We start from the raw sequence: 112,598 nt of genomic DNA on the forward strand, positions 1-112,598 counted from the left end.
CCCTGCTCATCGGCATGGTGGTCCTCGAGGACACGCGTGAGTCGCTGATCCTCTCACTCGGCCTGGCCGCTGTCGTCGTGGGCATCGGGTTGTTCCGCTACCGCAGACGCAATCAACCCCTGTGGGATGGCACGGGGCACGACGACGGTGCTTCCGAGGACGCCGAGGAGTCGGGCGCCTCGGTGCTCAGCGCAGAATCAGCGGAGCGCTGAAGCCGGCTGCAGAACGCAGGGTGGCGACCGCCTCGCGGCGGTTGACCTTGGCCAGGGTCATGCCGGCCGCCAACAGGGCGAACAGCAACCTCGCTCGCCCGGCCACCGCGCCATCGCGCACTTCAACGGCGTCTGCGGGGAGGTCGCGGCGCAGAGCCGCGGCAAACGACCTGGTGACCTCCACCCGGTAGGCCTCCACGGCGGCGCGGACTTGTTCGTCTTGCCCGCCGCGCCCCGAGGAGGCCGTCAGCAGCAGGCAGCCACGCTGCAGCGACTCCGCTTCCGCGGCAACGGCATCGGCAACTGAGTCGAAGTAGCCGCGCAAGCCCGCGGCCCCGTCGGGTGCCGCGGCCAGTGCGGCCAGCCGGGGGCGGACGACCTCGTCCAGGTAGCTCTGCACGGCGGCGTCGAAGAGGCCCTGCTTGGAGCCGAAGGCGTTGTAGAGGCTCGAGCGCCCCAATCCGGTGGCGCGCTCCAGCTCCGGCATCGCTGCGCCGTCGAAGCCCAGGGTCCAGAAGACGTCCCGCGCCTCCCGGACGACCTCGTGGGTGTCGAACGCCCTGGTCCGTGCCATCTGACGTGCCGCCTGTTCCGTTCACCCCCACCGGTTGCGCCGCGGGTGAACTTCGCCTCAAAAGTTTATTGTGTACTGGTCGTTCTATTATTGTAGGGTCATCGCAGACCGCGACACCACCCCGGACGAGGGAGCAGAACCATGACCTCCAGCACGCACATCCAGCTCGCCAGCCGCCCCACCGGGTGGCCTGATCAGCAGAACTTCCGCACCGCCGTCGTCGATCTGCCGGCCCTGGCCGACGGCGAGGTCCGGGTGGCCAACGACTTCATGTCCGTCGACCCCTACATGCGTGGGCGCATGAACGACGTGAAGTCCTACGTGCCGCCGTTCCGGATCGACGAGGTCATGAACGGCGGGGCCGTGGGCCGCGTCGTCGAGAGCCGCGACGCCTCGCTGGCAGTGGGCACCGCCGTCCTGCACACCCAGGGCTGGCGTGACATCGCCCAGGGACCGGCCGCCGAGTTCCGTGCCGTCCCCGAACTGCCAGGCCTGCCGCTGTCGGTGTACCTGGGCACGCTGGGGATGACCGGGCTGACCGCCTGGGTCGGGTTGCTGGAAATCGCCTCCCTGAAGGCGGGCGACACCGTCTTCGTCTCCGGGGCCGCCGGCGCCGTGGGCTCCATGGTGGGGCAGATCGCGCGGCTCAAGGGCGCGGCCCGGGTCGTCGGCTCGGCCGGCAGCGCCGAGAAGATCGACCTGCTGACCTCCAGGTACGGCTTCGACGCCGCGTTCAACTACAAGGACGGCGACATCGCCGGCCAGCTGGCCACCGCCGCCCCAGACGGCATCGACGTCTACTTCGACAACGTCGGCGGGGAGCACCTCGAGGCGGCCATCGGGGCGATGAACGACGGCGGCCGCGTGGCACTGTGCGGGGCGATCTCGCAGTACAACGCCACCGAGCCGGCCCCCGGACCGCGGAACATGGCCAACCTGGTCACCCGCGGCCTGCGCCTGGAGGGGTTCACCGTCGGCCACTACCAGCAGCACTTCGGCGCGTTCGCCGAGCAGGTCGGCGCCTGGGTGGCCAACGGCGACGTCGTCTTCGACGAAACCGTCATCGGGGGGCTGGAGAACGCGGTGGACGCGTTCCTGGACCTGCTCCACGGCGCGAACACCGGCAAGATGGTCGTCAAGCTCTGACACCGCCGAACCGGTGGGTCAGCGGGTGCGGGCGAAGGTCTTCTGCACGCCGCTGCCCACCAGCACCGCGCAGCTGAACCAGATGGCCCCGGCCGGACCGAGCGGTGCGGCGATCACGCCCGCGGCCAGCGGCATGACGACCTGGCCCAGCCGGTTGCCCATCAGGCGCACGGCCAGGGCCGAACCGCGCCAGTGGTGCGGGACGGCTTCGGAAATCAACGACATCGTCAAGGGTTGGCCCAACCCCAGGAAGATCCCGCCGGCGAAAAGCAGCACCAGGGTGGCCCACGGGATGTCGATGACCACCGCCGGGACGGCCAGGCAGACCCCGGCCCCGTAGAGGCTGCCCATCAGCAGGCTCCGGCGTTGGATCCTGCGGCTCAGGTACGGCAGGAACCCACGGGAGATGATCGTCCCGGCACCACGGGCGGCCAGCAGGATCCCGATCCACGCCGGAGAGACCCCGTGGGCCTCGCCGACCAGTGGCAGGAACGCGGTGAGGATGTCCAGCATCGCCAGCAGCGCCAGCGAGGCGAGCATGTTGGACGGGATCCCGGGCCGGCGCAGGATGGCGGACATCGTCGGATTGCCGGCGGCCGCGTCGTTGCCGGTGGTAGACACGGCCGCGGCACGACGGCGGCGCTCACCCGGCGCGGAGGACCTCCCCCGGGTGCCGCCACGGCTGGCGATGATGCCCGGCAACAGGACGGGCAGGACCATCAACGCCAACGCCGCACCGAGCCACATCGAGAAGGTGATGCCGTCGGCGCGCGAGCCCGGGCCCACCCCCGCGGAACCGCCGAGCAGGAACCCGGCCACCAAGGGGCCGGCGATCTGCCCTCCGGCATAGGCCGCGGTGAACCAGCCGAACCCCTTGTCCAGCTGGTCGTTCGGGGAGAAGCGGGCGATGGCCGACTGGCCCGCGATCGTGAACACCAGATGCCCCATGCCCAGCACCGCGCTGGCCGCGGCCACCCAGATGACACTGCCGGCGAGCGCCAGGCCGGCGGCGCCGACGCCGAGGACCACCGCCCCGACCGCGACCATGGCGCGCAGGCCGGGGATCCGATCGGTCAGCCGGCCCAGCCACATGGCGGTGGCCACCGGTAGGATCGCGTAGGCGGCGGTCACCAGGCCGATCACCGTGGCGTCCGAGCCGAGGTCGATCAGCTTGTAGGTCGTCACCGGACGGACCAGGTTCAGCGCCGTCTGCGAGAAGAACGCCGCTGCCACCAGCGTCCACAACCAGGCCTGGGATCTTCCGCCGGCGGGCGCTGACGACATGGGACCTCCGGTTCGGGAACTGCTGGCAAAACGTCACCAGATTACCGCCGATTGCCGTACGGGGGCGCAGCCGTGACGCAGCAGGTACGCGACGCCGAGGAGCGGCGCGTCCGGGCCCTGGCCCGCCCCACCACGGCCCGCCGTCGCCGTCAGGCCGAAACGACGGGCAGGTCCGCCCATTCGGTGGTGTAGCGCGGGGAGGCGAACTCCCGCTTCATGGTCCACCCCGCCGGCTCGGCCAGCCCCGCATGGCCCAACCCGATGGCCGCCTCGCCGAACCGGGACCGCACGTCCCCGAGCAGCGAACCCATGTCTCGTTCCGCCCCCTCACCGGCAAACGCATCGAACGTGGACTGCCCGGTCGCCGGTTCCAGGCCGGAGAACATCACCCCGGCACGCACGTACCTGGTCCCTGGCACCATGCGCCCGCGCATTGCAGCCACCGCGGCGCGCGTGAGCACGATCGGATCCTGGGTCGGCGCCGGCAGCCGGACGGACACCACCGGGTTCGACGCGGCGGCCCCCTCCCCCGATCCGGTCTCCGGAGCCGCCGCAGCGAACCGGCTGACCCCGGCGCTGACCGTGAGCATCGAGGCCCGCAACCCCTCGGCTGCCATCCGGGCGGCACCACGCTGGGCATACAGCGCCATGACCTGGTCCATGTCCGTGCCCGTGCTCACCGGGGCGGAGAAGCTGCGCGAGAACATGATCTGCGCCTTGTCCGCGCGCTCCTCGACCTCGGGTATGCAGGGTGTGCCGTTGAGTTCGAGCACCGTGCGCTGGAGCACCACGGAGAACTTCTTGCGGATCATCAGCGGATCGGCGGCCCGCAGGTCGGCGATCGTGTCGATGCCCAGTGCGTTGAGCCGCGTCCCGGTCCGCCCGCCCACGCCCCACAGCCCGGTGACGGGGACCCGTGACTGGATGCGGTGGATCTCATCCTCCGGGACGCTGCCCAACGAGCAGACACCCTCCAGGCCCGGATTGCGCTTGGCCACGTGGTTGGCGAACTTCGCCAGCGTCTTGGTCGGCGCCACCCCCACGCAGACCGGGACCCCGACGTGGCGCCAGACCGCCTGCCGGATCCGTCCGGCGGTCTGGCGCAACATCTCCTCGTTAGCGGGCAACCCGATGAACGACTCGTCGATGGAGTAGACCTCCTGCCAGGCCCCGAACCGGCCGACCACCTCCATGACCCGCGCCGACATGTCCCCGTAGAGCTCGTAGTTGCTCGACCGGGCCACCAGGCCCAACGCGGCGGCACGCCCCTGCACCTGGAACCACGGTGTACCGGTTTTGATCCCCGCCCGCTTGGCCTCCTCCGAGCGCGCGACGACGCAGCCGTCGTTGTTCGAGAGCACGACGACGGGCCGACCTTCCAGCCGCGGGTCGAAGGCGCGTTCGCAGGAGACATAGAAGTTGTTCACGTCCACCAGCGCCAGGCGGAGCTGGGCCGAGACCGGTTCAGACATGGTGGAGGCAGCGCGTGACGACGCCCCAGATCGTCAGGTCCTCCAGCTGCGCGACGGCGACAGGCTTGGAGCGCGGTTCGTCGGTGCCCAGGCTGATCCCGGAGGCGTCCGCGGCGAGCCGACGGATGACCAGTTCACCCTCGAGCACGGCGATGACCACCTTCCCGTCCCGGGGCTCCAGCGAGCGGTCGACGATCACCTCGTCGCCGTCGCAGATGCCGGAGGCGGCCATCGAGTTGCCGGACACACGCATGATGAACGTCGAGGTGCGGTCACGGATGAGGTGGCGGTTCAGGTCGATCCCGCCGTGGAAGTAGTCGCGGGCCGGGGACGGGAAGCCGCTGGCTTGTCGTTCCACCGTGGCTCCTCCCCTGACGCCGCCGTCGGGGCCCGCCCCGGGCGGGGGCACGCGCACCGGATCCTGGCCGAACACGAGACCCCCTGGAGTAGAACATACTTTCGATGCCAACTCTAGCATCGTGGGGAACGCGCCGCGCCTACCCGGATTCGGCGTCGCGGAGGACCGCGATCTCGCCGCGGGCCCGGTCGTCGAGCCAGTGGATGTGATGGTGCAGCAACTGCGCGGCAGCCTCCTGCCGCCCCTCCCGAACCGCTTCGAAAATGGCATGATGCTGCTTCCTGAGCTGGTCGAGTGTCTCCGGGGCATCGTCCATCGCGGCCATGGCATCGCCGATGTAGCCGCTGATCGAGCCGCCGAGGGCCTCCATCAGTGTTTCGATCACGGCGTTGCCGCCCAGTCGGCTCAGCGCCACATGGAAGCGGGCATCGAGCTCGTGGAAGTCCCCCGGGGCCAGACCCGGCGCATCCATGGCCTGCAGCAGGTCGCGCGCTTCCAGCAGGTCCTCGGTGTTCGGGCGTTCCGGCGCGGCGCGGGCCGCCCAGGTCTCCAATAGGATCCGGGTTTCGACGATGTCGGCCATGGAGAGCTTCTTGGCGGCCACATGCAGCCGCAGTGCCGAACCCAACCCCTTGGACGGATTTGAGATGATGACGGGCCCGGAGCGCGGACCGGAATTGGTCGGGACGTCCAGGATGCCCATGACATCGAGGATGCGGACCGCTTCGCGGACCGATGCCCGGGAGATGCCGTATTTCCCGGCCAGGACGCGCTCGCCCGGCAGCTGGTCCCCCACCGAGAGCTCCCCAGACCCCAGACCGGTCTCGATGTCGGCCAGCAGCGCATCGTAGCTCCTGCGCAGCCCCACCATCAGATCGCCTTGCCCGGGTTGAGGATGCCGCGGGGGTTGAACACGTCGCGGATGGCGTGCTGGATCTCCAGCGAGGTCTCCCCCAGTTCCTCCGCGAGCCAGTCGCGCTTGAGCAGCCCGACCCCGTGTTCGCCGGTCAGCGTGCCGCCGAGCCGCTGGGCCAGGTGGAACATGTCCGCCAACGCGACCTTGGCCGGGCCCTCGGTGATCGATTCATCGGGGCCGACGGCGATGATGGGGTGCAGGTTCCCGTCGGCGGCATGCGCCACGGTGAAGATCCGCACCCCGGTCCTCCGGGCGATCTCCTCCAGCCCCGCGAAGGCCTCGGCCAGGCGGTTCCGGGGCACCCCGACGTCGCAGATCGAGACCCTACCCAGCCGTTCGACCGCAGGGATGGCTGCCCGGCGGGCCGCCATCAGCGCCTCGGCCTGCTCGGGATCGCCGGCCTGCTCGATCGACGAGGCGAACGGCCGGATGGCCTCGATGAGGACCTCCTGCTCCAGATGCGCACCGTAGCCGTCGGTTTGCGCGAGCAGGAACGCGGAGCCCTTGGTGGCATGGTCGGTCCCCTGCGCGGCGTCGACCGCCTCGAGCGTCTGGCCGTCCATGAGTTCGAGGACCGAGGGCTGCACCCGGGCGGCGATGATGGCCGACGCGGCCTGCGCCGCAGCCGAGACGTCCGGGAAGTAGGCGACCAGCGTGGCGGTGTGCACGGGTTTGGGACGCAGGCGCAAGGTGGCTTCCACGACGATCCCGAGGGTGCCCTCGGAGCCGATCATCAGCGCGTTGAGGTCGTATCCGGTGACGCCCTTGATGGTCCGCCGCCCGGTGTCGAGGATGCGTCCGTCCGGTAGCACCACCCGCAGCGCGAGGATGGATTCGCGGGTCACCCCGTACTTGGCGCACCACATCCCGCCGGCATTGGTGGCGACGTTCCCGCCGATCGAGCAGATCGCGGTGCTGGCCGGGTCGGGGGCGTAGAAGAGACCGTGGGCGGCGACGGCCTGGTTGACCGCGGCGTTGAGGACGCCGGGTTCGACGACGGCGATCTGTTCGACGGGGTCGATGTGCAGGATTTGGGACATCCGCGACACGTCCAGGACCACCTCGCCGGCGTGGGCCGCCGCTCCCCCGGCCAGGCCGCTGCCGGCACCGCGTGGCACGACGGGGACCCCGAGTTCCGTGGCCCGTTTCATCGTCTCGACGACGTCCTCAACGCTTTCGGCGAAGATGACTCCGTCGGGGACCGACGGCGAGACATAGCCGGACCGGTCCGTGCTGGCCCGGACCCGGTCCTCCGGATCCGTCGATGCGCAGGCCATGGAATCGAGCAGCGCGGTCGTTGCCGACGTCATGGCGGCGGAGGCGGTCGGCGAGGTGTTCACGGTGGTCCCCTTCATCCCGGGTCGGAACATCACGCCGGCGTCCCGCCGGCCGTCCGGTCCAGATCCCCGTTGATCCGTTTCGTTCGGTTGGGCCCACCCTACGAAGCGGTCTGACCGCTGTCAATGGTCCCCGCCGCCCCGATGTGCGCACCCGGGAGGCACCGCCGTCGTACGGCAAAAAACCGGCCCCGATCGCTGTGATCGGGGCCGGTTCGGTGCTGCGGGGTGGCTAGGCGTCGACGGTGATGACCGTGACGACCGGCTTGCGGCGCATGGCGCGGTCGGACCAGCGCACCAGGGCCTGGGAGATGGCCCGCTCGGCGTCGGGGCCGGTCTTGACGCCCTTGAGGCCGGTCAGGGTCTTCTCCACGATGCCCACGGCCTTGCCGAGGTCCTTGTCGGAGAAGGTGAAGCCGACCGGGAAGAACTCGGGGTCCTCCTCCAGGGCACCGGTCTGCGGGTCGACGATGGCCAGCACGGTCAGCGCGCCGTCCTCGGCCAGGCGGATGCGGTCCTGCAGGGACTCCTCCGTCGCCGCGCCGGCAACCATGTTCTCGACGTAGACGTAGTCGGCAGCGATGTTGCCCACGACGCGGGCGACCCCGTCCTTGAGGTCGACGACGCCGCCGTCCTGGGTGATGATGACCTTCTTGGGGTCCACGCCGGTGCGGATGGCCAGTTCGGAGTTGGCCTTCAGATGGCGGTATTCGCCGTGCACGGGCATGACGTTCTTGGGGCGGACCAGGTTGTAGCAGTACACCAGCTCGCCGGCGGAGGCGTGCCCGGAGACGTGGACCTTGGCGTTGCCCTTGTGCACGACGTTGGCGCCGAGGCGGGTCAGGTCGTTGATCAGGCGGTAGATCGAGGTCTCGTTGCCCGGAACCAGCGAGGAGGCCAGCAGGACCGTGTCACCCTCAACCAGGTCGATGACGTGGTCCTGGTTGGCCATGCGGGCCAGTGCGGCCATGGGCTCGCCCTGGGATCCGGTGCAGATGATGGCGACCTTCTCCGGCGCCATCTTCTCCACCTCCTTGAAGTCCACCAGGACGCCGCGCGGGATCTTCAGGTAGCCGAGTTCCTTGGCGGTGCCCATGTTGCGGACCATCGAGCGGCCGACGAAGGCGACCTTGCGTCCGTGTTGGTGGGCGGAATCGATGACCTGCTGGATGCGGTGCACGTGCGAGGCGAAGGAGGAGACGATCACCCGGCGCGGGGAGGTGCGCATGACGTTCTCGATCGCCGGTGCCAGGTCCGCCTCGGCGGCCATGAACCCCGGCACCTCGGCGTTGGTCGAATCGACCAGGAACAGGTCCACGCCTTCCTCGCCCAACCGCGCGAACCCGGCCAGGTCGGTGATGCGGTGGTCCAGCGGGAACTGGTCCATCTTGAAGTCACCAGTGTGCAGGACGCGCCCGGCAGGCGTGGAGATCGCGACGGCCAGGCCGTCGGGGATGGAGTGGTTCACGGCCAGGAACTCGAGGTCGAAGGGCCCGAACTTCTTCTTTTCGCCCTCCTTGACCTGGACGACCTTGGGCTTGATGCGGTGTTCCTGCAGCTTGGTCTTCACGAAGGCCAACGTCAGGCGTGCGGAAATCACCGGGATATCGGCACGCTCGCGCAGCAGGTACGGGATGCCTCCGATGTGGTCCTCGTGGCCGTGGGTGAGCACGATACCGACCACGTCATCCATGCGGTCGCGGATCGCCGAGAAGTCGGGGAGGATCACGTCGACGCCGGGGTGCTGTTCCTCCGGGAACAGGACGCCGCAGTCGACGATGAGCAGTTTGCCTGCGTACTCGAAGACGGTCATGTTGCGGCCGATCTCGCCCAGGCCGCCGAGCGGAACGATCCGCATGGCTCCCTTCGCGAGGGCGGGCGGGGTCTGGTGCTGCATTTTTCTCAAGAGGATCCGTTCTCTGTGCCGTGTTGTTTTTCCGTATCCGGCTGGCAGCGTCTGTTTTCGGTCGACGCCGGAGCAAACCGGGAAATCCATGGGCCTCCGCGACGCACGCGTGGCGGAAGCGTATCTACCATGACTTTACCACCGCTTCACAGCCGCTGCCCCGTCGAGGGCGCTAGCCTGATCCCATGCCCCTCGCGGTGATCGGAACCGTCCTGCTGTTGCTCGGTGCCCTCGCCGTGGGTTGCGGCGTCCTGCCCCTCGGCGACGTGGTGGTCCTCGCCGACCGCGTGGTTCCGGTGCTGGGCTTCGCCGCCGCCATTACCGTGGTCTCCGAGCTGCTCACCGCGGCGGGGCTGTTCGACTGGATTGCCGCACGCATCCAGCGCTGGGGTCGTGGGCGGGCGTGGCTGCTCTGGCTGCTGGTGTGCGCCCTGGCCGTGGCCGTCACCGCCTTCCTGTCGCTGGATACGACGGCGGTGCTGCTGACCCCGGTCGTCGTGGTGCTGGCCCGTTCCACCGGCTTGCCGCCCCTGCCCTTTGCCTTGTCGACCGTCTGGCTGGCGAACACCGCAAGCTTGTTCCTGCCGATCTCGAACCTGACCAACCTGTTGGCGGCGCACCGGCTGGACGTCTCCTCCCCGGCGGCCTTCGCCGCGCACATGGCGATCCCGGCGGCGATGGCGGTCCTGGTCCCCGTGCTCGTGCTCGCCGTCGTCTTCCGCCGGGACCTGGGACGGCGCACCACGGGTGAGGTCGGCCCCGGCGTCCCCGCGCCCGGGGCCGACCGGACGTTGTTGGCCGCCTCCGGGCTGGTCCTTGCCGTCATGCTGCCGGCGTTGGTCTCCGGGATCGCGGTATGGGTCCCGGCGACCGCGGCGGCAGTGCTGCTGGTGGCGCTGTTCGCCGTGCGACGGCCGCGGGAACTGACGCCGCGGCTGGTCCCCTGGCCGCTGTTGCTCTTTGCCTCCGGGCTGTTCCTGGCCATGGCCGCCGCCCAGCGGCTGGGGTTGCAGGTACTGGCCGATGCCCTGCTCGGCTCCGGCGACGGGTCCGCGGACCTGCTCCGCGTCGCCGGTGTCGGGGCGCTCGGGGCGAACGTGCTGAACAACCTGCCGGCCTACCTGCTGCTGGAACCGGCCGCCGGATCGGGGACGCGCCTGCTGGCGCTGCTCATCGGCGTGAACGCCGGCGCACTCATCACCCCGTGGGCATCGCTGGCGACCCTGCTCTGGCACGACCGGTTGGCGCGCATGGGCGTCCGGGTCGCGTGGGGAGGATATGTGCTGCTGGGTCTGCTCGTGGTCCCGCTGGCCGTGGGCGCCGCGGTGCTGGCCTTGACCCGGTAGCCGTTGCGGCCGCACCCAGTAAAGTTGTCCCTTGTGTCAGCCGTTCCCGCCCCCGCCACCCTGCGCAGCGTCCTGCGCTCCCCGCGCGCCCTGAGCACCGAGGTCCTCGCCGGGATCGTCACGACGCTCGCGCTCATCCCCGAGGTCATCTCCTTCTCCGTCATCGCCGGCGTCGACCCGCAGGTGTCCCTGCTGGCCTCGGTGGTGCTGGCGGTCTCCATGTCTTTCCTGGGCGGACGCCCCGCGATGATCACCGCCGCGGCCGGGTCGGTGGCCCTGGTGGTGGGCCCGCTGGTGAAGACGCACGGTGTCGAGTACCTGATGCCCACGATCGTCCTCGCCGGCCTGGTCCAGGTCGCGTTCGGGGTGTTCGGCCTGGCGCGGTTGATGCGTTTCGTCCCGCGTTCGGTCATGCTCGGCTTCGTCAATGGCCTGGGCATCCTGATCTTCATGGCGCAGGTCCCGCATGTACTGGACCTGCCGCCGCTCGGTTACGCGGTCTTCGCCGTCGTCCTGCTCATCGTGGTTCTGCTCCCCCGCTTCACGACGGTGGTCCCCGCCCCGTTGGTGGCGATCGCGCTGGCGACCGCCGCCGTCGTCGTCTTCAACTGGACCATTCCCGACGTCGCCGGCGAAGGCACCATCGGCGGTCCGCTGCCCGGGCTGACCGCCCTGGGCGTTCCGGTAAACATGGAAACGCTGCAGCTGATCTGGCCCACCGCGCTCTCGGTGGCGTTCGTCGGTCTGCTCGAGACCCTGCTGACGGCCAAGGTCACCGACGACCTGACCGAGACCCATTCGAACAAGGGCCGCGAGTCGTGGGGCCTGGGCGTGGCCAACATGCTCGCCGCCGGGTGGGGTGGCATCGGCGGCTGCGCGATGATCGGGCAGACCGTGGTCAACGTGAAGCTCGGCCGGGCCCGCACCCGCATCTCCACGCTGGTCGCCGGGTTGTTCCTGCTGCTGCTGATGACCTCACTGAGCGATGTGATGGCCCGCATCCCCATGGTCGCGCTGGCGGCGGTGATGATGGTCGTGGCCGTGCAAACCGTGAACTGGCACAGCGTCGCCCCGGGTACGCTGCGCCGCATGCCGGTCCCCGAGACCCTGGTCATGGCGGTCACCATCATCGCCGTCGTGGCCACCGGGAACCTCGCCGTGGGGGTCGGCATCGGTGTGCTGCTGGCGATGGTCCTGTTCGCCCGCCGGGTGGCCCGGGTGCTGGTCGTGAGCCGGAGCCTGCACGACGACGGCGCCTCCGTGGGCTACGCGGTGGCCGGTCCGCTGTTCTTCGGCAGCAGCAACGACCTGGTCGAGCAGTTCGACTACGCGGAGGACCCGCAGCACGTGGTCATCGACCTGTCAGCCGCCCAGTTGTGGGACGCCTCGACCATTGCCGCCCTGGATTCGGTCCGTGACAAGTACGCCAAACACGGCGCAGAGGTCACGGTGACCGGGCTGGATGAGCGCAGTTCGGCGCTGGACCGCCGGCTCTCGGGGTTCCTGAAGGACTGAGCGCCGCCCCCGGACGCGCTCGCGGTGCGGTGCGGTGGGGTGCGGTGCGGTGGGGTGCGGGCACGAGAACGCGTCGAAAGTCCGAGGCCGGGCCGAAAAGCCCGGCGTGTCCCGACTTTCGACCCGTTCTCGCCGAAGCCAACGGCGAAAGACGGACGACGTCCAGTCCCCGCGGGATGCCAGGCGCCCGTCTGCGACCGGGTCGTTCGAGGCTCGGCAGGTCAGTCAGATCGCCGGGATGTCGCCGCACCGTCCGGCTCCGCATTGGGGGACCGGGCCTGGAGCCGCAGAGTGGTCAGCAGCCCCAGCAGCAGGACTCCTGCGGCGATCCATGCCGCGAGAGAGACGCCACTGGTCAGTGCCGATCGGGCGGCATCGGCAATGGCTGCCGTTTGCGGGTGAGCGGCCAACGCGGCAATGGTCCCACCTGAACTGCTGGTCACCGCGTCGACTAGACCCTGCAGCCGTGGGTCCCCGGCCACGAGTGCCTCCACGTGGCTTTGCGTGCCACGGGTCAAGGTCGTGAATAGCGCGGTGCCCAGGATCGCGATGCCCAGTGCCGAACCGACTTGGCGGGCGGTGGATTGGGTGGAAGCCGCCTGTCCCGAGCGTTCGACCGGGACGTCGGCCAGCACCACCTGCGTCAACTGCGCCGTTGCGAAGCCGACCCCCATTCCGTAGACGAACAACAGAATCGAGGTGAGCCAAGTTGAGCTGTCCGGCCGGATGAGCAGCGCCAGCAGGCCCACGCCAAGGATCTCCAGGACCAACCCGAGTTGGACCAGTCGGACCGCCGACAGCCGACGGGAAAGTGCCTGGAGGCTTCCCGACGCGACGAACGATCCCGCAGCCAGCGGCACCAGGGCCAACCCGGCGTGCAGGGCATCGAGCCCCAACACGTTCTGGAACCAGATGGGCAGGGAGAGGATCAACCCGAATTCGCCCAGGCTCACGGTGAGCGCGGTGACGTTGCCCCGGGCAAATGAGGGGATGGTGAACAAGCTGATATCCAGCAGAACGCTCCGTCCTCTCCGGGTGCGCTCTCGTTGGGTCCAGATGAAGACGACCATGGCCACGACCGCGACCACGAAGGACGGCGGAACCGGTGAGAAGCCGAAAAGGGCCAAGGGGGCATCATCGGTCGCCATCCACCAGCCGTAGTGCCGCCCCTCGATCAGGGCAAAGACGAGCGCACCGAACGCCAGGACGGAGAGCACCGCGCCGAGATAGTCGTCGAGCCGGGAGGTGTCGGATTCACGGGACTCCGCGACGAATGCCACCGTCCCGGCGGCGGCCAGCAGCCCCAGCGGCACGTTGATCAGGAAGGCCCAGTGCCAGCTGAAGCTCGAGGTGAGCCACCCGCCGACGATGGGTCCGACCGCGGCCATGCCTCCAATCGTCGAACCCCAAACGGCGAACGCTATGGTGCGGTCCTTGCCACGGAAGTTCGCGTTGAGCAGGGACAACGTCGTCGGCAGCATCATCGACCCGCCGACGCCCTGGAGGGCGCGGGCTGCGATGAGCCATCCGCCCGCATCCGACAGGGCGCAGAGGACGGAACTGAGAAGGAAGACCAGTGTGCCGACGACGAGGATCCGGCGCCGCCCCACCCGGTCCGCAACCCGCCCCCACACCAGGAGCAGGGCGGCGAAGACCAGCGTGTAAATCTCCTGGATCCATTGGACCTGGGTGGTGCTCAACGTCAGGTCGTCGATGATGGAGGGAACGGCCACCGAGACGATGGTGCCATCCATGATGATCAGCGCCACGGAGAGGCTGATCGCGCCGAGACCGAACCAGCGCAAGCTCGTATATCTGCTGTTATTTACTTCCACGGTGGAAAGACTAATTTATCGTAGTATCTAAGTCCATGGTTTCGGAAGGCCCTCGAAGAGGGCGGCCTTTCCCGTGGCCCGCCCTAATTCCCGGCCTGCGTGTCGAGCACTTCCAGCGCCGCCGCGTTGATGATGGCCCGGAACGCCGGGCTGCGCTTCGCTTCGGCGAGCAGCGCCCAGTACATCGTGGGGAGGGCGGCCGGGTTGACGCACAACAGCATCGTTCCGCCGGCCTTGAAGAACGTTTTGGCCCGCGTGGCATAGCTCCAGGGGGAAAGCTGCTTGGCGTTGCACAGGTCATCGGAGATGACGATGCCCTTGAACGCCAGGTCGTGGCGCAGCATCGTCTTCATGATGACCGGGGAGAACGTGCCGATATGGTGCGGATCGATCCGGGTGTAGTAGGCGTTGGAGACCATGATCCAGCGGGTCCCGTTGTTCGCCGCGCGGGCGAACGGCCGCCGGTACGCGGTGTAGCGGGTGGTGATGGTGTCCGCGACGTTCACGGAGGTGTCGGTGTTCCTGGTGACCCGTCCCAGCCCGGGGAAGTGCTTGACCACCGGGGCCACGCCTCCGGCCTTCATCCCCCGGGTGAACGCATCCACGTCCGCGGCCACGTGCTCGGAGGTGTACCCGTATTCGCGGTGCCAATAACCGATCGGCGCGTTGTGCGGGGCGAACGCCGCGCTGGGCACGGTGTCCCCCACCGGGGCCAGGTTCACGTTCACCCCTGCGGAGCGCAGCTGGCGTGCCCATTTCGTCGCCTGGGACTGCAGATAGGCCGTCGACCAGGTGCCCTGGTGCAGGGCGGTGGGCATGTCGGTGAAACCGGGGCCGTTGAGTACCTGGACGTATCCGCCCTCCTGATCCGTGGCGACGAACCGGGGCAGCCCGCCGGTGGAAAGCGGGGAGACGGTGGCGTTGATCCTGGCGACCACCGCGTGGGCGGCCGCCGTTCCGCCGTAGCTGCGTCCGGAGAGGAAGACGTTGCCCACGTGGAAGCGCGTCAGGGTGTTCATCGTGGTGGCGTTGGCTCCGGTGGCCGGAACGCCCATCATCAGGACCTTGCCGATCCGCTGGTACAGGGTCAGCCCGGCCAGTTGTTGGGCGGGCGTCAGGTGTGACGCCGCGATGGCCGCCGGCAGGACAGGGCGCGCCGGGCCGGCCGGACCCGCCGGGGAGAATCCGGCCACCAGTGCAAGAGCCAAGACGCCGGATGCCGCCGCGCGGCCGATCCGCAGGGGAACGATATGGACCATGGCACGCCGCATCGCGGCCTCATTTCCGGGAGGAACTGCCGCAATTCTAGTCCCGTTCGGCCCGGATGCACCCGGTCGTGGGGTGGTGGATCTGCGGGGCTCAGGCCGAGTCGTCCTCGAGGAGGTTGTGCTGCAGGGCCCGACGTTCGTCGTCGTTCAGCGCCCGGGCCCCGGAGCGGTCCTCGCCCAGCGGGACGATCACCGTGGTGCCGACGAAGACCGTGGTGCCGCGTTGGATGCCGGTGTGGCGCAGGGTGAACGACTTGGTCCCGATGCGTTCCACGCCCAGGCTGATCGTCATCTCCGGGATGTATTCGGCCTGCGCCAGGTAGTCCACCTTCAGGGAGGCGACGACGACGCCGGACAACAGGGACCCGAACCCCGCCCCGGCCCGGGTCCACCGCACGCGGGCCTCCTCCATGAGCGTGACGATGCGGGCATGGTTCAGGTGGCCGTTGGCGTCCTGGTCGGACCAGCGCAGGGCAATGGTGAAGTCGAGGGAACTCATGATCGGATCCTATCGGCGTCGCCGGCCGACACACCGGCCCGATGCCGGGGCCGGGCCGTTGTTACGATGAACACGCCGCCACCCCGCGGGGCGGGTGGTGCCCGGGGCACAGTGTCCGGGACCGGTGTCGAAACCCTAGGAGTCGAACATGTCAGCTGCGGACCTTCTCACCGACAACCACCGCCAGTACCTCCACGGGATCTACCAGCAGTTCCACGAGCATCCGGAGCTCTCCATGCAGGAACACCGCACCGCCGAGGCCATCGAGGGGGAACTGCAGGCGTTCGGCATTGATCCCGTCCGCTGCGGCGGCACGGGAGTCGTCGGGGTGCTGCGCAACGGCGACGGCCCCACGGTTGCCTTCCGTGCCGACATCGACGCCCTGCCGATCCGCGAGGACACCGGCCTGCCCTACGCCAGCACCGCCAGCGGCACCCTCGCCGACGGCACCGACGTCCCGGTCATGCACGGGTGCGGGCACGATTCACACGCCGCGTCCTTGTTGACGGCGGCCCGCATCCTCGCCGCATCCACGGATTCATGGTCCGGCACCATCGTGTTCATCTTCCAGCCCGGCGAGGAAACCGCCGCCGGCGCGCAGGCGATGGTCGAGGACGGGCTGTGGGACAAGGCCCCGAAACCCGACGTCGTGTTCGGCCAGCACGTGATGCCCGGCCTGGCCGGAACCGTGTCCTATGTGCACGGGCACCCCATGACGCAGGCCGATTCGTGGAAGGTCACCCTGCATGGGCGCCAGTCCCACGGCTCGCAGCCGCAGGACTCGATCGACCCGATCGTGCTCGGTGCCGCGACGATCACCCGGATCCAGACCATCGTCTCCCGGGAGGTCGACCCGCGCCGCCCCGCCGTCGTCACCATCGGCACCTTCCGCGGCGGGCTGAAGGAGAACATCATCCCGGACACCGCCGAGTTCACGCTCAACGTGCGCACCTTCGACGAGGACGTCCGGGACCAGATCCTCTCCGCCCTGCGCCGGATCATTTCCGCCGAGGCGGCCGCCTCCAACGCCCCGGAGCCGGACATCGAGGTCCTGACCGTCTACCCGCCGAACCACAACGACCCCGCCGCGACGGACGCCCTGGCCGACGCGCTGCTCGCCGAGCTCGGCGACGACGCGGTCATCGAGGGTGAACCGGCCATGGCGTCCGAGGACTTCGGCGCCCTGTCGGCGGCGATCGACGTCCCGTCCGTCTTCTGGTTCTTCGGCGCCTACACCGCCGAGACCATGGCGGCCGGGAATTTCCCGGTCAACCACTCCCCCCGGTTCGCCCCCATCATGGAACCGACCCTGGAGACGGGAACCCGGGCCGCGTTGGCCGCGATCCTCTCCCGTGTCGGCACGGCGGCCTGAGCCAATGCACGCCGGAAAGGGGCACCGCCGCCCGTGAACTTCATGCTCCTGCTGGACCTGCTCGGGGTCTTCTTCTTCGCCGTTTCCGGTTCTCTGCTGGCGGCCCGCCGCGATTTCGACGTCGTCGGTTCGGCCATGCTGGCCTCGCTCGTCGGCCTCGGCGGAGGCGTCATCCGCGATCTGGTGATCGACCAGGGCGTGCCGAACGCCTTCCAGATGCCCATCTACCTGGTCCCGCCGGCATTGGCGGTCCTGGCGGTGTACTTCCACTTGTTCGGGATCCGGAGGCTGCGGCGCACGTTGATGATCTTCGACGCCGGCGGGCTGGCACTCTTCTGTGTCACCGGAACGCTGACGGCGCTGGAATCCGGAATGGGCGCGGTGACCGCGGCGCTGCTGGGCCTGACGACGGCGGTCGGCGGCGGGATCATGCGTGATGTGGTTTCCAACGAGATCCCGCAGGTCTTCAACCCGCGCGGCGTCTATGCGATACCGGCCATGGTCGGAGCGGCCCTGACTTCGGCGCTGTGGAGCATCGGCTGGCTGAACCCGGTCACCGGAACGGCGGTGGCCGGGCTGGTGCTCGGAGCCCGGCTGTTGTCGCTGCGCTTCGGTTGGCGGGTGCCGTTGGCCTCCGGGATCGGCAAGTCCCTCCCCTAGTTCCCCCTACTCGAGCGCCCGGTCGATCCTGCGGTGGTAACGCATCCCGGCCAGGCCGCCCAGGATGGCCCCCACCAACGGGATGAGCAGGGCGATCACCAGGGCGATGATCCCGCCCGTGGTGAGCACCCCTTCATTCAGGGGCACCCGGGGCAGGACGTTCAGGCTGCCCAGGACGTTGAACTGGCTTCCGGCGATGGCACCGATCACGGCCAGGATCAAGGCGATGACGATCGCCCACAACCAGACGGCCACACCCTGGCGGATCCCGTTGAATCGCGCCATGCGGCCGGCTACGTAGCCGCCACAGTAGTAGGCCACCAGCAGGATGATGCCCAGGACGATGGCGCTGACCACGCCGATGCCGGCCACGTCCTTCGAAGCCTGGTTCACCAGGTCCTCGGCCGAGGATCCGTTCGCGAGGCCGATGCCCGCCCCGGCAGCGGCCAGCAGAGCCGTGAGCAGCACGCTCATCCCCATGGCGGTCAGCCAGCCGAAGAAGGCCGAGCCGATCTTCACCCCACCGAAGCGGCGGCGTTCCTCGGCGTGGACTTCTGTCGCCGCACGGCCGCCGTCCGGTTCGACGCGGGCGCGGTGTTCCGGCCCGGTCCCCTCGACGTAGGTGCCGGGGTTCTGGTGCCCAGGCTCCCGGCGATCCGCGGCGGCCGGACGTTCAGTGGCGCTGATGCGTTCCGTGGGCTGGCCCTGCGTGGGCTGGCGTTCATGGGCTTGCGTACGCGGCGTCGGTTCGTCGGTGCTCATCGTTTCACTCCCCTTGTCTAGTTCTCCCATTGTCGGGCCACCAGCCCGCCGGGACAATGATTCGGGTCCGGCGACGGCTGCGAGCCGATAGGGTCGCGGTCGCTGCGGCCTGGTGGACGTCCCCGCAGCGTGCGCTCGGGCCCGCTTCACGTATGGCATGCCCGCGCTCGTCGTTCCGACCGTCGCCGCGTCGAAGGACGACAGTGGCAGCCCGCCAATGAAGCTGCGTTGCCTGTCTGCTCAAGCTGCTTTCAACCGGGGAATCGCTTCTCCAGCCGACAACGAATTGCGTCGGGAGGTCCTGGTCTCGCTAGGATCCTCGCCGCAGATGGGCGGTATGGGCTGCGCATGAACAGCAAGACTTGTACCGGCATCCGCGGCGCGCAAGACTGGTGGGTGGGGTGCCAGCGCACCCAATCTCTGAGAACCAATGCAGACCCAAGGAGTTGTTGCATGCTCTTCAAGCACAATCGTCGGGACAACAGCCCCGCCCACCAACACCTCTACGCGGCGTTCGAGATTGCCTATACTGTCGTTGACTTCACCGCCGCCGCGCTCTTCATCGTTGGCAGTATTTTCTTCTTCTCCGAGTCCCTGATGATCCCCGGGACATGGTGCTTTCTGGTGGGCTCCCTGTGCTTCGCGCTGAAGCCAACGCTGCGGTTGATCCGGGAAGTGCGGTTGGCTCGGCTCGACGACCTCCAGCAGCTGGCCGACCGGGCCCACGGCGGCTGACACGGGGTGTGCATGAGACACTCCCCGGTCCGCCGGATGGGGCGGATCGGGGCCGGGCTCGTCGATCGGACGGCTTCTGCCGGTCAGCTGGTGCCGGCGCCGACGGGGGTGGCGGCGTGGACTGATCCAGGCTGCGGCCCGAGGATGATGTCGGCGGCGCGCTCGCCGATCATCACCGACGGGGCGTTGGTGTTGCCGGTGGGAACCTGCGGCATGATCGACGCGTCGGCGATCCGCACGCCCTCGAGCCCGCGGACCTTGAGCGTCCGCGGATCCACGACGGCGCCGTCGTCCGAGCCCATCCGGCAGGTGCCGACTTGGTGGTGGTACGTCACCACCGAATCGCGCACGTACCGCTCCAGCTCGTCCCCGGTGACGCCCGCTCCCGGGTAGACCTCGGTGGCACCCCAGGCGGCCAGTGCCGGCGAGCGGCCGATGGCCCGGCAGTGCTCGACCGAGGCGACGAGGGCGTCGACGTCGGCCTGCTCGGAGAGGGCGCGCAGATCGATGCTGATCGGGTCCGTGGCGTCCGGGCCGGTCAGGCGGATCTCGCCGCGGCTTTGCGGCCGGACCAGTCCCCCGAGCATCGAGAACCCTCCGTCGGCGCCGGTCATGCCACCGCCCGCATAGTCCTGCGAGTACATCGGTACCGAGAAGAAGATCGGTTGGGTGTCCGGTACGGCCAGATCTGGTCGGGACTTGGCGAACAGGTGGACCTCCGCCGGTGCCACGGTCGGTGCCTCGAGCGGCTCGTCGGTGGAGAAGATGACCGGCGACAGCAGGTGGTCCTGCAGGTTCTTGCCCACCCCGGGCAGGTCATGGACCACGGCCACACCGACCTCGGCGAGCTCGGCGGCGGGGCCGATGCCCGATCGCAGCAGCAGTTCCGGCGAGTTGATGGCCCCGGCAGCCAGGATGGTCTCCGTGGCGCGGATGACCCGGGTGCCGCCGTCGTGCTCCATCTCCACCCCCGCCACCCGGCCGTCCTCGACGAGAAGCCTGCGTACGTGGGCGCCGATGAGCAGGGTGAGGTCCGGGTGGTCGGCAACCGGCTTGAGGTAGGCGTGCCAGGTGTTGAAGCGGCCGCCGTCGCGCACGTTCAGCTGCATCCGCGAGACGCCTTCGGGGTCCCCCGAGTTGTAGTCCTCGTTGAGTTCGAACCCGGTTTCGACGGCGCCGGCGAGCATGGCGTCCTGGATCGGGTGGTGCTCGTAGCCGGTGGTGACATCGAGCAGACCACCGGCGCCGCGCGTGTCCGAGGCACCGCCGTCGTAGTCCTCGATCCTCTTGAAGACCGGCAGCACGTCCTCCCAGGACCAGCCGGGGCAGCCGAGGTAGGCCCACGTGTCGTAGTCCTGGCGGGCGCCGCGGACCCAGATGGTGGCGTTCAGGGCGTGGGATCCGCCCATGACCTTGCCCCGTGGCAGGTGCAGGCTGCGCCCCGAGGCGCCTTCCTGCGGGACCGTGTAGTAGTCCCAGTCCTGCTCGCTGTGCCAGAGGGCGCCGAGCGTACAGACGTTGGCGATGTCGGGGTTGGTGTCCTGGCCGCCGGCCTCGAGCACGGCGACGCGGTGTCCGGCGTCGAGCAGGCGGCGGGCGATGACGTTGCCGGCCGATCCGGCACCGACCACGAGGTAGTCGAATTCGGTGTCCATGGTGCTCCTAACCCGCGATGACCTGTGGGGCGCCCAGCGCCTTGAGTCCGGCGATGCCGAACTCCAGGCCGTAGCCGGACTGCTTGGCCCCGCCGAACGGGATGCGCGGGTCCACGGCGCCGTGCTTGTTGATCCACACGGTGCCCGCCTCGATGCGGGCGGCGACCTCGCGGGCACGGGCCGGGTCGGAGGACCAGACGGAGGCGCCGAGGCCGACGTCGAGCCCGTTGGCCATGGCGATCGCGTCCGCCAGGTCGGTGTAGCGGATGATCGGCAAAGCCGGGCCGAACTGCTCCTGGGCGACCAGGGGGTTGTCGTTGTCGATGTCTGCGATGAGGGTCGTCGGGTAGAAGTATCCGGGGGCGTCGGCGTCCGGATTGCCACCGGTGAGCACGCGGGCACCGGAGGCCTTGGCCGCGTCGACGAGCCGCGCGACGATGTCGTACTGGGCCTGGTTCTGCAGTGGGCCGAGCACGTTGTTCTCGTCGAGCCCGTTGCCCATCGGCATCTTGGCGGCCAGGTCCACGAGGGCGTCGCAGACCTGGTCGTAGATCGCATCCGGGACGTAGAGACGCTTGAGCGCGGCGCAGGTCTGCCCGGTGTTGATGAAGGCACCCCAGAACAGGTCCTCCGCGATGGCCTGCGGGTCGACGTCGTCCAGGACGATGCCGGCGTCGTTGCCGCCGAGTTCCAGGGTCAGCCGCTTCACCGTGTCGGCGGATGAGCGGATGATCGCCTTGCCGGTGGCGGTGGACCCGGTGAACATGATCTTGTCGATTCCCGGGTGGGCGGACAGGGCCTCTCCGACGTCGCGGCCACCGGAGACGACGTGCAGCAGGTCGGCCGGCAGGACGTCGTTGAGCACCGCACCCAGGGCCAGGACGGACAGCGGGGTGTATTCGCTGGGCTTGAGGACGATGGTGTTGCCCATGCGCAGCGAGGGGGCGATCTGCCAGATGGAGATCATCATCGGCCAGTTCCACGGGCCGATGGCCCCGACCACGCCCAACGGGCGGTAGTGGATGGCGGCGTGGGATTCGCCGTCGTCGACCACGACGTCGGGTTCCAGCTCGAAGGCGGCGGTGGCGCGCAGCCAGGCCGAGCAGGCGCCGACCTCGAAGCGGGCGTTGGGTCCGTTCAGCGGCTTGCCCTGCTCGCGGGAGAGCAGTTCGGCCAGCGGTTCGGCGTTGGCCTCCACTGCGTCGGCCGCCCGGTTGAGGTGGTCGCTGCGTTCGGCGTGGGACAGGGCACCCCACCCCGGCTGGGCGGCGCGGGCGGCGGAGACGGCGGCGTCGAGGTCGGCGGTGGTGTGCACGGGGGCACGGCCGACCTCCTCCCCGGTGGCCGGGTCGTTGATCGGTCGTGATTCGCCCTGCGGGGCGATCCGGGCCAGGAGGTCCTGGTAGGTGGCTGCTGCGGTGGCCGGTTGCGTGGACATGCCTGCTCCTTGGGCTGGGGTGCCGCCGCGGTCGCGGCGCGTGGTGGCTTGGAACCCATTGTGCCGTGGGTCACCACGGCGTGGCTTGACGATCCCCGCACGTGACTTGTTCTGCAGTGCCGGGGTTCATGCACGTCTCATGCCGCGACCCGCCGCCATGCCGCCACGCCCGGCCGATCAGGCGCCTCGACGGCTACCGCCGCGTTTCGGCATCCTCGGACGTCGATTGTCGGCGCTCGGCGATGAGCTCCTTGTTGCGCAGCAATCGCAGGGCGGTGACCAGAAGGAGGCCTCCGAGCATGTTGAAGGCCAGCGTGTAGCCGAACCACCCGAGCCAGTCGAGGTAACTCACCGGCGCCCCGGCGTGGATGGCACCGAAGATGATCAGCGAATCCAGGATGGAGTGGAAGAGCTGCAGTCCGGCGAGCAGGAAGCCGCCGGCCATGGCCGCAATGATCTTGGCGACCGTCGACTCAGTGCCTTGCTGCATCCGCGTCATCAGGGTGATGGTGCTCCCGCCCAGGATCGCCAGGCAGACCGACTGCCAGGTGAATCCTGCGTCCACGAAATGCAGGGCGGCTGTCTCCAGGTCGGGCGCGAACTGGGGGAACGCCACGGCCACTAGCCACATGAACGCCCATCCGCCGACCAGGTTCATCACGAGCGTGCCGCCCCACAGCTTGGCCAGATGCGCGAAGTTGGCCTCCTTCGCGGCCACGGCGGTGATCGGCACCAGGAACCCCTCCGTGAACAACTCGCTCTTGGCCAGCAACAGGGCCACGAACCCGATGCCGAAGGCCAAGCCGGCCAGCAGGTGGCTGCCCGTCTCGTGCAGTACCGCCAAATAGGCCATGACCCCGGCGCCGACCTCAAGGCCGCCGAACGTTCCCGTGACCAGGACTGTCGTCCAGGACCGAGCCAGGCGTGCCGCCCCGTCGGCGACGATGCGGTCGAACGATTCGGCGATCTCGTCCTCCACCGGGGCGTCCTTGTCCCCCAACCGACGGCGCCGTTCATCACTCATTGATCTCTCCGAGGGTGGATGCGGCGGAGCACGGCTGCCGCCATGATCCGGTTCGGCCACGGTGAAGACCCTGGCCAAACCCATGATAGGGGCACCCAGACGGCCCGCGCGAGGCCGCCGCCGACCAAACTGTTCGCCGCTACCGGATTGCTCCTAGAATGGAAGCGTGCAGGACCAGAGGATTCCGGCAGGCCCCGCCTTAGGACGCCAAGGCCCCCGACACGACGCACTTCCAGGAGGACCAGCCATGGCACCAGAAGCCTCCCCTTCCCCCACCCTGCTGTTGGGCCCGCTGCTCCGACATGTGACGGAGACCAGCGCGTCCATCTGGGTCGAGACCAGCCACGCGGGAACCGTCGGCGTCGAGACGACGGCCGGCACCTGGACGGCCCGGACCTTCGGCGTCCATGGACACCACTACGCCCTGGTCACGCTCGATGGCCTCACCGCCGGTGCCGAGCTGCCGTACCGCGTCACCGTCGACGAGCACCCGCTGTGGCCCGAATCCACCGACTATCCGCCCTCGGTCATCCGCACTCCCGGCGCGGGCATTCCGCTGCGCCTGGCCTTCGGGTCGTGCCGGACGAGTGTCCCGCACGACGCCGCCGGCAACCGCAAGCACGGCGTGGACGCCCTACGCGCCTACGCGGTGCACATGTCCGAGACCCAGGCTCCGCAATGGCCTGGCCTGGCGGTGCTGCTCGGGGACCAGGTGTATGCCGACGTCACCAGCCAGGCCATGCAGGAGTTCATCCGCAGCCGCCGCGACATCGACGAACCGCCAGGGGCCGAGCTGCGGGACTTCGAGGAATACGCCCACCTCTATGCCCTGGCCTGGTCGGATCCGGCGATCCGGTGGCTGTTCTCCACGCTGCCGACGGCCATGATCTTCGATGACCATGACATCCGCGACGATTGGAACGCCTCCCTCGCCTGGCGCCGGGAGATGGAGGAAACCTCCTGGTGGCATGGTCGGATCGTCGCCGGGCTCGGCAGCTACTGGGTCTACCAGCACCTGGGCAACCTCTCGCCGTCGGAGCGGGCGCGCGATCCACTCTGGATGCGCATCGCGGAACACGCCGGACCCGGTGAAATCGACGTCAGCGACGACATCGACGACTTCGCCGCCCTCGCCGACCGGCGCCCGGACACCTACCGCTGGAGCTACTGCCGGGATTTCGACGACGTGCGCCTGCTGGTGGTGGATTCACGTGCGGCTCGCCAGCTCGAACCCGGAGCGCGGTCCCTGCTCGACGACGACGAAATGGACTGGCTCGAGCAGCGGCTCCACGGCGGATTCCGGCATCTGCTGATTGGCACGTCGCTGCCGTTCCTGCTTCCCAACGGGCTGCACCACGTGGAGTCGTGGGACGAGGCGATCTCCGATGGCGCGTGGGGGCGCACCTGGGCCCGGATCGGCGAAACGGTCCGCCAGGCAGTCGATCTGGAGCACTGGGCCGCGTTCCAGCGCAGCTTCCGGCACGTCGCCCGTTTGGTGGCGGAAACCGCCGACGGGAAACGTGGCGCCGCACCGGAGACCGTCACCTTCCTCTCCGGGGACGTGCACTTCTCCTACGTCTCCGAGGTCAAGCGCGACGCCGGCAGCCGGATCATCCAGGCCGTCTGCTCACCCATGCGCAATCCAATGCCACCTGTGCTGCGTGTCTTCGTCTCATCCATGGCCTACGGCCCCGCGCGGCTCTTTGGATCCCTGCTGGCGCGAGCCGCCGGTGTCCGGCCTCCACCCTTCGACTGGTCCGGGATCCGGGGCCCGTGGTTCGACAACAACCTCGCGAACCTCGAGGTTGCCGACCAGGGGCTGCGCATCAGCTGGTCCCGGGGCGTCGTGGAGCACGACGACGGCGGGAAACCGCGTCTGGAGATGGTTGCGGAGGTGACCGTGGGTCCCCGGAGCACGGACGGACCACGCGCTGGCCAAACCGCCATGAGCCGTCTCGGTCGCCGGTTTGACTCGCTGCGGCGGATCCTGCCGAGGCGGCGCTGAGGCTGGCCCGCTCCTAGCGGCGGCGCGCGTGGGTCGGGCGCAGGACCAGGTAGGCAACGGCCCCGCCGATGAAACCCCAGAACGGGGCGACGATCCCCCATGGCGCCACCCCGGATGCGGTGATGGCCAACGTGATCAGGGCGGCCTCGACGGCTGCGGGGTTCTCCCGCGCCCCGGCCATCGCGTCGGAGAAGGAGACCTGCAGGGCGCCGATCAGGGCCACACCGGCCATGGCGGTGATCAATTCATCCGGTACGGCGGCCAGCAGGGCGACCACCGTTCCGCTGATCATGCCGAACGCCAGGTAGAAGATGCCGCAGGAGATCCCGGCAACGTAGCGGCGGGTGGGGTCCTCGTGGGCCTCACGGCCGGTGCAGATGCCAGCGGTGATGGCGGCGAGGTTGATGGAGTGGGCGCCGAACGGTGCGAAGGCGATGGAGGCGGCGGCCGACCCACCCAGCAACAGCCGATCGTTGGCGGCGTACCCGTTGGCGTGCATCATCGCCAGACCCGGGCCGTTCTGCCCGGCCATGGTGACGATGAGCAGCGGAATGGAAATGCCCATGATGGCCGACAGGCTGAACGTCGGGGTCGTCCACAACGGCCCCGAGAGCTCCAGTCCCATCCGGGGGGCCGTGCCCTGCCCGGAGGCCAGGACCAGCAGCACCCCGGCACAGAGGGCCAGCAAGACAGCGTACTTGGGGATGAACCGGCGGCCCAGCAGGTAGGCGATGACCACGCCGCCGGCCACGAGCGGTGCAGCGACGACCGCACCGGCCACCTTGAGCACGAACGGCAGCAGGACCCCGGCCAGCACGGCCGCGAGGATCGGGGCGGGCACGCTGGCCAACAACTTGCCGAACCACCCGGTCACGCCCAGAACGAGGGCCAGCAGCCCGGCGACCATGAACGCGCCCACGGCGTCGGAATAGGTGTAGTTGCCCAACGCGGCCAGTAGCAGGGCGGCGCCCGGCACGGACCAGGCGACGACGACGGGCTGGCGGGTGAACAGGCTCAGTAGCACGCAGACCACCCCGCTTCCCACGGAGATCGCCCAAACCCAGGAGGATGTCTGCTCGGCGGTCAGTCCGGCATTCCGTGCGGCATTGAGGACGACCAGCAGGGGTCCCGCGTAGGAGACGGCCACGGCGATCAGGCCGGCCACGATGGCCGAGACGGATACATCGGCCCAGCGGGGCCGGTTCGGATATTTGCGGCGGGTGGCAGTACTGGACGACGTCATCAGCATCCGGCCTTCCAAATTAGTGGGGCGAGGGGTGCGGGAGATCCGCGATCGGTCGCTGCGAGGGTTAAAAGGGGCGGCCCGGGGGCATGCGCCACGGCAGCCTACGCTACGGTCCGCCGGGCGTCATGGACAAGTATCCATTTTGCGCTGATTCACACTTGTCGGCTCTCAATACCCCCCTAGGCCAACCCTAGGCAGACACCTAGTGTGACGGGCCACACACGCTGGCAGCATGTATGGATGACGTGAACCGACCGAATGGTCGGCCCGGGGCTGCCAAGCCCATCCGGAGCATAGGAGAACACGATGACAGAAACCCTCGAGCAGGTCAGCCGGCGCCTCCAGGACGCCGTTGTCGAAGTCCCGGAGGAGGGCATCCACCGGACCAAGCGCGAGATCTTCACCGACGAGGAGATCTTCGAACTCGAGATGAAGCACATCTTCGAGGGGAACTGGGTCTACCTGGCCCACGAATCGCAGATCCCCGAGGTCGGCGACTACTTCACGACCTACATCGGCCGCTCGCCCGTGGTCATCTCTCGCGGCAAGGACGGCGAGCTCAACTGCCTCATCAACGCGTGCAGCCACCGCGGTGCCATGCTGTGCCGCAAGAAGACGGACAACCGCAAGAACTTCACCTGCCCGTTCCACGGCTGGACCTTCCGCAATGACGGCAAGCTGCTCAAGGTCAAGGACTCGCGCACCGGCGGCTACCCGGAGCAGTTCAACAAGGAAGGCTCCCACGACCTGACCAAGGTCGCCCGTTTCGAGAGCTACCGCGGCTTCCTCTTCGGCTCGCTCAATGCCGACGTCAAGCCACTCGAGGAGCACCTCGGCGACGCCACCAAGATCATCGACATGACCGTCGACCAGTCCCCCGAGGGCCTCGAGGTGCTGCGTGGTTCGTCCACCTACACCTATGACGGCAACTGGAAGGTGCAGGCCGAAAACGGCGCCGATGGCTACCACGTCTCGGCCACCCACTGGAATTACGCGGCCACCACGGCCCGGCGTACCAGCGGCGAGTCCGCCAACGAGACCAAGGCCATGGACGCCGGAACTTGGGGCAAACAGGGCGGCGGCTACTACTCCTTCGACCACGGCCACCTGCTGCTGTGGATGTGGTGGGGCAACCCGCAGGACCGCCCGAACTACGGTCAGCTCGATCAGTGGAAGGAAGAGTTCGGCGAGAAGAAGGCCGAGTTCATGGTCGGCGCCTCGCGCAACCTGTGCCTGTACCCGAACGTGTATCTGATGGACCAGTTCTCCTCGCAGATCCGCCACTTCCGGCCGATCGCCGTGGACAAGACCGAGGTCACCATCTACTGCATCGCCCCCAAGGGCGAGTCCGATGCTTCCCGTGCCAACCGCATCCGCCAGTACGAGGACTTCTTCAACGCCTCGGGCATGGCCACCCCGGATGACCTGGAGGAATTCCGGTCCTGCCAGAAGACCTACATGGCCAAGAAGGCCCCCTGGAACGACATGAGCCGCGGCGTGGAACACCAGATTGCTGGCCCGGACGAGACGGCCCAGGGCATCGGCATCAACCCGATCTCCAGTGGCGCGATGACCGAAGACGAGGGGCTCTACCCCATCCAGCACAACTACTGGGCGCAGGAAATGCGCGCAGCGGTTGCCGCCGAGGAGCGCGAAGCAGCGCAGCGGCCCGCCGGCCAGGCCGCCGCGGAGCCCTCCACCGGCTGCGGACACTAGAGCGAGACGACGAAAGGACCACGAGCATGACCACCACAGATACATCCGCAGCTGCCCTCAGCGACGAGCAACACATCACCGAACTCCACCGCATCAGCCAGTTCCTCTACCGCGAGGCCCGCTTCCTGGACGACCGCGAATTCGAACAGTGGGTGGATTGCTACCACCCGGACGCCGAATTCTGGATGCCGGCCTGGGACGACAACGGGACGCTCACCGAGAACCCGCAGCGCGAGATCTCGCTGATCTACTACGCCAACCGTGGCGGCCTCGAGGACCGGGTGTTCCGCATCCGGACGGACCGTTCCTCGGCGACCAGCCTCCCCGAGCCGCGCACCGGCCACAACATCTCCAACGTGGAGATCGTTGAGCACCGTGGGGACCAGGTGGACGTCCGCTTCAACTGGTTCACCCTCTACTTCCGCTACGACAACGTGGACACCTACTTCGGCACATCGTTCTACACGATCGACCTGTCCGGCCCGCAGCCGCAGATCCTGAAGAAGAAGGTCGTCCTGAAAAACGACTACATCCACCACGTCGTGGACATCTACCACATCTGATCCACCTGAAAAGAGCGATTTCATGACTTACCAGGTTGCCCTGAGCTTCGAAGACGGGATCACCCGCTTCATCAAGTGCGGGCCGAACGAAACCGTCGCCGACGCCTCCTACAAGGCACGCATCAACATTCCGCTGGATTGCCGAGATGGCGCGTGTGGCACATGCAAGTCCTTCTGTGAATCCGGGAAGTACGACGGCGGTGACTACATCGAGGATGCCCTCACCGATGAGGAAGCAGAGGCCGGATACGCGCTGCCGTGCCAGATGGTCCCGCAGTCGGACCTCGTCCTGCAGATCCCCACGACCTCGGACGTCGCCAAGACCGCCGCCGGCGTCTTCGACGCGACGCTCCAGCGGATCCGCCGCCTCTCCGACACCACCTACGGGTTCGACGTCGCCATCGAGAACCGCGATGCCCTGGCCTTCCTGCCCGGACAGTACGTCAACGTCTCGGTCCCGGGAACCGACCAGGAACGTTCCTACTCCTTCAGTTCCGGCCCCACCGCCGACACGCTGTCGTTCCTGATCCGCATCACCGACAAGGGCGTCATGTCCTCCTACCTGCGCGACACCGCGAAGGAAGGCGACCAGCTCAAGCTGACCGGCCCGATGGGCAGCTTCTTCATGCGCGAGATCAAGCGTCCCGCACTGCTGTTGGCTGGCGGCACCGGGCTGGCCCCCCTGCTCTCGATGCTGGAGAAGATGTCCGCCGAGACGACGGCCCACCCCGTGCACCTCATCTACGGCGTCACCTCCGACCTGGACCTCGTCGAGGTCGATGTCCTGGAGGACTACGCCTCAAAGATCGACGGATTCACCTTCGATGTGGTCGTCGGCGATCCGGAGAGTGCGGCCGAGAAGAAGGGCTACGTCACCAACCACTTCCAGCCGGCACACCTGAACGACGGCGATGTGGACATCTACCTCTGCGGCCCACCTCCCATGGTGGAGGGTGTCCGCAAGCACCTCACGGCGGAGGGCATCAACCCGGTGAACTTCTATTACGAGAAGTTCGCGCTGGCGGTCCCCGCCGCTGCCGCCGCCGAGAAGGAAGCCGTGCCGGAGACTCCGGCTACTGAAACCGAGGCACCGGCTGCCGAGGCTGCTGCCGAGACGGCCGCACCGCAGGCCGCCGAATACGAGATCGGCGAGGAACACGCAACCGTCGAGGCCGAATTCGACGCCCGCATGGCGTTGGAGCTCGGCGCGATGGAATTGATGATGAACCGGCTCACCGACGGCCAGCTCGCCGAGTACCGGATCCTGGCCGAATTGGCCGGCACGTCGTTGGGCGACGAGCGCTTCGTCGACGCACAGGGATTCACCGCGTCGAATGCAGCCTTCCACGACTTCCTGTTCGCCAGTACCGGCAACCAGTTCCTGCGCGAGGCGTACTCCCGCTTGGGCGTCAAGGGAATGATGGACCAGGTGCTGAAAAACGGCAATTGGGTCGATGGTGCCGTTGCCGACGACCACCTGGAACTAGTGGACGCATTCGAGCGTGGCGACCAGGCGGCTGCCCGCAAGTGCATCATCGCGCACAACGAGCATGCCAAGGCCACCATGCGTGCTGCCATGGCAAACTCCTCCAGCCACGGCGTGAGCGCATGAGCTCGTTCCACCCGGGCCGCTTCGAGGGCAAAGTCGTCGTGGTCACCGGCGCCGCCCAGGGAATCGGCAGCGCCGTCGCCGGCAGGATCTCCGCCGAAGGTGGTTCGGTCGTCCTCGTCGACCGCGCCGAGCTGGTCCACGAAACCGCGGAAGAGCTGCGCTCCGCCGGGGGGCGGGCCACCAGCGTGACGGCGGATCTGGAGTCGTTCTCCGGGGCCGAGGCGGCCATTGCCGCTGCAGTGGAGGAGTTCGGGCGCGTCGACGTGCTGGTGAACAACGTCGGTGGTGCGATCAACTTCAAGCCATTCACCGAGTTCACGGACACCCAGATCCGCGCGGAGATCAATCGTTCGCTGATGACGACCCTGTATGCCTGCCGGGCCGTGCTGCCCCAGCTGGTCCAGCAGGGTTCGGGTGTCATCGTGAACGTCTCCAGCGCCGCCACCCGTGGCATCCACCGCATCCCCTATAGCGCGGCGAAGGGTGCAGTCAATGCACTCACCGCCTCGCTCGCGATGGAGTATGCCGGCCACGGGATCCGAGTGGTCGCCACCGCCCCCGGCGGCACCGAGGCGCCGCCCCGCAAGATCTCGCGCGGAACCCCGGTACCCCAGGACAAGGAAGAGCGGGCCTGGCACCAGGCCCACATCGACCAGACCATCGACTCGTCGCTGCTCAAGCGCTACGGCACCTTGGACGAGCAGGCCGCCCCGATTGCCTTCCTTGCCTCCGACGAGGCATCGAACATCACGGGCAGCGTCCTGCCCGTCGCCGGCGGTGACCTGGGCTAGAACGTTTCACCAGTAGTACCCTCGCGGCCTACCCCCGCGCGGCTTTTGCCACCCCCAGAAACACGTGTTTCCGGGGGTGGCTGGGCATCCAACGCCCCTTGATGACAATGGAGTCACCACATGAGCACCTCGGAATTAGCTGTTTCCTCGCGCCAGAAGAAGACCGTCCGATGGGTCGTCGCCATCGCGGCAACCGCCCTCATCTTCGACGGGTACGACCTCGTCGTCTACGGCACGGTCCTCTCCACCTTGTTGGAGGACCCCAGCCAGATCGGCGCACTGGACCCCGCACAGGCAGGAGCCTTGGGCAGCTACGCCCTCATGGGGGTGATGGCCGGGGCACTGGGCACCGGAGCGGTCGGTGACTATCTGGGCCGTCGTCGGATCATGATCTGCGGCATCATCTGGTTCTCCGTCGGCATGGCCCTGACGTCCATGGCGACCAGCGTTCTGGCCTTCGGCATCCTGCGCTTTCTCACCGGGATCGGCGTCGGCGCACTCGTTGCAACCGCCGGCGCGATCGTTGCCGAATTCGCCCCGGCAGGCAAGCGGAACTTCTACAACGCCATCGTCTACTCGGGAGTCCCCGCGGGCGGCGTGGCCGCATCCCTGTTGGCCATCGTGCTCGGTGACGCCATCGGCTGGCGCGGCTTGTTCCTCATCGGCGCGCTGCCGCTGCTCTTCCTGCTGCCCATGGCCCTTCTGCGCCTGCCCGAGTCGCCGCAATGGCTGCTCGCCCGCGGGCGACGTGCCGAGGCCCAGTCCCTGGCTGCAAAAATCGGGATCGTCCTTCCGATCCCCACCGAGACGGGCTCCGTGGAGCAGGTGCGCGAGAAGGTCGGCTTCGGCGCCTTGGCCACGCGCCGCTATGCACTCCCCACCGCCCTGCTCGGCCTGATGAGCTTCTCGGGCTTGTTGCTGACCTATGGCCTCAACACGTGGTTGCCGCAGATCATGCGCACCTTCGGATACGGGCCCGCCTATTCGCTCAGCTTCCTGCTGGTGCTCAACGCGGGTGCCATCGCCGGCGGCGTGATCGCCTCCATCTCAGCAGACCGGGTGGGCGCCAAGCGCGTGGTGTCCACGACGTTCTTCCTGGCCGCCGCCGCCATGATCCTGCTGACCCTGCACATGCCCTTGGGCATCCTGATGGCACTCATGGCACTCGCCGGGGTCGGCACCATCGGTACGCAGGTGCTCATCTATGGGATGGTCTCGAACTACTACGCCAGCAACGCGCGCGGAGCGGGAGTCGCATGGTGCGCCGGGTTCGGTCGACTCGGCGGCATCTTTGGCCCGCTGGTCGGCGGGTTCCTCATGGCTGCCGGCGTCCAGGACGGCATGGCGTTCTATGTCTTCGCTGGTGTCGCCGCGTGCGGGGCCCTCGTGACGTTCTTCGTCCCCCGACGCCCCTCCCAGCACGAACCGGTATCGGCACAGGCCACCACACCAGACGCCGCCGGAATGGGGCGGCCCACCACACGTACCAGATAGGCGCCAGCGACCCGTTGCGGGTCGCGCCCGTGGGGAGACGCGCAGCACACAGTATGCTGGCACGCTATGGACCACCACGATCTCGACGGGGCTGCCGCTCCGGGCCACGGGCTCATCGCCCTCGGCCCGGAGTTGGCGGCCCTGTCCGGCCTGCTGGCCGAGGCCGCAGACGGCTCGCCACAGCTGGCGGTCGTTTCCGGGCCCGAGGGGTGCGGCGCTACGGCCCTGGTCGAGACCTTCCTTGCCGGACAACCTCGACACCATTTCCTGAGCGCCCACGGCACCGCGTGGCAGGTGGAGGAGCCGGGCGGATTGCTGGCCCAGCTCGACGCCGAAGCCGGCCGACTGGCAGCGGAAGGCCACGCCCTCGAGGCAGTTCGGCGCATCCTGGGCAAGCTCCGTGAACGGGGAAACCGCACCGCCTCCGTTCTTTGGGTCGACTCCCTCCATTGGGCTGATCGGGCCAGCCTCGATGCCCTCACGAGCCTGGCCCACAACCTCCACGGCGAAAAACTGCTCATCATCCTCGCCTTGCATCCCGCAGAGCAGCATCGACTGCCCTCCGCCACACGAGACGTGCTCGAAAGCCTCGATTCCACCCGCTTGATGCTGGGGCCCCTGGATGGTTCGGCGGTGCGCGAGCTGGCCCTGCACCGGGCCGGCGTGCCGTTGACGGCCCCCATGGCCCACCAGCTCGCCGAACACACAGCCGGCAATGCGCGCCATATCCTGGATCTCCTGCGGGAGGTACCCGCCAGGGCGTGGAGCCAATGGCGGGGCCCGCTGCCCGCCCCACAGACGCTGGTGGACGCCACGGTGGCGCAGCTGGACTCCGTGGGGCATCCGGCACGGTCCCTGGTGGAGGCGGCAGCCGTTCTGGGGCACTCCAGCGCCCTGGTGCATGCCACCCGGCTGGCCGGCATCGATGACCCCCTGCCCGCCCTCGATGCGGCGCAGGTCCATGGACTGCTGGACGTGATCGGGAATGGCGGGGACGTGGCCGTCGCGTTCCCCAGCACCGTGGCCCAATCGGCCGTCTACTACTCCATGGCCTTGTCCCGCAGGATCGGGCTCCACCGTGCGGCCGCCGACCTCCTTCCGGACCCGGGCATGGCCCTGGCACACCGGGCAGCGGCGGCCCTGCTGCCTGAAGCCGGATTGGCCGGGGAACTCGAGGCGTACGCGACGAGCCAGGCGGAAACCGGCGCGTGGTCGAAGGCAGCCGACGCGCTGCTCTCGGCCGCCCATCTGCACCCCGTCGATTCCGCCAGCCACGCCCTGCAACTCGAGGCCATCGATGCCCTGGTGGCCGCCGGCGAACTGCCCCGCGCGCTCACCTATGCCGACGAGATCGGCAACGACGACACCGGCCCGACCCGGGACGCCGTCTCGGGATACGTGTCCATCCTGCAAGGCCGCCAGGCCGACGCCGGAACGCAGTTGGAGCGTGCCTGGCGGCGGGTCAACGCCCGCCACGAACCCGCCCTGGCCGGGACCATCGCCCTGCGCCGGGTGCTGGATGCGCTGGTACGGTTCGACGGGGTCGACCTGGTCAATTGGGCCGAACAAGCCACCTCGCTGGCCGAGGAGGGCAGCCCCGCTTACATCGAGGCCGAAGCCATCCGCGGGCTCGGGCTGGGAGCAACCGGCAGGATGTCCGAGGCCACCGAATGCTACGCATCGCTTCTCAAGCGCGAGGACCTGGGAGCCCAGCGTCAGCGAGTGTCCATGTCCATGGGGTGGCTGGATGCGGCCACGGACCGCCTCAGTGCCGCACGGGTCGAACTGGCCGCGGCCGTATGCACCGATTTCAGTTCCGGCTCCTACCGCATTTCCCTCTGGGCCCGCGCATGGTTGGCACAGACCCACTTCCATTCAGGCGACTGGGATGCCGCCCTGCGCACCGTGGACGAGGCCGTCGTACTGCAGGAGCGCACCGGAATGGAAACCATCCGCCCTCTGCTCCATGGGATTGCCACCCGCATCCACGCCTTGCGTGGCAACTGGGAGCTCGTCGCAGGCCATCTGAACGACGGCCGGGCGAACACGGAGAACTACCCGATCATGGTCCTGCCCTACCGCACGGCATTGGCCTACGCTGCGGAAGCCAAGACCGATTACGACGGTGTACTTCGTGCCTTGGAACCGCTGTTGGGCATGCCACATGGTCGCGGGATCGACGAGCCCGGGTTCTGGCCCTGGCAGGACGTCTACGCCAATGCACTCGTCATGAAGGACCGTGTGGAGGAGGCCGACGTGTTCCTGCGCCCGTTCGAGGCCGCGGCGGCCAACCGCGACAGGAAATCGGAGATCGCCCGGCTCTCCTACGTCCGCGGTCGGATCCTCGGCGCCCAGGGACGGATCGACGCCGCCACCGAGGCATTCGAGACGGGGCTGGACAGCCTGTCGTCGCTGAACATGCCCTACGAACGCGCCCGGGTGTATTTCGCCTACGGACAGACCCTGCGCCGGGCGGGCAAACGACGCGAAGCGGCCTCGATGCTCTCTGCGGCGCGGGAGGAATTCGATGCCCTGGGATCGGACACCTACGTGAAGCGTTGCGAACGTGAATTGCAGGCGTGCGGTTCGGCTATGTCCCGCACGGACCACGAGGGCCTCCCCTCGCTGACGGCCCAGGAACAGGCGGTCGCGCAGCTGGTGGCGGCCGGCAACACCAACAAGCAGGCCTCGGAGGAGCTCTTCGTCAGCATCAAGACCGTGCAGTACCACCTGACCCGGATCTACGCGAAGCTCGGTGTCGGTTCACGCACCGAACTTGCTGCCCGCTACCGCGAAGACGGCGACGAGGCCTCCACCGCCGTCAAGCCCCGGCCATAGCGCACAGCGACCCGCACCGTACCACCCCGGGCCACTGGCCAACGGGAGCCCGCGTCCGCCGTCGTGCATTCCGGCGAGCACCTGGTCCAACCCGTCGAATCCGTCGGCCAACACCCTTTCCATACCGCCGGAGGCCATGGCGTTGCGTGCGTCCTGGGTGCGGTAGGCGTTGTGTCCGGACAAGCGGCTGCGCCCCTGTCCCAGGTCGGTGAAGACCACCGATTCGAGGCCGACCATCTCCAGAACGCCGTCGAATTCCCTGGTCTTGATCATCAGTTCGTACTCGACGACCGCGTGGAAGATGCCGTTGGTGTCGTGCCCGCGGCCCTGTTCGTCCACCTGCTGGTCGGCGTATCCCCCACCGGGTTGGACATCGAAGCGCGTCATCCGGATGCCGGCCACCTCTGGTCCAGCCCACCCTGCCAGGAGCTCCGGGTCGGCATGGGGGCGGAAGAGGGAACCGACGGGCGCGGCGACGTCGCGTTGGTAGGCGATGGTCGGCTGCGCCTCGGGGACCGACGACTGGAAAGCGGTGTTCATGGCGACTCCAGGCGGCAGCGTGGCAATCCCGCGGCTTCGCAAGGCCGCGACCCGCCCCACGATTCCGCCGATGGCGCCCCTGTCGAGCGATGCGTGGAAATCGATTCAAAAAAATGCTTGACACTTCAATCATGTAGTGTCATAGTTATATGCATAAGCATACAAACCTCCCGGTTCAGCCGGAGAAAAGCAAAGGAGTCCAACATGTCAGTTACGCTCACCCCCGGCACCTGGAAGCTCGATCAGTCCCACACCGAGGTCGGATTCAGCGTCCGCCACGCAGGCATCAGCAAGGTCCGCGGCGCGTTCACCGAGTCGGATGCCACCCTGGTGGTCGGCGAATCCATCGAGGGCTCGAAGGTCGAGGCCGTCGTGAAGACCGCCTCCTTCGATTCCAATGACGAGAACCGCGACGGCCACGTCAAGGGCGAGGACTTCTTCAACGTGGAGCAGTTCCCCGAAATGACCTTCGTCTCCACCGGCGCCGCAGGCGACCAGGAAGACTTCGTCCTCAAGGGCAACTTGACCATCAAGGAGACCACCCTCCCGGTCGAGTTCAAGGTCGAGTTCGGCGGCGTCGCCGTCGACCCGTTCGGCGCCACCCGCGCCGGGTTCTCCGCCACCACCCAGATCTCGCGCAAGCAGTTCGGCATCACCTGGAACGCCGCGCTCGAGGCCGGCGGCGTGCTGGTCGGCGACAAGGTGACCATCAACGTCGACTCGGCGTTCGTCCTGCCCTCGGCCAACTAGGTCAAGCAGCAACACATCGACGCCGGTCGTCTCCCCTGTCCGGGGAGCCGGCCGGCGTCGTTTTCATGGGCGGGTCGCGTTCAGTTCAGCACCACCGCCTTGAGCGACTCCGGTTCGCGGCGGGCCAGCGTCAGGGCCGCCTCGGTCTCCTCCAACCGGAACCGGTGGGTGATGAGCGGCTCCGTTTCGACTGCACCCGCGGCGATCAGAGCCAGGGCCGTCGGATAGGTGTTGGCGTAGCGGAAAACGCCGGTGATCGACAGCTCCCGTCCCTGGATCAGGGGGACGCTGACCGAGACCTCATCGGCCCCTATGCCCACCAGCACGGCCCGCCCGGCGGGGCCCAGCGCCCGCAGTCCCGATCCAATCGCCGCCTGCGCACCGGAGCATTCCAGCAGCACCGTGAAGCCTGCGGGCAGCTCGCCATCGGCCCCGACCGCCCGGAATCCGAGGCCCCTGGCAACGGCCAGCCGGTACTCGCTGAGGTCCGTGACCGTGACGTCCACTGCTCCTTGGGCACGCGCGACCTGGGCCGCGAAGAGCCCGATCGGCCCGGCTCCGGTCACCAGCACACGGTCCCCCGCCGTGACCCCTGCCTTGTGGGCGGCCCACACGCCGACGGACACCGGTTCGGCCATGGCCGCTTGCTCGAACGTCAGTCCGTCCGGGGCCCGGTGGGCGAAGTCGGCGTCGATGGCGACGAATCCGGCGATCGATCCATCCACGGGCGGTGTGGCGAAGAAGACGACGTCGGGGCACAGGTTGTAGCGCCCGGACCGGCACTGTTCGCAGCGACGGCAGGGAACGCCGGGTTCCAGCGCGACCGTTTCGCCCATGCGGCCCGGATCGACGTCCGCACCCACCGCGGTGATGACCCCTGCCGATTCGTGGCCGATGACCATCGGGGCCTCGAGCATGAAGTCCCCGATCCTGCCGTGCTCGTAGTAGTGCACGTCCGAGCCGCAGATGCCCGTGGCCTTCACGGCGACGACCACTTCGTGGGGCGCGGGCGTCGGAACGGGACGGTCCTCGATGCCCACGTCGCGGATGCCGCGCAAGACGGCGCTCGGGTTCTTCATGCCTGCTCCTCCTCGTCCGGGCGGCGGATGTACGTCATGATCGCGTTGCCGCCGTCGAAGCGCGAGATGTCCTCGAGGTCGAAGACCGTGGGCGAAAACGCCCCGGAGAATGCCGACCTACCGGCACCGGCGACCACTGGGTATTGCTTGACGATGAGCCGATCGATCTCTGGCAGCAGAACGGAGGCGAGTTCGCCGCCACCGGCCAGGTAGATGTCCAGCGCAGAGTCCTCGGACTTCAGCGATCGGACCACATCCACGGGGTCCTCCGACATCATGGCCACCGCCGGGTTCCGCTGCGCCGGGCTACAGGAGAAGACGATCTGCTTCAGGTGTGAGTAAGGGCTGGTGATGCCTTCGGCGAGCGCGGGCTCATAGGTGCGCCGGCCCATCACGACCGTGTCGAAGGTCTTCAGCGGCGTATCCGCCAGCCCTACCTGGGAGCGGATGTGGGAGGGGATCGTATCCGGGTACTCGGCAAGCATGTGCGCCATGTACTCGTCGGAACTGGGGTAGAAGTCGATCTCGTCGCCGGGCCCCGCGATGTAGCCGTCGATGGAGACGGCGATGTAGTAGACCAGTTCGCGCATGGAAAGCCTTCCGCTCGGGTTTCCCCGAGACTACCGGTCGGGAGCCCCTGCCTGCGTGGGGCACCCGCGCGGCGGCCGGCGTTCACGTGGCCGCGGGTCAGCCCGGCTGGCCTGCCAAACCTGCCATCTCATCGGCGTCGGATTGGGGGACGCGCATCTCGAAGGTGTCCGTGACGACCGCGTAGTCGTAATAGCCCATGCGGGCAATGGGCTTGACCTTGGCGATGTCGATCCGGCCGTCGGCCGTCAGTGCGGACTCATCGAGATGGATCCGCTCGACGGTCGCGTAGACGACGTCGATGCTCCCGACCTTGGAGTTGCCGGACAACCGGTGGGTCGACAGGTACTTGCATTCGTAGTGGAAGGGGCTTTCGGCTACCATCGGCGCCGCCGACAACTCGGCGCTGCGGCGGGTGACGTGCAACCGGTCGAATTCGCTCTCCCCGCGCGGCAGGGCCATGGCACTGGTGTTGACTGCCTCCCGGAGGTCCCATGTGGCCATGTTCCAGACGAACCAGCCGGTTTCCTCCGCGTTGATGACGGTATCCTTGCGGCGTCCATCGGGATATTGATTGGCCGCGAACATCACCATGGGCGGGTCGAACGTCAGGTTCTGCCACTGGCTATAGGGGGCGATATTGTCCAGCCCCTCGGTGCTGGTGCTCGAGAGCCAGCCGATGGGACGGGGCACGGTGAGCGCCTTGAACGGAGCGAAGGGCAGCGGGCTTTTTTCGGTACGTGGATCGTATTTCATGGGTTTCCTTATCGTGTTCGTTCGAGGGGTTAGCGGGAGGGGTTCATGTCACCGGCGTCTTGTGCTACCGGGTGCTGTCGAAGCGTCCTACGGGCTGGGGAGAAGACGTAGTAGCCTGCCCCGGAAACGACCAACCCGATCAACCAGGCAATTTCGGCTCCACCCAACCAGTCGGCGATCGGTCCGACGTAGATCGGACTGTTCATGAAGGGGATCTGGACCAGGACACCGGCGGCATAGGCAGCGATGGCCACGAAATTGGTCCGTCCGTATTCGCCGTCCGGCTGGAAGAGGGCCTCCACGTTGTAGCGCTCCTTGCGGACCCAATAGAAGTCGACGAGGTTGATGGCCGACCAGGGGGTCATGAAGTAGAGGAGGAACAGCAGGAAGTTCGTGAAGGTGGCGACGAAGTTGTTGGTCGCCGCCAGGGCCAGGCCGAGGGCTGCGGCCGAAATGAGCAGGATGTAGATGGTCCGGCCCACCCGTCCGACCAGTTCTGTGCGGGTGATCGCCGTGACGATTGTCGCCAGCGACATGAACCCTCCATAGGTGCTCAGCGTATTGCCGGTGAGCTTGCCACAGATCACGGCCAGCAGCACTAGCCAGGCGAATTTTCCGCCCAGGTCCGCGAGATATCCGACTTGGTTGGCACTGAAACTGTCCCCGCCCAAGGTGGCTCCCAGAGCGCCCAGCGTCATGGCCAGGGAACCACCGATGACGCTTCCGGCGAAGGTCCAGCCCATGGTGGCCGCCTTGGAGGTGTTACGGGGCAGGTAGCGCGAATAGTCAGCAATGTAGGGACCGAACGTCAATTGCCACGATGCGGCGAGGGAGATCCCCAGCACGAAGGGAGCGACGGCGAAGCCGGCATCCTGCGTGAGCATCCCGGCCCCTGGCCCGGCCAGGATGCGGATGAACAGCACCACGAAGACCACTGCGCTCAACGCCGTGGCCACCTTGGAGAACTTGTGGATGTACCGGTAGCCGACGATGGCGAGCAGCGTGGAGAGCGCTGCGAAGATGATGGCGCCTGCCTGGGTGGGGATGTGGAGAAGATCCCCGATGGCCTGGCCTCCGAGCACCAGGCCGGTGGCGTAGAAGCCGAGGTAGATGATCAGGGACAGGACCAGCGGCAGGATCGCTCCGTAGTAGCCGAATTGCGCCCGGCTTTGGATCATCTGGGGAACGCCGAGGATCGGGCCCTGGGCGGAGTGCAGCGACGTGACGAACCCGCCGAGGATATTGCCGATCACCGCGGCGGGGATGGCCCACAGGGCGGAGTTCCCCAGGACGACGAACAGTGAACCGGTCACCACCGCCGTGATGGAGGTGTTGGCTGCGAACCAGACGAAAAACAGGCTCCGGGGCGAACCGTGCCGCTCGGCGTCCGGAATGAAATCAATGGTCCGTTTTTCTATCCGGGGTGGGGTATTCAAGGGAAGCCTCCGTATCAAGGGGTCAGGCTGCCCGTCTCCGAAACGATGTGCAACCGATATATCGGTAACATATGGGTAAGATCACAAGAAGTCAATGCTTTGTCGCATACGTTGGTTCGAGGGGTTACAGACCCCGCCACATTGCGGAACAGTCACGGGGAGGTCGGGAGATGCCAGCCATGGGAAAGGCCGAAAGCGCGTACGCGGAGCTGGAACGGATGATCGTCTTCCAGGAGATTGCCCCGGCGTCACTGGTCTCCGAATCCCGCCTGACCGAGATGACCGGTTATGGCCGCACCCCGATCCGCGAGGCCCTGCAACGCCTGGCTCGTGAACGGATGGTGCAGATCCATCCGAACAAGGGCGTGCTCATTCCCGCGACGTCCGTGGAGTCTCAGCTGCGGTTGCTGGAAATGCGCCGCGCCCTGGAGGTCCTCGCGGTCACGTTGGCCTGCCAGCGGGCCGGGACTGGCGATCAAGAGCAAATGACCGCCATGGTGCGGCGGCTAAAGGAGGAAACCTTCACACTGGTGACCTACCTCGAGACCGTGAGCACCACGCACCACCTGATCACCGCCGCGGCCGACAACGACTACGTCTCCGAGGCGCTGGCTCCGGCACAGGCGTTGTCCCGCAGATTCTGGATCGCGCACATGCGGGACCAGGAACACCACATCCACGTGGGGGCACGGCTCCACCAAAGGATCCTCAAGGCGATCCTCACTGCCGACGAGCCAGGAGCTGCCGCCGCCTCCACCGCCTTGAATGACTACCTCGTCGAATTTGCCTACGACAGCCTCGGACCCTCCCCACGTTCCGGAGGTGCGGCCACCCCGGCATCATGAGGGGAACAGTCCAGGGCTATCCGGACTCCAGCAGCCCCATGAACATGGTGCGATGCAGGACATCGACATGGCGCCGGGAAATCTCCACGGCCCGAACGACATCCCGGTCCCGGAGTGCGGCCACCAGCTCGACATGGTCGGCGTTCGCAGTGTGCAGCTCATTGATCGGGTACGGAATGAAGTAGGCGTAGAGCTCTGCCAAGGTGCGATGGTATTGCTCCGTCGCACCGTTCATCCCGGCCGCCGCTCCCACCAGGCGATGGAAGTGTTCGTCGGCCTGGTGGTATTCGGCCCACGTCGCGGATGCCGCCATCGTCGCGGTCAGTTCATCGAGCTCCGCCAACTCGCCCTCCGTGGCGGTCAAGGCGGCGAAGTGCGTGACCGAACATTCGAAGAGCAACCGCCGGTCCACGAGCCGGTGCACTGCGGCGAAATCGGTGGGGCCGACGGCGAGGGCCCGTAGCGCCTCCACGGGCGGATCCTCGGCCACGAAGGTTCCACCATGGCGGCCGCGACGGCGCACGACGATCCCCTCGCCGGCGAGGCTGGTCAGCGCCCGGCGGGCGGTGATCGTGCCGACCGAGAGGCCGGCGGCGACCTCATGCTGGTCCGGCAGCCGCTCCCCCGGACGCAGCAGACCCAGCGATATGGCCATCGCGATACGTGTGCGCACGGCGTCGATGGCGGTGATCCGCTCGATGCCGGCCAGCGCCACGCCGCCGATGGGCGACTCGTCGCCGGGTTCTTCGTCAGGCACGCTCATGCTCCTACTCTAGGTCCGTCGTCGTACTAGTTTTCTATTCGTTCATTGTGATCTATTATGTGCTGAGTCACAACAACGTCCGGAGCCCAACATGACCTCGACACTGCCGCTCGTCGCCGCCCAGGCTGCCCCACGCCTCATCGGCGAACCGCTCTCCGCCTTCGCCGCCGAGGTGTCCGATGCGCTGGCCGCCCGACCCGACGCCCGGTTGGTGGTGTTCCCCGAACTGCATCTGTTTGGGGACGGGTCGCCCGACCTCCAGCGCACCGAGGCCCTGCAGGGCGCCGCCGAGCCGCTCGATGGCCCGCGGGTGGACGGCCTGCGGGCCATCGCCCGCGACCTGGGCATCTGGCTGGTCCCGGGCAGCGTCTGCGAGCGCGGTCCCGACGGCGAACTCTTCAACACCGAGCTGGTCCTCTCCCCAGTCGGTGAGATCGCAGCGAGCTACCGCAAGATCTTCCCGTGGCGCCCGCACGAGCCCTACGACCCGGGCTCGACGTTTGCCACCGCGGACCTCGAGCAGACCCGGGTGGGGCTGAACATCTGCTACGACGCCTGGTACCCGGAAACCACCCGCCAGCTGGCCTGGATGGGCGCCGAGGTCATCCTCAACGTCGTCAAGACCACCACCGCCGATCGCGCCCAGGAGCTCGTCCTGGCCCGGGCGAACGCCATCGTGAACCAGGTGTTCATGGTCTCGGTGAACTGCGCCGGACCCGTGGGCAAAGGTCGCAGCATCATTGTCGGCCCCGAGGGCGAGGTCATCGCCGAGGCCGCCGACGCCGAACCCAAGCTGCTCACCGCCGAACTCGACCTCTCCGCCGTCGCACGGGTCCGTGAAAACGGCACCGCCGGGGTGAACCGCATGTGGTCGCAGTTCCGGCCCGGCGAGGCACCCATCCACCTCCCGGTCTACGACGGGCGCATCGATCCCGTCACCTGGACCCCACAGCACCGATCCCCCAGGAGCACCCCATGAGCACGCAACCCACCCTGACCCGGACCCTGAAGCTCCCCTCGCTGGTCCTGTTCGGCCTGGCCTACCTGACGCCGCTGATCGTGCTCGGGATCTTCGGCGTCATCGCCGAGGAGACCGGCGGGGCCTCGTCGTCCGCCTACCTGGTGGCGATGATCGCCATGCTGTTCACCGCGCACAGCTACGGCCGCATGGCCATCACCTACCCCGTGGCCGGTTCCGCCTACACCTATGTGCGCCGGTCCATCGACCCCCGGGCCGGCTTCCTCGTCGGGTGGGCGATCCTTCTGGACTACCTCTTCCTGCCCATGGTGATCTGGCTGATCGGCGGCTCCTACCTCAACGCGCAGTTCCCGGGCATCCCGATGGCCGTGTGGATCATCGGTTTCATCGCCATCACCACGGCGCTGAACATCCTGGGCATCCAGGTCGCCGACAAGGCCAACTACGTCCTCATGACCTTCCAGATACTGGTCATCGTCTTCTTCGTCGTGCTGTCGATCGGCCACGTCTTCTCCGCCGACGGCGCCGGCGGGCTCCTCAGCGCCGGCCCGTTCACCAACCCGACCTCCAGCTTCGGCACCATCACCGCCGGGGCGGCCATCGCCGCGTACTCGTTCCTGGGTTTCGACGCCGTCACCACGCTGACCGAGGAAACGATCGAACCGCGCAAGAACATGCCGCGCGCCATCATGCTCATCGCGTTGATCGGCGGCGGGATCTTCGTCCTGGTCTCCTACACCACCCAGCTGGTCCACCCGGGAGGGATGTTCGAGGACTCCGCCTCCGCGGCCAGCTCGATCGCCCTGCAGATCGGCGGGACCGTGTTCGGGGCGGTCTTCCTTGCCGGGCTGGTCGTCGCGCAGTTCTCCTCGGGGCTCGCCGCCCAGGCCAGTGCATCGCGCCTGCTCTACGCGATGGGCCGCGACTCGGTCCTGCCGAAGGCAGTGTTCGGCCGCCTCAATGAGCGCTTCCACACCCCCGTGCTGAACCTGCTCATCGCCGGTGCCGTCGGCCTGATCGCCATCTTCATGGACGTGGCCACCTCGACCTCGTTCATCAACTTCGGGGCCTTCACCGCGTTCACGCTGGTCAACGTGTCGGTGGTGTTCCACTACGTCCGCGAGGCCCGGGCCGGTCGGCACCTGAACGTCGTCAGCTGGGTCGTCATCCCCGGGATCGGGGCCATCATCTGCGGCTTCCTGCTCTCGCAGCTGGACGTGCATGCCCTGACGCTGGGCCTGATCTGGCTGGCCGTCGGCGTGGTGGTGCTGGCCATCATCACCCGGGGATTCCGCGTGGCCCCACCGGAGATGAAATCCACCGACGAAGTGGCAGTCTAGGAATCGGGCCACGGCCCGGGACAACCGGCCCTGCCGGGCGAAGACGGAGGAAACGCATGCGCATCGCCGTGGGACAGATGGCCTCGGGGCACGACGTCGATGCCAACCTGCGCGCAATCGAAGCTGCTGCCCGGCGAGCCTCGGGCAACGGTGCCCAGCTGCTGGTGCTGCCGGAGTACGCGACGTACGAGAAGAACGCTGTGGACGCCACGTTCCCGGAGGTCGCCGAACCCCTGGACGGGCCGATCTGCACCGAGCTATCGCGGATCGCCGCCCGGCACTCAGTGGCCCTGGTTGCCGGGGTGGTGGAGACCGGTACGCGGCCAGGCAAGGCGTTCAATACGCTGGTGGCCTTCGACGACTCCGGCCGGCGGCTGGCCGCCTACCGGAAGATCCACCTCTTCGACGCCCAGGGGTACGCCGAATCCGACTACATCGAGCCGGCACCGGACGCCGCCCCGGTGACGTTCGAACTCGACGGCGTGCGCTTCGGCCTGCAGGCCTGCTACGACCTGCGCTTCCCCGAGCAGTCCCGGTCCCTCGTCGACGCCGGAGCGGACGTGCTGCTGGTCTGCGCCTCCTGGGTACCCGGAGCGGGCAAGACCCGACAGTGGCAGGTCCTCACAGCAGCCCGCGCCATCGAGACCTGCAGTTTTGCCGTCGGGGCGTGCCAGGCTGCACCGGTTTCGGTCGGGCACAGCTCGGTCATCGACCCCTTCGGCACCGTGCTGGGCGGACTCGGCACCGGACCCGGGCTGCTCATCGTGGACATCGACCCGGACCAGGTGGAGCTTTCCCGCCGCCGTTTCCCCGTGGGCACCCAGCGGCGGCTCTGACCCGGTGCCGTCCCCGGTTAGTGGTCTACTGGGACCATTACCTGACGGAAGGCCGAACATGCCATTGCCCCACCCCTCGAACACCGGAGCCGCGCTGGTCACTGGCGCCTCATCCGGGATCGGCGCGGAACTGGCACGCCAACTCGCCGCCCGTGGCCACCACGTCATCCTGGTCGCCCGACGCGAGGCACCATTGCAGGCCGTCGCGGCGGACATCATCGCGCGCGGCGGTAGCGCCTCGGTCATCGCTGTCGATCTCGCCGATCCGGCCGGCCGCGCGGCGCTTCCCGAACGGGTCGCGGCCCAGGGCCGCCGGATCGAGATTCTGGTCAACGATGCGGGCGTCGCCACCACTGGTGCCATCAGCGCTTCGGACACCGCCGCCGAGTTGCGGGTCCTGGAGGTCGATGTGGCGGCGGTGCTCGACCTCACCACGCGTTTTCTGCCGGACATGGTCGCCCGTGGCAGCGGCGCCGTCCTCAATGTCGCCTCCACCGGCGCTTTCCAGCCCCTGCCCGGGCAGGCCAGCTACGGGGCGGCCAAGGCGTTCGTGCTCTCGTACACACGCAGCCTCGCTGCGGAACTTGCGGGCTCAGGGGTCGTGGCGACGGTCCTGTGCCCGGGGCCTGTCGCCACGGGGTTCGGCGAGCGCGCCGGGTTCCCGGCCGACGCGGCGGCGGCCACCCTGCCGAAGGCGATGTGGCTCTCCCCTTCCCGGGTGGCGGGGTTCGGGATCGAGGCCCTGGACCGCGGCCGGACCGTCGCCATCCCGGGCTGGCTGAATCGCACGCTGGCCGTCGTCAGCCACCTCGTACCCTCCGGGCCCTTGGCAGCGGCGGTCGCGAAGTCGCACCCGGGCCTGAAGCCGGCCGACACCGCAGGACCCAGGCACTGAACGCCCGGGTCCCGGAGGTGGCAACTGGGACGGTTAGTCCGTCTGGTACTCCGCCACCAGTTCGCGCTTGAGGATCTTCCCGCTGGGACCGACCGGGAATTCGCTGACGATCCGCACCACCCGGGGGTACTTGTAGGCGGCCAACCCGTCGGAGGCATAGTCGCGAATGGCGTCCGGCGTGAGCTGGCTGTCGGGGACGAGGGTCACCGCGGCGACGATCTCCTGGCCATGCATCACATCCTCGATGCCGAAGACGGCGACATTGGAGATCTCCGCATGCTTCATCAGGTACTCCTCGACCTCGCGGGGGTACACGTTGTATCCGTTGCGCAGGATCATGTCCTTTTTGCGGTCCATGATGCGCAGGTACCCGTCCTCGTCCTTGGTGCCGAGGTCGCCGGTGCGGAACCAGCCGTCGACCATCGCTTCGGCCGTTGCCTCGGGGCGGTTCAGATAACCGGCGAAGAGGTTGTGGCCGCGGACCACGAGTTCGCCGAGTTCCCCGCGCTGCAGCAGCTCTATGGCGTCGAGGATTTCGGGGCGCGCGATCTCGACGTCGACACCCCAGATGGGCGTGCCGATCGTGCCGGGCACCGGCGGGCGGCCGACGTGGTTGAAGGTGGCGACAGGGGACGTCTCCGTGAGTCCATATCCCTCGTACACCTTCGACCCAAAGTTCTCCTCGAAGGCCTCCAGGGCAGCCATCGGCAGCGAGGCACCGCCGGAGACCGCGTAGCGCAGCGCGGTGGGCTTTTCCGGCCGGTCGCGGAAGGCCTGCAGCAGCGCGAGGTACATGGTCGGCACCCCGCAGAAGATCTCGATCTTCTCGTCGATCACCATGTCCAGGGCCGCGGCCGGCGTGAACTTGGGCAGCAGCATGATCTCCGCGCCGGCGCGCAGTCCGGCGTTGAGCACGACGGTCTGCCCGAACGTGTGGAACAGCGGCAGGCCGCCGAAGATGCGGTCGCCCTCGCGGAAGTCGAAGGTGCTGGTGAGCAGGACGTTGACCTGTTCGAGCAGCGCGAAGTGGCAGCCCAGCGCCCCCTTGGGTTTGCCGGTGGTCCCCGACGTGTAGAGGATCGTGGCGATGTCGTCCGGGCGCATGGGCAGGTACGTGCCGATCGGCTCCGCGGCGGCGGCGCGGTCCTCGAGACGATCGTGGTCCCCTGCCTCGGGAGCCAGCACTGTCAGGACATCGACGCCGGCAGCCTCGGCCGCCTGGGCCCCTTGCTCCAGCAGCGGTGCGGCACACACCAGCAGGCCCGCCTCCGCATCGCGCAGGATGTATTCGATCTCGTGGCGTTTGAGCAGCGCGTGGATGGGCACGACGGTCCCGCCCAGGGCCAGCACCGCGTAGTAGGTGCGCGCGAAGTCGGTCACGTTGGGGATGAGCACGGCGACCCGCGAACCCGGCTCCACGCCGGCGTCGCGGAGCGCCCCCGCATAGGCACGCGTCTGGCCCCAGAGATCGGCGTAGCTGACCGATTCGCCTCCCAGGGTCACTGCCGGACGATCGGCGAAGCGGTGGGCGGATTCTGCCAGGATGGCAGCGACGGACAAGGTGGCGTACATCGCCGCTCCTCTGATCAGGGTGGTCTGTGTCACATCAGTGTGTAATGAAACTGGGGTTCAAGTCAAGAGACTCAGTTTCACATGGGTGCGCGTCTCGGCTACCGGAGCTAGCCATACCCGGCATGCGGGCGCGACCGAAAGAACTTAGAAGCAACAGTTGCTAAATGTCCGGGGTCCATCTACATGTGTGGCCATCGCGGGAAACCGTCATTCGTCGGGTATCCGGACTGGAGCAGTTGGCGAACCTCGGCGTCGGTTTTCAGCAGCACGGTCGAATCCGCAGGCGATCATGCCGGGCCATTGATTGGCGTCTGCAGCCCCGCGGAACTGGAGGGCACCAAGTCGCTCGCCGAGGTCCGGCACCCGCAATGACCGCGGGCCACCTGCACGTGGTCAAACGCGAATACGCCACATGGTCCGTCTGGAGAACCCGCCACCTGGCCGCCCGAAAACGGAATGGCAATGGGAAGCGGCCGCGGTGATCCGGTCTCGGCGTGGAACCTAGCGCCGTGAACCCGAGCGTGGATGGCGGCCGGCCCGCTGTCGGCCAAGCCATGCGGTGCCAGCAACAATCATCGCGAAGGTGGAAGCAAGCCAGGCGAGTACCGCCACCCAGATGACGACCGCGCCGAGAACGACCATGAAGTGCAGACCTTCAACCCTGCCGAAAAGCATGCTGGCCGTGGCATACATCCCGAGGGGAAAGACTATGCTCCACAGGCTGATTTCGTAGCGGAGCGGCCGGTGTCGCAGGAAGTGCCTCCAGATCCCGAAGACCACCAACAATGGAATCCACCACAGGCCGAGAGCCCACAGGATGTAGCTGATGCCGGCGACGACGGGCGCCGTGGTTTCGAGAACGGGCGTCTCCGGGGGCAACCGAAGTATTTGCGACCCGGCAAGCACCGAGATGGCTGTTGCCCCCATGTAGATCCAATACGTCGGGCTCAGGGCGGCGGGATCCACGGCATGGGTGAGTAGCCTGATCGTGACCAGTGTCGCGACGATGAGATAGAGCATCACTCCGACGCCCCAGAGCCCGACAGCAACCGCGGCCACGAGTGCGGATCCGCCCACCCGAGCCATCATTGATGCGGCCACGGCCAGGGACTGGGTTCCCACGACCCAGAGGAACCAGCTGCCGTTGATTTCCGCCATAATCGGGCTTCTTCGCTCCGCGACGAGCAGTTCCGTCGGCAACATGTAGTTGAGCAGCGTCCAAATGACCGCGCTCAGCGCCGCGAGAGCTATGGCAGTACCGGTCCATCCGTACATTTCGAAGTGCGTGCCAACCACATTGGCAGCAGCCACGAGCGTGAAAAAGCCGAATGCCCGACCTGGACTGCGAATATCCTGCATCACAAGACCGAACTTCCCCGTCAACCGGAGCACGGTTGCCACGGAGAGCACCAGCCCACCGAGAATCGCAATGATGAACAAGATCAGGGCCGGCAACGGCGCACCGTAGACGTCGAGTCCGGTAGACACGATTCCCGTTGCCATCACAAAGGAGAAGGATGCGGGCGGCAGGTTGGCTATCAGCCCGCCGGATGTCTTGTCCACCCCTGGAATGGGCGCGTTGGCCGGATTGATTTGTCCATCAACGAATTCGTCGGGGAACCCCATGGTTAGCGTGCCGGCGAATGCAACGGCCGGTGTGGGACGACAGGCTTGGGACGGCTCAGCACCACCGCCGGTTGTGTGCGTGCTGAACTGGCGACGACGCCTGAACACCGGGGCCTTGCTGTCATGCCCTCACCATATGCATCGAAAGGTCTTGATGCCAATGGGAAGAAACAACTCGGCCGGGTTCCCGGGAGCGGCGCCCTGGGCGCCGACCGACGATGCCGGTAACGGGCCGATGCCCCGCCTGGTCATGTTGCCCCGTAGGCGAGGTGCGGAGAGGGCAGGCACTTGCCACTATGGTTCCCGGCACACCCGATGGGACCGGGCACGCAGGTACGAATCTTGAAAACCGGGGGGTTGTTCCCACATTGCGATGGTGGCGGGCCCCTTGAGCCACAGGTGGGGAGCCGGACACGAACCCGCGATGGCGCCGGCCTCCTGCAGGTTGAGCACGAGGCGGCCGTCGAAGTCGGTGGCCATGTTGATGAGCAATCTATGGTTCACTCCACGGATTCCGGGAGCCCCGGTGCCGGTTCGCTCAAGGCAAAGGGTCGCGGGTGGTCGCCGCGACGATCGATGGCAACAAGCTGCATCCATATGACGAGGCGGTCTCCCTGGCGAAGGAGACGCGTTCGGCCGCGGCCGACTTGGCCGTCGGGGCGACCTTCGGCCCCGGCGCCTGGGGCCTCACTCCAGGTTGGCAAATACGCCTCCGGCATTCGGAATGCCCTTGAAGCGTGACGCGGGGGGAGGCCGGCCGATTCCAATCCTCGGTCGATCACGAAGCAGATGAGCGGCGTCCAATGTGCCGAAGCCGCACCCGTACCGTTTCAAAAGCCGGTCTTTCTGGCTAGGGTCAATCCCAGGGCATAGGTTTCAGAGCACGGCCGTCCCGCTCTCATCCTGCCGATGGGACCGGCGAATCGAAGAAGGTGCGTTCAGTGGAAGCATCAGTCGCGACAACGGCCGCAGAGATCATGACTTCGCCGGTGGTAACGGCATCCCCCGGAATGCCGTTGGCGGAAATCGCCACGCTTCTGGGCGGCCACCACATCAGCGCGGCCCCCGTCGTGGATGGGAGCGGGCATGTGGTCGGCCTCGTCAGCGAATACGACCTGCTGGCCAAATCCGGGCCGACAGCCTCCGCCGTGATGACCACTTCCGTCATTTCGGCCACGACCGATACGCCCATTGCCGACATCCGCCAACTGCTGATTGAACAACGGATCCGACGACTGCCCATCCTTCAGGACGGACGCCTGGTGGGCATCGTCAGCCGCGGCGACGTCATGGCACTGCTGGCCACCGAGTGGGTGTGCGGCGTCTGCGGCGAATCGTTCCGGGGAGAGCATCCTCCCGGTAGCTGCCCGAAGTGTCACGCCGGCAGTGACCGGTTCCATTTTCAGGAACAGCTGCCCGGGCCCTGACCGCAACGGTGGACAGCGAAGCCGGCGGCAAGCAGAGAGAGGTTCGTTATGGCCGACATGACAGGCACGGTGGAGGAAAACGAGAGCGACCGCGGACCCCGGGCTCCCGAGTCCGTCGACGCCCTACTGGGCTACTACCGGCAGATGGTGCTCATCAGATCGTTTGAGTTGACCGCCTCAGAAATGTACAAGCGCGCCAAGATCGGCGGCTACTGCCACCTGAACCTCGGCGAGGAGGCGACCGTCGTCGGCCTGATGGCTGCGCTGCAAAGCCGCGACTACCTCTTCACCAACTACCGCGACCATGGCTACGCACTCTGCCGCGGCATGGATCCGGGTGCGGTGATGGCCGAATTGTTCGGCAAGGCCACCGGAGTGTCCAAGGGCCGCGGCGGCTCCATGCACATGTTTGACACCGCAACCCGGATGCTGGGCGGCTACGGCATCGTCGGCGGACAGATACCCCTGGCAACCGGGGCGGCGCTTGCCCTGACTTACCGCGCTGGGCCGGGGCCGGAGACGGAGGCCGTCATGTGCCACCTCGGCGACGGCACCACGAACATCGGCGCTTTCCACGAGTCGCTGAACATCGCAGCCATCTGGAACCTGCCCATCGTGTACGTGATCGTGAACAACCGGCTGGGCATGGGCACCACCGTCGAGACGGCTTCGGGCGAACCGGAGCTGTACAAGCGCGGCGCCTCCTACCGGATCCCGGGGGAACGCATCGACGGCAATGACGTGATCGCCGTCCGCGACGCCGCCGCAGGGGCGTTGGAAAGGGCACGCAGCGAGCGCCGGCCGGGGCTGCTGGAGGTGATGAGCTACCGCCTGAAGGGCCACTCGGTGGTCGATCCCGCGCGCTACCGTTCCGCCGAAGACACCCAGGAAGCCAGCCGGGCGGACCCGGTGCCGGCCCTGCGGGCACGGATGCTGAAGGCCGGGACACTCGACGAGGACGACGCGGCGGAGGTCGAGGCCGAAGTGGATAAGCAGGTGGCGGCCGCCGTCGCCTTCGCCGATTCCAGCCCGGACCCGGCGCCGGAGGAGCTCTTCGATTTCGCTTACGCCACGCCCGTGGCCAACGCCCCGCATGCCCTGCCCGGCGATCCTGTAGTCGACATGCCATGACCAGTACAGGAGAGACGATGCCCATCATCACCTACCGCCAGGCATTGAACGAGACCCTGCGCGCGGAGCTTGCCCGCGACGAGAGCGTGTTCCTCATCGGCGAGGAGATCGGCATTTTCGAAGGCTCCTACAAGATCACCGCCGGACTGCTCCAGGAGTTCGGTCCTGCCCGGGTGCGTGACACCCCGATCGCCGAGGAGGGCTTCGTCGGTGCGGCCATCGGTGCAGCGATGCTGGGAATGCGCCCCGTCGTCGAAATCATGACAATCAACTTCAGCCTGATCGCCGTCGACCAGATCGTGAACCATGCGGCCAAAATTTACGGCATGTTCGGCGGGCAGACGCCGGTGCCCATCGTGATCCGCACCCCCGGCGGCGGCGGACAGCAACTGGCGGCCACCCACTCACAGAACCTCGAGGTCTGGTATGCACATGTGCCGGGCCTGAAGGTGGTGGCTCCTTCCACCCCGGCGGATGCCAAGGCACTGCTGACCGCCGCGATCCGCGATGACGACCCGGTGATCTTCCTGGAAAACCTCTCGCTGTACAGCACCAAGGGCGAGGTGCCCGACGGCGAACAGGTCGCAGAGATCGGCAAGGCGGCAGTCGTCAAGGAAGGCTCGGACGTGACCGTGATCGCCTACTCCCGGGCGAGCACGATCGCGCTCGAGGCCGCACGCCAGCTGGAGGAGGAGGGCATTTCGGTGGAAGTGGTAGATCTGCGCAGCCTGCGTCCCCTGGACCGGGAGACGGTCTGTGCATCGGTGCGCAGGACCAGCCGTGCCGTGGTGTTCGAGGATGATTGGCTCAGCTATGGCATCGGGGCGGAAATTTCAGCGACCCTGATGGAGGGTGCCTTCGACTACCTCGACGCACCTGTCCGCCGGGTGGCGGCCGCCGAGGTGCCGCTCCCCTACGCCAAACCGCTGGAGTTGGCCGCGTTGCCCGATGCCAACGATCTGATCAGGGTCATTCGCGAGCTGCTTGAAGCCACGAGCTTCATCCGTTAGGAGACACCGTGCCTGAAGTAGTGATGCCCCGTCTGTCCGACACCATGACCGAGGGCGTGCTCAGCCGCTGGCTCATGAACGAAGGCGATGTAGTCAAGAAGGGCGATGTCCTGGCCGAGGTCGAAACGGACAAGACCACCATGGATTTGGAGGCGTTCGAGGCGGGGGTATTGGAGCGTCGGCTGGTTCCCGAGGGGGCTGTCGTTCCCATCGGGGAGCTGGTGGCCGTCATTGGCGATGGCAGCAGCGGGAACCCGGCAGCGGCTGGAGACGTGGCGACGGCGACCGGCGGTGTCGGGGCGCAGCCTGCGGAGATGGCCGGCGATCCGAACCAGCAGACGGCAGCGCCAAGCCCTCCCACGACTGGCCAGGAAAGCCAGGCGGCCCACGATGCCCCGGCAGTTCAGAGCGCTGGCCCAGCGGCCTCGGCCGGGGCGGGCGAGTCCGCCAGGGGAGGCGAGCCCAACCGGGCCGTTGGACGCGTGCTCAGCTCCCCGCTGGCCCGCCGCATCGCCGCCGAACACCACCTTGACCTGGCGCAGGTCGCCGGCACCGGTCCGGGAGGGCGCATCGTCCGAGCCGACATCGAGGCCGCAATCAAGGCACAGGGCGGGGCAGCGGCCGCAGGATCGGCAGTTGGTGCATCGACCGCGGCCGCCGGGGTGGTCGGCAAGAAGACGTCGGGCGGGGGCACGGAAGATACGGGCACCGAAGAGATCCCGCTGTCCAGCATGCGCAGGGTAACGGCACGGCGACTGTCAGAAAGCGCGGCGGCGCCGCACTTCTTCCTGACCAACATTGTGCGGGTCGACCGGCTGCTGGCCTTTCGCACCGAGGTCAACGAGAGCTTCGCCGAAGCCGGCACGAAGATCAGCGTTACGGACCTTCTGGCCCGGGCCTGCGCCGTCACGCTGCGGGCGCACCCGGAGGTGAATTCGTCGTGGGGCGGGGACAAGATCCTCCGCCACCGCCAAGTCAATATCGGCATCGCCGTTGCGGTGGACGATGGGCTGATGGTGCCCGTAGTGACCTCCGCGGATGACAAGGGGCTGGCCACTATAAACGCGGAGATTCGGGACCTGGCCGAGCGGGCCCGCGTCGGGCGCCTCAATCCGGCGGAATACAGCGGGGGAACGTTCACCATCAGCAACCTGGGCATGTACGGGATCGACAACTTCACCGCAGTGATCAATCCCCCCGAAGCCGCCATCCTGGCGGTAGGAGCGGCCACTGAGGAGGCGTTTGTCGAGGACGGCCAACTGCGTACCCGCCGCATCATGAAGATCACGCTCACCTCGGACCACCGTGTCCTCGATGGCGCGGTGGCCGCGGCGTTCCTCCGCGACCTCAAGCGGACACTGGAAGAACCCCTGCGCATGCTCCTGTAGCGGGTGCGGCGGAGAGCGGGAAGCACCCAGCGGAGTGGGCCAAGGGAAGCGACACGGCGGAGTTGACCGATGGAGGCGCCCTCGGAGTCGACCAAAACTAGCGGGGCCGCGGGCGCCAGATGGCGGCCAGCGCCGCGGGATCGGTGATGGGCAGAACCACTTTGCTCGCGCTCCAGCAGGTAGGACGCGAGCCGCTGCTCCACGTCGTTGCCCGTCAATGATTTCATCAGCCGTTCCGCCCGTTCCAGCCGGATGCTCATGGCTTCCGGCATCTTGAAGGCTCAGCGGGAGAGGCCAGCAGCAGTGCCCGGACATCATCGTGGTGCAGGCTGCAGATGTCTATTTCATCGAGCGTGGGCGGAGCCGTCCGCCGGTGCCGCGCTGATGACCGAGTTCTCGCCGCTGAGGTCCCCCGCCCCATGACGCTAACGGGCTGTTCCTGCGGTTTCCGCTACTCGACTAAGGTGGGCACCCCCGGATAGAGGAGCACCGTGCCATCGCGCACCTCGACCTTGTGGGTGCGGGCATTTTTGGTGGCCGGCAAACACAGCACTTTGCCGGTCTTGAGGCAGAAGCGGGAAGAGTGGAGCGGGCATTCGACCTCGCCTGCCTCGATCCACCCCTCAGCCAGTGAAGCCGCCCCGTGCGTACATTCGTCATCGAGCGCGTAAAACTGCCCATCATCGCTGTGGAATACAGAGATGTCCGTGCCGATGCCGGTTTCCTCGGCATCGACGACCTTTGCCTCACCGATTCCGATTCCCTCCACGGGGCAAACGCTGATGGACCTGCTCACGACTCTCCTCCTGACCGTTGTATCCGGCCACCCGCGGGTGGCCCGTTTCCAGTATTCACGGAGAAACTTCTTTACAGCCTAATCGGCCGAGGATTCACTCATTGGCGATTGGTGAATGGTGATGATGCCGTCGGCCGAGTTGCGCTGGGCAACCACCCCAGCGTAGGAATGGCCCATGGAACAATCCCCGTATTTCGTGACCCGCCAGCGCCTGGTCGAGGCCCCACCGTCGGCGGTGTTCGACCTGTTGGCCGATCCGGCACAGCACGTGCTCATCGACGGCTCCGGCACCGTGAAGTCCTCCCGTGATGAGGTTCCCCAGCGGCTGGCTCTCGGTTCCGAATTCGGGATGGACATGCGGCTGGGCGTTCCTTACCGGATCCAGAACACCGTGGTCGAGTTCGAGGAGGACCGGCAGATCGCCTGGCGTCACTTCAACGGCCACCGGTGGCGGTATGAATTGGAGGAGGCACCCGGTGGAACGCTGGTGAGTGAAACCTGGGATGCCTCCCGCATCAAACACCAATGGATCCTGCGGCTGATGGGCTTCACCCGGAGCACGCCGGGGAACATCGAACGCACGCTGGACCGGTTGGCCGCGCGCTTCCAGGGCACCCACTAGCCAGCACTCCCCTCGGGGCGCTACTTCGATGCGGCGGAGGCCCCGATCGCCCACACCCGGGGCAACGCCGTGCCGTTCACCGACAGGTCTCCGACCAGCCGGGCCTTGAAGACGTACGGGTTGTGGTTCCCGACGGTGCGCGCGTTGCGCCAGTGCCGGTCCAGGTTCTTCGCCGTGGACGTTGCCGAGGCGGCCAACGCGTCAAAGGCGTGGGAGATCGCGTTGACGGACAACGGGGTCAGTGCCACCTGGGCCTCTGCGGAGGCGAGTTCGGCGGCGTCGTTCACCTGCTCTTCCTGTTGGAGGGTGAGTTCTCCTGCCCGCAGCTGGAGCGCCGCGTCGTGGGCGTCCTGCAGGGCCGCGGCCACCTTGTCGACGATCGCCTCCCCCGCGAATCCCGCAGCGGCCAGTTCGCCGATGACCTGCAGGATCTGCGGATCCTCGCGCCACACCGGCGCCGCTGCGTGGCTGAACGTCCGGGTCCGGGCGCGGACCTCGTCGGAGAACTCACGCTGGGCCGCCCGGATGCTGCCGGCCTGCACCACCAGCAGCACCGCCTGGTAGAACGCCGTCTGGTATTTGAACCGGGTGTCGAAGTCGATGAGGTTTTCCTCCGTCACCACGGCGTCGGTGAACGTGGAGGATCCGGAGCCGGTGGTCTGCTGGCCGAAGCCATCCCAGTCGTCGCCGTGCAGCACCCCGGGCTGGTGGGCGTCGACCGCGGCGATGATGCGGGTGGAGGTGTCGGTGCGTTCGGCGTAGACGTCGATCCAGTCGGCGAAGATGCTGCCGGTCGAGTAGAACTTGGTCCCGTTCACCCGGAACTTCCCCGGCCCCAGATCCGGGGCGGGGACGACCTTGGTCTGCACCTGTCCGACCTCCACGGCGCCGATTTCGGTCCACGAGTTGCCGACGAGCTCCCCCCGCACGAACCGATCCAGCCAGACATCCCTCCCCGGACCGGGCTCGGCGAGGATGCGGTCCTCGACGAAGGCGAAGTGGGCGCGCAGGGCCTGGGCGATGTTCGAGTCGGCGGCGGCCAGCTCGGTCAGCAGTGCGAAGAGTTGTGGCAGGGAGGCGCCGAGGCCGCCGTGTTCGGCGGGAACACGCAACGCGCCGAATCCGGCGTCGGCCAGCTCGCGGATCTGGGCGGCGGGCAACTCGTGGTCCTTTTCCCGTTGGGAGGCACCCGCGGCGATGCGCCCGAAGATCCGGCGGAAGCGGGCGGCCAGCTCCGGGTAGGACGCGGTGGTGGGTTCGGCGGTCTGCTGGGTCATGGTTGCTCCTGGCGTTGGTTCGTGGCTCCTGCTGCCGAAACTAGCCTCCGTCAGGGCGCGTCGAGGCACCGTGACGGCGGATGACGGCCGGTGACCGGAGATGACGTGGGGACAGCCCGGAAACTGCTGGTGCCGCCGTCGTACTGTGACTTTTCGACGTCACCCAGGGACACAATCGGTCGCGGGACGTCCATCCCGGTCATCTGCTGTTGCGCAGCCGCCCCGGTTCCTAGCGTGGGGTGCACCGATGACGAACCGGGCGCACGACGCCCTCGACGAAGGGACCACCCATGACCACTACGCTTACCGAGGCTCTGGCCACCTCGCCCTGGACCGGTCAGCCGACCCCGGCCACGCCGGCCGCCTGGATCGCCCGCGCCGAGGAGGTCGCCGCGATCCTGGCCGTCGATGCGTTGGAGCGCGACCGTGCCGGGGCCAAGCCCGATGCCGAGGTCCAACTGCTCAAGGACTCCAGCCTCACCCTGCTGGTGGCGCCCGCCGGACACGGTGGCGGCGGGCAGGAATGGACGACGGCGCTGCGCACCATCCGCGCGGTCTCCGCCGGCGATGCCTCGATCGGGCAGCTGCTGGGCTACCACCTGCTCTGGGCCTGGGCCGTGCACCTGGTCGGCACCGACGCGCAGATTGCCGCCGTAGAGGAGCTCTACACGACAGCGAACCTGTTCTTTGGCGGGGCGGTGAACCCGCGCGACAACGATTTGGCGGTCCAGGACCACGGCGAAACCCTGGTGTTCACCGGCCACAAGTCCTTCAGCACCGGCGCCCGTGTGGCCGACCTGGTGGTCCTCGAAGGGGCCTTGCCGACGGGCGAGCACGTGTTCGCGATCGTCCCCACGGCGCAGGAGGGCATCGTGTTCGCCGGCGACTGGGACAACCTGGGCCAGCGGCTCTCCGAATCCGGGGGCGTGACGATCACCAACGTGGAGATCAGCTGGGCCGAAGCTGCCGGCTTTGTGAACAAGGAGTTCCAGCCGCTGGTCTACAACACCTTGAACGTGCCGCTGATCCAGCAGATCTTCACCGCCATCTACCTGGGCATCGCCGAGGGTGCGCTGGCCACCGCCGGGACCTACACGCGGGAGCGGACGCGCGCCTGGCCCTACACGTCGGACCCGAAGGAATCGGCCACACAGGACCCCTACATCCTGGCCGCGTACGGGGAACTGCGTTCGCGCCTGTGGGCCGGGCAGGCGCTGGCGGAGGCAGTGGATGCCGAGCTCTCGGCGCTGCTGCACGCCCCACGCGAGGACCTGACCGCCGAGGCGCGCGGACAGGTGGCGGTTCGGATTGCCGCGGCGAAGCAGGTCGCCAACGACGTGGCGCTGGAGACAACCAACCGGATCTTCGAGCTCACCGGGGCGCGCGCCACCTCGAACGCGGTCGGCCTGGACCTCTACTGGCGGAACATCCGCACGCACTCGCTGCACGATCCGGTGGCGCACAAGCGTCGTGAGGTCGGCGAATACGAGCTCATCGGCCGGGTGCCCGAACCTTCCTGGTACACCTGAGCCGACGGGCGCCCGGATTCATGAGGCGTCGCGGGGCATAAACATGATGACCGCGACGCCGACCAGGCAGATCATCGCCCCGATCACGTCCCAGCGGTCGGGGCGGAAACCATCGATGGCCATCCCCCAGGCCAGGGACCCGGCGACGAACACTCCCCCGTAGGCTGCCAGGATGCGCCCGAAGTTGGCCTCGGGCTGCAGGGTGGCGACGAACCCGTAGGCACCCAGTGCCATCACGCCCAGTCCGGCCAGCCACCAGGCCTTGTCTTCACGCACGGTCTGCCAGATCAGCCAGGCACCGCCGATCTCCGCGACCGCGGCGAGAACGAAGAGGACGACCGACTTGGTGATGTTCATGGTCCCAGTCTTCCCGATGCGGGCCGCCAGCAGTCCTCCTCCAGGTCTGCCACCGAGTCGGGGACGCTGGAACGGAAGAACCGGTGCAGGGCGCCGGTGACGCCGGGACGCTGGATCCCCCGCGGCTTCCGCTGGTCCCGGTAGCCGACCTGCTCGGCGCCGAACGCGCCGTCTCCGCGTGCCTGGAGGCGCGCCACGGTCTGACGGGTCCCGGAACCCCGCTCGGTGGTGTCTTGCCGACCTACCCCATCTACTCGACCGCCGACGGGTATGTGGCCCTGGGCGCCATCGAACCGGCCTTCCGCGACCGGCTGATGGAGCTCCTCGGCACTGCGGAGGACCGGACCGAGATCGCCGCCGCCGTGGCACGGGAACCCGGCAGCCATTGCGAGTCGCTGGCGGCCACGCATGACCTTCCGCTCACCGTGGTCCGGCCACCCCGGCAGGATCCATGACCGGGGCCTACCATGAACCGGGCTCCGGCGGCAGACTGGAGACAACGGCATCCACCCCCTGCTGCCTCGTCCGCGGAAACGCACGTTGAAAGGACCACCATGGCCATCCTCGTCACCGGCGCGACCGGGCAACTCGGTGCCCCGACGCTCGCCGCCCTCCGCGCTGCGGGCCGGGAGGCCGTCGGTTCCTCCAGCACCGGCCGCAACGGGCTGGTGCCTGCCGACCTGTTCACCGGCCAGGGGCTGGACGAGGCGTTGCGCGGAGTCGACACGATCGTGCACTGCGCCCAGACCGGAGGATCGAAGGACCTGCGCTTGGCCCGCAACCTCACCGCGGCGGCCCAACGCGCCGGCGTCGGCCACCTGGTGGTGATCTCGATCGTCGGCATCGAGGACATCCCCCTGCCGTACTACGACCAGCGCGTGGACATCGAGAAAATCGCCGGCGCGTCCGGTGTCCCGCTGACCATCCAACGGGCCACGCAGTTCCACACGCTGGTCGAGCAGCTCTTCACCGCCCAACGCCGCCTGCCCGTGGTCATCGCACCGGCCTCCCGCTTCCAGACCATCGCCGTCTCCGAGGTCGCCTTACGCCTGGCCGAACTCGCCGGCGGCGGACCGCAGGGCCGGGTGGAGGACATCGGCGGCCCGGAGCAGCTGGGCATCGGCGACATGTACCGGCAGTGGCGGGCGGCACGGGGCGGAAGGCGCCCCTCCGTCCAGATCCGCCTGCCGTTCCTGAAGGCTTTCAAGGGGCTCGACGCCGGTGCGAACCTGGTGCCCGGGGAGCCCTACGGGCGCCAGACCTTTGGAGAATACCTGAAGGAGCCGGCGCACCCGTGAGCGGCTACCGCCATCTGGCCACCCTGGGCAGTTCGTTTGCCGCCGGCCCAGGAATTCCGCCCGTCGTCGATACAGCGGCCCGCAGGTCCGGAAAGAACTACGCGCATCTGGCGGCGGCGACCCTTGGGGCCCAGATTACGGATCTCAGTGTCGCCGGGGCCACGACGGCGACGATGCTCGAGCGGCCACAGCGGGTGGGATGGCGGACGTTTCCTCCACAGATCTCCCGGGTGCCGCCGGATGCGGACCTGATCACCATCACCGGTGGCGGAAACGACCTGCACTACGTGGGCTCGTTGCTCAAGTGCGCGGCGGTTTGGTCGATGCGACGGAACCGGTGGATCGGCTCCGTGGTCCGACGTTTCCCCGCGCCCCACGCCGTCGAACCCAGCGACGCCGACGTACAGCGGACCGCGGACGGCCTCGCCCGGGTGGTCGACGCGGTCCGGACTCGAGTGCCGGCCGCGCGGGTCGTGCTCGTGGACTACCTCACCCTCCTGGGCCCGGACACCTCGCCGGGCCGTGACATCCCCCTGGATGACCCGACTGTGGAGCGGTTCGAGGCCATCGGCGCCGATTTGGCCCGGGCCTTCGAACGGGCCGCGGGCTCCAGCGGTGCCGAGCTGGTCCAGGCGTCGGCGATCAGCACCGCCCACGCCCTCGGTTCCGCAGAGCCGTGGGTCAACGGCTGGAATTCGCGGGCCAGGGGGCTGGTGTCGTCGTTCCACCCCAATGAAGCGGGCATGCAGGCCGTTGCCGACGCCCTGCTCGACGCCGTGGGCCGTTGACCCATCCAGCCACGAAGCCCCCTCCAGGCCCAAATCAGTCGCGCAGGATCAGCTGGTAGAGCACATGGACCTGCCACGTCCCGGCGATGCGCGGGTAGGGAGGAGCGTGGCCGATGCGCTCGAATCCCAGCCGGTCCAAAGTGTGCCGGGATACGACGTTGCCCGGAAGGGTCTGGGCTTCGAGTCGGTGCAGAGCCAAAACGCTGCGGGACACCTCGATGACAGTGGTCAATGCACCGGTCATGATGCGCCGACCCTGGTACCGTTCGTCACGGTCAGTCACGGCGACGACGGGGGATGGTGTCCACCTTGTCCCAGCCGCGCCGGCCTTCCCGCGATCCTTCGTGTGCATCGCGGCTCCGGTAGAGGACGTACGGGCGGAAAATGTACCCCACCGGCGCCGTGAAGACATGCACCAGTCGCGTGAACGGCCACAGCGCGAAAAGGGCAATGGCGGCAATCGCGTGGAACTGGAAGCTGAACGGGGCATCGACCATCAGTTCAGGCTGTGGGTTGAAGTAGAAGATGCTACGGAACCAGACGGACACCCCCTCGCGGTAGTTGTAAGCTCCAGCCACCCCTGAAGCTGTATTAACCAGGCCTCCCAGGATGACCACCCCGAGCATGAAGTACATCAACTTGTCCATCTTGGTGGTTGCCCCCAGCACGGCCTTCGTGAAGCGACGCCGGTAGAGAAGCCCGATGAGTCCGACGATGGTGAAGACACCTGCGATGGCGCCCACCGAGATCGCCATGAAGTGGTACATGCCCTCCGAGACCCCAATGGCCTCCGTCCAGCTTTCGGGGATGCCCAGACCCATGACATGTCCGAAAAAGACCGCCAGGATCCCGAAGTGGAACATCGGACTGGCCCAGCGGAGGATGCCGCTTTCGTACATCTGGCTCGACCGCGACGTCCATCCGAACTTGTCATAGCGGTATCGCCAGATGTGCCCGAGTACGAAGATGGTCAGGCAAATGTAGGGGAAGATCAGCCACAAAAAGACATCCAGCACGTTGTCCATCACACGCCTCCCGGCATCGGTGCCAAATCCGGCATTCCATAGGTGTTCAGGCCGACTTCCTCTTCTTCAGGACCTTCAGCGATCAGCCGTGCGACGGCCTCGTGGTCCTTGCCCTTAAGTGGCGGCAGGGTGGCGCAGACAGAATCGAGTGCACCGGACCACGGGGAAGCCACTTCCTGCAGGTGCAGCCGGAGCAGCTCAAGACCCGCCCGATTGTCCAGAATGATCTTCAGGCCTGCCCGCACATCGGTCATCGCGCCGAACTCCAACACCACGCAGAGGTGGTCGGGCAGCTGGTCTTCGGAGAGGGTCAGGCCGGCCTTCACATACACCTGCTTGATGCGCAGTAGCGCGAGGCCTCTTTTCCGGGTTTCGCCATTCGAGAAGTAGGTCAAGAACAGGCAGCCACGACGGCGGGTATCGAAGGTGTCGACGTAGTCACTTTGGATTTCGCGCAGGTTTCCCTGCTGCAGATGACGGATGGTCTCCTGCAGACCGGCAGCGACTTTGGCGGGCAGGCTTGCGGCGACTTCACTGAGCAGATCCAGCCGTGAGATGAGGTCATCGTCCGGATAGTCCAACAGGATGGACGCGGACTGCCAGACCCCCGTGAGCTGGTCGGGGGAATATTTGAGTGCTGGGGCCTTAGGTGTCATGACGGTGTCCCTCCCTGTGGGGACGATGTCGACCCCGCTGGTGTCTCGGGGAACAAACCGTTGGGGGTGCCCTGGCCGTCCCAATTCAACAAGTTGATCCGCACTCCTTCGGGCCGTCCGGGAACGTCGGGAGATCCAATACCGGGATCCTTGCCCCGGTCTGGATCATTTCCGAAGGAACCATCCATCCCGCCCATGCCGGGCCCGCCGTCGACGTTGAGCGAACATTCGGTGGCGATGTTTTCCAGTTTGTGGGCGTCTTCGTAGTGGGCCGACGGTATGACGTAGCGTTCTTCATATTTCGCGATGGCTAACAACCGGTACATGTCCTTGATTTCCTGCCCGGTCATGCCCACCGATTCCGCGATGGACTCGTTCGGTTCCCACCCCATGTTGATGTCGCGCATGTAGGAGCGCATGGCCGCAAGCTTGTGCAGCACGTTGTCCACGGGTTTGGTGTCCCCGGCCGTGAAGAGCCCTGCGAGATACTCAATGGGAATTCGCAGCTTGTCGATAGCGGCGAACAAGTTGTCCTTTTTCTCGGCATCTTCACCGGTTTCGCCGACCGCGTCCACCACTGGTGAGAGCGGGGGGATGTACCAGACCATTGGCATGGTGCGGTATTCCGGGTGCAGGGGAAGGGCCACCTTGTATTCATTGATGAGGGCCCAGATCGGCGAGCGCTGGGCGGCGTCCACCCAGTCCTTCGGAATACCCGCCAGAGCAGCTTCGCGCATGACTTCGGGATCCTTCGGATCCAGGAACACGTCGCGTTGGGCTTCATACAGCCCGTGCTCATCCTTGGTGGACGCGGCTTCGAGCACCCGGTCAGCGTCATAGAGCATCAGACCGAGATAGCGCAGGCGTCCCACACAGGTCTCCGAACAGATCGTGGGTTGGCCGATCTCGATGCGCGGATAACAGAACGTGCACTTCTCGACCTTGCCGGTCTTGTGGTTGAAATACATCTTCTTGTACGGGCAGCCACCCACGCACTGCCGCCAGCCACGGCAGCGGTCCTGGTCCACCAGGACGATCCCGTCCTCTTCACGCTTGTAGATGGCGCCGGTGGGGCAGGACGATACGCACGAGGGGTTCAGGCAGTGCTCGCAGATGCGGGGCAGGTAGAACATGAACGCCTGTTCATATTCGAATTTGATCTTGTCCCCGACCTGTTTGAGGATCGGGTCGTTGTGCGTGTTTTCAACGGAACCGGCGAGGTCATCGTCCCAGTTGGACGACCAGGTGATTTTGGTGTCCTCCCCGGTGAGCAGTGACTTGGGCCGCGCCACGGGCATATGCTTCTGGGCCGGTGCCGTGGTCAGGTTCTCGTAGTCGTAGGTCCACGGCTCGTAGTAGTCCTTGATACCCGGCAGGTTGGGGGCAGCGAAGATGGTAGCCAGGTTCTTCAGCCGTCCACCGGCCTTGAGCTTGAGCCGGCCGCGCTTGGTGAGGGTCCAGCCGCCTTTCCACTTCTCCTGGTCCTCATAGGTGCGCGGATATCCCTGGCCTGGCCGGGTCTCCACGTTGTTGAACCAAACGTGCTCGGCTCCCGAACGGTTCGTCCACACCTGCTTGCACGTGACCGAGCACGTATGGCACCCGATGCATTTGTCGAGGTTCATCACCATTGCCATTTGAGCCATGACGCGCATTAGTACGTCACCTCCTGGTTGCGGCGGCGAATGACCGTGACTTCGTCGCGTTGGTTACCGGTCGGCCCCATGTAGTTGAAGGCGTAGGTCTGCTGCGCGTAACCGCCGATCATGTGCGTGGGCTTGATCATCAATCGGGTCAGCGAGTTGTGGTTGCCCCCGCGCTGGCCGCTGGTCTCGGAGAGGGGCATGTCGATCAGCCGGTCCTGCGAGTGGTACATGTACACCGTCCCCTCCGGCATCCGGTGCGAGACGATGGCCCGGGCGGTAACCGTGCCATTGCGGTTGACGGCCTCGATCCATTCGTTGTCCCTCACCCCGATTTTATCGGCGTCCAGCGGACTCATCCAGATCCCGGGGCCACCCCTGAACAGCGAGAGCATGAACAGGTTGTCCTGGTATTCGGAGTGGATCGACCACTTGTTGTGCGGCGTCAGGTACCTGACGGTCACGCCCTTGGAGGACACGGAACCAAGGGCCGGCTCGTCGAACAACGCCGTCATGTCGAGCGGTGGCCGGAAAATGGGCAGCCCCTCGCCCAATTCGGTCATCCAGTCATGGTCCAGGTAGAAATGCATCCTGCCGGTCAAGGTATGCCATGGCTTGAGCCGTTCCACGTTGATGGTAAATGGCGAATACCGACGGCCACCCGTTTCGGATCCGGACCATTCCGGTGAGGTGATCACCGGTGCGGGTCCACGCTGGGTGTCGGCGAAGGTGATCCGTTTGCCTTCGTTCTCGGACGACAGGTCGTGTAGCAGCGTACCTGTGCGCTTCTCCAGGGTCTTGAAGCCCTGGGTCGCCAAGCGTCCGTTGGTGGTGCCGGACAGGGTCAGGATCATCTCGCATGCCTGGAAGTCGCGAAGGATATCTGGGCGCCCGTCCGCCGGGCCGCCCCGAACGGTCCCGTTCGTCTTCTTGAGGTCCTCGATCTCCTGGCTCACGTCATACGTGATGCCCTTGGTCGTCGCCCCAAGCGTTTCCATGAGCGGCCCGATCGAGCGCATCATGTCGCCTATCGCTGTGTAGTCGCGTTCTACTTCGATGATCTTGGGCATGGTGACGCCTGGAACCGGCTCACATTCCCCGAATTTCCAGTCCTTGACCTTCCCATGCGGGGCGGCCATCGCATCCGGGGTGTCGTGGGTCAACGGCGCTGCGACGACGTCGGTCTGCTTGCCCAGGTGGGGTATGGCTAGGCGGCTGAAGACCCGGGAAATCTCCTGCCAGGCGTCCCAATCCGTGCGGGACTGCCAAGGCGGCGAGATGGCGGGGTTGAAGGAGTTCACGAACGGGTGCATGTCCGTGGTGGAAAGATCATATTTCTCGTACCAGGTGGCCGCCGGAAGCACGATGTCCGAGTGCAGGGTCGAACTGGTCATCCGAAAGTCGAGAGTCGTCAGCAGGTCGATTTTGCCGGTCGGGGCCTTCTCACGCCATTTCACGTCCTTGGGCCGGAAGCGTTCTGCGGTTTCCTCGGCACTGATCGTGTGCGATGCCCCCAAAAGGTGGTTGAGGAAATATTCGTTGCCCTTGGCCGAGGAACCAATCAGGTTGGAGCGCCACAGCGAGAGAACGCGGGGGTAGTTCTCCGGGGCGTCGGGGTCCTCGGCGGCGAAATTCAGCCGCCCCGCCTTGAGCTCATCAACCACATAGTCCTTGGCCGACTGTCCCTTTTCGCGGGCCTGCGCTCCAATCACCAGCGGGTTGCGGTCAAAGGTGGGGTAGGACGGCATCCAGCCCAGCCGGGCCGATTGGGCAATGATATCCGCCGTCGTCTTGCCCGCCAGCTGGCCCTTTCCGGTCTGGGCCGTGAGTGCATCCGCGCCGAACTGGTCATAGCGGAACTGATCGGTGTGCAGGTACCAATACGCCGTCTGCACCATGTTGCGGGGAGGACGCAGCCAGTCCAGTCCATTCGCCAGCTGGTTGTATCCGGTCAGCGGGCGGACCTTCTCCTGTCCGACGTAGTGCGCCCACCCGCCACCGTTAACGCCCTGGCAACCGGTGACGGTCGTCATCGTCAGGAACGTGCGGTAGATGGTGTCCGAGTGGAACCAGTGGTTGGTACCGGCGCCCATCAGGATCATCGAACGGCCCTTGGAATCCTCGGCGTTCTGTGCGAATTCACGGCCAATCCGTTCAGCAGCCTCCGCCGATACCCCGGTGATGTTGGCCTGCCAGGCCGGCGTGTTCGGTGATTCGGCGTCGTCGTAGCCCGTGGGCCATTCTCCCGGAAGTCCGGGGCGCCCCACTCCATATTGGGCCAGCAACAGGTCGAAGACTGTGGTCACGAGTCGGCCGGCCACGCGGCGGGCGGGGACACCGCGGCGGATAACGCCGATGTTGCCCTGGCCCGCGTCAAAGCGCGGCATGTCGATCGGAACGTTTTCGTCGGCGCTTTCGAGCAACGTCAGCTTGGGGTCGATGCCCCCGAGGTCCAGGTTCCACTTGCCCTCGCCGGTTTCGCCGTAGCGATGTCCGAGGGTGCCCGGGGGCACCACCAGACGATCGGTGGCCGAATCCACCAACACCGTCTTGAAGGCGGCATTCTCCACTTCCGGTTCGATCTCCCCGTCAAGGTCCTCAGCGGTCAGGAATTTTCCGGCAGTGTATGTTCGCTCGCCAGCCGCGCCCTCTACTTCGTCGAGGGTGACCAGGAACGGCAGGTCGGTGTATTTTTTCACGTAGTCGGTGAAGTACGGGCTCTGTCGATCGACGTGGAATTCCTTGAGGATGACGTGCCCCATCGCCATCGCCAGGGCGCCGTCGGTGCCCGGTTCGGCAGGTAGCCATTCATCCGCGAACTTGGTGCTATCGGCGAAGTCCGGCGAAACAACCACCACTTTTTGCCCGCGGTAGCGTGCTTCGATCATCCAGTGCGCATCGGGGGTCCGGGTCACCGGGACGTTTGTGCCCCAGATCATCAGGTAGCCGGCATCCCACCAGTCCCCGGATTCGGGGACGTCGGTCTGGTCGCCAAAAACCTGCGGCGAAGCCACCGGCATATCGGCGTACCAGTCGTAGAAGCTGAGCATCGACCCGCCGATCAGGTTCACGAAGCGGGCCCCGGATGAGTGGGAGACCATCGACATCGCCGGGATGGGCGAGAACCCGGCCACCCGGTCCGGGCCATATTTGCGGATGGTATGCACGTGGGCCGCCGCGACGATCTCAACTGCTTCTTCCCACGTCGCGCGCACCAGTCCGCCCTTTCCGCGGGCGCTCTTGTACCGAACCGCGCGCTCCGGGTCCTCGGTAACATCCGCCCAAGCCAGCACCGGATCCTTCAGACGTGCCTTGGCCTCCCGGTACATCTCGAGCAGGACCCCGCGGATATACGGATAGCGGGTTCGGGTCGGCGAGTAGGTGTACCAGGAAAAAGAAGCGCCCCGTGGACAGCCCCGCGGCTCGTACTCCGGTTTGTCCGGACCGGTGGTGGGGTAATCGACGGCCTGCGTCTCCCACGTGATGATGCCGTCCTTGACGTACACATTCCAGGAGCATGAGCCGGTGCAGTTCACCCCGTGGGTGGACCGGACCACCTTGTCGTGGCTCCAGCGGTCCCGGTAAAACGAGTCACCGGACCGGCCGCCGACCTTGAGGAGCGTACGACCGTCAGGGGAAACGATCTCCTTCGGCTTGAAGAATCGACGAGTCTTGATCAGTGCATCTGTCAATCCACTATTCATGGTCGTGGTCATCGCGACCCTTCCCGCACTAGCCGGATACGGCCACGAACGGACCGTATGCATTCTCGAGCTTGAGCGCTGGAATCCTGTGGAATCAATTGCCCCCACTTCGATTGAGGCTCACACTAGCAGAGCAGAATTGAGACCGCCATCACATGCCACCAATACACAAAACTGCTTGTGAAATGAGGAGTACTCCTATTTTGCGGCCGACGAGCAGTTCATCGACGATGCCGCGCTTGGCCCGCACGAAGGTGCCGGCTTCCTCATCGCCGGGGGAATCGGCCCCACGAGTTTGGCGCAGGCGTCGTCCTCTCCGTCGTCGGACGCTGAAGCCTCTCAGCCCGGGCCGACGGTGTCAGTCGCGCAGGATGAGCTGGAACATCTCGTGGTCCCGCCAGGTGCCGGCGATGCGCAGGTAGCGCGGGGCGTAGCCGATCCGCTCGAATCCGAGCTTGCCCAGGACGCGCTGGGAGGCGATGTTGCCTGGCAGCGTCTGGGCCTCGAGCCGGTGCAGGCCCAGGACGCTGCGGGAAACCTCGATCACGGCTTTCAGCGCACCGGTCATGATCCCCCGCCCCTGGTACCGCTCGTCGACCCAATATCCCAGTGACGCACTCTCGAAGGCCCCATGGGTGATCCCGGAGAGCGTCACCTGGCCAATGGCCGTCTCCGCGTCCAGCAGCACCAGCGGCAGCGACCGCCCCGTCTCCCGATCCTGCACCTGCTGGCGCAGCGAGGCCCGTTGCCCAACCTCGGTGTAGAACGATTCCGGACGCACCGGCTCCCACGGTTGCAGGTAGGCACGGTTGCGACGGTGGGCGGCCGCCAGAAGGGCGGCGTCGTCCGCTTCGGAGGCGCGGAGGAGAAAACCGTCCGCTAGTTGTATGGCAGGGAACATTCGCCCGATATTACCGGCCATCTCCGCGCTGGGATCGAACTCTCAGTCGATGCCGTAGCCGAAGCGGAAACGCCCGTCGGGGTCCCACGCCTGTTTGACCGCCCGCAACCGCGCCAGGCCGTCGTCGGACCAGGCCCGGCGAACCGCTTCGGGGGTCGTATCCGAGCCGGCGAAGTTGATCTGCGTGTGGCCCGTGCTCCACGGTTCGAGAGCATCCAGAACGGTGCCGCCGGCGGCACTGACGGCCTCCCGCAGTGGCGGGGGATACGGCCCGACGACGTAGACGGAGAAGGCGGCGCCGCGGCCGCCAACGGCATTGTCGCCGAGGGCTGGGCGAGACAGGGCGCCGCCCAAGTGTCGGATTTCGGCGAGGATCAGGGGCACGTCGAGTTCCGGACCTGCGGTGGCCAGCAAAGCGTCGACGGCGGCCGCGGGAAGCTCGTTCAGCAGGACGGACCCGTCCCATACCGGCAACGGCTCCTCGGGATCCTGATGCACCGATCCGATGGCCCCGTACGGCATGCGCCCGACGAGGTTCACGATGGGATCACACACGCCGAGCATCGGGGCCAGCAGGTCCTTCCCTCCGGAGTCGGTGCCCACGTGGACGTAGCGGAGGTGGACCGACAGGCGACCGCGCAGAGGGGCGGGCACCTCGTCGATATCGGGCAGCCGGAGCAGCGCGATGGAGGTCGTGGTGGTCTCGGGCAAGGTGGAGACCCACTCGCGGTAGGCATGAAGAACCACTGCCGCGGCTTCCCCGGGAAAGTAGACGGCCCCACCGTAGACGTCGGCGACGGGCATCAGGTCGAATTCGAGCTCGGTGACGATGCCGACGGAGCATTTCCCGCCGCACAGGGCCCAAAGCAGTTCCGGGTCGCTCAACGCATCCACCTCCATGAGTCCACCCTGTGCCGTGACCAGCTGCGCGCGGCGGACGTGGTCGGCGGCGAAACCGAAGGTCCGTCCCATGGGCCCCATTCCGCCGCCCAGTGTGTAGCCGACAACACCAACCGTCAGCGAGGATCCGTTCAACGGTGCCAGCCCGTGCTCACTGGCGGCCGCGATGACCTGGTGCCACCGGACGCCCGCCGAGACCCGTGCCGTGCGACGCTCCGGGTCGACGGAGACTGTCCGTAGTTTCGACGTGTTGACCAACAAGCCGCCCTGGGCGGGGACACCGATGCCGTGGCCGCTCGCATGCACCTGCACCCGCATATCGAGCCGGGCTGCATGCCCCACCGCGGCCACCACGTCGTCGACCGACTCCGGGATCACGACCAGATCCGGCTGGTGTCGGCGGGCCTGGTTGAAACCCTCGCAGGCGGCGTCGAACCCCTCCTCGCCGGGGGCCCACACCGCGCCGCGGACGTTTGCGCGCAGATCGGCGATGCCGGAGGCGTCCATCCCCATCACCTTCTCCTCGCACCACGTGCTCCGACAGTGGTTCCCACATTAATGCCCCCTTGGCGCGGCAAGTCAAGGGGTCTTCCGCCCTGTCGGGACGGGGCGTCGGCTCTTACAGCTCGACCTTCTTGGACTGGCCGATGTCCGGTTGGTGGTCCGAACCGCGGGCCTTGAGTAGTTCCGTGGCCATCTTGACCGGCCCGCCCTTGGCCTCCCAGTACTGTGCCGATTCGGCCTCGACCTTCAGCAGGGCGACGCCGGGGGTGTCGATGCCGTCCGGGAACCAGGCGTCGACGGCGGTGCTCCAGTTTTCCTCCAGCTTGGCCCGGTCGTGGACGACGCGACCGCGCCCCGAGAGGGATACCCAGGTGTGCTTCGATTCGAAGGAGACGTTGACTTCCGCCTCGTCCTCGATCTGCTGGGCCTTCGGTGAGTCCTCGGAGAAGATGAACCAGAGGTCGCCGTCGAACTCGGTTTCCTGGATGGCCATGGGCCGACTGATGAGCTTGCCCTCGGGCGAGACGGTCGTCAGCATGGCGATGGAGGCGCCCTGGAGCAGTTCGGCCAGCCGTGCGGTCTGTTCGTTCTGGGTCATCGGTTCGACCTTCCTCGTAGATGATCTGTCGCATCCGGGGATGCCCACCCCACGCTACGGATGCGCGGTGGCGACGTCACGGGAATGTGCAGCATGCGGGAACCAGCTATCCGACGTCGAGGGTGACGACGGCGGGGCGATGCGCACATCCCGGCGCCTCACCGGCTTCGGGCCCGTCATCCGTAGCAGGCCGGGCGACCCGGGAAACGCACACGCACATCTGCGATCCCGCGTCCTGCTGGCGCTTGCTGTAGAAGACGTCGCGGTGGTCCACGGCGCCGTCGAGGTCGAGGATCTTGACCTGGCAGAGGCCGCACTCGCCCTTCCGGCAGTCGGACATCATCTCCACGCCGGCATCCTCCAGGGTCTCGAGCATCGAACGGCCCGCACCCACGGTCGCTTCGACGCCCAGCCGGGGAATCCGCACGGTGAACTCCTCCGGGTCGTACCAGCCCGAGTTGCCGAACGTCTCGTAGCGCAGGTTGGGGGCATCGAGGCCGGCGTCGGCCCAGCCCCGGCGGACGGCGTCCATGAGCCGGATCGGCCCGCACATGTACAACTCGGTCGACGCGTCCACCGAGGCGATGAGATCGGGCACCCGCAGGGCCGTCCCCTCGTCGTCGACATGGACGGCGAGGCGGTCGCCATGCTCGGCCTCGAGCTCGCTGAGGTAGGCCATCGCGTCCCGGCTGCGGCCGGCATAGACCAGGCGGTAGTCGGCGTGGATGGACTGGAGCACCCGGGCCATGTGCAGGATCGCGGTGATGCCGATGCCGCCGGCGAGCAGGACGTAGCGTGGCGCGCCGACGCGAAGGGGGAAGTTCTGCATCGGCTGGGTAATCCGCAGCCGGGCCCCGGCCTGCAGGGTGTGCAGGTGGATCGATCCGCCGCGCGAGGCCGGTGCCCGCAAGACGCTGATCGCCAGGCGGCGCCCGCCGTCGAGGGATTCGACGACGGAGTACGAGCGGGTGGCCGGCTCCCCATCGATGTGGACGGTGAGGTCGAGGTGTGACCCCGGCTCGGCGGAGACTGGGCGTTCGGGTTCCAGTTCGATGCGGCGGATGCCCGCCGCGACGACGCGTACCTCGGCGACGACCGCGCCCTGCCAGACCTCGGTGTTGTTCACTGCCATGGCTGTTCGTCCTCCCCTACTTCTGGGCGATCGCGGCCGGGCGGCCCTCGGCGTCGAGCATCTTCTCCAGGATCCGGCGCACCCACATGCCGCCGGCATCGATGTTCAGGCTGTAGAACTGGTGGTCCGGGTTGGCGTCGATGGCGTCCTGCTGGGCCTTGAGCATGACCTCGTCCTCGCCGAAGACCCCGTGGACGCCGTCGCGCAGCTGGGTGGTGATCAGCTGGCTATCCAGCCGGTAGTTGCGCATGAACGCCCAGAAGTAGTGCGACGTCCGGTCCGATTCCGGGGTGATGGTGTTCATGACGTACCCATTGACGCCCTGGCTGCGGTCACCGTCGTGCGCTCCGGTGCCGGCCTTGGCCACGCCGACGTCGATCCGGATGGTCCCCGGCGCCTCGAAGTGGATGATCTGCCAGCGGTCGACCTTGCCGGTGAAGCCGGGGAACTTGTCGCGCATGTTCTTCAGCCAGAAGGGAGGGGCGTCGATGTCGAACATCCAGCGCGAGACGGTGACCCGGTTGCCGTCGTGGGTGGTTTCGAATTCGGAATCGCTGAGCTCCTCCTGGCCGATCGAGGAGGCGTGGACGAACTCCTCGTGGGTGAGGTCCATCAGGTTGTCCAGGATCAGCTGGTAGTTGCACGCCGCGTGGATGGTCTCGCCGTCGCCGGCCCATTCCTCGGAATCCAGCTGGGACATGTCCGGCACCAGGTCCGGATCGGCCTGGGTCGGGTCCCCGAGCCACACCCACACATAGCGGTAGCGCTCGATCACCGGGTAGGAGGGGACGGTGGCGCTGGGGTTGATGGTCTCCTGGGCGGGCATGGAGATGCAGCGCCCCGCGGAGTTGTAGACGATGCCGTGGTACGGGCACTGGATGCCGTCCGCCCCGATCGTCTTGCCCATCGACAGCGGGGCCAGCCGGTGCCAGCAGGCGTCGGCGAGCGCGGTGGCCCGCCCGTCCTCGGTGCGGAAGAGGGCCAGCGGCTTGTCCGCAATGCGCCGGGCCATGGGCTTGCGCGTCACCTCGTGGTCCCAGGCCGCGACGTACCAGGCGTTGAGCGGGTAGTTGAAGACCTTGGCGGTGGTGGACCCTGCGGAGCCGGTGTCCGGGACGATGCGTGGTGTGGCGACGGCGGTCATCGGGTGTTCCCTTCGAGTCTCCGCGGCGGTTGTCGACTCGGAAGACTATCTACGTTGATAGTTAGTTGTGGTGTGGACCACAGGCTAACTATGTTCATAGGTAGTTGGCAAGACCCGGTTCGAAACACGCATGATCGTTACGGACACAGAGTGCGCCGGGACGCACTGACTCAGGCGGTGGCGACGAGGATCCGCCCGACCAGTCGCTGGATGGCAGCGGCCACGGCTTCCGGCCGCTCCAACGGCGGGGTATGACCGCAGCCCTCAAGCTCGGCAACCCGGGCCGTGGGGAAAACCCTCGACCAGGCCCGCGCATCGTCGACGGACCGCTTGCTGTCCAGCACCCCGTGGACCACTTCGACCGGCAGATCCGGCAAGGGCGACCAGTGCAACAAATTGGTGGCCGCCTGGTCGGCGAGGATGGCGGCAGCCTGCGGCCCACCGATGCGCCGGCCATAGTCGACCATGGCGCGGATCCATTCCTCCGGGCCGCCGGCCGGGACGTTCTTGCGCGCAAACTCCTCCCACATCGCATCATCCGTGGGGCCGGTCAGCCGCTCCAGCATTACCTCCACGGCCCCATGCCCGACCATGTTGGGCCCCGAGTTGATGAGCACGAGCCCCGCGACGAGGTCCGGGCGGTTCAGCGCCGCCAGCGCGGCAATGGCGCCGCCGGTCGAGTGGCCGACCAGGATCGTCGGAGCCCCGGCGTTGAGCTGCGCGATGACGTGGGCGACCGTGGCGTCCAGACCGCAGGGCCGGACAGAGTCCATCCAGTCCAGGAACGTCGCAGTAGCACCGTCCGGCATCGCCACCGCATCAAAGCACGACGGCGGCATGAGGGTTCCGGGAATGAGGACGACGTCATTCATGTGAATCCTCTACTTTCACGCTTCGGGAGCGTCCGGTCAATGGACTGATTTCGCACGTAAGACTTGATGATGGCCAATGCCCACGTAGCATGTCGTCATGGAGAAGCCCCCGTGGTCCAACAGTCAACTGCGGCTCCTCGGCTCCAGGATCCGCGAAGGAAGCTCCGGGTACGACAATAATCCGTCTTACGACGCTGTCATGTCCTACTTCAATGGGCTAGCCATATCCGCGCAAACCCGACTGGACTATTTGGACTGGGAACCGCTACTTGGCACGAGAACCCCCGAAGTCACCTCCCGTCCAAAGACCATCGACACTCTCCGCCAGAAACTTCAGCGTGACCCCGCAACGCCACTTCAGAGTGTTCAGGACATCGCCGGAGTGCGCTTCGAGGCCGAAATGTCCCTCGATGAGCAGGACAGCGTCGCAGAAGCTGTTGCCGGCATGTTCAATGAACGTAGAGAAGATGCAATACGGGACATGAGGGAGTCGCCTCACAGTGGGTATCGTGCAGTTCATGTCTGGCTGAGACTTCCTGCCCGGGTGGAGATCCAAATTCGCACCCACCTCCAAGGCATGTGGGCGAACATGTACGAATCAGCGGCTGACACGCTCGGACGGAAAATCAGATATGGCGAACTGCCGCAGGGCTCTACTTCCCGACAAACGGTCACCGCCCTCCACAAGCTCTCGGCCCAAATCGGTGAGATCGAAAACAAGCGGAATCTGTTGGACCGGAGGGAACGAGAACTAGCGGAAGTGTCCGACGCGCTGGTCGACGCCCGACATGCCCCGAATGACAGTATGCTGAAGATCGAAGATGAACGTCAGTACGTCATGCAACAGGAACAATCTGTATTAGACGTCTGCGGAACACTTCGCACCGCCTTTGAATCCATGCCGCGTCGTGAAGGGAACAACTGATGTCAGGTTTTCTCATCGAGTACAACCGGAATACTCGTGAACGACGAGTGACGGCGTTTGAAGGCCAGGACGGCCCACAACTGGCCTTGGCCGAGCGCCTGCGTCGTGAACGCGATCGCACCGACGGAAACTGGGAGATTGTTTCCCTCAACAGCAACTCAGTGGAAACGATCAAGAAGACCCACTCGAGGTACTTCACTGGGGAACGGCTTTCGGCCTCCGTCGCGTAGAACGGGCCGCGCGAACGAGTCATACCGTCACACGCCGCCGCCAAGATGCCACGCGCAGCGGTCGGCGATAGCATCGAACCCATGCCCGCGAGCCGAATGACCCCAGCTCAGGGCGAACCCACCCGTTTCCCGCCGCTGCTGCTGGTCGCCCTGGGCCTGCTCACGATGGCCGGTCCGGTCGCCACCGACCTCTACCTGCCGGCCTTCCCCGAGATGGCCCGCGAGTTCGACGTCGGCGCCTCGACGATCCAGCTGACCCTGACCGGGTTCCTGCTGGGCATGGGTGCCGGCCAGTTGTTCTTCGGCCCGCTTTCGGACCGGTTCGGGCGGATCCGCCCGCTGCTCATCGGCTCGACGGTCTTCGTGCTCTCCTCCGTGGCCGTCGCGCTGGCACCCACCATCGAACTGTTGATCGGTGCCAGGTTCCTGCAGGGCGTCAGTGCGGCAGCCGGCGTCGTGCTCTCGCGTGCCGTGGTCTCCGACCACGCCGTCGGCGGGCAGGCGGCCCGGCTGTTCAGCATCATGATGACCATTTCCGGCGTGGCCCCGGCCCTGGCCCCGAACGTCGGAAGCCTCATCTTCACCGCAGCCGGGTGGCGGGCGGTGCTGTGGGCGATCACCGTCATGGCGGTGCTGATGCTGCTCGGCGCGCTGTGGCAGGTCCGCGAGACGCTGCCGGTGGAGCGCCGACGGACCGGACACCTCTTCGGCGGCCTCGCCGAGGCGATCCGGCACCGCCGGTTCGTCGGCTACATCGTGCTGTTCGGGGCCTCGTTCGGGATACTCATGGGCTACATCTCGGCGTCACCGTTCATCTACCAGGGCATTCTCGGGCTCTCCCCCACCGTGTTCGCGCTGCTGTTCGGCGCCAACGCGCTGGGCATGCTGGCCTGCGGGCTCGTCTCCGCCCGGCTGGCCACCCGCATCCCCCTGCGGCGCACCGTCACCGCAGCGGTGACCACCCTGGTGTGTGCTGCCGTGGCGTTCACGCTCTGCGCGCTGCTCGGGGCGCCCGGCTGGACGCTGGCGGCACTGATCTTCCTCACGACCTGCTGCATCGGCTTCGTCATGGGCAACACCACCTCGCTGGCCCTGGCGGAGGTCCGCCACGTCTCCGGCAGCGGCTCCGCCTGGCTCGGCGGGGCCCAGTTCACGATGGGCGCCATCGTCTCCCCGCTCGGCGGCATCGGCGGCGGGACCAGCGCCGTGCCGCTCGGACTGGTCCTGATCGGGTGCTCGCTGTTGGCCGGCGGCGCCCTGTTCGCCACGCGTGAGCGCTTCCACCCGACCCACGCGGGGGCCGAAGCATGACGCGGGCGGGTGGGCGTTCCGCGCTGCCGTGGGTGATCGCCGGGATCGTCATGGTGGCGTTGAGCCTGCGCGCGCCGATCATCGCGCCGACCGCGGTGATCGCGCAGATCCGCGAGGGCACCGGCCTCTCGGCCGCTGGCGCCGGGCTGCTGACCGGTTTGCCGGTGCTCCTCTTCGCGATCGCCACCCCCTTGGCCACCCGCACGATCCGCCGGCATGGCCCCGAAACCACCGTCGCGCTCTGCCTGGCCGGCATCCTGGCCGGCACGCTGATCCGGTCGACCGGCCCCGCCGTGGTCGTGCTGGCCGGCACCGCGCTCATCGGTGCGGCCATGACCTTGGGCAACATCGCCGTGCCGGTGCTGATCCGCCGCGATGTGGCGTGGAACAAGGTCGGCGCGGTCACCGGCGCCTACTCGGCGACCATGAACGTCGGATCAATGGCCGTGCTGCTGGGCACCGCCCCGCTGGCCGGATTCGCCGGCTGGCGCTGGGCGATCGCCGCATGGTCCCTCATCACCGCGATCGGGCTGGTCTATTGGCTGGTACGACGCCGGAGCGCACCCGCCGTCGCCGCCGCGCCCGACGCCGTGGCCACCGCCGGCTCTGCCGGGACCCCTGCACCGCCGCCGGTCCCGGAGCGAACCGCGGCCCAGAAGGCGCACACCCGGCGGATCGTGGCACTGCTGGTCTTCGCGTTCTGCGGCCAGTCGGCCGCCTATTATGCGACCACGGCGTGGCTGCCGCTGCTGTTGACCGAGACGCGCGGGCTGGCTCCATCCTCCTCCGGCGCCTCGGCATCGTTGTTCCAGGTCGCGGCGATCGTCGGGGCCTTCGGGGTGCCACTGGTGGCGGCGCGGACCCGGCTCTGGGTCGCCGGGGCGGTCATCGCCGTGCTGTGGATCATCCTGCCGGTGGGCCTGCTGGCCGCACCGCAGGCCTTCATCATCTGGTCGATCATCGGCGGCATCGCCCAGGGCGGCGGGTTCACCGCGATCTTCTCGGTCATCCCGCGGATCTCGCACAGCGACGCGGAGGCCGCCTTCGCCTCGGCGCGCATCCAGGGCGGCGGCTATCTCGCGGCGACCGCCGCCCCGCCGCTGGCCGGTTGGCTGAACACGCTCACCGGCGGGTGGACGGCACCGCTGCTGCTGGTGTTGGCCTCGACGCTGGCGTTCACGGTCGGCACCCTGCTGGCGACCCGGCTCTCCGACCGGACCTGAACCGAGGGCGGGTTTCCCGTCGTCAGTCGATCGGATCTGCGCCGGTCAGGCGAAGTTCCTCCACGTCCAACCGGGTTTGGAGCTCCCGGGCCACCAGATCGTCAACCGCCCCGTCACGGCGCAGCCGCAGCAGCACGTCCCGCTTGCGCTCGATCAGGGCGAGTTGCAGGTTCGTGTGCTCCAAGTGCCGTGCCGTCGCGGCGGACCGGGAGGCGGCGTCCGCGGGGATCGGGTCCGGGCCCGCGATGAGGTGATCTGCCCCCGCGGTCGATTCGCCGTCCCGGAGTGCCGCCTCGGCTTTCTCCAGGGCATTGGTGAGTTCGAGATGCTCGTCGTTGTCTCGCCGGATCCGGTCCCGCACACCGGCGCTGACGTGGTGCTCGACCGCGAGCTCGTCGATGGCGGCGAGGGCGGCGCTGGTGATTTCCCGCTGGGCGAGCCGCAGTTCCTCCTCCCCCGCGGTGTCGGTTGGAAGCCGGGCCCACCGGACCACCACCGGCAGCAGGGGCCCCTGGACCAGGAGCGTGAGGACGACGACTCCCGCGGTGACGAACACGATCTCGGCACGGCCGGCCAGCGGTGCCCCGGCGTTGTCCACCAGCGGAACCGAAAGGGCGATGGCCAGGGAAATGGCCCCGCGGAAACTCGCGACGGTGCTGACGATCCTGGCCCGGTAACTCATGCGCCGCTGGTGGTGGGGTTCCCGGCGGTCGATGAGGCGCGTGAGCATGATGGCGAGGGTCTGGAAGATGAAGCGAACCAGCAGCAGCGTCAGCCAGACGGCAATGATGACCACGGCGAGCCACCCGATCTCTGCGGCCGCGATGTCGCGCGCGACCGCCTGGACCTGCAGTCCCACCAGGACGAACAGCGACCCGTTGAGCAGGTACGATCCCAGCGGCCAGACCGATTCCGTCTGACGGCGCGACGCCGCGGTGCTGATGTGGGGTGACGCGAAGGAGACGACGAGTCCGGCCGCCACGACGGCGAGCACGCCGGAAGCATGGATCGCTTCCGCGGCCAGGAAGGCGGCGAAGGGAACCAGCAGCAAGGCGATGTTGATCGTCAACGATTCACGCATCCGTCGCATGACCAGGTAGGCGAGTCCGGCGATGGCAGCGCCCGCCGCGATGCCGCCGACGTAGGACAGCAGGACCAGCCCCGTCACGTCCCAGGGCGAGTAGTGGCCTCCCACAGCCATGCCGACCGCCACCGAATACACGACCAGCGCCGTGCCGTCATTGGTCAGGCTTTCGGCCTTGAGCAGCATGAAGTTCCGCTGCGGCATCAGGCGGCCCAACGCCGCCACGGCGGTGGCGTCCGGCGGCGCGACGGCCGCCCCGAGGATCAGCGCCGCCTCCCATGGCAGCCCCATCAGGTGGGCGACGACGGCAACCGCCCAGGCCGTCACGACGACCAGCAGGGTGCTCAACAACACGATGCCCCGGATCTCGCGCCTGATGGAGCGCAGCGAGCTGGTCAGGCTCTCCCAGAACAGCATGACCGGCAGGAAGAGCAGCAGCACGGTCTCCGGCGGCAGCTCGATGTCCCGCAGATCCGGGACGAAGCCCAGCAGCAATCCGCAGGCGAGCAGCAGCAGGGGTGCCGCGACCCGCAGTCGGGGGGCAAGTGCGGCGCCCACCAGAACGGACAGGCCCAACAGGACGGTGATCTCCAGTCCTTCCACGACATTTCCCTTCGGGCCGGCTACGGCGCCGCATTCGGCGCCACACGAGTATTGCGGAAAGTAGCCCGTGCCGACAACGTCGCGCGTATGCCCCTACCCATTCAGCCACCCGGGGCGCAGGGCGTTCACCACCTGCCGGGCCGCCCGTCCGATGATCGCGTCGATGACCGGCAGTTCGGGTTCGCGCCAGCGGACGGAACGTTTTTTCCTGTTGAGATCCCTGAGACAGTTGCGCCGGGGTCCGGCTACGCCTTCTTGCCGGACAGCACCTTCTGCGCCGCGGTCCCACGGGTGCCCGAGCAGCGGGTCGTGTAGGAGCCTCCGTAGCGCTTGTCCGCGCCCATCCGGTAGGCCATGCAGTCGGCGACCATCTCGACGCCGTTGCCCCTGCCGTAGATCTTGTCCAACCGCTTCTCCCCGGCGTCGATGGAGTCGCCGTAGACCTTGAAGGTGCGGATGTGCGCGCATTCGTGCAGGGCGATGTACTGCATCGTCTTGCCGGGGGTGAGCGTGCGGGCGAGCTCGATCTGCATGTTGGGGTAGGTGGAGTAGCTGGTGTCCTGCCGCGGGTTGGAGGACAGGGTGATGACCTGGCGCGGGCAATAGCGCTTCATGTAGGTGTAGGCGGTGCGGACCGCACCGCGGTAGTCCCGCGGGTTCATGTGGCGCACCGTGGTGACGCGCGAGGTGATGCCGCGCTCCGCCGTCGTGCCCGAGACCTGGTAGCGGTACTTGCGGGTCACCGTGGCGGTGGTGGCGGGGGTCGAGAACCGGGCGGTGCCGTAGCCGGGTGCCGAGGTGGTGCGGCGGGCGATCGTGGTCCACTTGGTGCCGCGTAGCACCTGCAGCGAGATGGTGCGGCGGCTGAACTGGCCGAAGACGACGACGGTGTCCGTGGTGCGCTCCCCGGCGGCGATCCGGCCTCCGATGCGGGTGAACAGGCGGTTGTCCACGGCGTTGGTCCAGGCCTCGGTGGATACGCGCTGGTAGGTGGCCGCCCGGGTGGCCGTGGCGGCGACGGTCTTGCCCGCACGGACGACGGCGGCGCGGAAGCTGGCCGAGCCCTCGCGCTTGAACCGGTAGCCGGCCCGCGTGCTGGTGGCCGGGTGTGCGAGCGTGCGGGTGGAGACGGTGGCCCACGTCTTGCCGGACCTGCGTTGGAGCAGCACGCGGTCCCCGGTGCGGGTGGTGCCGCGGATCGTGAAGTACTTGGTGATCTGATGCTTCGGCGAGACCGAGGACAGCGACAGGGCGGGGGTTCGCGCGGCGGCCGGTTGGACGCTGCCGAACGGCAGTCCGGTGGGTGCGGTGGCGACCGCCGGGCCGGTGCCCAGCGCCACGACCAGGCTCGCCGACAGGACGGCCAGCAGGGCAACGACAACGGGTGACCTGCGCATGGCAGCCCCTTCTCCCACGGAGCCGGGGCTCCCCCAATATGCACGGTGCCGGGTGCGTTGCCGCCACCAGCTGGGAGAATCATATGGCACCGGCGTGCTGTTCGCGGCCATGTCGCGGGTAACGTTTCGGGGTCGGCGGCACCGGCCCCGGTCAGTGGCTCGTGACGGCCAGCGAGGTGCCGAACCCGATGAGGGCGGTGCCGGTCACGCGGTCGGTCCAGCGGATGAATCCCGGACGCTGGAACGTCCCGCGTACCAGGTGCGTGCCATTGATGATCAGCGAGAACCAGATGAGCCCGAGCAGGTTGTGCACGCCGGCGAGCGCGACGCCCATCAGCAGCGTGGAGGCCCCGTCGGGGATGAACTGCGGGATCATCGCGATGTAGAAGACCCCGACCTTGGGGTTGAGCAGGTTCGTCCCGGCTCCCTTGGCCCACGACACCAGCAGGCCTCCGCGTCCGGTGGAGGCGGGCTGAGCGGAAACGACCGTGGCGGGCTTGCGGCTGAAAGAACGCCAGAGCATCGTCGCTCCCAGCCACGCCATGTAGAGGGCGCCGGCGAGCTTGAGCGCGGTGAAGGCCGTTTCCGAGGCGGCCAGCAGGGCCGAGGCGCCGACGGCCGCGGCGATGCCCCAGGCCATGGCGCCGGCGTTGATGCCCAACGCGGTCGCGTATCCGTGCAGGCGGCCCTGGCTGATGGAGGAGCGCAGCACCAGCACGGTGTCGAGTCCCGGGATGATGGTCAGCAAGGCGGCGACGACGGCAAAGGAGAGCAGGGCCTGGTCGATGGTCACGGGAGCCAGCCTACGGCGTCAGGCGCTGCGCCCCGCCGTCGTTCCCTGGTTTTCGCGGCCCTCGGTCTCCGGGCCGGTGCCCGGCTTGGCGTCGTCGTGGCTCGCGCGGTCCTTCTTGACGACGGCGGACACCAAGGCGCCGACCGCACCCAAGGCGATGAGATTTGCGATGATCGTGAACAGCATGCTGCGAGTTCCTCCCCGGCGTGGTCGTGTCGTCGAAACCGGCAGGGTTCGTCCAACGAACCTGCCGTCTTCCCACGGTAGCCCCCCGCCCCGGGTACCCGCTGGTAAGTGGCCCATCGCGGCGCGTGCCGTTGCACACAAGCCCGGGCGGGCACCGGTGATTTCGGTGTCCGCCCGGGAGTCCCCGTGCCGGGTGATCAGCCGTGGTAGGAGAACCGCTGTAGTCGACGGGCCGTGCTGTCTGGATTGAGCAGCAGCACGCTGGCTGCGCCGACAACCAGCAGGTAGATGCCGACGATCCAGAACGAGCTGTTCATGCCATGGGTCAGCGCGTCGACCATGGCCGCCGGCACGGGCTGGCCCTTAGGCGTCGGCACGTACCCGGCCCCGTCCATGAGCAGCCCGACCATGAAGGGCGCAATGACACCGCCGATCGAAGCGAATCCGGTCAGCGTGGCCATGACTGCGGCCCGTTGGCGTGAGCAGACGCTGAAGGCCACGGCGGTCGGCGCCAGCGGGTAGATCATCGCCAGTCCCGCGCCAACGGTCAGGACGGCGACGGCCGTGGGGCCCTCGACGTGGGGAAGCACGATGAAGCAGACGCCCGAGACCAGCAGGGTGGTGCCGAAAAGGGCACCCAGCGCCCACCTCACGGTGACGCCGCGGCGCATGAGGAAGCGGGATGCGTAACCCAGGATGAGCAGCGCGAGGGCACCGATGACCCACGGGAATGTGGAGACCAGGCCGATGGCCTCCGGGGACAGTTCCACGACGGCGGAAAGGTACTTGGGTGACCAGGTGGTCAGGAACCCTTGGGCCCAGAAACAGCCGGCTCCGGCGAGGACGGCGACGATGAACATCCGGCTGCCGATGATGCGCTTGATGGGCACGATGCCGAGCTTGTCGGAGAAGTCCGCCACACTGCCCCGCGTGTTTTCCCCGTTCGGCGCCGGTACCACCGGGGTGTCCGTCGGTTCAGTGGCCGGTGACGCCGCCGCGGGCGTCGGCGTGGGAGCCGCCCCGGCATCGGGTTTGGCGCCCAGGTGGCTGTAGGGGCCGTCCCGGCCAAGCAGAAACCACGCCGCGGACCAGACCAGTCCGACGATGCCCAGGAAACCAAACGCCCAACGCCACCCCAGGTCCGGGTGCGAGATGACCCAGGCGAGAATGGGTGCGGCGATGATGGGGCCCATCGTCGAGCCGATGGCCACCATGCTGCTGGGCAGACCGCGTTCCTTGGCCGGGAACCAGCCATGGACGTGCTGGAGGGTGATCGGTGTTGCCGGGCCCTCGGCGGCACCCAGAAGAATGCGCGTGACCAGCAGTATGGCCGCGCCGCCGCCGAACAGCATCGGGAACTGCAGGACGGCCCAACCGATGCCGGCTACCAGCAGGATCCAGCGCGTCTGGACCTTTCCGGCCAGGAATCCGACGGCGACGGCCGAGATCGCGAACAGGAAGAAGAAGGCGCTGCCGATGAAACCGAACTGGCCGGCCGAAAGCTGCAGTTCCCGCATCGCCGGTTCGGCGACCAGGCCGAGGACGGCCTTGTCGGCGAAGTTGATGATCTGGAAGACCACCAGCATCCCCGTCACGACCCAGGCGCGCCGGTTCATGCGGCCATTCGCGACTGCCGCACGCAGGGTGTACGGGGGCAGCGGCTCGGGCGTTGTCTGATGTGTCGACGGGGCGGTCATGCTCCCATCACCTCGACCAAGCCGCGATCGGCGGCGGGAACGGACCCGCCGACCGTGAACTCGTTATTGTCCTCGGCCACCACGACGGGCCCGCCGAAGTCCGCCGCGGCGACGGCGGCCATCCTCCGGGTGTCGGCCGCGCCAGGGGTGTTGGGGACGATGTGGTGCAGGACCAGCCGCCCCACCCCGGCCTGCCGGGCGATGCTCCCCACCTGGTCGTAGGGGGTGTGGGACTCGCGCAGGTGAACTTCGATGCCGGCGCGCGCGGGGCCCTCCGGCAAGGTGGCCAGGATGGCGTCCAGGTCCATGACCTCATGCAGCAGCAGGTCGGCGCCGCGGGCCAACCGGACGAGGTTCGCGGACGGCGCGGTGTCGCCCGAGACGACGACGGAGCCGTACTCGCTGTCGATGCGGAAGGCGAAGGCCGGGAAGCAGAGGCGGTGGTCCACGAGGATGGCGCTGACGGTGACCAGCTCGTCCCGGTAGACCTCGAAGGGCTCCATCAAGGGATGGCGGGCGTGGACGGGGTCGGCCGCGGCGGTGGAGGGGATCTCGATGTCGTGCCCGCTGACCCACTCATGCGGGTCGTTGCGGCCCTCGTCGGCCATCCGGATGGCGATGTCGGAGGCAAACACCTGGTCCAGCAGGGCATCCACCATATCCTTCGTCCCGACCATGGAGCGCCCGGCCGTTCGGGCGTCGACCTGGCGGGCATGTGCTTCGTCCTCCGCCGGGATGCGCGGCGGTCGGCCCGGCCCGTGGACGGGAATCCGCCGGGAGAAGCTCTCCCCCGGTACCTGCCACCCGGTGACCAGGAACGAGCCCAGGTCGTAGACGTGGTCAGAGTGGTGGTGGGTCAGGAAGATCCCGCGCAATTCCCCCCAGGCACAGGAGGAACGGTAGTTGCGGATGCTTCCCATGCCGCAGTCGATCACGTAGGTGGCGCCGTCGACCCGGATGGCCGTGCTGGTCCCGGCGCGGGTGCCCGAGACGATGGGACCCCCTCCGGTTCCGAGGGCATGAACGCTCATGCCCTGGTGCTGGTTGTTGCTCATGGAATGGCCCTTCAGCTCAATGGATGGGATTCTCAGTCGGCGACCCGGTCTCGGCGGCCGATACGGCGGAACGAATGATGAGGCCGGATGTGACGCCCATCATATGGATCGAAATTGACGATCGCAAGACCTATTGCATGTTTGTTTTCTTCCTGCCATGCTGTGTGGCAACAGCGGTGTCGGATGGCCGCCCACGACGAAGGGAACACACCATGGATGTCCAACAGGAAGAAATCATCGTCGGCGACCTGCCCAAGGGCATCACGCTGGCCGGGGAGGCCTTCGGCAACAAGACCTGGAACGTGCTGGGCCACACCTATCTGGCCAAGGTCGAAAGCGCCTCGAGCTTCGCCTGGATGTCCCTTGATCCCAGTGGAACCGGCGTCCCCCCGCATATCCACCCCACGCAGCACGAACACATCCTGGTGCTCGAGGGCAGCTACACGCTCTACCTGGACGGCGAATGGACCACTGCGGGCCCCGGCGACACCGTTCGGATGCCCATGGGACTGCCGCATGCCTACTACAACAAGCAGGACGACGCCGCCAAGGCACTGTTTTGGGTCAGTCCCGCCGGCCAGCTCAGCGAGCTGTTCGACCAGCTGCACAACCTCACCGACCCGGACGAGGTGGTGCGCCGTTCGGCACTGCTGGGCGTGGACTTCCTCCCCGCCGGCAGCGTCCCCGGAGCGTAGGCTCGGCGTCATGCCGCAATCCGACGTCCTGCCCTACGGGCCGCACCCGGACCAGCACGTCGCCTTGGTCCGGGCCGATGCCCCCGCCAGGGGAACGTTCGTGCTGGTGCACGGCGGATACTGGCGCCCGGCACATACCCTGGCGCTCATGGACCCGCTGATCCGGCCCCTGCTCGACGCCGGATGGAACGTGGCCAACGTCGAATACCGGCGCGGGCCCGAGGGGCCCTGGCCGACTCCCCTGGCCGATGTCCGGGCCGCCTGCGCCCTGGTGGCCAGCCAGAATCTGGAGGGCCCACTGGTGGCCCTGGGACATTCCGTGGGCGGCGAGCTGGCCCTCCTGGCCGGGGATCCGGTGAACGCCGTCGTCGCCCTGGCACCGGTCACCGACGCCGCCCGCACACACGCCGAGCATCTGGGTGATGGGGCCGCAGAGGAGTACTTCGGCGCCACCCCGGCACAGGACCCCGTCCGCTATGCCGGCGCCTCCCCCATTGCCCGTCTCACCAACGCCCGACCCACGCTCGTCGTTCACGGCGCCGATGACGCCCGCGTCCCGGTCCGACACACCCTGGACTACCTCGTGGCCGCATGGGACGCGGGGGTCGGCGTGACGGCGCTGCTCCCCGATCGGCTCGGCCACCTCGAGGTGATCGACCCCGCGGGCGGGCATTGGGTGACAGTGCTGCGCTGGACGGACGGCATCGCTGCCGTCGGCCGTTACGACGACGGGTCGAGCACCAGGTCCGCGTGATCCTGTGCCGGCCTGGCGAGCAGTCCGTGCAATTGGAGGAATAGCATCTTCGCCCTCGGCGCCCGCCACCCTACGGGCAACAGCTCCAGCGGGATGTTCGGATCCCGATAGGGAAAGCGGCGCCACCGGGTCAACAACGGCACATAGAGCGCAAAAGCCTCCCGGCGTCCCGCCTCATCCAGGTGGGGCGCCGTTGCGCTGCGCGTCGACCACTCCTGGAGGCAGGACTCGTAGTCCGCGATGAATTCGGCGTATTGGGCGTCCAGATCGCCCAGATCCCACCATTGCCCGACGCGCTCACGCAGTGCGTCCGCATTTCCATATTGCCCGGTGAAATGCTCCAGGTAGCGGGTCAAGCCGCGGGCATCAAGCCGTTCGAGGGCCTGGTCGAGCACCGTTGCAGGGGCGATCGCCACACCGCTGGCCATGAAACCGAAGCCCAGGCTGGTCAGCTCGGTGCGGAGCTCGTAGCGCTTGCTGCGCTCGGTCTCGGGAACGGAGAACACGACAAGCGCCCACGGGTCCCCGGGTTCGGAGCGTTGCGGGGTGAAAATGCGTTCGTCGCCGGCGTGGAAGCCGTCCAGCACCGCCGGGGACACGCTGTAGCGCACCGGCCCTGTGCCATCCGTGCGCTCCAGCACGGCCTTGGACTTCAACCGGGAGACGGTGGAGCGTGCCGCGCCCCCGTCGACGCCCAGATCGGCCAGCAGGCCCACCAGACCGGATACCGGGAGCCGGCCAGCCGGCGCATACAGTCCGTACAGCGTGATGATGAGCTCCTGGAGGAGCGGCTTGGTCACCCCGTGGTCCCCCTTTGGCATCGGTTGGCTCAAACCCACTCATCGTAGCCTCGGGACAGCGGTGTGGCCCGCACCTCCCGGAGAAAGTGCGGGCCACGTGGCAGGGGCTGGGTGCCCCGCCGTCGTGCTGCTGTGGTCCCTACCGTGCCGCCGCGGCGATCTTCGGTTGCCAGCGCAGGTGCGGATCATCGGTCGGTTCGGGTTCGCGCAGCAGCGACAGCCGGGGGCGGACTGCGTCGGTACGGGCGCTCGGCGGCTTGCGCCGGCCGGCGCGGAACTGGTCGACCCACTCGGCGCCGTCGCCGCGGTAGTCCTGTTCGGCGGCGGCGTGCAGCGTCCACTGTGGGTCGTACAAGTGGGTCCGACCCAGGGCAATCAGGTCGGCACGGCCGGCCAGCAGGATGGAGTTGGCGTCGTCGTAGGAGGAGATGGCGCCGACGGCGATGACCGTGGCCCCGGCGGGGGCGGCAACCTCCTGGCGGATCCGGTCGGCGAACGGTGTCTGGTAGCTTCGCCCGAAGGCCGGCTTCTCCTCGGAGTCGATCTGGCCGGTGGAGACGTCGATGCCCGCGGCGCCGTGGGCGATGAAGGCCCGGGCGATCTCCACGGCGTCGTCGGCCGTGTTGCCGCCGTCGATCCAGTCGGTGGCGGAGATGCGCACGGTCATCGGCTTGTCGGCGGGCCAGGCCGCACGGACGGCGTCGAAGACCTCCAGCGGGAACCGCAACCGGTTCTCGCGGCTGCCGCCGTATTCGTCGGTGCGCTGGTTCGACACCGGCGAGAGGAAACCGGAGAGCAGGTAGCCGTGGGCGGCGTGGACCTCGAGCAGGTCGAAGCCGGCGTCCTTGGCGCGGCGGGTGGCCGCGACGAAGTCGGCGATGACCTGGTCCATGCCCGCGCGGTCGATTTCGCGGGGCGTCGTGTTCTCCGGGCTGTAGGGCAGGGCGCTGGGGGCGATCGTCTCCCAGTTGTCCTCGGCGAGCGGCTGGTCGATGCCCTCCCACATCAGCCGGGTCGAGCCCTTGCGGCCGGAGTGGCCCAGTTGCACGCCGAGCTTGGCGCCGGAGCGTCCGTGCACGAAGTCGGCCACCCGGGACCAGGCCTGGGTCTGCTCGTCGGTGTAGAGGCCCGAGCAGCCGGGGGTGATCCGCCCCTCGGGCGAGACGCAGACCATCTCGGTCATGACCAGCCCGGCACCGCCGAGCGCCTTGGAGCCCAGGTGGACCAGGTGGAAGTCGGTGGGCACGCCCTCCTCGGCGGAGTACATGTCCATGGGAGAAACCACGATGCGGTTCTTCAGCTCCAGCCCGCCGATGGCGTGCGGCTGGAACATCGCCGGGGCGACCTGTTCCAGGCCCTGGCTGGAAGCGAAGTGCTCCTCGACGCGATGGGCGAATTCCGGGTCACGCATCCGCAGGTTCTCCTGCGTGATCCGACGCGAGCGGGTCAGCAGGTTGAAGGCGAACTGGACCGGATCCTGCCCGCGGTACTGCCCGATCGACTCGAACCATTCCATCGAGGCCTGGGCGGCACGCTGGGTTGATTCCACCACGGGACGCCGTTCGGCCTCGTAGGCCTCCAGCGCCGCGGGGATCCCGGCATGTTCGTGCAGGCAGGCGGCCAGGGCGAGGGCATCCTCCATGGCCAGCTTGGTGCCGGAGCCGATGGAGAAGTGGGCGGTGTGGGCCGAGTCGCCGAGCAGGACAACGTTGCCGCGGTGCCAGTTGCGGTTGCGCACGGTGGTGAAGTTCAGCCACTTGGAGTTGTTGGCCAACACCTCGTGGCCGGCGAGCTCGTCGGCGAAGATCGAGCGGACCTTCTCCACGGCGTACTCATCGGAGACGCCCGACCCCAAGGGCGTATCGGCGGTGGCGTCGAAGCCGGCGGCATGCCAGACGTCCTCGTGCATCTCGACGATGAAGGTGGATCCGGATTCGGAGAACGGGTAGCCGTGGATCTGCATGGTGCCGTGCTCGGTGTCCTTGATGAAGAACTTGAACGCCTCGAACACCTGGTCGGTACCCAGCCACATGTACTTGTTGCGGCGCACGTCCAGGGTCGGGCCGAAGTCCTCAGCGTAGCGGGCCCGGATCTGGGAGTTGATCCCGTCGGCGGCCAGGACCAGGTCGTGGGTGGCCTCGAGTTCGGCGACATCAGGCGCCTGGGTGGAGAAGCGGACGTCGACGCCGAGTTCGACGGCGCGGTGCTGGAGCAGCCGCAGCAGCTCCTTGCGGCTCATCGCCGCGAACCCCTGCCCGCCGACGGTGATCTGCTCGCCGCGGTAGTGGATGTCGATGTCGGCCCAGCGGGCAAAGCGACGGGACATGTAGTCGGCGACCACGGGGTCGGCGTTGCCGATGCCGCCGAGCGTTTCATCCGAGAACACGACGCCGAAGCCAAAGGTGTCCGACGCGGCGTTGCGTTCGAAGAGGGTGATGTCATGTGCGGGGTCCAGCTGCTTCATGAGTGCGGCGAAGTAGAGCCCGCCCGGGCCCCCACCGACGATGGCGATTTTCATGGTGCTGTCCTTTCTAGGCCTGGCTCGCGCCGGCAAGTGCTGTCTGGTCGGCCTGCAGCGTTTCGCGCAGCCGGAAATGCTGGAGTTTGCCGCTGGGGTTGCGGGGCAGTTCGTCGACGAACCGGATGTCGCGCGGGTACTTGTAGGGCGCAATGGTGGCCTTGACGAAGTCCTGGATCTCCTGGCGCTTGGCGGCGTCGCCGACGACGCCTTCGCGCAGGACGATGAACGCGCAGACCACGGATCCACGTTCTTCGTCGGCCCGGGCGACGACCGCGTTCTCCAGCACGTCCTCGTGCTGGTCGATGGCTGCCTCGACCTCGGGCGCACCGATGTTGTAGCCGGAGGAGACGATCATGTTGTCCGAGCGGGCCTGGTAGACGAAGTAGCCGTCGGCGTCGCGCAGGAAGGTGTCCCCGGTGACGTTCCAGCCGTTGCAGACGTAGTTGGCCTGGCGGGCGTCGTCGAGGTAGCGGCAGCCGGTGGGTCCGATGACGCCGAGCCGTCCGGCTTCCCCATCGGGCGCCTCGTTGCCGTCGGCGTCGAGGATCGTCGCGCGGAACCCGGGCACGGGCACCCCGACGGCGCCGGGGTGGATGTCGTCCCCGGCGGCGGAGATGAACACGTGGAGCATCTCGGTGGCACCGATGCCGTCGACCAGGCGCAGTCCGGAGGCCTCCTCGACGGCCTCCCAGGTCTGCTGGGAGAGGTGCTCCCCGGCCGAGACGCCCAGGCGTAGGCGGGAGAGCAGGTCGGCCCGGCCCGCCTTGATGATGGCCCGGTAGGCGGTGGGCGCGGTGAACAGCACGGTGGCCCCGGCCTCGGCGGCACGCTCGGCGAGTTCGACCGGTGCGGCACGCTCGGTGAGCAGTGCGGAGGCCCCGAAGTACAGCGGGAAGACGACCAGGCCGCCCAACCCGAAGGTGAAGGCCAGCGGCGGGGACCCGGCGAAGACATCGTCCGGGGTGGGTTTGAGCAGGTGGCGGGCAAAGGTGTCCGCGTTGGCCAGCACGTCGCGGTGGAAGTGCATGGTGACCTTCGGGGTGCCGGTGGTGCCGGACGTGGGTCCGAGCAGGGCGACGTCGTCGGCCGCGGTGTCGACATTCTCGAAGGTGCCGGGCTTGGCGGCGCAGGCGGCCACCAGGTCATCGTCGGCGTCGGAGCCGTAGTTCACGACCTGTAGTCCGGATTCGGCGGCGGCGGCGAGCATCTCGTCGGCGAACCGGTGGTCGGTGATGGCGACGGTGGGCCGGGTCAGCCGGATCAGCGAGGCGACTTCCGGGGAGCGCAGCAGCGGCATGGTGGTCACCGCGACGGCTCCGGCCTTCAGGACCCCGAGCCAGGCTGCGACGATCCACGGGTTGTTCGGCCCGCGCAGCAGCACGCGGTTGCCGGGGACGACCCCGTGGTCCTCGGTGAGCACGCGGGCGATCTGGTTCGAACGTTGCAGCAGCTGCCCGTACGTCCACACCTCCCCCTCGGGGGTGCGCAGCGCGGGCCGCTCGGCCCCGTAGCGCGCGGTCGGCTCGTCGATGAGCGCGGTGGCCGCGTTGAGCCGCTCGGGGTACTGCAGTTCCGGGAGCGTGAACTCCAGCGTCGGCCACTGGTCGGCGGGGGGAAGGTGGTCGCGCGTGTAGGTATCCACGTGGGCCGAAGAAGTGAGCGGCATGGCCGTTCCTTTCGCGTGATGGGAGGGGTGCGGTCTAGCCGCGGATCATGCCTTCTTGGGCGACGGTGGCCAGGAGCCGGCCGTCGCGGTCGAAGAACCGGCCCAGTGCCAGCCCGCGGTTGTCCTGCACTGACACGGCGTCCTGGGCGTAGAGGATCCAGTCGTCGGCCCGGCCGTCGCGGTGGAACCACATGGAGTGGTCCAGGCTAGCGGTCGCCAGGTTCGGGCTGGACCAGTTCAGTCCGCGGACCCGCAGCAGGGTCTCGAGGATGGTGTAGTCGCAGACGTAGGCCAGTGCGGTGCGGTGCCGGTCGGCGGTCGACTTCGCGTCGGCCGCGTCCGGCAGGGTGTCAAAGGCACGGACCCACACGGCCTGGCTGGCGACGGTGCCACCCTCCGTGGACAGGTACAGCGGTCCGGGGACGTGGCGCATGTCGAAGCTGCGGCCATGGGCCCAGTACTCGCTGGCCGGGCCTTCCGTACCTTCCAGGGCCTCGGCGGCGGTGCGCAGCGTCTCGGGGTCGACGGCGGCAGGCGCCTGCTGCTGGAACTCCGGACCCTCTTCGCGGACGTGGAAGGAACCCTGCGCGGTAAACGCCGTCTTGCCGTTCTGGATGCCACGGACGCTGCGGGTCGAGTAGCCGCGGCCGTCGCGCAGCATCTCGACGTCGTAACGCACCGGTGCACCGATGTCGACGGGGCGCATGAAGTAGCTGTGCATCGAGTGCAGCGTGCGGTCCGCACCCACGGTGGCCTGCATGGCGGCGGTGGCCTGGGCAGTCATGTCGCCCCCGTAGGCCTTGGGCCAGGGGACGTACTGCGTGGTCGCCTCGAAGGAGGCATCGGCCGGACCGTCCACGGCGGTGAGCTCGATGGAGCGCAGGAAGGTCTCCGCAGTATCGGGGGCGTGGATCCGGGTTTCGGTGGTGGCGTCCATGGTTCAGGCCCTCCGGTAATCGGCGAGGGTCTCGTCCGGGACGTCCTCGAGGTTCACGACCAGGTTCTCGGGGGTGCGTGCGGTGATCCAGACGAGTTCCTCGGTCACCGACATGTTGGCCTCCACATGGTGCATGAAGGGCGGGACGAACACCCAGTCACCGGCCTTCATGTCCAGGTATTCGGAGTAGTCCTCCCCGAAGTAGATGCGGCCGTGCCCGCGCAGCACGTAGCCGCCGGTCTCGGCTTCGGCGTGGTGGTGCGGCAGGGAGCGGTAGCCGGGAACGTTGGAGACCTGGCCGAACCAGAGCTTCGTGGCCGGGGTGTGCTGGATGGAGACGCCGGAAACGCGGACGCAGTCCCCGGACTGGGCGGTGTTGGTGTCCTCCTCGCCGCTGCGGGTGACGACCGGGACGACGTGTCCGCCGGCGTCGGCGTACTGGCTGTTGTCGCCTTCGAGGATGTAGTCGGTGCTGGTGCTCATCGTGGTTCTCCTTGCTGGTTCGGGTTCAGGCGTGGACCGCGGTGGTTTCGACCGCGGCGGGGATCAAGTTGACGGTGTTCTCCAGCCGTCCCAGGCCATCGATCTCGGTGGTCAGGATGTCGCCGTCGGACAGGAAGCGTGGCGGTTTCATGCCGGCGCCGACGCCGCCGGGGGTTCCGGTCAGGACGACGTCTCCGGGGCGCAGGGTGGTGAAGGCGGAGATGTAGGACAGCAGCCGGGCCGGGCCGTAGACCAGCGTGGAGGTGTCGCCGGTTTGTACCAGTTGGTCGTTGACGTAGCCGCGCACCGTGAAGGAGGGGTTGTCGCCGAATTCGTCGGCGGTGACCAGCACCGGGCCCAGCGGGGTGCTGGCGTCGAAGGCCTTGCCCTGCAACCACTGCAGCGTGCGGTGCTGCCAGTCGCGCATGGAGACGTCGTTGGCGACGCAGTACCCGGCGATCGCACCGGCGGCCTCGGCTTCGTCGGCGTGGGAGAGTTCGCGGCCGACGACGACTGCCAGTTCGGCCTCCCAGTCGACCTTCTCGCTGCCCCGCAGCGCCAGGGCGTCCCGCGGTCCGGTGAGCGAGTCGGCGAACTTGGCGAACAGGGTGGGGTACTCGGGCAGCTCGCGGCCCATTTCCAGGATGTGGTCCGCGTAGTTCAGGCCGCAGCAGATGACCTTCGCCGGTTGTGGGACGACGGCGGCCAGGTCGGTCTGGCCTGCGGGGATGGCATCGGTGAGGCCGTGGGCCAGGGCCGCAGCGACGGACTCCCGCCAGCCGTCGCGGGCCAGGAGCGCCCCGACATCGGGGGCGTCCAGGGGCAGGTATCCGCCGTCGACCACGACGGCTGCGGTGGTTCCCGCTGCGGTGCGCAGGGTGGCCAGCTTCATCCGGTGTTCCTTTGCTCGAAATCGATATGTCGACTTTTTTACGGTCGCAACATATGATCAACCTAACACGCACGACGGAATGTGCAATAGGCCACATCCGAAAGTTTTTCTTCCCAGGAGGGGACATGACCATCCAGACAGCAAATGCCCACCAGACCATCAACCCCGAGTCGCTGCCCAAGCCCTCCGGGTACGCCCATGGGATCCTGGCCGGAAACACCGTGTACCTCGGCGGGCAGACCGCGCTGGACCAGGACATGAACATCGTCCCGGGCGGCATCGTCGAGCAGTTCCGACAGGCATTCTCCAACGTGCTCACCACGCTCGAGGCAGCGGGCGGCCGCCCGGAGGAACTGGTCAGCGTCACCATCTACCTCACGGACGTGGACGACTACATGGCCCACGGCCGCGAGATCGGGCGCATCTGGCGGGACATGGCCGGCACCGGCTACCCGGCCATGGCGGGCATCGGCGTCTCACGGTTGTGGCAAAAAGAGGCCCTCATCGAGATCCAGGGCGTCGCGGTCATCTCCGCGCCCTGACGATGCGCCGGCGCTCGCCGGCAACAGAACGACGGCGGGGCGGAACCCGGGTGCATTGCATCCAGGTTCCGCCCCGCCGTGGTCTTCTCGCCGTCGCCACGGTCCATGCCGTGGGGCGACGTCTTATCTGGCGTCGTCGACGGCTTCCTCGAATTTTCCGATCAGCTCGTCGATGGCGCCCGCCTCGGAGGAGGAGTGCTCGTCGGCCATCCCCTGCTCGGAGGCCTCTTGCACCTTGGCGGCGTAGCTGTCCCGATACTCGCTCAAGGCGGTCACCAGGTACGTATATTCGTCGTCATCCAGGTCAACGGTAATGGTGGTAATCGGCATGGCGCCTTCCTTCGAGGTGGGTGCTGTCCGCAGAGGCGGTCGGGGAAAATACTAAATCACCACCGGCGCCACCTGCGCCCTGGAGGTTCAGCCGTCGATGATCTGCCGGGCGTGCTGCTCGGCCAGCGGGGCAATGAGCTGGTGGGTGCGGGTGAACGCCCGACGGGCGGCCGGCTCGCGCCATCCTTCCGGCAGGTGGTCCAGCGGCAGGTCGGGATCGCGGTAGGGCAGCTGGCGCCAGAGGGTCAGCAACGGGATGTAATAGCGGAACGCGTCACGACACGTCTCTGCGTCGGCCACGGCGCCCGTGGAGTTCCCGCCAAGTCGCCGTTCCCACGCCTGGTCGGCACCGGCGTAGACCTCGAGGAACTCACCGATCAGTTCGTCAATCGATTCCAGATCCCACCAGGTGGCGACCTTGGCACGGATGTCCCCTTCAAGGAGGTAGTCCCCGCGGAAGAACTCGACGAAATGGTCCAGCCCCTGGGCCGCCAGCCGCTCACGGGCACGATCCGCCACGCCTGCGGAGGCGATCCAGACCCCGGCGGCGACGGTGCCGAACCCCAGGCCGGAGAGCACGCTGCGCAGGCGGTGGCGCAGGTGCCGTTGGGCCTCGGGCACGGAGAAGAGCGCGAGCAGCCAGGACCGGTCGCCGTCGTCGCGGCGTTCGGCGAAGATCCGCTGGTCGCCCTCGGCGAAGACGGTCTGCAACGACTCGGAGAGTTCGTAGGCGGCCACTCCGTTGCTGCGGGTGCTGCGCAGCACGCCCTTGGCCTTCAGGCGCGAAACGGCAGATCGCACTCCGGGGGCGTCGTAGCCGAGGTCACCGAGCAGGGAGACCAGGCTGGCCACGGGCAGCGCGGTGCCGGGCGCCCGGCAGTACAGGCCGAAGAGCGTAACGATCAGCTGTTGGTGCCGCACCACGGGTGCGGGGATGCCTTCTCCGCTCGTCACATCCGGCACGGTCCCGGCGGTCATGGCCGCTCCCCCGCGAGTCGGGCGCGCATCGGTTCCGGCCACGGGGCGGAACGGTCTTCGCCCAGCGGGACGTGGACTGTGGTGACGGTCCCGTCGGCCGCCAGGCCGCCGACGGAGCGGTCGCAGGGGTGGCCGGTGATCTCGAAGCCGAGGACCAGGGAGGCGTTGCCGACGCGTTCGACCCACACGGTGGCGGTGATCCGCTGCCCGAACCAGAGCCGGTCGCGGAAGTTCACGACCTGCTGCACGCGGGGGCTGAGCGGGAAGTAGTCCACCAGTCCTAGCTCGCGCATCAGCTGCGCCTCGGCGGCTTCCATCCAACGCAGGATGGCGGAGTTGTGCTGGTGGCCGGCGGCGTCGGTATCGACCCACTCCACCGTCCGGTCCAGGGAGGTGGACGGTCCGCGCTCCTGCGCCATGGGTGCTCCTTCGGGTTCCGGGGGCCGACGACGGCCCTCGGCTCAATCTATCGGGATCCTGATCCCGGTAACAATTGGTCCATGGATCCCGCGGGGTTCGATCGCGACACGGGCCTCAGCGCAGCAGCCGCAGGGCGCCGGGGGCCACGTCAATCTGCAGGGCGTCGGCCCCGAGCATCCCCAGCGGCTCGCCGTCACCTCCGAGTGCCGCCGTGGGAGCCGCACTGATGCTGATCGACTTTCCGCGCACCACCTGGACCTGTTCCAGCCCAACATGGGATCCGTCGTAGACCTTGGGGAACGCCCGCAGCATGTCCGCCCTCCCGGCCGCCTCGATGATGACGACGTCGAGCTCCCCGTCGTCGATGGAGGCCGACGGGGCAATCTTCATCCCGGACCCGTAGTAGCCGGAGTTGGCCACCACCACGCAGGCAGCGGTCACCGTGCGTTCCGCTCCGTCGATCGCCAGGGCGAAGGTCGAGGGGACGAACCGCGCCAGGGAGGTCACCGCCGCAGCGGGATACTGCAGCTTGCGGGGCAGCCAGCGGATCTGGTTGACCAGGTCGGCTGTCTGCGCGTCGACCCCGGCATACACCGAACCGACGATTGTCCGACGGTCCCCGCCGGGGAGGATGGCACTGATCAGGTCGGTCGGAACCGGCTCGGCCTCCAGCAGGTTCCTGGCGATCGCGGCCGGATCGTGGTCCAGGCCGGCCATGCGGGCGAAGTCGTTGCCGCGGCCGGCGGGCAGGATCCCCAACGTGCCGCCGAGCCCGGAGACCTCGCCGGCGATGGAGGAGAGCATCCCGTCGCCGCCGACCGAGACGACCACGGCGCCGCGTTCGACGGCTGCCCCGATGGCCTCCAGTGTGGCCCGTGGCCCGGGCGAATAGGAGACCTCGACGTCCGCCCCGGCCTCGCGCAGCAGCCCGGCCACCGGGATCACGGCCCGCATCCCGGAGCCGCCTCCGGAGGAGCGGTTCACCAGGAACGCGAAGGAACGGCTCATGGGATCAGCACGCCCGGGTTCAGCACGCCCGTGGGGTCAAGTTCCCGCTTGACCGCACGCAGGATGGAAACGCCGACCGGACCGATCTCCTGCGCCAGCCACGGCTTGTGGTCGGTGCCGACCGCATGGTGGTGGGTGATGGTGCCGCCGGCGTCGATGATGGCCTGGCTGACCTTCGCCTTGGCGGAGGCCCACTGGGCTTGTGGGTCCTCGGCTTCGGAGACGGCGATGGTGAAGTAGAGCGCGCAGCCGGTCTCGTAGACATGGGAGATGTGGCACAGCGCGATCCGCCGGTCGCCCAGTTCTGCCTTGAGCGACTTCTTGACCGCCTGGTAGACGTTCTCCCGGTTAGACCAGAACGTGGCGGTTTCCAGCGTCTCGACCAAGACGCCGACGTCCAGCAGCGAGTCGCGGAGGTAGGGAGCGTGGAAGCGGCCCCTCGCCCACGCGGCGCCGCGCTCCTCCCCCAGTGACGTTCCGCCGAGTCCGGTCAGCGCCTCGGTGACCTGTTCGCGCCGGGTGGCGACCGATTGGCCCTCGTACCCGACGATCATCACGCAGCCGCCCTCGGCCTCGCCGCCGACGTCGGACTGCGAGGCGAGGTTGATCATCGTCTCGGTCTCGTCCGAGAGGCGCAGCACGGTGGGCAGCAGGTCGTTCTGGGACAGGTGGCGCATGGCCTCGGATCCGGCGGTGAAGGACTCGAACGTCCACGCCTCGTAGACCTTTTCGGCGGGCAGCTTCCGCACCCGCGCGCGCACAGCGGTGATGATGCCGAACGCGCCCTCGGAGCCGAGCACCAGCTGGCGCAGGTCGGGTCCGGCGGCGCTGGCCGGCGCGGTCCCCAGTTCCAGTGGGCCCTGCGGGGTGGCGACGGACAGGCCCACCACCATGGAATCGAAGCGGCCATACCCGGCCGAGGACTGGCCCGAGGAACGGGTGGCGGCGAACCCGCCGATGGACGCGTATTCGAACGACTGCGGATAGTGCCCCAGCGTCAGCCCGCGTTCGGCCAGCGTCGCCTCGGCCTCCGGTCCACGCAGGCCGGGCTCGAGCACGACGGTCATGGACTCGGTGTCGACATCGCGCACGTCCTTCATCCGGGCCAGGTCGACCGAGACGATGCCCGCGAAACCATCGCGGTCCACGGCCAGTCCACCAGTGACGGAGGTACCGCCGCCGAAGGGGACCAGGGCCAAGTGGTGCTGGACGGCGAAGGCGATGAGGGCCTCCACCTCCGCCGCGCTCCCGGGGCGGACCACGGCGTCGGGGGCGTCGGAGAGGTCCCCGGCGCGGGCCTTGAGCAGGTCCGGGGTCGACTTTCCGCGGGTGTGCAGGCGGCGGTCGGCATCGTCGGTCAGCACATTTTCCGCACCAAGCAGGCCGCGCAGGCCTTCGAGTAGTTCCGGCGCGAGAACGCCGGCGGGAACCGCGACCTCGGCGAGCGCCGGGGTGTCGCGGGTGGCGCCCACGGCGAAGTCGATGAGTCCGCGCATGTCGGCGGACAGCTCAGTGGCTGCTGACGGATTGCCCCAACGTGTGGGATGCATCTCATGGCTCTGTGTCATGTGTTACAGTGTGACACATGATGTCAGTTCGTCACAACAGCTATCTGGACGCGGCCCGGGAATCGATCCTCGACGTCGGTTGGAAGCGCACCACACTCACCAACGTCGCCAGCCGCGCCGGCGTCTCCCGGATGACGATCTACCGGACCTGGCCGGACATGGAGTCCCTGCTTGGGGACCTGATGACCCGCGAATGGCAGGGCATCATGGCCACCATCCCCACCGGGCACGACGACGGTGCGCCCACCGCCGCGGACGTCGCCAACGGTGCCGCCACCGCGGTCGCGGCCCTGCGGGCGAACGCACTGTTCCGGCGCGTGCTGGACGTGGACCCGGAACTGCTGCTCCCCTACCTGCTGGATCGCCGCGGACGCTCGCAGGACGCGGTCCTCGCCTTCCTCGCCGACCAGATCGCCGACGGCCAACGAGCCGGGCACATCCGCTCCGGGGACCCCGTCCTGCTGGCGCGTACCGTCGTCCTCGCCGCCCACGGGCTGGCGATCTCGGCACAGACCATGACCGACCCGGCCGGGATCGCCGAGGCGGAGCTCGCCTCGTCCTTCGCTGCGCTGCTGACCCAGGGGCTGACAGCATGAACACCTCGCCCACCTCCATCGGCCACGGCCTTCACGACCTCTCCGGGGAGATCGACGTCCTGGTCGTCGGCCTCGGCGTCACCGGCGCCGGCGTCGCCCTCGATGCCGCCTCCCGCGGGCTCAGCGTGCTCGCCGTCGACGCCCACGACGTCGCCTTCGGCACCTCACGGTGGTCCAGCAAGCTCGTCCACGGGGGCCTGCGCTACCTGGCCACCGGGCAGGTCGGCATCGCCCACGAAAGCGCCGTCGAACGCGGCATCCTCATGGAACGCACGGCGCCCCACCTGGTCCACGCGCTGCCGATGCTGCTGCCGCTGATGTCCAGCGTCACCCGGCGCCAGGCCGCACTGGCCGGCACCGGATTCATCGCCGGCGACCTGCTGCGGCTGGCCGCGCGCACCAGCGCCGACACGCTGCCCCGCCCCCGCCGCGTCACCCGCACCGAGGCCCTCGCCATGGCGCCGTCGCTGCGCGGGGCAGGGCTGCGGGGCGGACTGCTCTCCTGGGACGGACAGCTCGAGGACGACGCCCGCCTGGTGCTCGGCCTGGCCCGCACCGCGATCGCCCACGGCGCCGACGCGCGCACCCGCGTTCGCGCCCTCTCGGTGACCGGCACGGGCGCCGAGCTGCGCGACGAGACCACCGGCGCCACCCGCACGGTGACGGCACGTACGGTCATCAACGCCACCGGCGTCTGGGCCGGCGACCTGGTCGACGTCAAGCTCAAGCCCAGCCGCGGCACCCACCTCGTCCTGCGCGCCGGCACCCTGCCGCGCCTGCACGCCGCCATCACCGTCCCCATCCCGGGCAGCACCAGCCGCTTCATGTTCCTGCTCCCCCAGCCGGACGACACGATCTACGTCGGGCTCACCGACGTCGACGCCCCCGGCGACATCCCCGATATCCCCGAGCCCACCGAGTCGGAGATCGGCTTCCTGCTCGATGTCGTCTCGACCGCCTTCGACAAGCCCCTGCGTCGCGGCGATGTCGTCGGAGCCTACGCCGGGCTGCGTCCACTGCTGGACAGCGACGGCACGACGGCGGATCTCTCCCGCAAGCACGCGGTCCTCACCTCACCGAGCGGGGTCATCACCATCGTCGGCGGCAAGCTCACCACCTACCGGCGCATGGCCGAGGACGCCGTCGACGCCACCGGCCTCGCCGGCGGAAAATGCAGGACGCGGAACCTGCCGCTGCTCGGCGCGGCTTCCCGCGATGCGCTCGCCCGGTTCGAAGGCCACCCGCGGCTCGTCCGCCGGTTCGGCACGGAGGCGCAGCTGGTGCTCGAGAACGCCCGGACCGTCACCGGCCTGGACGACGCCGAATTGCTGGCCCCGATTTCGCCGCACCTGCCGGCCACGCTGGCCGAGCTCATCTTCGGCATCACCCATGAGGGTGCCGTCGACGTGGAGGACCTGCTGGAACGCAGGACCCGCATCGGCCTGATCCCCGAGGACGTCGAGCTGGCCCGCCCTGCCGCCGAGCGGGCGCTGGAGCTCGTCGCGGCGTACAACGCCACCAGGTGACCAGCCCAGTTAGCGCTGCAGTGGGAATCGCTGCAGATCGGAGCCGATGGTGACGCGTCCGTGATACCCGCGCCGCGCCCAGGAAGCCCACTTGCGGGCGTCGATCGGGCTTTCCGCCAAGTCTGCGATATGCGACATCACCAAATGCTTGGCACCTGCGGCGGCGGCAATGGGGCCGACGTCCTGGACCATGACGTGCGATTGGAGCATGTGGTCCAGGGTGGCCGCGGGCATATCGGCTCCCTCGACACTCACCGCCTCATGGACGAGTATGTCGGTGTCCTGCGCCAGCCGGATCAGGTTGTCAGACCGCGCGGTGTCCCCCGAGAAGGTGACCGACCCATGGTCCGTGTCGAAGCGGAAGGCAAAACTCGGGAACACCGGACCATGAGGGACCAGCACAGCGGTGACCTTGACCCGGTCGTCTTCCATCACCGTGAAGGGCTTCATCGGTGGTGCCGTTTTCTGGTAGGTGGCGCCGACGTCGGGCACGCCGATTTCGTGGACCCTCGCCAGTTCCCGTGGATCGCGGACATCCATGTCCCGCATGAAGATGTTGTGGCTGTAGGCGTAGCCCTCGTGCATGCGCTCGGTCAGTTCGGCAATGCCCGGGGTGGGGCTGTCGGGATTCACCACGGGGGCCTTTCCTCCGCCGAACTTGCCCGGCAGCCCGCCCGCTGATCCGGGCCCATAGATGTCCAGCGGACCCGAGAGGGTGTCGCCTTCGCCGTTGGGGATGTGGCCGCCGAGGAGGATGAAGTTGTAATAGTCCGCGAGATGGTCGGCATGCAGGTGCGTGATGAACACCGATTCCAACGAATCGAGGGTCAATCCGGCCCGCATGTACTGCGTGACGGCGGCACGGCCGCAGTCCACGAGATACGTCTTGCCCTCAACGACGAGGGCGGAGGCGATGCCGGTCCGGTCAGGCTCGGGTGGTGGGCCCGCCTGGGTTCCCAGGAGGACGAGTTCCGCTGGCGCGCGCCGGTGCCGACGGTTCGTTGGGGCGCTCTGCGCGGCCTGCGCGGGTGTGGCCATGGCCGATAGCCCCAAGGCTGCCGCACCGCCCAGCCCGGCCAAGGTGGCTCGTCGGGAAAGATTAGGTGTATTGCTGGCGCCCGGGGTGGGCTCGTGGTCTTGGCACATAGTGGTTACCTTTTCGAAGATCGTCAGTAGTCCCGGCGGACCGCGCTCAGCTCCCCGGACAGGCGGGGGCCGGTCTCTCCGATCGGAGGATGCGGTGCGGTGGGATTCTCGGAGCAGTCGGATCATCGACGCCCGCCATGAAGGACTTGGAGGTGATCCACATCATATAAGCGAGGTGCTGCTGCAGCATGAATCCAAACGAAAGATGTCGGGCAGACCGCTTCGTTCCGATACCTGAGAGCGCCCCGGTCAAGTCCGGGCGGAGACCGGCAAGAAGCTCATCTGGGACAGCACCGTCCGAACACTCCGGGCAGGCGTAGACGTCGTGATGGATTGGAACCAGTGGAGTCGGGCTCGGCGCGCCGAATGGGCCGCCGGGCCAGGACCGAAGGATTCGACGTCATCCTCCACCACGTCCGCGTTCCCGTGGAGACTGCGCTAGGACGAGCCGAACGCCACGCCGCGGAGGAAACCCCGGCCGCCCACCCCTCACCCCTGGGGCCATTCGGCACCTGGCGCGGATCTTCGAGGAATTCCATCCCGGGAGGGTGTGCGAGTGGTCGCCCACGACTCCTAGGCACAGCAGCCGCAACCTATGATGGGTCGATGAACACGGGCAGAGCCGCGGATCAAGCGCCGCAGACCGGATACCGGGAGCTGGCCGCAGCACTGGTCGACGTTTCCGAGCACATCAGGCGCTCCGCCCACGAGGCCACCGGATACCAGCCATTGCCCAACGGGATGCTGGACATCCTGCGGGTGATAGAGGTCAATCCCGGCATCACCGTGGCCGAGGTTGCCGCCCGGCTGGACCGCCAGCTCAGCAACGTCAGCACCCAGCTCAAGGACCTGGTCGGTCGGGGCCTGGTCACCCGGAACCGCGACTCGACGGACAAGCGGTATGTCACCCTGCACACCACGGCCGAGGCGGCGCACATCAAGGAAGTGATCGAGTCCTCCTGGGCCGACGCACTGGAGACCGCCGCCCGGCGGCTCCCGCCGGCACAGCAGGAAGAGTTGCTGCTCAGCGAGCCGCATCTGGCGCGCCTGGCAGCCCTCATCAACAAGGGGTGACCATCCGCCGTCGTCGTCATTTGCCTGACCTCGATTAAACACTTATGCTTTTATAAGTAATTGTGAGCAGAGTACGGCCACCGTTGCGCCTTGGCGCACCCCGGCCGTCGTTCCGAGGACGTGGAGTACCGCCCGTCCCGAGGCCGTGCTGCTTCCCGGCCCCCACACCAGACAAGGCATTGATGACCACCTCCCAGCATCGGGAACACCCCTCTTCCGAGCCCGAACGCGCCGTCGGCAAGGGCGTCACCGCGACGATCACGGCCCTCGTCCTCTCCGCCATGATCATGATCCTCAACGAGACGGTCCTGAGCGTCGCCCTGCCCAACCTCATGGTGGAATTCGACGTCACGGCAACGACCGCCCAGTGGCTGACGACCGGCTTCCTGTTGACCATGGCCGTCGTCATCCCGACCACTGGTTTCCTGCTCCAGCGCTTCACCACCCGCCGGTTGTTCATGTGGGCGTTGCTGCTCTTCATTGCCGGCACCGTCCTGGCCGCCGTCGCCCCGTCGTTCGCGGTCCTGCTGGCTGCTCGTGTCATCCAGGCCAGCGGCACGGCCATCATCCTGCCGGTCCTGATGACCACCACGCTGACCATGGTCCCGGTGGCCTACCGCGGCACCGTCATGGGCCTGAACGCCATCGTGATCTCGGTGGCTCCGGCCGTCGGACCGACACTGTCCGGCCTGATCCTGAACTCGCTGTCGTGGCGGTGGGTCTTCGGCCTGATGGTCCCGGTGGCCGTCATCGTCTTCCTCGTCGGTGCCTTCGCCATCAGGACCTCCGGCGAGACGCGCAAGGCACCCCTTGATGTTGTCTCCGTGGTCCTCTCCGCCGTTGCCTTCGGTGGCATCGTCTACGCGCTGTCCTCCATGGGTGAGCTGATCCACGGCTCCTGGGGCCCCCTCATCGCGCTGGTCGTCGGAGCCGCGACGCTGGCCGTGTTCATCCGCCGCCAGCGCACGCTGCAGAAGACCGGTTCGGTCCTGCTGGACCTGCGCCCGTTCGCGGTCCACAACTTCCGTATCTCGGTGGCCATGCTGATGCTGTTGATGGGGACCCTGCTGGGAACGGTCATGGTCATCCCGATCTTCCTGCAGAACGGCAGGGGCATCAGCGTCCTGACGATCGGCCTGTTGCTGCTGCCCGGCGGGTTGGTCCAGGGCATCATCTCCCCGGTGATCGGCCGGCTCTACGACAAGGTCGGGCCGCGCCCCCTGGTCATTCCCGGCGCCTTCATCCTGGCCGCCGGCCAGTGGTGGCTGAGCACCGTGACAACCGGGACCCCTTTGGGCCTGGTCGTCGCCATGCACGTGCTGTTCTGCATCGGCTTCGCCATGCTCATGACCCCGCTGATGACCACCGCGCTGGGCGCCCTGCCGCGGGAGCTCTACGGGCATGGAAGCGCCATCATGAACACCCTGCAGCAGCTCGGCGGCGCCGCCGGCACCGCCGTCCTGATTGCCGCCATGACGATCGGAACCGCCACGGCAGTGGCAAGCGGTGTGGCCGCCGAGGCCAGCGTGGTTGCCGGTACCGAAAAGGCGTTCTTCGTGGGGGGCATCCTCGGGCTGGCCACGATCGTGTGCTCGTTCTTCGTCAGGCGCCTGCCGGACGAAGCACCTGCCCAGCAGGAAGCCGGCGAGGCCACCGAGCGCGTCGACGCCTGACCTGCCGCGGGGCGCATAGGGCCCGGGAGCGCCACGCTCTCGGGCCTTTTTGCTGCCGCCACATGACGCGGCGTCGGGCAATTCGGCGCCCCGTGGTTCTGGAAAGATGGGCGCATGATCCTCGAAAATGCCCTTCTGCCCGTACACCCCGGCCGCGAGGCGGAATTCGAACAGGCGTTCACCGCAGCTAAGCCGATCATTGCCGCGTCGCCGGGGTTCAGGAACATCAGCCTGTCGCGCGGACTCGAGTCGCCCGGCACGTACCTGTTGCTGGTCGAATGGGAATCATTGGAGGACCACACCCACGGTTTCCGGAGGTCCGAGGCCTACGTCCAGTGGAAGTCCCTGCTGCACCACTTCTACGATCCGTTCCCAGCGGTGGAACACTTCGATCCGCTGGGCAACCCTTTGCGGGACAGCGCCAGTTGCCGTTGAGCCTCATGGGAAGATCCAGGCTACTGGTCACTAATAACCTTGGATAGGGAACCCTCTGGCGGGATATTGCCAAGGAGTGGGCTTAGCCGTTCAGCGCCGAGCTGACCCACTCAACGGCCCGTACGACCGCTGCGCGGGAAGCGTCGGTGTGATCGAGCATGTCGAACCCATGTTGGCCTTCGGGCACGTCGAGCACTTCCAGGTCCGCGTGCGATCGCTGCGCGCTAGCAACGAAGTTTTCCACAGTGGCGGCTACTTCTGGGCGCTCTCGGCCGACCCGCGTCAAGAGGATGGGCAAGTTGCCGCTCGTGGTCACGGCTTCGGCCGGGCTGAACCGACCGTTGACGTCGCGGCTCGGCATCGGCCCCAGTGGGGCTAACAATGGATACGTTGCCGCAATGCAGCGCAGCCACTTCGGTGGTTGCCGGAGCCAATCGGCGCTTAGCAGACCGCCGCCGGAAAAGAACCACAGTGCTATCCGATCGGAATCCACGCCCGGCAGGGCGCGGGCCTGATCAACGGCCTCCGCAATGTCGTCCGCTGCGGTGGGATAGTCAGCAATTTCGTGCAATCGATGATCTACGGTGATGCCAACTACGCCGGTGGCCGCGGCCAATGATCCATAGCCCACGTAGACCGGCCAGTCACGCGGAGAGGGCTGCAGGTCCGCCGGCACGGGACCACCGTGGATGAAGACGATCGCCGGCAGAGTTTCATCCCCGTCTTCAGCGGGCCAGTAGATGTCCAGCATGCCTTCACGGCGCCGCTGAGTTTCTAAGTCAGGTACGACGAACGGCTGCAAATATCCGGGATCGGCCATCCGCCCATTCAACCAGATGGACAGGGACTATTGGACTCGCCTCAGATGTCCTCACATTCCCCATCCCATATGAGGAATCCTATGCGGGGCAGGGCTCGTAAGCTCCCCCCTCCGCGCTCCGCGATGAAATCGCCTCTTGCATTAGCGTCTCATTTCGGACTGCGCGCCATGTCTTTGTCAACTACGTGCCCGAAGCAGCCGACCGAGATGCACCCAGACCTCGCGGCCCAGACACTGGTCAGCAGCGAGGCTCCCCCCACGCTGCATCCTTGCCCCGCTTGCAATCGGTTCCTCCCCAGGCAGGACCGTCCGGTGCCCTGCATGCTCTGAAGTGATCGACACGGTCGTCAAGCCGTGAGCAGCCCGGCGCTCGACTATGTCACGAGCGAAGCGAACAGCCGGCCAAACCTGGTCGTCGCCACCACTGATCAGCAAAACCTCCGGAATACGTTCTACCGGGATTGCCGCCCGAGCCAGCTCATACTCGGAAGCAACAGACATCGACCTTTCAAACCTCGAAACGTAGCTCGGCGGGTTCCCGTTGTCGTCATTCTCTGGGGGTGCTGGAGTGAGATAGTCCAGCGGAACGCCGGCATACGTCCAATGCGATGCATAGCGCTGCCCGCGCTCGTCATAGCCTGCCCACACGACAGAAGACGGCGCGAACGCTGCAACGGCCTCGATCCGGGAATCCAGAGTCGAAGCAACCAATGCTGCTTCGGCGCCGAATGAAGTTCCGACGGCCACCAGTCGGTCGACCTCGGGAGCCAGGTCATCCAAGGCACGTGAAAAGGTTTCGATGGGAACTTCCCACGGTCCCGGCTGCAAGCCGTCACCGCCAAACCATCGGAGCGGCAGCGCCACGACACCTGCTTGAGCCAGAACTTTTGCTCGTTGGGAATCGACCCGACCACTCGAACCGGCCAACACCAAAGCGCCTGTCCCACACGGCGATTCGGGACGGTAAATTCTCGGCTGGTGCGGAACGCCCACGGGCTGCCACCTTCGTTTCGAGCTTGCATCTCGCAAGTTCTCCTCGCTTAACGCGATCCTACGGGGCTTTCCCGCCTGCGACCGTTCGCTTCTCGAAAGCGTCTCCGCAGAATGCCCAATGTCGGCTACACCATCGCCCCGTGCCCGTGCCCGGAACGTGGATCGGGTCGGCCCCGCAGTCCACCTCCTCTGCGGACTCAACGGTGCTGGGAAGACGACACTGGCCCGGGAACTCGAGCGCTCCGCCCCGATGGTTCGGTTCACCCTCGATGCCTGGATGATCCGCCTGTACCCCGACACGGGGAGTGACTCCCCCGCCTACGCAGCGCGCCGAGGCCTGCAAACGACTCATCTGGGAGACCGCCGCCGGGGTACTGTCAGCGGGCACCGACGTGGTCCTGGATTGGAACCAGTGGAGCCGTGCGCGGCGTGCCGAATGGTCCTCACGAGCCCGCGACGAGGGCTTCGACGTCGTTCTCCACCACGTCCGCGTGCCCGTTGAAACGGCCATCGCCCGGGCCGAACGCCGCGCTGTTGCGGGCGTTGCCGACGCCCACGTCCTGACCGCAGGCGACATCCGCCATCTGGACGGGATCTTCGAGGAACCACAAGCCGCCGAGGGAATCCGGCTGCTCGTCCACGAATCGTAGGTCAGCGGGCGGTCGCCTCGTCCAACAGCTCCAGAACGTGGCGGTAGTCCTCGCCCGTGGCCCGGGTCATTCCCAGTTCACAGGTCCGGTTGCAGGAGGCATGCGCCGTGGAGTCGAAGGCCGCGATCTCGCGCGCCTGCCGCTCGGTGGCGGACGCGGTGAGTTCGGGGTGGAGCATCCCGCGGTCCCCGGCGAACGCGCAGCAACCCCAGTTGTCCGGTACGTCGACGCGTTCGGCGACGGCCTCGGCAACGGTGGTGAGTGCCGGGTTCAACCCGAGGCGGGTCGACGAGCACGTAGGGTGCAGGGCGAGGGACGGCAGCTTCGTGGCGTCCGGCAGGCCAGGCAGGATGTGCTTGGCGGTGAACTCGACGACGTCGATGATCCGCAGCGGCCGCTCCCCCGACCCCGGTTGGTCGGCCTCGATCGCGTGGATCAGGCCCTCGGTGCAGGACGAGGCATCGCAGACGATCGGCAGTTCGCCGTCGCGGGTGGCCTCCCGCAGCGCGGCGGCCGCCCGTTCACGCATGGTTTCCTTGCCTGCGGCCAGTCCCTTGGACGACCACGGGGTTCCGCAGCACAGCCCGTCGATGGCCGGTGGCACGAGCAGTTCGATGCCCGCCCGGGCGGCGAGCTGCTCGAAGCTGGCCTGCACGCCGGGCCCGTTGCCGGCCGGGCCGAACATGGTGCCCACGCACGCCGGGAAGTAGACCGCAGCCGGCGGGCCATCGGGTGCTGGACGACGCCGGGAGGATCCGCCGCCGGGCAGCTCGGCTGAATGCAGCGGCACATTGTCGGCGCCGAGGACGGTCCGGGCGGCCTGATTGACCGGGCGGATGGCCGGGTCGGGGATCTTTCGGGCGACGGTCAATGCCAGGGAGGCACCGCGGGTCACCGGACCCCAGTGCTTGGCAGCGAGGTTCCATCCGGCGCCTGCCAGCGCACCGGCGTCGTTCTGACGGAGCCTGCGGACGAGGTCGCCGGTGTTGATGTCGACCGGGCAGGCGGTCTGGCACATGCCGTCGACGGCGCAGGTCTGGACGGATTCGTAGTCGTAGTCGCGTTCGAGCTCGGCGACCAGTGCGGTGTCGCTGGCGCGGCGGGCGGTCTCAATGGCGCGCAGGGTCACGATGCGCTGGCGCGGGGTCAGGGTGATGTCCTTGCTGGGGCAAACCGGTTCGCAGTAGCCGCAGGAGACGCAGCGGTCGACCTCCTCGGCGACGGGCGGTGCGGTCTTGATGTGGCGCAGGTGGGCCCGCGGGTCGTCGTCGAGCAGGACCCCGGGGTTCAGGATGCCGGCGGGGTCGCAGAGCGTCTTGATGCGGCGCATGACGTCGTAGAGCTCGTCGCCGTATTGCCGGCGGACGTAGGGGGCCATCACCCGGCCGGTGCCGTGTTCGGCCTTCAGAGAGCCGTTTTCGCCCAGGACCAGGTCGACCATGTCCTCGGTGAAGGCGCTGTAGCGGTCGAGCTCGGCGTCGCTGGCGAAGCCGTCGGTGAGCATGAAGTGGACGTTGCCGTCCTTGGCGTGGCCGAAGATGACGCTGTCCTGGTAGCCGTACGTGCCGAACAGCTTGATCAGTTCGGTGCAGGTGCGCCCCAGGGCGGGGACGGGGACGACGACGTCCTCCAGCAGCGCCGTGGTCCCCTGCGGCCGGGCGCCGGCGACCGATGCGTAGAGGCCCTTGCGCAGGTGCCAGAGGGAGGCGCGGGCGGTGGCGTCCGTGGTGAATTCCGCCGGTGAGTCCAGGTCTAGGGTGCCCAGCAGGGAGGACCCGCGGTGCCGGAGTTCGGCGAGCTCGTCGGCCTGCCCGGCGGAGTATTCGACCAGCAGCGCCGCGTGGTCGCGCACGGTGAGGTCGGCGACGACTCCGGGGGTGTCCTTGAGCGACTGGCCGACGCGCAGCGAGGTGGCGTCCAGCAGTTCCACGGTGGCGGCACCGGAGTCCACGAGCCCGGGCAGCGACGCGTTCGCTGCAGCGAGGTCGGGGAAGACCAGCAGGGACGTGGCGGTGTGGGTGGGCTTGTCGACGGTGCGGAACACGGCCTCGGCGACGAAGCCGAGCGTGCCCTCGGAGCCGATGACCAGGTGGGCGAGCATCTCGACCGGCGTCTCGAAGTCCAGCAGGGAGTTCAGCCCGTAGCCCATGGTGTTCTTCATCGAGAACTGGTGGCGGATGGTGGCGACCGAGGCCGGGTTGCCGCGGACCCGGCGGGCGAGGCGATCCAGCCCGTCGTGCAGATCCGGTTCCAGCGCGCGGAGCCGGGCATCGGCGTCGTGCTCGGCGGTGTCGATGACGGTGCCCGAGGGCAGCACGAGCGTCATGGATTCGAGCGTGCGGTAGGTGTTCTCGGTGGTGCCGCAGTTCATGCCCGACGAGTTGTTGGCGACCACGCCGCCGATGGTGCAGGCGACCTCGGAGGCCGGGTCGGGGCCGAACCGGCGGCCGTGCCGGGCCAGCCGGTTGTTCAGGGATCGGACCGTGGCGCCGGGCTGGACCCGCACGCGGGCGCCGTCGTCGAGCACCTCGATGTCGCGGAAGTTGCGGCGGACGTCGACCAGGACGCCGTCGGAGACCGCCTGCCCGCTGAGGCTGGTGCCGCCGGAGCGGAAGGTCAGCGGGACGCCCTGGGCGGCGCTGGCGGCCATGAGCGCGCCGACCTCCCCGGCGTTGGCGGCGGTCACGACCGCCTGCGGGATGAGCAGGAAGTGCGAGGCATCGTGGGCGGTGGCGTGCAGGTCGATGGCGCGGTCGGAGACGCGGGCCGGGTCCGCGACCGCGGCCCTCAGGGAATTCAGCATCATGCGGTCGCCTTTCTGCACGTTCGGGTCGGGATTCCCTCCACCCTATGACGCGCTCGGGGCCACCGGCGGATGGCGTTCTCGCCCACCGATAATGCCCGTTGGCCGGACCCTGCGGCACGGGCGAGACTGATCTGACCAGAGTCGCCCCGCAGGACGCGGGGCACCGCCTCCCGGAAGGACCCAGCCGTGATCTTCATCGTCGTCAAATTCCCCGTCAAGCCCGACTGGGCCGACCGCTGGCCCGAGCTGACCCGCTCGTTCACCGAGGCCGCCCGGGCCGAGCCCGGCAATCTATGGTTCGACTGGTCCCGCAGCCTCGAGGATCCCAACGAATACGTCCTGGTCGAGGCCTTCGCCGACGACGGCGCCGAGGCGCACGTGAAGAGCGACCACTTCCAGCAGGCCATGAAGGACATGCTGCCCGCCCTGGCCGAGACCCCGCGGATCATCAGCCGCCAGCTCGAGGGCGACGCCTGGGACCGGATGGGCGAACTGCAGGTCGACTGACCGGGCCGCCGCGGCCGTCTTAAGTTGGAGCGGGGCGGCCGCTACGGAGAAGATGGTCGAATGGGACGCAACGATGCACTGAATGGCCTGGCCTCGGTCCAGAAGGCCTTCGCGCTGCTGGACGTGGTCGCCTCCCACAGCCGGGGCATGAGCGCCAAGGACATCGCGGCCGAGCTGGAGATGCCGCTGCCGACGGTCTACCGGCTACTGAAGACCCTGGTCGCCTCCGAGCACCTGGTGCATCTGAAGGACGAGAGCCGCTACGGGCTCGGCTACAAGCTGCACGCCCTGGACAATTCACTGCGCCGCCAGGTCGGCACCCCGCCGTCCGTGGCCCGGCTGGTCCGCGAGCTGCATGTGCGCGCCGACGCCGCCGCCTACTATGCGGTCCACCGCGGCGAGGACATCGTCGTCGCCCACGTCATCGACTCACCGGCCCGGCCCCGGATCACCCCCATGGGCTTCGGGTTCAACGACGCGGCGCACGCGACCGCCTTCGGCAAGGTGTTGCTGGCGGCGATGGACGCCGACCGGTGCAGCGCGTACCTCGCCCGGCACGGCATGCCGGAGATGACCGCTGCGACGATTACCGACCCTGTGGCCTTCGCCGCCGAACTGGACGGGGTCCGGACCTCGGGCATCGCCATCGAACGCGAGGAGTTCATCCGCGGCGCCTCCTGCCTGGCCGCGCCGGTGACCACGCCGGCCGGGCAGACGGTGGGATCGGTGGCGGTGTCGATGGACCCGGCCGACTTCGCCGCGCGCTCCCCGCAGGTCGCCGTCCTGCTGCGTGATGTCGCCTCGCGCGTCAGCAAGGCACTGCGCGGAACCACTCTGCTGGGAAAGTAGGACAGCGCACGACGGCGGAGCCCACTTTGGTCTCTAGCCCCAGACGGTTTTCGACATGAGTTGCGTCTGGTCGATGTGAACCAATCCATCGTCGCACTGACGAAGTTGGTTGTAGATCTTGCGCATCGCGACCTTGTCTGGAATTTCCCGGGAACCGGCTGCGACAGACAAGATATCCTCCGTACCACGCAGGGCCAGACGGCCGACTTCCCGGCCCATGGCGCGGACACGATCGAGCCTCGTTCGCTGGTCGTTCGCCAGGGCCCTCCCCTCCAGGTCGTCGATAATGACATCGACATCCTGGCCGGCATCTGCCAAGACCACTGCGTGGACTACGACCATGGTTTCCCCGAGGTCCTTGGCCGTTCGCATTCGTGGCGCTAACGCACTGCCCAGGACCATCTGTGCAGCGGCCTCGAGTTCCGGGGTCACTTCATCCGACAAGACGTCAATCCAGGAGCCTTCAAGCTTCTTCCAAACTCCGGAGGCAGCTCCGAAACGCGGATCCGCGTCGCTTTTAGCAAGTACTTCTTCCCTTACTGTCTCGGGCGCCATGATTCCCTTTGCCGACGACACTGAACAACGTGCGTTCGTTTTTTGTCGCCAAGAAGTTCAGGGACGGTCCCGCGTCTATGATGACCGGGCGACTCACTTCTCTTCCGAATCTGCGCTCGCTGACTCATTCACGCTGAGCAGGTCATCAAGCTCACTCAGATCAATGACATTTTCTCCAGACGGGGCCAATCCGTGTGAACCAGAGGTGGTGTAATCCGACTCTTGTGGAAAGAGCCCCAACTCTTCGAATTCGTCGCGCATGTCCTTGGCGGAAGCTCCCCGCAAGCGCGCAACAGCATTTAAACTTAGGGCATTTCGGAGGTAGGCATCGGTCGCCCGTGCCACGAGCCGCTGCGGACTTCTTGGGGTATCCGAATCCTTGGAAAGCGACCGGTATTGATCCATCCAGCCGTACCGGGCAGCCAATTTCGGAGAGCTCGTCGCCAGCCAGGCCTGCTTTTCCGCCAACGTCATATATCCGGCCTCGGCCAACTGAATGACCACCATCTGCGGGGAAACCAAGTACCGCTGAACGAGCGACGAAACGAGGTCTCCGTCAATAACTGGGTCGACCGGCGAGCCCA

102 protein-coding genes and 2 pseudogenes (2 of these 104 only partly in view) are annotated in these 112,598 nt (G+C 67.6%); 44 read left to right on the plus strand and 60 right to left on the minus strand.

The features are described 5' to 3' along the window. A protein-coding gene (locus AC1MEQ_RS07485; protein ID WP_479796086.1) for an amino acid permease crosses the window boundary here: on the plus strand, positions 1–212 show its 3' portion. 1,183 nt of this gene lie to the left of the window's left edge; only the last 212 of its 1,395 coding nucleotides appear in the window; the start codon falls outside the window, past its left edge; the stop codon is at positions 210–212. Here the strand turns inward: AC1MEQ_RS07485 and AC1MEQ_RS07490 are convergent. After that, complete coding sequence (locus AC1MEQ_RS07490; protein WP_479795362.1) at positions 187–786, minus strand: TetR/AcrR family transcriptional regulator; 600 nt, start codon at positions 784–786, stop codon at positions 187–189. The genes AC1MEQ_RS07485 and AC1MEQ_RS07490 overlap by 26 nt on opposite strands. A gap of 141 nt (positions 787–927) precedes the next feature. Between AC1MEQ_RS07490 and AC1MEQ_RS07495 the strand changes: the two genes are divergently transcribed. Then, positions 928–1,932 (plus strand): NADP-dependent oxidoreductase, encoded by a 1,005-nt coding sequence (locus AC1MEQ_RS07495; RefSeq protein WP_479795364.1) that lies wholly within the window; start codon positions 928–930, stop codon positions 1,930–1,932. Between the two features lie 18 nt (positions 1,933–1,950). Here the strand turns inward: AC1MEQ_RS07495 and AC1MEQ_RS07500 are convergent, their stop codons facing one another. The 6 genes from AC1MEQ_RS07500 to AC1MEQ_RS07525 all read right to left on the minus strand — a co-directional run bounded on the left by AC1MEQ_RS07500 (position 1,951) and on the right by AC1MEQ_RS07525 (position 9,196). Further along, positions 1,951–3,216 carry an MFS transporter gene (locus tag AC1MEQ_RS07500; RefSeq protein WP_479795365.1) on the minus strand — a complete coding sequence of 422 codons (1,266 nt, stop codon included), beginning with the start codon at positions 3,214–3,216 and terminating at the stop codon, positions 1,951–1,953. A gap of 149 nt (positions 3,217–3,365) precedes the next feature. After that, on the minus strand, positions 3,366–4,688 hold the full coding sequence (locus AC1MEQ_RS07505) for a Y-family DNA polymerase (protein WP_479795367.1): 1,323 nt from the start codon (positions 4,686–4,688) through the stop codon (positions 3,366–3,368). Beyond that, positions 4,681–5,046 (minus strand): LexA family protein, encoded by a 366-nt coding sequence (locus tag AC1MEQ_RS07510; protein WP_479795369.1) that lies wholly within the window; start codon positions 5,044–5,046, stop codon positions 4,681–4,683. The genes AC1MEQ_RS07505 and AC1MEQ_RS07510 overlap by 8 nt, the downstream gene beginning before the upstream one ends. Positions 5,047–5,185: 139 nt before the next feature. Further along, on the minus strand, positions 5,186–5,917 hold the full coding sequence (locus AC1MEQ_RS07515; protein ID WP_479795371.1) for a FadR/GntR family transcriptional regulator: 732 nt from the start codon (positions 5,915–5,917) through the stop codon (positions 5,186–5,188). After that, a complete protein-coding gene (locus AC1MEQ_RS07520) occupies positions 5,917–7,272 on the minus strand; it encodes an FAD-binding oxidoreductase (protein WP_479796087.1) in 1,356 nt (451 codons plus the stop codon). The genes AC1MEQ_RS07515 and AC1MEQ_RS07520 overlap by 1 nt, the downstream gene beginning before the upstream one ends. Positions 7,273–7,531: 259 nt before the next feature. Continuing rightward, positions 7,532–9,196, minus strand: coding sequence for a ribonuclease J (locus AC1MEQ_RS07525; protein WP_479795373.1), 1,665 nt, complete (start codon positions 9,194–9,196; stop codon positions 7,532–7,534). A gap of 194 nt (positions 9,197–9,390) precedes the next feature. Between AC1MEQ_RS07525 and AC1MEQ_RS07530 the strand changes: the two genes are divergently transcribed. Both AC1MEQ_RS07530 and AC1MEQ_RS07535 read left to right on the plus strand, forming a co-directional pair. Then, positions 9,391–10,551, plus strand: a complete 1,161-nt coding sequence (locus AC1MEQ_RS07530) for an SLC13 family permease (RefSeq protein WP_479795375.1) — start codon at positions 9,391–9,393, stop codon at positions 10,549–10,551. A 33-nt stretch (positions 10,552–10,584) separates the two neighbouring features. After that, positions 10,585–12,066 (plus strand): SulP family inorganic anion transporter, encoded by a 1,482-nt coding sequence (locus tag AC1MEQ_RS07535; RefSeq protein WP_479795377.1) that lies wholly within the window; start codon positions 10,585–10,587, stop codon positions 12,064–12,066. A 221-nt stretch (positions 12,067–12,287) separates the two neighbouring features. On the opposite strand, the gene AC1MEQ_RS07540 is transcribed toward AC1MEQ_RS07535, so the two are convergent. The 3 genes from AC1MEQ_RS07540 to AC1MEQ_RS07550 form a co-directional block, all read right to left on the minus strand. Next, positions 12,288–13,901, minus strand: a complete 1,614-nt coding sequence (locus tag AC1MEQ_RS07540) for an MFS transporter (protein WP_479795379.1) — start codon at positions 13,899–13,901, stop codon at positions 12,288–12,290. 83 nt (positions 13,902–13,984) lie between these two features. After that, complete coding sequence (locus AC1MEQ_RS07545) at positions 13,985–15,160, minus strand: glycoside hydrolase family 3 N-terminal domain-containing protein (protein WP_479795381.1); 1,176 nt, start codon at positions 15,158–15,160, stop codon at positions 13,985–13,987. A gap of 100 nt (positions 15,161–15,260) precedes the next feature. Further along, the gene (locus tag AC1MEQ_RS07550; protein WP_479795383.1) at positions 15,261–15,668 is read right to left on the minus strand and encodes an acyl-CoA thioesterase; all 408 of its coding nucleotides are present in this window, start codon (positions 15,666–15,668) and stop codon (positions 15,261–15,263) included. Between the two features lie 148 nt (positions 15,669–15,816). On the opposite strand from AC1MEQ_RS07550, the gene AC1MEQ_RS07555 reads away from it, so the two are divergent. Both AC1MEQ_RS07555 and AC1MEQ_RS07560 read left to right on the plus strand, forming a co-directional pair. Next, on the plus strand, positions 15,817–17,040 hold the full coding sequence (locus AC1MEQ_RS07555) for an amidohydrolase (protein ID WP_479795385.1): 1,224 nt from the start codon (positions 15,817–15,819) through the stop codon (positions 17,038–17,040). A gap of 42 nt (positions 17,041–17,082) precedes the next feature. After that, on the plus strand, positions 17,083–17,700 hold the full coding sequence (locus AC1MEQ_RS07560) for a trimeric intracellular cation channel family protein (protein ID WP_479796088.1): 618 nt from the start codon (positions 17,083–17,085) through the stop codon (positions 17,698–17,700). A gap of 6 nt (positions 17,701–17,706) precedes the next feature. Here the strand turns inward: AC1MEQ_RS07560 and AC1MEQ_RS07565 are convergent, their stop codons facing one another. Then, positions 17,707–18,462, minus strand: coding sequence for a hypothetical protein (locus AC1MEQ_RS07565; protein ID WP_479795387.1), 756 nt, complete (start codon positions 18,460–18,462; stop codon positions 17,707–17,709). Between the two features lie 453 nt (positions 18,463–18,915). On the opposite strand from AC1MEQ_RS07565, the gene AC1MEQ_RS07570 reads away from it, so the two are divergent. Further along, complete coding sequence (locus AC1MEQ_RS07570) at positions 18,916–19,197, plus strand: YrhK family protein (RefSeq protein WP_479795389.1); 282 nt, start codon at positions 18,916–18,918, stop codon at positions 19,195–19,197. Positions 19,198–19,280: 83 nt separating this feature from the next. Here the strand turns inward: AC1MEQ_RS07570 and AC1MEQ_RS07575 are convergent, their stop codons facing one another. From AC1MEQ_RS07575 to AC1MEQ_RS07585, 3 genes are all read right to left on the minus strand, one after another. Continuing rightward, on the minus strand, positions 19,281–20,852 hold the full coding sequence (locus AC1MEQ_RS07575) for a GMC family oxidoreductase (protein ID WP_479795391.1): 1,572 nt from the start codon (positions 20,850–20,852) through the stop codon (positions 19,281–19,283). Positions 20,853–20,859: 7 nt separating this feature from the next. Next, positions 20,860–22,290 (minus strand): aldehyde dehydrogenase family protein, encoded by a 1,431-nt coding sequence (locus AC1MEQ_RS07580; RefSeq protein WP_479795393.1) that lies wholly within the window; start codon positions 22,288–22,290, stop codon positions 20,860–20,862. Positions 22,291–22,483: 193 nt separating this feature from the next. After that, positions 22,484–23,314, minus strand: a complete 831-nt coding sequence (locus AC1MEQ_RS07585) for a formate/nitrite transporter family protein (RefSeq protein WP_479795395.1) — start codon at positions 23,312–23,314, stop codon at positions 22,484–22,486. A 247-nt stretch (positions 23,315–23,561) separates the two neighbouring features. On the opposite strand from AC1MEQ_RS07585, the gene AC1MEQ_RS07590 reads away from it, so the two are divergent. Continuing rightward, positions 23,562–25,319 (plus strand): alkaline phosphatase D family protein, encoded by a 1,758-nt coding sequence (locus AC1MEQ_RS07590; RefSeq protein ID WP_479795397.1) that lies wholly within the window; start codon positions 23,562–23,564, stop codon positions 25,317–25,319. Positions 25,320–25,332: 13 nt separating this feature from the next. Here AC1MEQ_RS07590 and AC1MEQ_RS07595 read toward each other — a convergent pair whose 3' ends face one another. Further along, entirely contained in the window at positions 25,333–26,562 is a 1,230-nt protein-coding gene (locus AC1MEQ_RS07595; protein WP_479795399.1) for a benzoate/H(+) symporter BenE family transporter, read from the minus strand. 309 nt (positions 26,563–26,871) lie between these two features. Between AC1MEQ_RS07595 and benA the strand changes: the two genes are divergently transcribed. From benA to AC1MEQ_RS07625, 6 genes are all read left to right on the plus strand, one after another. Then, positions 26,872–28,281 carry a benzoate 1,2-dioxygenase large subunit gene (gene benA, locus AC1MEQ_RS07600; protein ID WP_479795400.1) on the plus strand — a complete coding sequence of 470 codons (1,410 nt, stop codon included), beginning with the start codon at positions 26,872–26,874 and terminating at the stop codon, positions 28,279–28,281. Between the two features lie 26 nt (positions 28,282–28,307). Next, positions 28,308–28,844, plus strand: coding sequence for a benzoate 1,2-dioxygenase small subunit (benB, locus tag AC1MEQ_RS07605; protein ID WP_479795402.1), 537 nt, complete (start codon positions 28,308–28,310; stop codon positions 28,842–28,844). Positions 28,845–28,866: 22 nt separating this feature from the next. Next, entirely contained in the window at positions 28,867–30,456 is a 1,590-nt protein-coding gene (benC, locus tag AC1MEQ_RS07610) for a benzoate 1,2-dioxygenase electron transfer component BenC (protein WP_479795404.1), read from the plus strand. Continuing rightward, complete coding sequence (gene benD / locus AC1MEQ_RS07615) at positions 30,453–31,247, plus strand: benzoate diol dehydrogenase BenD (RefSeq protein ID WP_479795406.1); 795 nt, start codon at positions 30,453–30,455, stop codon at positions 31,245–31,247. The genes benC and benD overlap by 4 nt, the downstream gene beginning before the upstream one ends. A gap of 120 nt (positions 31,248–31,367) precedes the next feature. After that, positions 31,368–32,741 (plus strand): MFS transporter, encoded by a 1,374-nt coding sequence (locus AC1MEQ_RS07620; protein WP_479795407.1) that lies wholly within the window; start codon positions 31,368–31,370, stop codon positions 32,739–32,741. Positions 32,742–32,807: 66 nt separating this feature from the next. Beyond that, entirely contained in the window at positions 32,808–35,579 is a 2,772-nt protein-coding gene (locus AC1MEQ_RS07625) for a helix-turn-helix transcriptional regulator (protein WP_479795409.1), read from the plus strand. On the opposite strand, the gene AC1MEQ_RS07630 is transcribed toward AC1MEQ_RS07625, so the two are convergent. After that, positions 35,505–36,119: an SRPBCC domain-containing protein gene (locus tag AC1MEQ_RS07630; RefSeq protein WP_479795411.1), complete on the minus strand. Its 615-nt coding sequence runs from the start codon at positions 36,117–36,119 to the stop codon at positions 35,505–35,507. The two genes, AC1MEQ_RS07625 and AC1MEQ_RS07630, sit on opposite strands and share 75 nt — an antisense overlap. 204 nt (positions 36,120–36,323) lie before the next feature. Here AC1MEQ_RS07630 and AC1MEQ_RS07635 point away from each other — a divergent pair, with 204 nt between their 5' ends. Continuing rightward, entirely contained in the window at positions 36,324–36,869 is a 546-nt protein-coding gene (locus AC1MEQ_RS07635) for a YceI family protein (protein WP_479795413.1), read from the plus strand. An 80-nt stretch (positions 36,870–36,949) separates the two neighbouring features. Here AC1MEQ_RS07635 and AC1MEQ_RS07640 read toward each other — a convergent pair whose 3' ends face one another. From AC1MEQ_RS07640 to AC1MEQ_RS07655, 4 genes are all read right to left on the minus strand, one after another. Beyond that, positions 36,950–37,948 carry an NAD(P)-dependent alcohol dehydrogenase gene (locus AC1MEQ_RS07640; RefSeq protein WP_479795415.1) on the minus strand — a complete coding sequence of 333 codons (999 nt, stop codon included), beginning with the start codon at positions 37,946–37,948 and terminating at the stop codon, positions 36,950–36,952. Continuing rightward, positions 37,945–38,538: a dihydrofolate reductase family protein gene (locus AC1MEQ_RS07645; RefSeq protein WP_479795417.1), complete on the minus strand. Its 594-nt coding sequence runs from the start codon at positions 38,536–38,538 to the stop codon at positions 37,945–37,947. Before AC1MEQ_RS07645 ends, AC1MEQ_RS07640 begins: the two co-directional genes overlap by 4 nt. 97 nt (positions 38,539–38,635) lie before the next feature. Then, a complete protein-coding gene (locus AC1MEQ_RS07650) occupies positions 38,636–39,292 on the minus strand; it encodes a flavin reductase family protein (protein ID WP_479795419.1) in 657 nt (218 codons plus the stop codon). Positions 39,293–39,321: 29 nt separating this feature from the next. Next, positions 39,322–40,728 (minus strand): purine-cytosine permease family protein, encoded by a 1,407-nt coding sequence (locus AC1MEQ_RS07655; protein WP_479795420.1) that lies wholly within the window; start codon positions 40,726–40,728, stop codon positions 39,322–39,324. Positions 40,729–40,907: 179 nt separating this feature from the next. Between AC1MEQ_RS07655 and AC1MEQ_RS07660 the strand changes: the two genes are divergently transcribed. Then, positions 40,908–41,573, plus strand: coding sequence for a GntR family transcriptional regulator (locus AC1MEQ_RS07660; protein WP_479795422.1), 666 nt, complete (start codon positions 40,908–40,910; stop codon positions 41,571–41,573). A gap of 16 nt (positions 41,574–41,589) precedes the next feature. Here the strand turns inward: AC1MEQ_RS07660 and AC1MEQ_RS07665 are convergent, their stop codons facing one another. Continuing rightward, positions 41,590–42,336, minus strand: a complete 747-nt coding sequence (locus AC1MEQ_RS07665; protein WP_479795426.1) for a FadR/GntR family transcriptional regulator — start codon at positions 42,334–42,336, stop codon at positions 41,590–41,592. Between the two features lie 91 nt (positions 42,337–42,427). On the opposite strand from AC1MEQ_RS07665, the gene AC1MEQ_RS07670 reads away from it, so the two are divergent. From AC1MEQ_RS07670 to AC1MEQ_RS07685, 4 genes are read left to right on the plus strand one after another with little or no spacing between them, the layout of a single operon-like run. Beyond that, positions 42,428–43,315 carry a carbon-nitrogen hydrolase family protein gene (locus AC1MEQ_RS07670; RefSeq protein ID WP_479795428.1) on the plus strand — a complete coding sequence of 296 codons (888 nt, stop codon included), beginning with the start codon at positions 42,428–42,430 and terminating at the stop codon, positions 43,313–43,315. Continuing rightward, positions 43,312–44,655 carry an APC family permease gene (locus AC1MEQ_RS07675; protein ID WP_479795430.1) on the plus strand — a complete coding sequence of 448 codons (1,344 nt, stop codon included), beginning with the start codon at positions 43,312–43,314 and terminating at the stop codon, positions 44,653–44,655. The genes AC1MEQ_RS07670 and AC1MEQ_RS07675 overlap by 4 nt, the downstream gene beginning before the upstream one ends. 56 nt (positions 44,656–44,711) lie before the next feature. Further along, a complete protein-coding gene (locus AC1MEQ_RS07680) occupies positions 44,712–45,491 on the plus strand; it encodes a nitrilase-related carbon-nitrogen hydrolase (protein ID WP_479795432.1) in 780 nt (259 codons plus the stop codon). A gap of 58 nt (positions 45,492–45,549) precedes the next feature. Beyond that, complete coding sequence (locus AC1MEQ_RS07685; protein WP_479795433.1) at positions 45,550–46,386, plus strand: SDR family NAD(P)-dependent oxidoreductase; 837 nt, start codon at positions 45,550–45,552, stop codon at positions 46,384–46,386. A gap of 33 nt (positions 46,387–46,419) precedes the next feature. On the opposite strand, the gene AC1MEQ_RS07690 is transcribed toward AC1MEQ_RS07685, so the two are convergent. Further along, positions 46,420–47,958: a long-chain-fatty-acid--CoA ligase gene (locus tag AC1MEQ_RS07690; protein ID WP_479795434.1), complete on the minus strand. Its 1,539-nt coding sequence runs from the start codon at positions 47,956–47,958 to the stop codon at positions 46,420–46,422. A 501-nt stretch (positions 47,959–48,459) separates the two neighbouring features. After that, positions 48,460–49,584 (minus strand): tellurite resistance/C4-dicarboxylate transporter family protein, encoded by a 1,125-nt coding sequence (locus AC1MEQ_RS07695; protein WP_479795435.1) that lies wholly within the window; start codon positions 49,582–49,584, stop codon positions 48,460–48,462. Positions 49,585–50,525: 941 nt separating this feature from the next. Between AC1MEQ_RS07695 and AC1MEQ_RS07700 the strand changes: the two genes are divergently transcribed. Genes AC1MEQ_RS07700 through AC1MEQ_RS07715 form a run of 4 tightly spaced genes read left to right on the plus strand, consistent with a single transcriptional unit; the run spans position 50,526 to position 54,540 of the window. Next, positions 50,526–51,011: a CBS domain-containing protein gene (locus tag AC1MEQ_RS07700; RefSeq protein WP_479795436.1), complete on the plus strand. Its 486-nt coding sequence runs from the start codon at positions 50,526–50,528 to the stop codon at positions 51,009–51,011. 48 nt (positions 51,012–51,059) lie between these two features. Continuing rightward, the gene (gene pdhA / locus AC1MEQ_RS07705; RefSeq protein ID WP_479795437.1) at positions 51,060–52,142 is read left to right on the plus strand and encodes a pyruvate dehydrogenase (acetyl-transferring) E1 component subunit alpha; all 1,083 of its coding nucleotides are present in this window, start codon (positions 51,060–51,062) and stop codon (positions 52,140–52,142) included. Between the two features lie 17 nt (positions 52,143–52,159). After that, entirely contained in the window at positions 52,160–53,152 is a 993-nt protein-coding gene (locus tag AC1MEQ_RS07710; RefSeq protein ID WP_479795439.1) for an alpha-ketoacid dehydrogenase subunit beta, read from the plus strand. An 8-nt stretch (positions 53,153–53,160) separates the two neighbouring features. After that, positions 53,161–54,540: a dihydrolipoamide acetyltransferase family protein gene (locus AC1MEQ_RS07715; protein ID WP_479795440.1), complete on the plus strand. Its 1,380-nt coding sequence runs from the start codon at positions 53,161–53,163 to the stop codon at positions 54,538–54,540. Between the two features lie 451 nt (positions 54,541–54,991). Here AC1MEQ_RS07715 and AC1MEQ_RS07720 read toward each other — a convergent pair whose 3' ends face one another. Continuing rightward, the gene (locus AC1MEQ_RS07720; protein WP_479795442.1) at positions 54,992–55,336 is read right to left on the minus strand and encodes a bifunctional 3-phenylpropionate/cinnamic acid dioxygenase ferredoxin subunit; all 345 of its coding nucleotides are present in this window, start codon (positions 55,334–55,336) and stop codon (positions 54,992–54,994) included. A gap of 175 nt (positions 55,337–55,511) precedes the next feature. Between AC1MEQ_RS07720 and AC1MEQ_RS07725 the strand changes: the two genes are divergently transcribed. Further along, a complete protein-coding gene (locus tag AC1MEQ_RS07725) occupies positions 55,512–55,958 on the plus strand; it encodes an SRPBCC family protein (RefSeq protein WP_479795444.1) in 447 nt (148 codons plus the stop codon). A 20-nt stretch (positions 55,959–55,978) separates the two neighbouring features. On the opposite strand, the gene AC1MEQ_RS07730 is transcribed toward AC1MEQ_RS07725, so the two are convergent. Then, positions 55,979–57,235, minus strand: coding sequence for an acyl-CoA dehydrogenase family protein (locus AC1MEQ_RS07730; protein ID WP_479795446.1), 1,257 nt, complete (start codon positions 57,233–57,235; stop codon positions 55,979–55,981). 290 nt (positions 57,236–57,525) lie between these two features. Here AC1MEQ_RS07730 and AC1MEQ_RS07735 point away from each other — a divergent pair, with 290 nt between their 5' ends. Next, positions 57,526–58,764 carry an acyl-CoA dehydrogenase family protein gene (locus tag AC1MEQ_RS07735; protein WP_479795448.1) on the plus strand — a complete coding sequence of 413 codons (1,239 nt, stop codon included), beginning with the start codon at positions 57,526–57,528 and terminating at the stop codon, positions 58,762–58,764. A gap of 18 nt (positions 58,765–58,782) precedes the next feature. Here AC1MEQ_RS07735 and AC1MEQ_RS07740 read toward each other — a convergent pair whose 3' ends face one another. Next, positions 58,783–59,121, minus strand: a complete 339-nt coding sequence (locus tag AC1MEQ_RS07740; RefSeq protein ID WP_479795450.1) for a YnfA family protein — start codon at positions 59,119–59,121, stop codon at positions 58,783–58,785. A gap of 83 nt (positions 59,122–59,204) precedes the next feature. Here AC1MEQ_RS07740 and AC1MEQ_RS07745 point away from each other — a divergent pair, with 83 nt between their 5' ends. The 3 genes from AC1MEQ_RS07745 to AC1MEQ_RS07755 all read left to right on the plus strand — a co-directional run bounded on the left by AC1MEQ_RS07745 (position 59,205) and on the right by AC1MEQ_RS07755 (position 61,207). Next, positions 59,205–59,576, plus strand: a complete 372-nt coding sequence (locus tag AC1MEQ_RS07745; RefSeq protein WP_479795452.1) for a hypothetical protein — start codon at positions 59,205–59,207, stop codon at positions 59,574–59,576. Between the two features lie 99 nt (positions 59,577–59,675). Then, positions 59,676–60,419 carry an SDR family oxidoreductase gene (locus AC1MEQ_RS07750; protein WP_479795454.1) on the plus strand — a complete coding sequence of 248 codons (744 nt, stop codon included), beginning with the start codon at positions 59,676–59,678 and terminating at the stop codon, positions 60,417–60,419. Further along, positions 60,416–61,207: an SGNH/GDSL hydrolase family protein gene (locus tag AC1MEQ_RS07755; RefSeq protein ID WP_479795456.1), complete on the plus strand. Its 792-nt coding sequence runs from the start codon at positions 60,416–60,418 to the stop codon at positions 61,205–61,207. The genes AC1MEQ_RS07750 and AC1MEQ_RS07755 overlap by 4 nt, the downstream gene beginning before the upstream one ends. Positions 61,208–61,241: 34 nt before the next feature. On the opposite strand, the pseudogene AC1MEQ_RS07760 reads toward AC1MEQ_RS07755, so the two are convergent. The 11 genes and pseudogenes from AC1MEQ_RS07760 to AC1MEQ_RS07810 all read right to left on the minus strand — a co-directional run. Beyond that, positions 61,242–61,568: pseudogene (locus AC1MEQ_RS07760) on the minus strand (GNAT family N-acetyltransferase); the annotation flags it as partial. After that, positions 61,483–62,232 carry a respiratory nitrate reductase subunit gamma gene (gene narI, locus AC1MEQ_RS07765; protein ID WP_479795457.1) on the minus strand — a complete coding sequence of 250 codons (750 nt, stop codon included), beginning with the start codon at positions 62,230–62,232 and terminating at the stop codon, positions 61,483–61,485. The gene narI and the pseudogene AC1MEQ_RS07760, both read right to left, overlap by 86 nt. Continuing rightward, positions 62,232–62,888 (minus strand): nitrate reductase molybdenum cofactor assembly chaperone, encoded by a 657-nt coding sequence (gene narJ, locus AC1MEQ_RS07770; RefSeq protein WP_479795458.1) that lies wholly within the window; start codon positions 62,886–62,888, stop codon positions 62,232–62,234. The genes narI and narJ overlap by 1 nt, the downstream gene beginning before the upstream one ends. Beyond that, positions 62,885–64,543 carry a nitrate reductase subunit beta gene (narH, locus tag AC1MEQ_RS07775; RefSeq protein WP_479795459.1) on the minus strand — a complete coding sequence of 553 codons (1,659 nt, stop codon included), beginning with the start codon at positions 64,541–64,543 and terminating at the stop codon, positions 62,885–62,887. The genes narJ and narH overlap by 4 nt, the downstream gene beginning before the upstream one ends. Continuing rightward, positions 64,543–68,247, minus strand: coding sequence for a nitrate reductase subunit alpha (locus tag AC1MEQ_RS07780; protein WP_479795460.1), 3,705 nt, complete (start codon positions 68,245–68,247; stop codon positions 64,543–64,545). Before AC1MEQ_RS07780 ends, narH begins: the two co-directional genes overlap by 1 nt. Positions 68,248–68,593: 346 nt before the next feature. Further along, a complete protein-coding gene (locus tag AC1MEQ_RS07785; RefSeq protein ID WP_479795461.1) occupies positions 68,594–69,136 on the minus strand; it encodes a GNAT family N-acetyltransferase in 543 nt (180 codons plus the stop codon). Between the two features lie 42 nt (positions 69,137–69,178). Continuing rightward, complete coding sequence (locus AC1MEQ_RS07790; RefSeq protein ID WP_479795463.1) at positions 69,179–70,543, minus strand: FAD-binding oxidoreductase; 1,365 nt, start codon at positions 70,541–70,543, stop codon at positions 69,179–69,181. A gap of 112 nt (positions 70,544–70,655) precedes the next feature. Continuing rightward, positions 70,656–71,138: a pyridoxamine 5'-phosphate oxidase family protein gene (locus AC1MEQ_RS07795; protein WP_479795465.1), complete on the minus strand. Its 483-nt coding sequence runs from the start codon at positions 71,136–71,138 to the stop codon at positions 70,656–70,658. A gap of 106 nt (positions 71,139–71,244) precedes the next feature. After that, positions 71,245–72,270 (minus strand): PDR/VanB family oxidoreductase, encoded by a 1,026-nt coding sequence (locus AC1MEQ_RS07800; protein ID WP_479795467.1) that lies wholly within the window; start codon positions 72,268–72,270, stop codon positions 71,245–71,247. 16 nt (positions 72,271–72,286) lie between these two features. Next, entirely contained in the window at positions 72,287–73,414 is a 1,128-nt protein-coding gene (locus AC1MEQ_RS07805) for an aromatic ring-hydroxylating dioxygenase subunit alpha (RefSeq protein WP_479795469.1), read from the minus strand. A 170-nt stretch (positions 73,415–73,584) separates the two neighbouring features. Beyond that, positions 73,585–74,286, minus strand: a complete 702-nt coding sequence (locus tag AC1MEQ_RS07810) for an alpha/beta fold hydrolase (RefSeq protein WP_479795471.1) — start codon at positions 74,284–74,286, stop codon at positions 73,585–73,587. Between the two features lie 97 nt (positions 74,287–74,383). Between AC1MEQ_RS07810 and AC1MEQ_RS07815 the strand changes: the two genes are divergently transcribed. The 4 genes from AC1MEQ_RS07815 to AC1MEQ_RS07830 all read left to right on the plus strand — a co-directional run bounded on the left by AC1MEQ_RS07815 (position 74,384) and on the right by AC1MEQ_RS07830 (position 77,975). Further along, on the plus strand, positions 74,384–75,211 hold the full coding sequence (locus tag AC1MEQ_RS07815; RefSeq protein ID WP_479795473.1) for a hypothetical protein: 828 nt from the start codon (positions 74,384–74,386) through the stop codon (positions 75,209–75,211). Beyond that, positions 75,211–75,441 (plus strand): hypothetical protein, encoded by a 231-nt coding sequence (locus AC1MEQ_RS07820; RefSeq protein ID WP_479795475.1) that lies wholly within the window; start codon positions 75,211–75,213, stop codon positions 75,439–75,441. The genes AC1MEQ_RS07815 and AC1MEQ_RS07820 overlap by 1 nt, the downstream gene beginning before the upstream one ends. 81 nt (positions 75,442–75,522) lie before the next feature. Next, entirely contained in the window at positions 75,523–76,752 is a 1,230-nt protein-coding gene (locus AC1MEQ_RS07825; RefSeq protein ID WP_479795477.1) for a multidrug effflux MFS transporter, read from the plus strand. After that, complete coding sequence (locus tag AC1MEQ_RS07830; protein WP_479795479.1) at positions 76,749–77,975, plus strand: MFS transporter; 1,227 nt, start codon at positions 76,749–76,751, stop codon at positions 77,973–77,975. Before AC1MEQ_RS07825 ends, AC1MEQ_RS07830 begins: the two co-directional genes overlap by 4 nt. 22 nt (positions 77,976–77,997) lie before the next feature. On the opposite strand, the gene AC1MEQ_RS07835 is transcribed toward AC1MEQ_RS07830, so the two are convergent. The 6 genes from AC1MEQ_RS07835 to AC1MEQ_RS07860 form a co-directional block, all read right to left on the minus strand. Beyond that, entirely contained in the window at positions 77,998–79,662 is a 1,665-nt protein-coding gene (locus AC1MEQ_RS07835) for a Na+/H+ antiporter (RefSeq protein ID WP_479795481.1), read from the minus strand. 245 nt (positions 79,663–79,907) lie between these two features. Beyond that, positions 79,908–81,059 (minus strand): hypothetical protein, encoded by a 1,152-nt coding sequence (locus AC1MEQ_RS07840; protein WP_479795483.1) that lies wholly within the window; start codon positions 81,057–81,059, stop codon positions 79,908–79,910. A 151-nt stretch (positions 81,060–81,210) separates the two neighbouring features. Beyond that, complete coding sequence (locus AC1MEQ_RS07845) at positions 81,211–81,852, minus strand: LysE family translocator (RefSeq protein WP_479795484.1); 642 nt, start codon at positions 81,850–81,852, stop codon at positions 81,211–81,213. A gap of 18 nt (positions 81,853–81,870) precedes the next feature. Next, positions 81,871–82,038, minus strand: coding sequence for a hypothetical protein (locus AC1MEQ_RS07850; RefSeq protein WP_479795486.1), 168 nt, complete (start codon positions 82,036–82,038; stop codon positions 81,871–81,873). Positions 82,039–82,235: 197 nt separating this feature from the next. Then, the gene (locus AC1MEQ_RS07855; RefSeq protein WP_479795488.1) at positions 82,236–83,735 is read right to left on the minus strand and encodes an MFS transporter; all 1,500 of its coding nucleotides are present in this window, start codon (positions 83,733–83,735) and stop codon (positions 82,236–82,238) included. Beyond that, a complete protein-coding gene (locus AC1MEQ_RS07860) occupies positions 83,732–84,790 on the minus strand; it encodes an MBL fold metallo-hydrolase (protein WP_479795490.1) in 1,059 nt (352 codons plus the stop codon). The genes AC1MEQ_RS07855 and AC1MEQ_RS07860 overlap by 4 nt, the downstream gene beginning before the upstream one ends. A 212-nt stretch (positions 84,791–85,002) precedes the next feature. Here AC1MEQ_RS07860 and AC1MEQ_RS07865 point away from each other — a divergent pair, with 212 nt between their 5' ends. Together AC1MEQ_RS07865 and AC1MEQ_RS07870 are read left to right on the plus strand one after the other, a co-directional pair. Further along, positions 85,003–85,485 carry a cupin domain-containing protein gene (locus AC1MEQ_RS07865; RefSeq protein ID WP_479795492.1) on the plus strand — a complete coding sequence of 161 codons (483 nt, stop codon included), beginning with the start codon at positions 85,003–85,005 and terminating at the stop codon, positions 85,483–85,485. Positions 85,486–85,495: 10 nt separating this feature from the next. Then, positions 85,496–86,239, plus strand: a complete 744-nt coding sequence (locus AC1MEQ_RS07870; RefSeq protein ID WP_479795494.1) for an alpha/beta hydrolase — start codon at positions 85,496–85,498, stop codon at positions 86,237–86,239. Here the strand turns inward: AC1MEQ_RS07870 and AC1MEQ_RS07875 are convergent. The 6 genes from AC1MEQ_RS07875 to AC1MEQ_RS07900 form a co-directional block, all read right to left on the minus strand. After that, positions 86,206–87,039: a PaaX family transcriptional regulator gene (locus AC1MEQ_RS07875; protein ID WP_479795496.1), complete on the minus strand. Its 834-nt coding sequence runs from the start codon at positions 87,037–87,039 to the stop codon at positions 86,206–86,208. The two genes, AC1MEQ_RS07870 and AC1MEQ_RS07875, sit on opposite strands and share 34 nt — an antisense overlap. Before the next feature lie 139 nt (positions 87,040–87,178). Beyond that, positions 87,179–89,557, minus strand: a complete 2,379-nt coding sequence (locus tag AC1MEQ_RS07880; RefSeq protein ID WP_479795498.1) for a bifunctional salicylyl-CoA 5-hydroxylase/oxidoreductase — start codon at positions 89,555–89,557, stop codon at positions 87,179–87,181. 13 nt (positions 89,558–89,570) lie between these two features. After that, on the minus strand, positions 89,571–91,226 hold the full coding sequence (locus AC1MEQ_RS07885) for an AMP-binding protein (protein ID WP_479795499.1): 1,656 nt from the start codon (positions 91,224–91,226) through the stop codon (positions 89,571–89,573). Between the two features lie 34 nt (positions 91,227–91,260). Further along, a complete protein-coding gene (locus AC1MEQ_RS07890) occupies positions 91,261–92,163 on the minus strand; it encodes an acyl-CoA thioesterase (RefSeq protein WP_479795501.1) in 903 nt (300 codons plus the stop codon). Between the two features lie 3 nt (positions 92,164–92,166). Further along, a complete protein-coding gene (locus AC1MEQ_RS07895) occupies positions 92,167–92,646 on the minus strand; it encodes a cupin domain-containing protein (RefSeq protein ID WP_479795503.1) in 480 nt (159 codons plus the stop codon). A gap of 25 nt (positions 92,647–92,671) precedes the next feature. Then, entirely contained in the window at positions 92,672–93,538 is an 867-nt protein-coding gene (locus AC1MEQ_RS07900) for a fumarylacetoacetate hydrolase family protein (protein ID WP_479795505.1), read from the minus strand. Positions 93,539–93,663: 125 nt separating this feature from the next. Here AC1MEQ_RS07900 and AC1MEQ_RS07905 point away from each other — a divergent pair, with 125 nt between their 5' ends. After that, a complete protein-coding gene (locus AC1MEQ_RS07905; protein ID WP_479795507.1) occupies positions 93,664–94,080 on the plus strand; it encodes a RidA family protein in 417 nt (138 codons plus the stop codon). Positions 94,081–94,203: 123 nt separating this feature from the next. Here AC1MEQ_RS07905 and AC1MEQ_RS07910 read toward each other — a convergent pair whose 3' ends face one another. The 5 genes from AC1MEQ_RS07910 to AC1MEQ_RS07930 all read right to left on the minus strand — a co-directional run bounded on the left by AC1MEQ_RS07910 (position 94,204) and on the right by AC1MEQ_RS07930 (position 98,384). Then, the gene (locus tag AC1MEQ_RS07910; protein WP_479795509.1) at positions 94,204–94,410 is read right to left on the minus strand and encodes a hypothetical protein; all 207 of its coding nucleotides are present in this window, start codon (positions 94,408–94,410) and stop codon (positions 94,204–94,206) included. Positions 94,411–94,497: 87 nt separating this feature from the next. After that, positions 94,498–95,388, minus strand: coding sequence for a PaaX family transcriptional regulator (locus AC1MEQ_RS07915; protein ID WP_479795511.1), 891 nt, complete (start codon positions 95,386–95,388; stop codon positions 94,498–94,500). Further along, positions 95,385–95,807 carry an acyl-CoA thioesterase gene (locus AC1MEQ_RS07920; RefSeq protein ID WP_479795513.1) on the minus strand — a complete coding sequence of 141 codons (423 nt, stop codon included), beginning with the start codon at positions 95,805–95,807 and terminating at the stop codon, positions 95,385–95,387. Before AC1MEQ_RS07920 ends, AC1MEQ_RS07915 begins: the two co-directional genes overlap by 4 nt. A gap of 115 nt (positions 95,808–95,922) precedes the next feature. Next, a complete protein-coding gene (locus AC1MEQ_RS07925) occupies positions 95,923–96,816 on the minus strand; it encodes a diacylglycerol/lipid kinase family protein (RefSeq protein ID WP_479795515.1) in 894 nt (297 codons plus the stop codon). Continuing rightward, a complete protein-coding gene (locus AC1MEQ_RS07930) occupies positions 96,813–98,384 on the minus strand; it encodes an FAD-binding oxidoreductase (RefSeq protein ID WP_479795517.1) in 1,572 nt (523 codons plus the stop codon). The genes AC1MEQ_RS07925 and AC1MEQ_RS07930 overlap by 4 nt, the downstream gene beginning before the upstream one ends. Positions 98,385–98,401: 17 nt before the next feature. Here AC1MEQ_RS07930 and AC1MEQ_RS07935 point away from each other — a divergent pair, with 17 nt between their 5' ends. Together AC1MEQ_RS07935 and AC1MEQ_RS07940 are read left to right on the plus strand one after the other, a co-directional pair. Further along, complete coding sequence (locus tag AC1MEQ_RS07935; protein WP_479795518.1) at positions 98,402–98,980, plus strand: TetR/AcrR family transcriptional regulator; 579 nt, start codon at positions 98,402–98,404, stop codon at positions 98,978–98,980. Beyond that, positions 98,977–100,506 carry a glycerol-3-phosphate dehydrogenase/oxidase gene (locus AC1MEQ_RS07940; protein WP_479795520.1) on the plus strand — a complete coding sequence of 510 codons (1,530 nt, stop codon included), beginning with the start codon at positions 98,977–98,979 and terminating at the stop codon, positions 100,504–100,506. The genes AC1MEQ_RS07935 and AC1MEQ_RS07940 overlap by 4 nt, the downstream gene beginning before the upstream one ends. Positions 100,507–100,515: 9 nt before the next feature. On the opposite strand, the gene AC1MEQ_RS07945 is transcribed toward AC1MEQ_RS07940, so the two are convergent. Further along, positions 100,516–101,652, minus strand: a complete 1,137-nt coding sequence (locus tag AC1MEQ_RS07945) for an MBL fold metallo-hydrolase (protein WP_479795522.1) — start codon at positions 101,650–101,652, stop codon at positions 100,516–100,518. A gap of 606 nt (positions 101,653–102,258) precedes the next feature. Here AC1MEQ_RS07945 and AC1MEQ_RS07950 point away from each other — a divergent pair. The 3 genes from AC1MEQ_RS07950 to AC1MEQ_RS07960 all read left to right on the plus strand — a co-directional run bounded on the left by AC1MEQ_RS07950 (position 102,259) and on the right by AC1MEQ_RS07960 (position 104,834). After that, positions 102,259–102,726 (plus strand): MarR family winged helix-turn-helix transcriptional regulator, encoded by a 468-nt coding sequence (locus tag AC1MEQ_RS07950; protein ID WP_479795524.1) that lies wholly within the window; start codon positions 102,259–102,261, stop codon positions 102,724–102,726. A 182-nt stretch (positions 102,727–102,908) separates the two neighbouring features. Continuing rightward, positions 102,909–104,399 carry an MDR family MFS transporter gene (locus AC1MEQ_RS07955; protein WP_479795526.1) on the plus strand — a complete coding sequence of 497 codons (1,491 nt, stop codon included), beginning with the start codon at positions 102,909–102,911 and terminating at the stop codon, positions 104,397–104,399. 114 nt (positions 104,400–104,513) lie between these two features. Continuing rightward, the gene (locus tag AC1MEQ_RS07960; RefSeq protein ID WP_479795528.1) at positions 104,514–104,834 is read left to right on the plus strand and encodes an antibiotic biosynthesis monooxygenase family protein; all 321 of its coding nucleotides are present in this window, start codon (positions 104,514–104,516) and stop codon (positions 104,832–104,834) included. 82 nt (positions 104,835–104,916) lie between these two features. Here AC1MEQ_RS07960 and AC1MEQ_RS07965 read toward each other — a convergent pair whose 3' ends face one another. Together AC1MEQ_RS07965 and AC1MEQ_RS07970 are read right to left on the minus strand one after the other, a co-directional pair. After that, positions 104,917–105,654 (minus strand): alpha/beta hydrolase, encoded by a 738-nt coding sequence (locus AC1MEQ_RS07965; protein WP_479795530.1) that lies wholly within the window; start codon positions 105,652–105,654, stop codon positions 104,917–104,919. 177 nt (positions 105,655–105,831) lie between these two features. Beyond that, on the minus strand, positions 105,832–106,518 hold the full coding sequence (locus tag AC1MEQ_RS07970) for an acyl-CoA thioester hydrolase/BAAT C-terminal domain-containing protein (protein ID WP_479795531.1): 687 nt from the start codon (positions 106,516–106,518) through the stop codon (positions 105,832–105,834). 247 nt (positions 106,519–106,765) lie between these two features. Here AC1MEQ_RS07970 and AC1MEQ_RS07975 point away from each other — a divergent pair. Next, positions 106,766–107,297, plus strand: a pseudogene (locus AC1MEQ_RS07975) (P-loop nucleotide/nucleoside kinase family protein). 1 nt (position 107,298) lies between these two features. Here AC1MEQ_RS07975 and AC1MEQ_RS07980 read toward each other — a convergent pair. Beyond that, positions 107,299–110,100 carry an FAD-binding and (Fe-S)-binding domain-containing protein gene (locus AC1MEQ_RS07980; RefSeq protein ID WP_479796089.1) on the minus strand — a complete coding sequence of 934 codons (2,802 nt, stop codon included), beginning with the start codon at positions 110,098–110,100 and terminating at the stop codon, positions 107,299–107,301. 189 nt (positions 110,101–110,289) lie between these two features. Here AC1MEQ_RS07980 and AC1MEQ_RS07985 point away from each other — a divergent pair, with 189 nt between their 5' ends. Beyond that, positions 110,290–110,610, plus strand: coding sequence for a putative quinol monooxygenase (locus AC1MEQ_RS07985; protein ID WP_479795533.1), 321 nt, complete (start codon positions 110,290–110,292; stop codon positions 110,608–110,610). Positions 110,611–110,670: 60 nt separating this feature from the next. Then, complete coding sequence (locus tag AC1MEQ_RS07990) at positions 110,671–111,459, plus strand: IclR family transcriptional regulator (RefSeq protein ID WP_479795535.1); 789 nt, start codon at positions 110,671–110,673, stop codon at positions 111,457–111,459. Positions 111,460–111,492: 33 nt separating this feature from the next. Here AC1MEQ_RS07990 and AC1MEQ_RS07995 read toward each other — a convergent pair whose 3' ends face one another. Then, positions 111,493–112,014 (minus strand): PIN domain-containing protein, encoded by a 522-nt coding sequence (locus AC1MEQ_RS07995; RefSeq protein ID WP_479795537.1) that lies wholly within the window; start codon positions 112,012–112,014, stop codon positions 111,493–111,495. A gap of 93 nt (positions 112,015–112,107) precedes the next feature. After that, on the minus strand, positions 112,108–112,598 hold the 3' portion of the coding sequence (locus tag AC1MEQ_RS08000) for an ImmA/IrrE family metallo-endopeptidase (RefSeq protein WP_479795539.1). The gene runs 382 nt beyond the window's last position; only the last 491 of its 873 coding nucleotides appear in the window; its start codon lies beyond the right edge, outside the window; its stop codon occupies positions 112,108–112,110.

Source organism: Arthrobacter sp. ASL1, from assembly GCF_056680475.1.

Bases quoted from the DNA above. Each gene is read 5' to 3' on its own strand.
- AC1MEQ_RS07555 (WP_479795385.1), top strand. From the start codon at position 15,817: ATGTCAGCTGCGGACCTTCTCACCGACAACCACCGCCAGTACCTCCAC.
- AC1MEQ_RS07590 (WP_479795397.1), top strand. From the start codon at position 23,562: ATGGCACCAGAAGCCTCCCCTTCCCCCACCCTGCTGTTGGGCCCGCTG.
- AC1MEQ_RS07795 (WP_479795465.1), bottom strand. From the start codon at position 71,138: ATGACCCAGAACGAACAGACCGCACGGCTGGCCGAACTGCTCCAGGGC.
- AC1MEQ_RS07850 (WP_479795486.1), bottom strand. From the start codon at position 82,038: ATGCTGTTCACGATCATCGCAAATCTCATCGCCTTGGGTGCGGTCGGC.
- AC1MEQ_RS07930 (WP_479795517.1), bottom strand. From the start codon at position 98,384: ATGACACAGAGCCATGAGATGCATCCCACACGTTGGGGCAATCCGTCA.
- AC1MEQ_RS07915 (WP_479795511.1), bottom strand. From the start codon at position 95,388: ATGACCGCCGGGACCGTGCCGGATGTGACGAGCGGAGAAGGCATCCCC.
- AC1MEQ_RS07635 (WP_479795413.1), top strand. From the start codon at position 36,324: ATGTCAGTTACGCTCACCCCCGGCACCTGGAAGCTCGATCAGTCCCAC.
- AC1MEQ_RS07670 (WP_479795428.1), top strand. From the start codon at position 42,428: ATGACCTCGACACTGCCGCTCGTCGCCGCCCAGGCTGCCCCACGCCTC.
- AC1MEQ_RS07525 (WP_479795373.1), bottom strand. From the start codon at position 9,196: ATGCAGCACCAGACCCCGCCCGCCCTCGCGAAGGGAGCCATGCGGATC.
- AC1MEQ_RS07665 (WP_479795426.1), bottom strand. From the start codon at position 42,336: ATGAGCGTGCCTGACGAAGAACCCGGCGACGAGTCGCCCATCGGCGGC.
- benC (WP_479795404.1), top strand. From the start codon at position 28,867: ATGACTTACCAGGTTGCCCTGAGCTTCGAAGACGGGATCACCCGCTTC.
- AC1MEQ_RS07490 (WP_479795362.1), bottom strand. From the start codon at position 786: ATGGCACGGACCAGGGCGTTCGACACCCACGAGGTCGTCCGGGAGGCG.
- AC1MEQ_RS07650 (WP_479795419.1), bottom strand. From the start codon at position 39,292: ATGAAATACGATCCACGTACCGAAAAAAGCCCGCTGCCCTTCGCTCCG.
- AC1MEQ_RS07780 (WP_479795460.1), bottom strand. From the start codon at position 68,247: ATGACCACGACCATGAATAGTGGATTGACAGATGCACTGATCAAGACT.
- AC1MEQ_RS07965 (WP_479795530.1), bottom strand. From the start codon at position 105,654: ATGGCCGATCCCGGATATTTGCAGCCGTTCGTCGTACCTGACTTAGAA.
- AC1MEQ_RS07880 (WP_479795498.1), bottom strand. From the start codon at position 89,557: ATGAAAATCGCCATCGTCGGTGGGGGCCCGGGCGGGCTCTACTTCGCC.
- narH (WP_479795459.1), bottom strand. From the start codon at position 64,543: ATGCGCGTCATGGCTCAAATGGCAATGGTGATGAACCTCGACAAATGC.
- AC1MEQ_RS07870 (WP_479795494.1), top strand. From the start codon at position 85,496: ATGCCGCAATCCGACGTCCTGCCCTACGGGCCGCACCCGGACCAGCAC.
- AC1MEQ_RS07925 (WP_479795515.1), bottom strand. From the start codon at position 96,816: ATGAGCCGTTCCTTCGCGTTCCTGGTGAACCGCTCCTCCGGAGGCGGC.
- AC1MEQ_RS07550 (WP_479795383.1), bottom strand. From the start codon at position 15,668: ATGAGTTCCCTCGACTTCACCATTGCCCTGCGCTGGTCCGACCAGGAC.
- AC1MEQ_RS07860 (WP_479795490.1), bottom strand. From the start codon at position 84,790: ATGAGCAACAACCAGCACCAGGGCATGAGCGTTCATGCCCTCGGAACC.
- AC1MEQ_RS07570 (WP_479795389.1), top strand. From the start codon at position 18,916: ATGCTCTTCAAGCACAATCGTCGGGACAACAGCCCCGCCCACCAACAC.
- AC1MEQ_RS07565 (WP_479795387.1), bottom strand. From the start codon at position 18,462: ATGAGCACCGACGAACCGACGCCGCGTACGCAAGCCCATGAACGCCAG.
- AC1MEQ_RS07595 (WP_479795399.1), bottom strand. From the start codon at position 26,562: ATGACGTCGTCCAGTACTGCCACCCGCCGCAAATATCCGAACCGGCCC.
- AC1MEQ_RS07620 (WP_479795407.1), top strand. From the start codon at position 31,368: ATGAGCACCTCGGAATTAGCTGTTTCCTCGCGCCAGAAGAAGACCGTC.
- benD (WP_479795406.1), top strand. From the start codon at position 30,453: ATGAGCTCGTTCCACCCGGGCCGCTTCGAGGGCAAAGTCGTCGTGGTC.
- AC1MEQ_RS07730 (WP_479795446.1), bottom strand. From the start codon at position 57,235: ATGACCCAGCAGACCGCCGAACCCACCACCGCGTCCTACCCGGAGCTG.
- benB (WP_479795402.1), top strand. From the start codon at position 28,308: ATGACCACCACAGATACATCCGCAGCTGCCCTCAGCGACGAGCAACAC.
- AC1MEQ_RS07920 (WP_479795513.1), bottom strand. From the start codon at position 95,807: ATGGCGCAGGAGCGCGGACCGTCCACCTCCCTGGACCGGACGGTGGAG.
- AC1MEQ_RS07630 (WP_479795411.1), bottom strand. From the start codon at position 36,119: ATGAACACCGCTTTCCAGTCGTCGGTCCCCGAGGCGCAGCCGACCATC.
- narI (WP_479795457.1), bottom strand. From the start codon at position 62,232: ATGGACAACGTGCTGGATGTCTTTTTGTGGCTGATCTTCCCCTACATT.
- AC1MEQ_RS07815 (WP_479795473.1), top strand. From the start codon at position 74,384: ATGGAGAAGCCCCCGTGGTCCAACAGTCAACTGCGGCTCCTCGGCTCC.
- AC1MEQ_RS07575 (WP_479795391.1), bottom strand. From the start codon at position 20,852: ATGGACACCGAATTCGACTACCTCGTGGTCGGTGCCGGATCGGCCGGC.
- AC1MEQ_RS07735 (WP_479795448.1), top strand. From the start codon at position 57,526: ATGACCACTACGCTTACCGAGGCTCTGGCCACCTCGCCCTGGACCGGT.
- AC1MEQ_RS07820 (WP_479795475.1), top strand. From the start codon at position 75,211: ATGTCAGGTTTTCTCATCGAGTACAACCGGAATACTCGTGAACGACGA.
- narJ (WP_479795458.1), bottom strand. From the start codon at position 62,888: ATGACACCTAAGGCCCCAGCACTCAAATATTCCCCCGACCAGCTCACG.
- AC1MEQ_RS07955 (WP_479795526.1), top strand. From the start codon at position 102,909: ATGACCACCTCCCAGCATCGGGAACACCCCTCTTCCGAGCCCGAACGC.
- AC1MEQ_RS07675 (WP_479795430.1), top strand. From the start codon at position 43,312: ATGAGCACGCAACCCACCCTGACCCGGACCCTGAAGCTCCCCTCGCTG.
- AC1MEQ_RS07785 (WP_479795461.1), bottom strand. From the start codon at position 69,136: ATGTTCCCTGCCATACAACTAGCGGACGGTTTTCTCCTCCGCGCCTCC.
- AC1MEQ_RS07545 (WP_479795381.1), bottom strand. From the start codon at position 15,160: ATGGTCCATATCGTTCCCCTGCGGATCGGCCGCGCGGCGGCATCCGGC.
- AC1MEQ_RS07560 (WP_479796088.1), top strand. From the start codon at position 17,083: ATGCTCCTGCTGGACCTGCTCGGGGTCTTCTTCTTCGCCGTTTCCGGT.
- AC1MEQ_RS07530 (WP_479795375.1), top strand. From the start codon at position 9,391: ATGCCCCTCGCGGTGATCGGAACCGTCCTGCTGTTGCTCGGTGCCCTC.
- AC1MEQ_RS07865 (WP_479795492.1), top strand. From the start codon at position 85,003: ATGGATGTCCAACAGGAAGAAATCATCGTCGGCGACCTGCCCAAGGGC.
- AC1MEQ_RS07890 (WP_479795501.1), bottom strand. From the start codon at position 92,163: ATGGACGCCACCACCGAAACCCGGATCCACGCCCCCGATACTGCGGAG.
- AC1MEQ_RS07580 (WP_479795393.1), bottom strand. From the start codon at position 22,290: ATGTCCACGCAACCGGCCACCGCAGCAGCCACCTACCAGGACCTCCTG.
- AC1MEQ_RS07830 (WP_479795479.1), top strand. From the start codon at position 76,749: ATGACGCGGGCGGGTGGGCGTTCCGCGCTGCCGTGGGTGATCGCCGGG.
- AC1MEQ_RS07910 (WP_479795509.1), bottom strand. From the start codon at position 94,410: ATGCCGATTACCACCATTACCGTTGACCTGGATGACGACGAATATACG.
- AC1MEQ_RS07725 (WP_479795444.1), top strand. From the start codon at position 55,512: ATGGAACAATCCCCGTATTTCGTGACCCGCCAGCGCCTGGTCGAGGCC.
- AC1MEQ_RS07995 (WP_479795537.1), bottom strand. From the start codon at position 112,014: ATGGCGCCCGAGACAGTAAGGGAAGAAGTACTTGCTAAAAGCGACGCG.
- AC1MEQ_RS07885 (WP_479795499.1), bottom strand. From the start codon at position 91,226: ATGCCGCTCACTTCTTCGGCCCACGTGGATACCTACACGCGCGACCAC.
- AC1MEQ_RS07690 (WP_479795434.1), bottom strand. From the start codon at position 47,958: ATGTACGCCACCTTGTCCGTCGCTGCCATCCTGGCAGAATCCGCCCAC.
- AC1MEQ_RS07900 (WP_479795505.1), bottom strand. From the start codon at position 93,538: ATGAAGCTGGCCACCCTGCGCACCGCAGCGGGAACCACCGCAGCCGTC.
- AC1MEQ_RS07505 (WP_479795367.1), bottom strand. From the start codon at position 4,688: ATGTCTGAACCGGTCTCGGCCCAGCTCCGCCTGGCGCTGGTGGACGTG.
- AC1MEQ_RS07905 (WP_479795507.1), top strand. From the start codon at position 93,664: ATGACCATCCAGACAGCAAATGCCCACCAGACCATCAACCCCGAGTCG.
- AC1MEQ_RS07645 (WP_479795417.1), bottom strand. From the start codon at position 38,538: ATGCGCGAACTGGTCTACTACATCGCCGTCTCCATCGACGGCTACATC.
- AC1MEQ_RS07940 (WP_479795520.1), top strand. From the start codon at position 98,977: ATGAACACCTCGCCCACCTCCATCGGCCACGGCCTTCACGACCTCTCC.
- AC1MEQ_RS07695 (WP_479795435.1), bottom strand. From the start codon at position 49,584: ATGGGGTTCCCCGACGAATTCGTTGATGGACAAATCAATCCGGCCAAC.
- AC1MEQ_RS07520 (WP_479796087.1), bottom strand. From the start codon at position 7,272: ATGACGTCGGCAACGACCGCGCTGCTCGATTCCATGGCCTGCGCATCG.
- AC1MEQ_RS07500 (WP_479795365.1), bottom strand. From the start codon at position 3,216: ATGTCGTCAGCGCCCGCCGGCGGAAGATCCCAGGCCTGGTTGTGGACG.
- AC1MEQ_RS07825 (WP_479795477.1), top strand. From the start codon at position 75,523: ATGCCCGCGAGCCGAATGACCCCAGCTCAGGGCGAACCCACCCGTTTC.
- AC1MEQ_RS07840 (WP_479795483.1), bottom strand. From the start codon at position 81,059: ATGCGCAGGTCACCCGTTGTCGTTGCCCTGCTGGCCGTCCTGTCGGCG.
- AC1MEQ_RS07585 (WP_479795395.1), bottom strand. From the start codon at position 23,314: ATGAGTGATGAACGGCGCCGTCGGTTGGGGGACAAGGACGCCCCGGTG.
- AC1MEQ_RS07685 (WP_479795433.1), top strand. From the start codon at position 45,550: ATGCCATTGCCCCACCCCTCGAACACCGGAGCCGCGCTGGTCACTGGC.
- AC1MEQ_RS07810 (WP_479795471.1), bottom strand. From the start codon at position 74,286: ATGAATGACGTCGTCCTCATTCCCGGAACCCTCATGCCGCCGTCGTGC.
- pdhA (WP_479795437.1), top strand. From the start codon at position 51,060: ATGGCCGACATGACAGGCACGGTGGAGGAAAACGAGAGCGACCGCGGA.
- AC1MEQ_RS07710 (WP_479795439.1), top strand. From the start codon at position 52,160: ATGCCCATCATCACCTACCGCCAGGCATTGAACGAGACCCTGCGCGCG.
- AC1MEQ_RS07625 (WP_479795409.1), top strand. From the start codon at position 32,808: ATGGACCACCACGATCTCGACGGGGCTGCCGCTCCGGGCCACGGGCTC.
- AC1MEQ_RS07515 (WP_479795371.1), bottom strand. From the start codon at position 5,917: ATGGTGGGGCTGCGCAGGAGCTACGATGCGCTGCTGGCCGACATCGAG.
- AC1MEQ_RS07960 (WP_479795528.1), top strand. From the start codon at position 104,514: ATGATCCTCGAAAATGCCCTTCTGCCCGTACACCCCGGCCGCGAGGCG.
- AC1MEQ_RS07895 (WP_479795503.1), bottom strand. From the start codon at position 92,646: ATGAGCACCAGCACCGACTACATCCTCGAAGGCGACAACAGCCAGTAC.
- AC1MEQ_RS07750 (WP_479795454.1), top strand. From the start codon at position 59,676: ATGGCCATCCTCGTCACCGGCGCGACCGGGCAACTCGGTGCCCCGACG.
- AC1MEQ_RS07800 (WP_479795467.1), bottom strand. From the start codon at position 72,270: ATGGCAGTGAACAACACCGAGGTCTGGCAGGGCGCGGTCGTCGCCGAG.
- AC1MEQ_RS07640 (WP_479795415.1), bottom strand. From the start codon at position 37,948: ATGAAGAACCCGAGCGCCGTCTTGCGCGGCATCCGCGACGTGGGCATC.
- AC1MEQ_RS07990 (WP_479795535.1), top strand. From the start codon at position 110,671: ATGGGACGCAACGATGCACTGAATGGCCTGGCCTCGGTCCAGAAGGCC.
- AC1MEQ_RS07855 (WP_479795488.1), bottom strand. From the start codon at position 83,735: ATGACCGCCCCGTCGACACATCAGACAACGCCCGAGCCGCTGCCCCCG.
- AC1MEQ_RS07660 (WP_479795422.1), top strand. From the start codon at position 40,908: ATGGGAAAGGCCGAAAGCGCGTACGCGGAGCTGGAACGGATGATCGTC.
- AC1MEQ_RS07950 (WP_479795524.1), top strand. From the start codon at position 102,259: ATGAACACGGGCAGAGCCGCGGATCAAGCGCCGCAGACCGGATACCGG.
- AC1MEQ_RS07680 (WP_479795432.1), top strand. From the start codon at position 44,712: ATGCGCATCGCCGTGGGACAGATGGCCTCGGGGCACGACGTCGATGCC.
- AC1MEQ_RS07945 (WP_479795522.1), bottom strand. From the start codon at position 101,652: ATGTGCCAAGACCACGAGCCCACCCCGGGCGCCAGCAATACACCTAAT.
- AC1MEQ_RS07935 (WP_479795518.1), top strand. From the start codon at position 98,402: ATGATGTCAGTTCGTCACAACAGCTATCTGGACGCGGCCCGGGAATCG.
- AC1MEQ_RS07495 (WP_479795364.1), top strand. From the start codon at position 928: ATGACCTCCAGCACGCACATCCAGCTCGCCAGCCGCCCCACCGGGTGG.
- AC1MEQ_RS07980 (WP_479796089.1), bottom strand. From the start codon at position 110,100: ATGCTGAATTCCCTGAGGGCCGCGGTCGCGGACCCGGCCCGCGTCTCC.
- benA (WP_479795400.1), top strand. From the start codon at position 26,872: ATGACAGAAACCCTCGAGCAGGTCAGCCGGCGCCTCCAGGACGCCGTT.
- AC1MEQ_RS07805 (WP_479795469.1), bottom strand. From the start codon at position 73,414: ATGACCGCCGTCGCCACACCACGCATCGTCCCGGACACCGGCTCCGCA.
- AC1MEQ_RS07790 (WP_479795463.1), bottom strand. From the start codon at position 70,543: ATGGACGCCTCCGGCATCGCCGATCTGCGCGCAAACGTCCGCGGCGCG.
- AC1MEQ_RS07740 (WP_479795450.1), bottom strand. From the start codon at position 59,121: ATGAACATCACCAAGTCGGTCGTCCTCTTCGTTCTCGCCGCGGTCGCG.